The 107387-nt window shown below is 66.1% G+C and carries 116 protein-coding genes, 9 tRNA genes, 2 pseudogenes and 1 riboswitch (2 of these 128 only partly in view); of the genes and pseudogenes, 87 read left to right on the top strand and 40 right to left on the bottom strand.

Translation table 11 applies throughout. The features are described from left to right. The 7 genes from AC5P8J_RS01425 to AC5P8J_RS01395 form a co-directional block, all read right to left on the bottom strand. On the bottom strand, positions 1 to 1036 hold the 5' portion of the coding sequence (locus tag AC5P8J_RS01425) for a lipoprotein N-acyltransferase Lnb domain-containing protein (protein ID WP_021203564.1). The gene continues 215 nt to the left of window position 1, outside the view; only the first 1036 of its 1251 coding nucleotides appear in the window; its start codon is at positions 1034 to 1036; its stop codon lies beyond the left edge, outside the window. Beyond that, positions 1033 to 1914: a CorC family transporter gene (locus AC5P8J_RS01420; RefSeq protein ID WP_180832778.1), complete on the bottom strand. Its 882-nt coding sequence runs from the start codon at positions 1912 to 1914 to the stop codon at positions 1033 to 1035. The genes AC5P8J_RS01425 and AC5P8J_RS01420 overlap by 4 nt, the downstream gene beginning before the upstream one ends. 64 nt (positions 1915 to 1978) lie before the next feature. Then, positions 1979 to 2566, bottom strand: a complete 588-nt coding sequence (locus AC5P8J_RS01415; protein WP_021203565.1) for a hypothetical protein — start codon at positions 2564 to 2566, stop codon at positions 1979 to 1981. Beyond that, a complete protein-coding gene (locus tag AC5P8J_RS01410) occupies positions 2566 to 3174 on the bottom strand; it encodes a hypothetical protein (protein ID WP_134729500.1) in 609 nt (202 codons plus the stop codon). Before AC5P8J_RS01410 ends, AC5P8J_RS01415 begins: the two co-directional genes overlap by 1 nt. 78 nt (positions 3175 to 3252) lie before the next feature. Then, on the bottom strand, positions 3253 to 3858 hold the full coding sequence (locus tag AC5P8J_RS01405) for a hypothetical protein (RefSeq protein WP_019659040.1): 606 nt from the start codon (positions 3856 to 3858) through the stop codon (positions 3253 to 3255). Positions 3859 to 3905: 47 nt separating this feature from the next. After that, on the bottom strand, positions 3906 to 4391 hold the full coding sequence (gene ybeY / locus AC5P8J_RS01400; protein ID WP_019659039.1) for an rRNA maturation RNase YbeY: 486 nt from the start codon (positions 4389 to 4391) through the stop codon (positions 3906 to 3908). Further along, complete coding sequence (locus AC5P8J_RS01395) at positions 4388 to 5374, bottom strand: PhoH family protein (protein ID WP_019659038.1); 987 nt, start codon at positions 5372 to 5374, stop codon at positions 4388 to 4390. The genes ybeY and AC5P8J_RS01395 overlap by 4 nt, the downstream gene beginning before the upstream one ends. 441 nt (positions 5375 to 5815) lie before the next feature. Between AC5P8J_RS01395 and AC5P8J_RS01390 the strand changes: the two genes are divergently transcribed. From AC5P8J_RS01390 to AC5P8J_RS01380, 3 genes are read left to right on the top strand one after another with little or no spacing between them, the layout of a single operon-like run. Continuing rightward, entirely contained in the window at positions 5816 to 6772 is a 957-nt protein-coding gene (locus AC5P8J_RS01390) for an HlyD family secretion protein (RefSeq protein WP_197575784.1), read from the top strand. A 20-nt stretch (positions 6773 to 6792) separates the two neighbouring features. After that, a complete protein-coding gene (locus AC5P8J_RS01385; RefSeq protein ID WP_111097895.1) occupies positions 6793 to 7716 on the top strand; it encodes an ABC transporter ATP-binding protein in 924 nt (307 codons plus the stop codon). After that, entirely contained in the window at positions 7713 to 8825 is a 1113-nt protein-coding gene (locus tag AC5P8J_RS01380) for an ABC transporter permease (protein ID WP_111097896.1), read from the top strand. The genes AC5P8J_RS01385 and AC5P8J_RS01380 overlap by 4 nt, the downstream gene beginning before the upstream one ends. Before the next feature lie 73 nt (positions 8826 to 8898). Here AC5P8J_RS01380 and miaB read toward each other — a convergent pair whose 3' ends face one another. Both miaB and AC5P8J_RS01370 read right to left on the bottom strand, forming a co-directional pair. Further along, a complete protein-coding gene (miaB, locus tag AC5P8J_RS01375) occupies positions 8899 to 10317 on the bottom strand; it encodes a tRNA (N6-isopentenyl adenosine(37)-C2)-methylthiotransferase MiaB (protein ID WP_021203571.1) in 1419 nt (472 codons plus the stop codon). 206 nt (positions 10318 to 10523) lie between these two features. Next, positions 10524 to 11144 carry a glutathione S-transferase family protein gene (locus AC5P8J_RS01370; RefSeq protein WP_111097898.1) on the bottom strand — a complete coding sequence of 207 codons (621 nt, stop codon included), beginning with the start codon at positions 11142 to 11144 and terminating at the stop codon, positions 10524 to 10526. A gap of 80 nt (positions 11145 to 11224) precedes the next feature. Between AC5P8J_RS01370 and AC5P8J_RS01365 the strand changes: the two genes are divergently transcribed. The 7 genes from AC5P8J_RS01365 (at position 11225) to AC5P8J_RS01335 (ending at position 17271) form a co-directional block, all read left to right on the top strand. After that, on the top strand, positions 11225 to 12193 hold the full coding sequence (locus AC5P8J_RS01365) for a helix-turn-helix transcriptional regulator (protein WP_134729507.1): 969 nt from the start codon (positions 11225 to 11227) through the stop codon (positions 12191 to 12193). Positions 12194 to 12238: 45 nt separating this feature from the next. Then, positions 12239 to 13159 (top strand): lytic transglycosylase domain-containing protein, encoded by a 921-nt coding sequence (locus tag AC5P8J_RS01360; protein WP_019659031.1) that lies wholly within the window; start codon positions 12239 to 12241, stop codon positions 13157 to 13159. Positions 13160 to 13343: 184 nt separating this feature from the next. Beyond that, complete coding sequence (gene petA, locus AC5P8J_RS01355) at positions 13344 to 13964, top strand: ubiquinol-cytochrome c reductase iron-sulfur subunit (RefSeq protein WP_004151998.1); 621 nt, start codon at positions 13344 to 13346, stop codon at positions 13962 to 13964. Next, complete coding sequence (locus AC5P8J_RS01350; RefSeq protein ID WP_494540035.1) at positions 13964 to 15223, top strand: cytochrome b; 1260 nt, start codon at positions 13964 to 13966, stop codon at positions 15221 to 15223. Before petA ends, AC5P8J_RS01350 begins: the two co-directional genes overlap by 1 nt. Continuing rightward, positions 15216 to 15965 (top strand): cytochrome c1, encoded by a 750-nt coding sequence (locus tag AC5P8J_RS01345; protein ID WP_058979545.1) that lies wholly within the window; start codon positions 15216 to 15218, stop codon positions 15963 to 15965. Before AC5P8J_RS01350 ends, AC5P8J_RS01345 begins: the two co-directional genes overlap by 8 nt. 134 nt (positions 15966 to 16099) lie before the next feature. Then, entirely contained in the window at positions 16100 to 16735 is a 636-nt protein-coding gene (locus AC5P8J_RS01340; RefSeq protein WP_021203577.1) for a glutathione S-transferase N-terminal domain-containing protein, read from the top strand. 83 nt (positions 16736 to 16818) lie between these two features. Further along, complete coding sequence (locus AC5P8J_RS01335; protein WP_019659028.1) at positions 16819 to 17271, top strand: ClpXP protease specificity-enhancing factor; 453 nt, start codon at positions 16819 to 16821, stop codon at positions 17269 to 17271. Positions 17272 to 17317: 46 nt separating this feature from the next. Here AC5P8J_RS01335 and AC5P8J_RS01330 read toward each other — a convergent pair whose 3' ends face one another. The 4 genes from AC5P8J_RS01330 to AC5P8J_RS01315 form a co-directional block, all read right to left on the bottom strand. Beyond that, positions 17318 to 17668: a DUF3301 domain-containing protein gene (locus AC5P8J_RS01330; protein ID WP_049423257.1), complete on the bottom strand. Its 351-nt coding sequence runs from the start codon at positions 17666 to 17668 to the stop codon at positions 17318 to 17320. A gap of 67 nt (positions 17669 to 17735) precedes the next feature. After that, positions 17736 to 18737, bottom strand: coding sequence for a DUF2272 domain-containing protein (locus AC5P8J_RS01325; RefSeq protein ID WP_021203579.1), 1002 nt, complete (start codon positions 18735 to 18737; stop codon positions 17736 to 17738). A gap of 175 nt (positions 18738 to 18912) precedes the next feature. Then, positions 18913 to 19764, bottom strand: coding sequence for a carboxylating nicotinate-nucleotide diphosphorylase (gene nadC / locus AC5P8J_RS01320; protein ID WP_021203580.1), 852 nt, complete (start codon positions 19762 to 19764; stop codon positions 18913 to 18915). Beyond that, the gene (locus AC5P8J_RS01315; RefSeq protein WP_019659024.1) at positions 19761 to 20030 is read right to left on the bottom strand and encodes a Trm112 family protein; all 270 of its coding nucleotides are present in this window, start codon (positions 20028 to 20030) and stop codon (positions 19761 to 19763) included. Before AC5P8J_RS01315 ends, nadC begins: the two co-directional genes overlap by 4 nt. 58 nt (positions 20031 to 20088) lie before the next feature. Between AC5P8J_RS01315 and purE the strand changes: the two genes are divergently transcribed. The 3 genes from purE to AC5P8J_RS01300 all read left to right on the top strand — a co-directional run bounded on the left by purE (position 20089) and on the right by AC5P8J_RS01300 (position 22204). Beyond that, positions 20089 to 20592: a 5-(carboxyamino)imidazole ribonucleotide mutase gene (gene purE, locus AC5P8J_RS01310; RefSeq protein WP_005412808.1), complete on the top strand. Its 504-nt coding sequence runs from the start codon at positions 20089 to 20091 to the stop codon at positions 20590 to 20592. Beyond that, positions 20589 to 21737 carry a 5-(carboxyamino)imidazole ribonucleotide synthase gene (locus AC5P8J_RS01305; protein ID WP_021203581.1) on the top strand — a complete coding sequence of 383 codons (1149 nt, stop codon included), beginning with the start codon at positions 20589 to 20591 and terminating at the stop codon, positions 21735 to 21737. The genes purE and AC5P8J_RS01305 overlap by 4 nt, the downstream gene beginning before the upstream one ends. Positions 21738 to 21862: 125 nt before the next feature. Beyond that, the gene (locus tag AC5P8J_RS01300) at positions 21863 to 22204 is read left to right on the top strand and encodes a carboxymuconolactone decarboxylase family protein (RefSeq protein ID WP_019659022.1); all 342 of its coding nucleotides are present in this window, start codon (positions 21863 to 21865) and stop codon (positions 22202 to 22204) included. A 74-nt stretch (positions 22205 to 22278) separates the two neighbouring features. On the opposite strand, the gene AC5P8J_RS01295 is transcribed toward AC5P8J_RS01300, so the two are convergent. Beyond that, the gene (locus AC5P8J_RS01295) at positions 22279 to 22857 is read right to left on the bottom strand and encodes a superoxide dismutase (protein WP_026346913.1); all 579 of its coding nucleotides are present in this window, start codon (positions 22855 to 22857) and stop codon (positions 22279 to 22281) included. Between the two features lie 121 nt (positions 22858 to 22978). Between AC5P8J_RS01295 and grxD the strand changes: the two genes are divergently transcribed. The 11 genes from grxD to AC5P8J_RS01240 all read left to right on the top strand — a co-directional run bounded on the left by grxD (position 22979) and on the right by AC5P8J_RS01240 (position 36375). Beyond that, positions 22979 to 23299, top strand: a complete 321-nt coding sequence (gene grxD, locus AC5P8J_RS01290; RefSeq protein ID WP_005408852.1) for a Grx4 family monothiol glutaredoxin — start codon at positions 22979 to 22981, stop codon at positions 23297 to 23299. Then, entirely contained in the window at positions 23296 to 24072 is a 777-nt protein-coding gene (locus AC5P8J_RS01285; RefSeq protein ID WP_111097902.1) for an SDR family NAD(P)-dependent oxidoreductase, read from the top strand. Before grxD ends, AC5P8J_RS01285 begins: the two co-directional genes overlap by 4 nt. 232 nt (positions 24073 to 24304) lie before the next feature. Beyond that, the gene (locus AC5P8J_RS01280; RefSeq protein WP_021203584.1) at positions 24305 to 27526 is read left to right on the top strand and encodes a TonB-dependent receptor; all 3222 of its coding nucleotides are present in this window, start codon (positions 24305 to 24307) and stop codon (positions 27524 to 27526) included. A gap of 252 nt (positions 27527 to 27778) precedes the next feature. Further along, positions 27779 to 29167 (top strand): nucleotide 5'-monophosphate nucleosidase PpnN, encoded by a 1389-nt coding sequence (ppnN, locus tag AC5P8J_RS01275; protein ID WP_019659018.1) that lies wholly within the window; start codon positions 27779 to 27781, stop codon positions 29165 to 29167. Between the two features lie 161 nt (positions 29168 to 29328). Continuing rightward, positions 29329 to 29844, top strand: coding sequence for a GspH/FimT family pseudopilin (locus AC5P8J_RS01270; RefSeq protein WP_021203585.1), 516 nt, complete (start codon positions 29329 to 29331; stop codon positions 29842 to 29844). Then, positions 29841 to 30314, top strand: a complete 474-nt coding sequence (pilV, locus tag AC5P8J_RS01265; protein ID WP_021203586.1) for a type IV pilus modification protein PilV — start codon at positions 29841 to 29843, stop codon at positions 30312 to 30314. The genes AC5P8J_RS01270 and pilV overlap by 4 nt, the downstream gene beginning before the upstream one ends. Before the next feature lie 2 nt (positions 30315 to 30316). Beyond that, entirely contained in the window at positions 30317 to 31477 is a 1161-nt protein-coding gene (locus tag AC5P8J_RS01260) for a PilW family protein (RefSeq protein WP_021203587.1), read from the top strand. A gap of 2 nt (positions 31478 to 31479) precedes the next feature. After that, positions 31480 to 31998: a PilX N-terminal domain-containing pilus assembly protein gene (locus AC5P8J_RS01255; protein ID WP_021203588.1), complete on the top strand. Its 519-nt coding sequence runs from the start codon at positions 31480 to 31482 to the stop codon at positions 31996 to 31998. Between the two features lie 11 nt (positions 31999 to 32009). Next, positions 32010 to 35759 carry a pilus assembly protein gene (locus AC5P8J_RS01250; protein WP_021203589.1) on the top strand — a complete coding sequence of 1250 codons (3750 nt, stop codon included), beginning with the start codon at positions 32010 to 32012 and terminating at the stop codon, positions 35757 to 35759. Positions 35760 to 35797: 38 nt separating this feature from the next. Next, on the top strand, positions 35798 to 36220 hold the full coding sequence (locus tag AC5P8J_RS01245; protein WP_019659012.1) for a type IV pilin protein: 423 nt from the start codon (positions 35798 to 35800) through the stop codon (positions 36218 to 36220). A gap of 78 nt (positions 36221 to 36298) precedes the next feature. Then, positions 36299 to 36375, top strand: a tRNA-Asn gene (locus AC5P8J_RS01240). Positions 36376 to 36423: 48 nt separating this feature from the next. Here AC5P8J_RS01240 and AC5P8J_RS01235 read toward each other — a convergent pair. Further along, positions 36424 to 36960, bottom strand: coding sequence for a GspH/FimT family protein (locus tag AC5P8J_RS01235; protein WP_495216578.1), 537 nt, complete (start codon positions 36958 to 36960; stop codon positions 36424 to 36426). Between the two features lie 129 nt (positions 36961 to 37089). Here AC5P8J_RS01235 and uvrB point away from each other — a divergent pair, with 129 nt between their 5' ends. The 3 genes from uvrB to AC5P8J_RS01220 all read left to right on the top strand — a co-directional run bounded on the left by uvrB (position 37090) and on the right by AC5P8J_RS01220 (position 39469). After that, a complete protein-coding gene (gene uvrB / locus AC5P8J_RS01230) occupies positions 37090 to 39114 on the top strand; it encodes an excinuclease ABC subunit UvrB (protein WP_021203591.1) in 2025 nt (674 codons plus the stop codon). Between the two features lie 107 nt (positions 39115 to 39221). Next, a tRNA-Val gene (locus tag AC5P8J_RS01225) sits at positions 39222 to 39296 on the top strand. 98 nt (positions 39297 to 39394) lie between these two features. After that, a tRNA-Val gene (locus AC5P8J_RS01220) sits at positions 39395 to 39469 on the top strand. Positions 39470 to 39565: 96 nt separating this feature from the next. Here the strand turns inward: AC5P8J_RS01220 and AC5P8J_RS01215 are convergent. The 4 genes from AC5P8J_RS01215 to AC5P8J_RS01200 all read right to left on the bottom strand — a co-directional run bounded on the left by AC5P8J_RS01215 (position 39566) and on the right by AC5P8J_RS01200 (position 41257). Beyond that, positions 39566 to 39898 (bottom strand): hypothetical protein, encoded by a 333-nt coding sequence (locus tag AC5P8J_RS01215; RefSeq protein ID WP_021203592.1) that lies wholly within the window; start codon positions 39896 to 39898, stop codon positions 39566 to 39568. Between the two features lie 232 nt (positions 39899 to 40130). Beyond that, complete coding sequence (locus AC5P8J_RS01210; protein ID WP_019659008.1) at positions 40131 to 40322, bottom strand: hypothetical protein; 192 nt, start codon at positions 40320 to 40322, stop codon at positions 40131 to 40133. Positions 40323 to 40385: 63 nt separating this feature from the next. Beyond that, positions 40386 to 40577, bottom strand: coding sequence for a hypothetical protein (locus AC5P8J_RS01205; protein ID WP_019659007.1), 192 nt, complete (start codon positions 40575 to 40577; stop codon positions 40386 to 40388). 110 nt (positions 40578 to 40687) lie between these two features. Further along, positions 40688 to 41257: a peroxiredoxin family protein gene (locus AC5P8J_RS01200; RefSeq protein ID WP_111097907.1), complete on the bottom strand. Its 570-nt coding sequence runs from the start codon at positions 41255 to 41257 to the stop codon at positions 40688 to 40690. A gap of 121 nt (positions 41258 to 41378) precedes the next feature. On the opposite strand from AC5P8J_RS01200, the gene AC5P8J_RS01195 reads away from it, so the two are divergent. Continuing rightward, positions 41379 to 41519 (top strand): hypothetical protein, encoded by a 141-nt coding sequence (locus AC5P8J_RS01195; RefSeq protein ID WP_167692747.1) that lies wholly within the window; start codon positions 41379 to 41381, stop codon positions 41517 to 41519. Between the two features lie 18 nt (positions 41520 to 41537). Here AC5P8J_RS01195 and AC5P8J_RS01190 read toward each other — a convergent pair whose 3' ends face one another. Then, positions 41538 to 41822, bottom strand: a complete 285-nt coding sequence (locus tag AC5P8J_RS01190) for a hypothetical protein (RefSeq protein ID WP_111097908.1) — start codon at positions 41820 to 41822, stop codon at positions 41538 to 41540. A 32-nt stretch (positions 41823 to 41854) separates the two neighbouring features. Continuing rightward, positions 41855 to 41956: pseudogene (locus AC5P8J_RS01185) on the bottom strand (MipA/OmpV family protein); the annotation flags it as partial. Positions 41957 to 42165: 209 nt separating this feature from the next. On the opposite strand from AC5P8J_RS01185, the gene AC5P8J_RS01180 reads away from it, so the two are divergent. The 13 genes from AC5P8J_RS01180 to AC5P8J_RS01120 all read left to right on the top strand — a co-directional run bounded on the left by AC5P8J_RS01180 (position 42166) and on the right by AC5P8J_RS01120 (position 55915). Further along, a complete protein-coding gene (locus tag AC5P8J_RS01180) occupies positions 42166 to 42837 on the top strand; it encodes a response regulator transcription factor (protein WP_019659002.1) in 672 nt (223 codons plus the stop codon). Position 42838: 1 nt separating this feature from the next. Further along, on the top strand, positions 42839 to 44182 hold the full coding sequence (locus tag AC5P8J_RS01175) for a sensor histidine kinase (RefSeq protein ID WP_134729519.1): 1344 nt from the start codon (positions 42839 to 42841) through the stop codon (positions 44180 to 44182). A 59-nt stretch (positions 44183 to 44241) separates the two neighbouring features. Further along, positions 44242 to 46641, top strand: a complete 2400-nt coding sequence (locus tag AC5P8J_RS01170; RefSeq protein ID WP_134729521.1) for a DNA internalization-related competence protein ComEC/Rec2 — start codon at positions 44242 to 44244, stop codon at positions 46639 to 46641. A gap of 3 nt (positions 46642 to 46644) precedes the next feature. Continuing rightward, positions 46645 to 47307 carry a MotA/TolQ/ExbB proton channel family protein gene (locus AC5P8J_RS01165; protein ID WP_021203596.1) on the top strand — a complete coding sequence of 221 codons (663 nt, stop codon included), beginning with the start codon at positions 46645 to 46647 and terminating at the stop codon, positions 47305 to 47307. Positions 47308 to 47310: 3 nt separating this feature from the next. Beyond that, entirely contained in the window at positions 47311 to 47733 is a 423-nt protein-coding gene (locus AC5P8J_RS01160; protein ID WP_019658998.1) for an ExbD/TolR family protein, read from the top strand. After that, entirely contained in the window at positions 47730 to 49478 is a 1749-nt protein-coding gene (gene msbA, locus AC5P8J_RS01155; protein ID WP_019658997.1) for a lipid A export permease/ATP-binding protein MsbA, read from the top strand. The genes AC5P8J_RS01160 and msbA overlap by 4 nt, the downstream gene beginning before the upstream one ends. After that, positions 49478 to 50497, top strand: a complete 1020-nt coding sequence (gene lpxK, locus AC5P8J_RS01150) for a tetraacyldisaccharide 4'-kinase (RefSeq protein ID WP_021203597.1) — start codon at positions 49478 to 49480, stop codon at positions 50495 to 50497. Before msbA ends, lpxK begins: the two co-directional genes overlap by 1 nt. A gap of 74 nt (positions 50498 to 50571) precedes the next feature. After that, the gene (kdsB, locus tag AC5P8J_RS01145; protein WP_021203598.1) at positions 50572 to 51345 is read left to right on the top strand and encodes a 3-deoxy-manno-octulosonate cytidylyltransferase; all 774 of its coding nucleotides are present in this window, start codon (positions 50572 to 50574) and stop codon (positions 51343 to 51345) included. After that, positions 51342 to 51830, top strand: coding sequence for a low molecular weight protein-tyrosine-phosphatase (locus AC5P8J_RS01140; RefSeq protein WP_021203599.1), 489 nt, complete (start codon positions 51342 to 51344; stop codon positions 51828 to 51830). Before kdsB ends, AC5P8J_RS01140 begins: the two co-directional genes overlap by 4 nt. Next, positions 51827 to 53239, top strand: coding sequence for a hypothetical protein (locus AC5P8J_RS01135; protein ID WP_019658993.1), 1413 nt, complete (start codon positions 51827 to 51829; stop codon positions 53237 to 53239). The genes AC5P8J_RS01140 and AC5P8J_RS01135 overlap by 4 nt, the downstream gene beginning before the upstream one ends. Further along, positions 53236 to 55080: an excinuclease ABC subunit UvrC gene (uvrC, locus tag AC5P8J_RS01130; protein ID WP_021203600.1), complete on the top strand. Its 1845-nt coding sequence runs from the start codon at positions 53236 to 53238 to the stop codon at positions 55078 to 55080. The genes AC5P8J_RS01135 and uvrC overlap by 4 nt, the downstream gene beginning before the upstream one ends. A gap of 18 nt (positions 55081 to 55098) precedes the next feature. Continuing rightward, positions 55099 to 55725 (top strand): CDP-diacylglycerol--glycerol-3-phosphate 3-phosphatidyltransferase, encoded by a 627-nt coding sequence (gene pgsA / locus AC5P8J_RS01125; protein WP_021203601.1) that lies wholly within the window; start codon positions 55099 to 55101, stop codon positions 55723 to 55725. A 114-nt stretch (positions 55726 to 55839) separates the two neighbouring features. Then, a tRNA-Gly gene (locus AC5P8J_RS01120) sits at positions 55840 to 55915 on the top strand. Positions 55916 to 55978: 63 nt separating this feature from the next. On the opposite strand, the gene AC5P8J_RS01115 is transcribed toward AC5P8J_RS01120, so the two are convergent. Next, positions 55979 to 56200, bottom strand: a complete 222-nt coding sequence (locus tag AC5P8J_RS01115) for a helix-turn-helix domain-containing protein (protein ID WP_021203602.1) — start codon at positions 56198 to 56200, stop codon at positions 55979 to 55981. Positions 56201 to 56264: 64 nt separating this feature from the next. Here AC5P8J_RS01115 and AC5P8J_RS01110 point away from each other — a divergent pair, with 64 nt between their 5' ends. From AC5P8J_RS01110 to AC5P8J_RS01100, 3 genes are all read left to right on the top strand, one after another. Beyond that, a complete protein-coding gene (locus AC5P8J_RS01110) occupies positions 56265 to 56396 on the top strand; it encodes a hypothetical protein (protein WP_260808501.1) in 132 nt (43 codons plus the stop codon). A 36-nt stretch (positions 56397 to 56432) separates the two neighbouring features. Next, the gene (locus AC5P8J_RS01105; RefSeq protein WP_207050033.1) at positions 56433 to 56819 is read left to right on the top strand and encodes an NAD(P)/FAD-dependent oxidoreductase; all 387 of its coding nucleotides are present in this window, start codon (positions 56433 to 56435) and stop codon (positions 56817 to 56819) included. A gap of 591 nt (positions 56820 to 57410) precedes the next feature. Continuing rightward, positions 57411 to 57893, top strand: coding sequence for a hypothetical protein (locus tag AC5P8J_RS01100; RefSeq protein ID WP_146205507.1), 483 nt, complete (start codon positions 57411 to 57413; stop codon positions 57891 to 57893). A gap of 104 nt (positions 57894 to 57997) precedes the next feature. On the opposite strand, the gene AC5P8J_RS01095 is transcribed toward AC5P8J_RS01100, so the two are convergent. Further along, positions 57998 to 58675, bottom strand: coding sequence for a hypothetical protein (locus AC5P8J_RS01095; RefSeq protein ID WP_478436325.1), 678 nt, complete (start codon positions 58673 to 58675; stop codon positions 57998 to 58000). A gap of 343 nt (positions 58676 to 59018) precedes the next feature. On the opposite strand from AC5P8J_RS01095, the pseudogene AC5P8J_RS01090 reads away from it, so the two are divergent. The 6 genes and pseudogenes from AC5P8J_RS01090 to AC5P8J_RS01065 all read left to right on the top strand — a co-directional run bounded on the left by AC5P8J_RS01090 (position 59019) and on the right by AC5P8J_RS01065 (position 64940). Next, positions 59019 to 60124: pseudogene (locus AC5P8J_RS01090) on the top strand (NAD(P)/FAD-dependent oxidoreductase). Between the two features lie 117 nt (positions 60125 to 60241). Next, positions 60242 to 60317, top strand: a tRNA-Gly gene (locus AC5P8J_RS01085). A 367-nt stretch (positions 60318 to 60684) separates the two neighbouring features. Then, on the top strand, positions 60685 to 62148 hold the full coding sequence (locus AC5P8J_RS01080; protein ID WP_021202084.1) for an efflux transporter outer membrane subunit: 1464 nt from the start codon (positions 60685 to 60687) through the stop codon (positions 62146 to 62148). Continuing rightward, entirely contained in the window at positions 62145 to 63284 is a 1140-nt protein-coding gene (locus AC5P8J_RS01075) for an ABC transporter permease (RefSeq protein ID WP_180832786.1), read from the top strand. Before AC5P8J_RS01080 ends, AC5P8J_RS01075 begins: the two co-directional genes overlap by 4 nt. Positions 63285 to 63294: 10 nt before the next feature. Next, positions 63295 to 64023, top strand: coding sequence for an ABC transporter ATP-binding protein (locus tag AC5P8J_RS01070; protein ID WP_021202082.1), 729 nt, complete (start codon positions 63295 to 63297; stop codon positions 64021 to 64023). Further along, positions 64020 to 64940: an HlyD family secretion protein gene (locus tag AC5P8J_RS01065; RefSeq protein WP_021202081.1), complete on the top strand. Its 921-nt coding sequence runs from the start codon at positions 64020 to 64022 to the stop codon at positions 64938 to 64940. Before AC5P8J_RS01070 ends, AC5P8J_RS01065 begins: the two co-directional genes overlap by 4 nt. 2 nt (positions 64941 to 64942) lie before the next feature. Here the strand turns inward: AC5P8J_RS01065 and AC5P8J_RS01060 are convergent, their stop codons facing one another. After that, positions 64943 to 65371: a hypothetical protein gene (locus tag AC5P8J_RS01060; protein ID WP_021202080.1), complete on the bottom strand. Its 429-nt coding sequence runs from the start codon at positions 65369 to 65371 to the stop codon at positions 64943 to 64945. 133 nt (positions 65372 to 65504) lie between these two features. On the opposite strand from AC5P8J_RS01060, the gene AC5P8J_RS01055 reads away from it, so the two are divergent. The 5 genes from AC5P8J_RS01055 to AC5P8J_RS01035 all read left to right on the top strand — a co-directional run bounded on the left by AC5P8J_RS01055 (position 65505) and on the right by AC5P8J_RS01035 (position 67463). Beyond that, a tRNA-Gly gene (locus AC5P8J_RS01055) sits at positions 65505 to 65580 on the top strand. Between the two features lie 142 nt (positions 65581 to 65722). Beyond that, positions 65723 to 65798: transfer RNA gene (locus AC5P8J_RS01050), tRNA-Gly, on the top strand. Between the two features lie 66 nt (positions 65799 to 65864). Further along, a tRNA-Cys gene (locus tag AC5P8J_RS01045) sits at positions 65865 to 65938 on the top strand. Positions 65939 to 66060: 122 nt separating this feature from the next. Continuing rightward, complete coding sequence (locus AC5P8J_RS01040) at positions 66061 to 66975, top strand: ADP-ribosylglycohydrolase family protein (protein WP_111097915.1); 915 nt, start codon at positions 66061 to 66063, stop codon at positions 66973 to 66975. A 218-nt stretch (positions 66976 to 67193) separates the two neighbouring features. Further along, positions 67194 to 67463 carry a hypothetical protein gene (locus AC5P8J_RS01035; protein ID WP_020723485.1) on the top strand — a complete coding sequence of 90 codons (270 nt, stop codon included), beginning with the start codon at positions 67194 to 67196 and terminating at the stop codon, positions 67461 to 67463. A 22-nt stretch (positions 67464 to 67485) separates the two neighbouring features. On the opposite strand, the gene AC5P8J_RS01030 is transcribed toward AC5P8J_RS01035, so the two are convergent. Further along, the gene (locus tag AC5P8J_RS01030) at positions 67486 to 68562 is read right to left on the bottom strand and encodes an alpha/beta hydrolase family protein (RefSeq protein ID WP_021204392.1); all 1077 of its coding nucleotides are present in this window, start codon (positions 68560 to 68562) and stop codon (positions 67486 to 67488) included. A 173-nt stretch (positions 68563 to 68735) separates the two neighbouring features. Between AC5P8J_RS01030 and AC5P8J_RS01025 the strand changes: the two genes are divergently transcribed. Continuing rightward, entirely contained in the window at positions 68736 to 69569 is an 834-nt protein-coding gene (locus AC5P8J_RS01025) for an AraC family transcriptional regulator (protein WP_019658975.1), read from the top strand. Between the two features lie 4 nt (positions 69570 to 69573). Here AC5P8J_RS01025 and crcB read toward each other — a convergent pair whose 3' ends face one another. Continuing rightward, positions 69574 to 69966, bottom strand: coding sequence for a fluoride efflux transporter CrcB (crcB, locus tag AC5P8J_RS01020; RefSeq protein WP_021204393.1), 393 nt, complete (start codon positions 69964 to 69966; stop codon positions 69574 to 69576). Positions 69967 to 70048: 82 nt separating this feature from the next. Next, positions 70049 to 70112: riboswitch (Fluoride riboswitch) on the bottom strand. Positions 70113 to 70134: 22 nt separating this feature from the next. Then, a complete protein-coding gene (locus tag AC5P8J_RS01015) occupies positions 70135 to 70536 on the bottom strand; it encodes a transcriptional regulator (protein WP_478436328.1) in 402 nt (133 codons plus the stop codon). A 111-nt stretch (positions 70537 to 70647) separates the two neighbouring features. Here AC5P8J_RS01015 and AC5P8J_RS01010 point away from each other — a divergent pair, with 111 nt between their 5' ends. Continuing rightward, entirely contained in the window at positions 70648 to 70857 is a 210-nt protein-coding gene (locus AC5P8J_RS01010) for a helix-turn-helix domain-containing protein (protein ID WP_019658972.1), read from the top strand. 353 nt (positions 70858 to 71210) lie between these two features. Further along, a complete protein-coding gene (locus tag AC5P8J_RS01005; RefSeq protein ID WP_019658971.1) occupies positions 71211 to 71447 on the top strand; it encodes a hypothetical protein in 237 nt (78 codons plus the stop codon). A 1-nt stretch (position 71448) separates the two neighbouring features. Here the strand turns inward: AC5P8J_RS01005 and AC5P8J_RS01000 are convergent, their stop codons facing one another. Then, positions 71449 to 72498: a 4Fe-4S dicluster domain-containing protein gene (locus tag AC5P8J_RS01000; protein ID WP_021204394.1), complete on the bottom strand. Its 1050-nt coding sequence runs from the start codon at positions 72496 to 72498 to the stop codon at positions 71449 to 71451. Beyond that, on the bottom strand, positions 72495 to 72782 hold the full coding sequence (locus AC5P8J_RS00995) for a hypothetical protein (RefSeq protein ID WP_019658969.1): 288 nt from the start codon (positions 72780 to 72782) through the stop codon (positions 72495 to 72497). The genes AC5P8J_RS01000 and AC5P8J_RS00995 overlap by 4 nt, the downstream gene beginning before the upstream one ends. Positions 72783 to 72961: 179 nt before the next feature. Here AC5P8J_RS00995 and AC5P8J_RS00990 point away from each other — a divergent pair, with 179 nt between their 5' ends. Both AC5P8J_RS00990 and hemN read left to right on the top strand, forming a co-directional pair. Next, positions 72962 to 73402, top strand: a complete 441-nt coding sequence (locus AC5P8J_RS00990) for a group III truncated hemoglobin (protein WP_227852140.1) — start codon at positions 72962 to 72964, stop codon at positions 73400 to 73402. A 44-nt stretch (positions 73403 to 73446) separates the two neighbouring features. Then, entirely contained in the window at positions 73447 to 74856 is a 1410-nt protein-coding gene (gene hemN, locus AC5P8J_RS00985; RefSeq protein WP_058980175.1) for an oxygen-independent coproporphyrinogen III oxidase, read from the top strand. 23 nt (positions 74857 to 74879) lie between these two features. Here the strand turns inward: hemN and AC5P8J_RS00980 are convergent. After that, positions 74880 to 74966 (bottom strand) — tRNA-Leu (locus AC5P8J_RS00980). A gap of 132 nt (positions 74967 to 75098) precedes the next feature. On the opposite strand from AC5P8J_RS00980, the gene AC5P8J_RS00975 reads away from it, so the two are divergent. The 4 genes from AC5P8J_RS00975 to AC5P8J_RS00960 all read left to right on the top strand — a co-directional run bounded on the left by AC5P8J_RS00975 (position 75099) and on the right by AC5P8J_RS00960 (position 79210). Continuing rightward, positions 75099 to 75533, top strand: coding sequence for a BLUF domain-containing protein (locus AC5P8J_RS00975; protein ID WP_019658901.1), 435 nt, complete (start codon positions 75099 to 75101; stop codon positions 75531 to 75533). A gap of 142 nt (positions 75534 to 75675) precedes the next feature. Continuing rightward, positions 75676 to 76962, top strand: a complete 1287-nt coding sequence (locus tag AC5P8J_RS00970; RefSeq protein WP_019658900.1) for a nucleotide sugar dehydrogenase — start codon at positions 75676 to 75678, stop codon at positions 76960 to 76962. 55 nt (positions 76963 to 77017) lie between these two features. Further along, on the top strand, positions 77018 to 78640 hold the full coding sequence (locus AC5P8J_RS00965; RefSeq protein WP_021204397.1) for an FMN-binding glutamate synthase family protein: 1623 nt from the start codon (positions 77018 to 77020) through the stop codon (positions 78638 to 78640). A 108-nt stretch (positions 78641 to 78748) separates the two neighbouring features. Then, positions 78749 to 79210 (top strand): GNAT family N-acetyltransferase, encoded by a 462-nt coding sequence (locus AC5P8J_RS00960; protein WP_021204398.1) that lies wholly within the window; start codon positions 78749 to 78751, stop codon positions 79208 to 79210. Positions 79211 to 79332: 122 nt separating this feature from the next. Here the strand turns inward: AC5P8J_RS00960 and AC5P8J_RS00955 are convergent, their stop codons facing one another. Further along, positions 79333 to 80580, bottom strand: a complete 1248-nt coding sequence (locus AC5P8J_RS00955; RefSeq protein WP_134729550.1) for a TIGR03862 family flavoprotein — start codon at positions 80578 to 80580, stop codon at positions 79333 to 79335. Then, complete coding sequence (locus AC5P8J_RS00950) at positions 80567 to 81001, bottom strand: FKBP-type peptidyl-prolyl cis-trans isomerase (protein WP_134729552.1); 435 nt, start codon at positions 80999 to 81001, stop codon at positions 80567 to 80569. The genes AC5P8J_RS00955 and AC5P8J_RS00950 overlap by 14 nt, the downstream gene beginning before the upstream one ends. Before the next feature lie 70 nt (positions 81002 to 81071). Between AC5P8J_RS00950 and AC5P8J_RS00945 the strand changes: the two genes are divergently transcribed. The 4 genes from AC5P8J_RS00945 (at position 81072) to AC5P8J_RS00930 (ending at position 84256) form a co-directional block, all read left to right on the top strand. Further along, a complete protein-coding gene (locus AC5P8J_RS00945; protein WP_021204401.1) occupies positions 81072 to 81437 on the top strand; it encodes a DUF6164 family protein in 366 nt (121 codons plus the stop codon). A gap of 287 nt (positions 81438 to 81724) precedes the next feature. Beyond that, positions 81725 to 82492 (top strand): sulfurtransferase, encoded by a 768-nt coding sequence (locus AC5P8J_RS00940; protein WP_019658894.1) that lies wholly within the window; start codon positions 81725 to 81727, stop codon positions 82490 to 82492. A 201-nt stretch (positions 82493 to 82693) separates the two neighbouring features. After that, the gene (locus AC5P8J_RS00935; protein WP_134729554.1) at positions 82694 to 83689 is read left to right on the top strand and encodes an LLM class flavin-dependent oxidoreductase; all 996 of its coding nucleotides are present in this window, start codon (positions 82694 to 82696) and stop codon (positions 83687 to 83689) included. A 69-nt stretch (positions 83690 to 83758) separates the two neighbouring features. Next, on the top strand, positions 83759 to 84256 hold the full coding sequence (locus AC5P8J_RS00930) for a pyridoxamine 5'-phosphate oxidase family protein (protein WP_111103060.1): 498 nt from the start codon (positions 83759 to 83761) through the stop codon (positions 84254 to 84256). A 92-nt stretch (positions 84257 to 84348) separates the two neighbouring features. On the opposite strand, the gene AC5P8J_RS00925 is transcribed toward AC5P8J_RS00930, so the two are convergent. Both AC5P8J_RS00925 and AC5P8J_RS00920 read right to left on the bottom strand, forming a co-directional pair. After that, positions 84349 to 85008: an exopolysaccharide biosynthesis protein gene (locus AC5P8J_RS00925; protein WP_021204405.1), complete on the bottom strand. Its 660-nt coding sequence runs from the start codon at positions 85006 to 85008 to the stop codon at positions 84349 to 84351. Continuing rightward, positions 84992 to 86296, bottom strand: coding sequence for a hemolysin family protein (locus AC5P8J_RS00920; protein WP_005416017.1), 1305 nt, complete (start codon positions 86294 to 86296; stop codon positions 84992 to 84994). The genes AC5P8J_RS00925 and AC5P8J_RS00920 overlap by 17 nt, the downstream gene beginning before the upstream one ends. A gap of 292 nt (positions 86297 to 86588) precedes the next feature. Here AC5P8J_RS00920 and AC5P8J_RS00915 point away from each other — a divergent pair, with 292 nt between their 5' ends. Both AC5P8J_RS00915 and AC5P8J_RS00910 read left to right on the top strand, forming a co-directional pair. Beyond that, entirely contained in the window at positions 86589 to 87215 is a 627-nt protein-coding gene (locus AC5P8J_RS00915; protein WP_004152833.1) for a DUF47 domain-containing protein, read from the top strand. Positions 87216 to 87228: 13 nt separating this feature from the next. Continuing rightward, positions 87229 to 88350, top strand: coding sequence for an inorganic phosphate transporter (locus AC5P8J_RS00910; RefSeq protein WP_019658889.1), 1122 nt, complete (start codon positions 87229 to 87231; stop codon positions 88348 to 88350). Between the two features lie 382 nt (positions 88351 to 88732). Here the strand turns inward: AC5P8J_RS00910 and AC5P8J_RS00905 are convergent, their stop codons facing one another. The 3 genes from AC5P8J_RS00905 to parE all read right to left on the bottom strand — a co-directional run bounded on the left by AC5P8J_RS00905 (position 88733) and on the right by parE (position 92961). Beyond that, complete coding sequence (locus tag AC5P8J_RS00905) at positions 88733 to 90229, bottom strand: S10 family peptidase (RefSeq protein WP_134729558.1); 1497 nt, start codon at positions 90227 to 90229, stop codon at positions 88733 to 88735. A gap of 110 nt (positions 90230 to 90339) precedes the next feature. Continuing rightward, entirely contained in the window at positions 90340 to 90918 is a 579-nt protein-coding gene (locus AC5P8J_RS00900) for a GNAT family N-acetyltransferase (protein ID WP_019658887.1), read from the bottom strand. A 153-nt stretch (positions 90919 to 91071) separates the two neighbouring features. Beyond that, positions 91072 to 92961, bottom strand: a complete 1890-nt coding sequence (gene parE / locus AC5P8J_RS00895) for a DNA topoisomerase IV subunit B (RefSeq protein WP_019658886.1) — start codon at positions 92959 to 92961, stop codon at positions 91072 to 91074. A 170-nt stretch (positions 92962 to 93131) separates the two neighbouring features. Here parE and AC5P8J_RS00890 point away from each other — a divergent pair, with 170 nt between their 5' ends. The 10 genes from AC5P8J_RS00890 to truD all read left to right on the top strand — a co-directional run bounded on the left by AC5P8J_RS00890 (position 93132) and on the right by truD (position 101025). Next, on the top strand, positions 93132 to 93365 hold the full coding sequence (locus AC5P8J_RS00890) for a hypothetical protein (protein ID WP_019658885.1): 234 nt from the start codon (positions 93132 to 93134) through the stop codon (positions 93363 to 93365). Positions 93366 to 93765: 400 nt separating this feature from the next. Further along, on the top strand, positions 93766 to 95430 hold the full coding sequence (pyrG, locus tag AC5P8J_RS00885) for a CTP synthase (RefSeq protein ID WP_005416023.1): 1665 nt from the start codon (positions 93766 to 93768) through the stop codon (positions 95428 to 95430). A gap of 89 nt (positions 95431 to 95519) precedes the next feature. After that, a complete protein-coding gene (gene kdsA, locus AC5P8J_RS00880) occupies positions 95520 to 96350 on the top strand; it encodes a 3-deoxy-8-phosphooctulonate synthase (protein ID WP_010485995.1) in 831 nt (276 codons plus the stop codon). Further along, positions 96347 to 96694, top strand: coding sequence for a hypothetical protein (locus AC5P8J_RS00875; RefSeq protein WP_134735897.1), 348 nt, complete (start codon positions 96347 to 96349; stop codon positions 96692 to 96694). The genes kdsA and AC5P8J_RS00875 overlap by 4 nt, the downstream gene beginning before the upstream one ends. Next, positions 96694 to 97023, top strand: coding sequence for a hypothetical protein (locus AC5P8J_RS00870; RefSeq protein WP_019658882.1), 330 nt, complete (start codon positions 96694 to 96696; stop codon positions 97021 to 97023). Before AC5P8J_RS00875 ends, AC5P8J_RS00870 begins: the two co-directional genes overlap by 1 nt. Positions 97024 to 97119: 96 nt before the next feature. Next, positions 97120 to 98412 carry a phosphopyruvate hydratase gene (eno, locus tag AC5P8J_RS00865; RefSeq protein WP_134735898.1) on the top strand — a complete coding sequence of 431 codons (1293 nt, stop codon included), beginning with the start codon at positions 97120 to 97122 and terminating at the stop codon, positions 98410 to 98412. Between the two features lie 4 nt (positions 98413 to 98416). After that, complete coding sequence (ftsB, locus tag AC5P8J_RS00860) at positions 98417 to 98770, top strand: cell division protein FtsB (protein ID WP_134735899.1); 354 nt, start codon at positions 98417 to 98419, stop codon at positions 98768 to 98770. After that, positions 98767 to 99465: a 2-C-methyl-D-erythritol 4-phosphate cytidylyltransferase gene (gene ispD / locus AC5P8J_RS00855; RefSeq protein ID WP_019658880.1), complete on the top strand. Its 699-nt coding sequence runs from the start codon at positions 98767 to 98769 to the stop codon at positions 99463 to 99465. Before ftsB ends, ispD begins: the two co-directional genes overlap by 4 nt. Before the next feature lie 34 nt (positions 99466 to 99499). Beyond that, entirely contained in the window at positions 99500 to 99997 is a 498-nt protein-coding gene (gene ispF / locus AC5P8J_RS00850; RefSeq protein WP_021204089.1) for a 2-C-methyl-D-erythritol 2,4-cyclodiphosphate synthase, read from the top strand. Next, a complete protein-coding gene (gene truD / locus AC5P8J_RS00845; RefSeq protein ID WP_019658879.1) occupies positions 99994 to 101025 on the top strand; it encodes a tRNA pseudouridine(13) synthase TruD in 1032 nt (343 codons plus the stop codon). Before ispF ends, truD begins: the two co-directional genes overlap by 4 nt. A gap of 123 nt (positions 101026 to 101148) precedes the next feature. Here truD and AC5P8J_RS00840 read toward each other — a convergent pair whose 3' ends face one another. Further along, positions 101149 to 101688, bottom strand: coding sequence for a Smr/MutS family protein (locus AC5P8J_RS00840; RefSeq protein WP_019658878.1), 540 nt, complete (start codon positions 101686 to 101688; stop codon positions 101149 to 101151). Between the two features lie 209 nt (positions 101689 to 101897). Between AC5P8J_RS00840 and surE the strand changes: the two genes are divergently transcribed. From surE to AC5P8J_RS00815, 5 genes are all read left to right on the top strand, one after another. Then, positions 101898 to 102677 (top strand): 5'/3'-nucleotidase SurE, encoded by a 780-nt coding sequence (gene surE, locus AC5P8J_RS00835; RefSeq protein WP_019658877.1) that lies wholly within the window; start codon positions 101898 to 101900, stop codon positions 102675 to 102677. Continuing rightward, a complete protein-coding gene (locus AC5P8J_RS00830; RefSeq protein WP_010485977.1) occupies positions 102674 to 103351 on the top strand; it encodes a protein-L-isoaspartate(D-aspartate) O-methyltransferase in 678 nt (225 codons plus the stop codon). Before surE ends, AC5P8J_RS00830 begins: the two co-directional genes overlap by 4 nt. A gap of 18 nt (positions 103352 to 103369) precedes the next feature. Next, positions 103370 to 103984, top strand: coding sequence for a YqaA family protein (locus AC5P8J_RS00825; RefSeq protein WP_019658876.1), 615 nt, complete (start codon positions 103370 to 103372; stop codon positions 103982 to 103984). Then, positions 103981 to 104763 carry a peptidoglycan DD-metalloendopeptidase family protein gene (locus AC5P8J_RS00820; RefSeq protein ID WP_005416034.1) on the top strand — a complete coding sequence of 261 codons (783 nt, stop codon included), beginning with the start codon at positions 103981 to 103983 and terminating at the stop codon, positions 104761 to 104763. The genes AC5P8J_RS00825 and AC5P8J_RS00820 overlap by 4 nt, the downstream gene beginning before the upstream one ends. Before the next feature lie 171 nt (positions 104764 to 104934). Then, positions 104935 to 105423: a hypothetical protein gene (locus tag AC5P8J_RS00815; RefSeq protein WP_134735902.1), complete on the top strand. Its 489-nt coding sequence runs from the start codon at positions 104935 to 104937 to the stop codon at positions 105421 to 105423. Between the two features lie 28 nt (positions 105424 to 105451). Here AC5P8J_RS00815 and AC5P8J_RS00810 read toward each other — a convergent pair whose 3' ends face one another. Together AC5P8J_RS00810 and yhbY are read right to left on the bottom strand one after the other, a co-directional pair. Beyond that, positions 105452 to 105826, bottom strand: a complete 375-nt coding sequence (locus tag AC5P8J_RS00810) for an Mth938-like domain-containing protein (RefSeq protein ID WP_058980129.1) — start codon at positions 105824 to 105826, stop codon at positions 105452 to 105454. A 13-nt stretch (positions 105827 to 105839) separates the two neighbouring features. Beyond that, complete coding sequence (gene yhbY / locus AC5P8J_RS00805; RefSeq protein ID WP_019658872.1) at positions 105840 to 106145, bottom strand: ribosome assembly RNA-binding protein YhbY; 306 nt, start codon at positions 106143 to 106145, stop codon at positions 105840 to 105842. Positions 106146 to 106210: 65 nt separating this feature from the next. Between yhbY and rlmE the strand changes: the two genes are divergently transcribed. Then, a complete protein-coding gene (gene rlmE, locus AC5P8J_RS00800; protein ID WP_005409014.1) occupies positions 106211 to 106843 on the top strand; it encodes a 23S rRNA (uridine(2552)-2'-O)-methyltransferase RlmE in 633 nt (210 codons plus the stop codon). 69 nt (positions 106844 to 106912) lie between these two features. After that, on the top strand, positions 106913 to 107387 hold the 5' end (the start) of the coding sequence (gene ftsH / locus AC5P8J_RS00795; protein ID WP_058980127.1) for an ATP-dependent zinc metalloprotease FtsH. It continues 1460 nt past the right edge of the window; only the first 475 of its 1935 coding nucleotides appear in the window; the start codon lies at positions 106913 to 106915; the stop codon falls past the right edge of the window.

The following is a 107387-nucleotide window of genomic DNA, read 5'->3' as shown; positions in this document are numbered from 1 at the left end:
CGGGCAGCAGCAGCACGGCCAGCGGCGAAAGCAGCAGCAGGTTGCGGTTTGCCCACGCGGCGTAGTGGATGCTGAAGCCCCACAGGAACACCAGCACGCCACCCAACAGAGCGCACAGCAGCCAGAACGGCAGTGCCAGCCCGGCCAGCAGGCGCGGGCGGTTGCGCAGCGCCAGCACGCCAGCGGCGATCACCAGGCCGCACAGCAGCCACGGCCACCAGCGGCGTGCGAACTCCTTCGGCTCCGGATCGATGCGGTGCGGCAAGAGTTCCTGTTCGGACTGCACCAGCGGCCGGCCATCGCTGTTGCGTGCCTGGCGCAGGGCATCGGCCAGGCGCATCGGGACGAACGCTTCCTGCCAGCGCGACAGCGGCTGGTCGGCGAACGGCCCCAGGCCCACATCGAAGCCCAGCCACATCCATGGTGCCGGCGAGGCCAGACGGACCGATTCACTGCGATAGGTGTTGCCACGCGAGCGCCCCGACAGCTGCGACTGCAGGCCACCACCCAACGCCTTGTCGAGGGTGTCGCGCACCATCGTGGCGCAATTGGCGGTGTAATAGTCGTAGTGGTAGCGCGCGTTTTCCGGCTTGGCCCGCTCGGCCAGGTCAGCGGCCAGCGCACGCGCCTGGTCCGGGCGCAGGTCCAGCCATTGCACGCTGGCACCGCGGCCGGTCTCGTCGTAGTACGACAGGTCCTGCTGCAGCGGCAGCGCCACCAGGTAATACATCATGTCGCCACGTGCGAAGCGGCTGATGAAATCGTCCTCGGAGGGGTCGAAGTAGCCGAAGTTGTACGAGGTTGCGTCGCCGCTGAGCGGATCGACCACCACGATGGCGTCATGGCCGAAGCGTTCGAAGAACACCGTGCCCGGCTGCATGGTCACCACGCCGATGCGCGGAGCAGGGGCTTCAGCGCTGGCCGCGGGCACGGCAGGTGTGGCCGGCGCCGGCTGCGCGAAGGCGGCCAGCGGCAGGGCCATGGCCAACACGTAGAGTGTCAGCCACACCATGAGGATCAGGCCGCGGCGCTTCAAGCGTCGTCCTGCACGTCCGGCGGCAGCACGGTCACGTGGAAGGCCTGTACCCGGCGCGCATCGGCGCGGGCCACGCGGAACATGAAGCGGTCCAGTGCCAGCTCATCGCCGACTTCCGGCAGATGGCCCACGGCCTCGGTGACCAGGCCACCGATCGTGTCGTAATCCTCGTCGGAGAACATTGCGCCGAAACGCTCGTTGAAGTCGCCGATCGGGGTCAGCGCGTCGACCACGTACTGTCCGTCGGACTGGATGGCGATCTGCGCCGACGGGTCCTCGGCCTCGTCATGCTCGTCGTCGATCTCGCCGACGATCTGTTCCAGCACGTCCTCGATGGTGACCAGGCCGGCGACACCGCCGTACTCGTCGACCACGATGGCCATGTGGTTGCGCGACAGGCGGAACTCCTTCAGCAGCACGTTGAGCTTCTTCGCCTCCGGAATCAGCACTGCCGGGCGCAGCAGCTCGCGTACGTTGGCCGGGCCGTTGTCGGCGACCACGCCGCGCAGCAGGTCCTTGGCCAGCAGGATGCCAAGGATGTCGTCCTTGTTCTCGCCGTGTACCGGGAAGCGTGAATGGCCGGATTCGACCACCTGCTTCATCAGTTCCAGGAAAGGCGCTTCAACCGGCAGCGAGACCATCTGCGAGCGCGAGATCATCACGTCGCCCACGGTCAGCTCGGCCACCGAAATGGCGCCTTCCATCATCTTCAGGGTATCGGCGGCGATCAGGCCTTCTTCCTGCGCGGTGTGCAGGACAGCGACCAGCTCGTCGCGGGTATGGGGTTCGCCGGAGAAGGCGGAGGTCAGGCGTTCAAGCCAGCCGCGCTTCTTTTCACTGTGCTCCGCAGGGGAGCTACTACTGTCGTCTTCTGACATCTCTGGAAAAAAGGCACCCGGCAGGCCGGGCGTTGACCCAAGTCTAGCAGGATGTGACGGCCTGTCAGTGACTGCCGGTGGCCGGGGCTGGGGCGGCCGCGGCCGGCTCCTCCTCGGGCAGGTCCAGGCTGTAGGTGCAGCCGGCCAGGGTCTTGCCCGGGTGGGAGGCCACGGTGGAGACGCTGAGGATGATCGACTCGATCTGGGCCTCGCCGGTCTTCGGGTCGGTCACGTCGCGGCTGACCAGCTCGCGGCCGGCCATGAACTTGCCGTCCTGGTCGTAGCCGGTCTCCAATTCCAGCCGTTTGGCCAGCGGGCGTGGGTCGGCCTGGTCGAGGACGGCCATGACGCTGGCGCCGGCCACCGCCACCCGATCGGTCTGTTGGCCGAAGACGGTGATCGGGCTGGCCAGCCGGAACTCGCTCATGAACTGGTTGCCCTGCGGCAGCGGCTGCAGGCCCTGGGCCACGGCCTTCAGCGGATCGGCCAGCAGCGGCGCCAGCGCGGCCTGCTCGGCCACGCCCTGGCGGCATTCGATCAGGGCCGGCAGGTCGACGCTGGAAGCGAAGGCGGATGGGACCGCAAGGGCACACAGCAGGGGCAGGCAGCAGCGCAGTGACACGGGCGGTTTCCGCAGGCGAAGGGCACCCATCATAGCTCCGGTGAGCGCCTGAACAGCCCGCTGAGAAGGCGCAGGAAACCGGTCATCGCCCGCCGCACGACCATCAGTGAGAGGGTAAGCACGACCGCGAGCATGGTGATCTGCATCGATTGCCCCGCGATGCGCACCACCGCCGGCCACAGGCCCGGGCTGGTCAGCCAGGGCAACATTTCCGATGCGGCTGTCCTGGCCACTTTCACGTAGATCACGGCCAGCACGAACAGCGCCAGCAACGAGGTGCGGCTGGCATGGAAGAACGGAAGCGCGTTGACCGGCCTGCCAAGCCGCTCCTGCAGCAGCGTTCGCCACAGCACCGGCAGGGTCAAGGCACCGGCCAGTATCAGCACCATCGACGTTTCCCACAGCCCGGGCAGGTGGACGGGTTCTGCTCTACCCGTGAGGTGTGGGCCGATCATGCCGGTCGCCAGCCCGGCCAGCAGGCACAAGGGCGAGAGCAGGGCCAGGCTGCGCAGCAGCCAGTGCCTGCCGCTGGGGTCGCGGGCGCTGATGCGGCGCACGGTGTACGCGCCCAGCACCAGCAGGCCTGCGAACAGGCCCGCACTCATTGCAATCGCCGTGAAGCTGTTTCCCGAGGTCATCCTTGGTTTCCTTGTGCCGCCATGCCAGGCGGCAAACAATTGCGCAGCGCGCGGACCGGCACCTGCAGCCCGGCTGGGTCAGGGCGATCGGCGCTGCGATGCCGCTGGGTACCAGCGCAGCCTGACCGGGTAGCCCAGCAGCGCCTGCAGGTGGTCGCGCACGGTCGCCGCCGTTGCGCGCGCGCCAGCGGTATCCCGGAGTTCCAGCTCCAGTTCACCGGTCATGACGTCCAGGCCATAGCCGGTCAGACCGGGCAGCTGCGGGATGAACCAGCCCTGCTGCGCCTGAAGACGGCGCTGCATCTCCGCTTCGGTCATTGAAGCGCCGATGATATAGCGCACGCGTTGCGGGCCGTCCGCCCCTGGATGGGTCTCATCCGCCTCGGAGGCTGGGCCAGTCAATCGCACGACGACGGTCCAACCCGTCGCATTGTCCACCCACATGCCGGCAAGGCGTGCCGCGTGGCGCGCCCTCAAGCGTTCCATCAATGCGTGCTGCTGCGCCTCGGCGACCGCCTGGCGGGCCGTCTGTTGGCTGACGTCAAAGAAGGCCTGCACCTCGGCGACTTTGGCGGCAATGTCGGCCGCGCTGTCGCTGGCCGGGAACGGCGACGGTCGTTCCCGGTCGGGGTCGATGCCCGGGGCAGTGGTTACCTGCAGAAGAGCGGCGATGAGTGCGGGCAACAGCGCGATGGGGTTGTCCTCCGTGATGAACCCGGTGTGTGTGGTCGTCAGCGCTCGCCGGCGTAGGGATCGGCGATGCCGAGCTCGGCCAGGATGTCGCGCTCCAGCTGTTCCATCGCCTCGGCTTCCTTGTCGTCCTCGTGGTCCCAGCCAAGCAGGTGCAGCACGCCGTGCACGGTCAGGTGCGCGTAATGGGCGTTGAGCGCCTTGCCCTGTTCGTCGGCTTCGCGGGCCACCACCGGTGCGCAGATCACCAGGTCGCCGAGCAGTGGAAACTTGACGCCCTTGGGCAGGCCTTCGGGAACTTCGGCCGGGAAGCTGAGCACGTTGGTGGCGTAGTCCTTGCCACGGTAATGGCGGTTCAGCGACTGGCCTTCCTTGGCATCGACCACGCGGATGGCCAGATCGGCCTCGCGGATGCGGCCCTTCAACGCAGCGGCCACCCACTTGCGAAAGCTCACGGCCGCCGGCAGGCCGGCACGCGGCAGGGCATAACTGACGGCGACGTCCAGTCGCACGGGACCACGGGTCATGGCGTCGCTCCAGGCTGGATCTGATGCAGGTCGCGGCGGTCGTAGGCGCTGACGATGCGCGCGACCAGCGGGTGGCGGACCACGTCGCGGGATTCGAAGAAGGTGAAGCTGACGCCCTCGACTTCACGCAGCACATCGATGGCGTCGCGCAGACCGGATTTCACGTGCTTGGGCAGGTCGGTCTGGGTCAGGTCACCGGTGACCACCGCGGTGGAGCCGTAGCCCAGGCGGGTCAGGAACATCTTCATCTGTTCGATGGTGGTGTTCTGTGCTTCGTCCAGGATCACGAATGCATCGTTGAGCGTGCGGCCGCGCATGTAGGCCAGCGGCGCGATCTCGATGACGTTCTTCTCCAGCAGCTTGACCACCTTCTCCACGCCCATCATCTCGTACAGGGCGTCGTACAACGGTCGCAGGTAGGGATCGACCTTCTGGCTCAGGTCGCCTGGAAGGAAGCCCAGCTTCTCGCCGGCTTCCACCGCCGGGCGCACCAGGATCAGGCGCTGCACCCGCGATTCGTTCAGTGCTTCGACCGCGCTGGCCACGGCCAGGAAGGTCTTGCCGGTACCGGCCGGGCCGATGCCGAAGTTGATGTCGTGGGTGGCGATCTGGTGCAGGTAGCGGGACTGATTGGCGCCACGGCCACGTACCGTACCGCGCTTGACCTTGATCGCGACCTCCTGCGCTTCGTAGGAGCGTTCGGCGATCTGCTCGACATTGGCCTGCGCCAGGCGCAGATGGATGGCGTGGTTGTCAAAGACGGTCTCGCCGGCTTCGGCGTACAGCGCTTCAACCAGCTTCTGCGCCTCCACGATGGCTTCATTGGGCCCGCTGATGCGGAACACGAAGCCACGGTTTGCGATCTCCACGCCGAGCTTCAGCTCGATCTGGCGCAGGTGCCCGTCGAAGGGGCCGCACAGGTTGGCCAATCGCTCGTTGTCTTCCGGCGACAGGGTGAAGTCTCGATGATCGATGCTTTTCATTGCTTGGGGTGGGGCGGGTTCGCCGTCCACCGCGATGGACTTGGGATGACAAGGTTACGCGCGTACCGGGCATGCGGCCAGCAGCGGGCCGATACGCGGTTTTCCACACCCGGTGTGGACGGGGGGCGCGAAAACCTGTGGATAGGCCTTCGCAGTGCTTGTGCCACAAGGCGTATGAGGCGGTGGTGAAAAAACCGTCACAGCCGGCCGGCTCCTGTGACGGCAGCGCATCTTCCGCTGCCAGGCACCCAGTACGGCCGCCCCCGTTCGGTTCTCCACACCAGCTGTGGAATGATGCTGAATCAAGCTGTGGATAGGTGGAGAGGAGCCTTGCAGCAAAAGGCTCGCCCGTACGTGGCGAAAAAACCGTCAGGGCTGATCGGAATCATTGAGGGTGCACGGGGCAGCTGGCACCGTGTCGCCGTCGCAGGAGGGGATGGTATGGGCATCGGCAACGGGATGCGTGGACTCGGGCTGGCGGCCATCGGCCTGCTGGCAGGCTGTGGGCAGTCAACGCCAACGGCGCTGGGCACACTGGAGTGGGACCGGATCACGGTGCCGGCGCCGGCGGCCGAGGTGATCGCCACGTTGGAGGTGCGCGAGGGCCAGCGGGTCAAGGCCGGGGCCGTGCTGATGCAGCTCGACCCCGCCCGCGGCGACGCGCAGTTCGCGGTGGCGCAGGCCGACACGGCGCGCGCGCAGGCCCAGCTGGAAGAGCTGAAGCTCGGCCCGCGGCAGGAACAGATCGCACAGGCCCAGGCACAACTGGCCGCGTTGCGCGCGCAGTCTGCTGAAGCCACTGCCTACTATCGGCGCGTGCAACCATTGGCACGCCAGCGCCTGATCGCCGCCGCCGAGCTGGACCGTGCACGGGCGGCCGCCGGCAATGCCGCGGCCAGCGTGCGTGCCGCCGAGCAGGCCTGGCTGGAACGGGTGCACGGCAGTCGCGCGCAGGACATCGCCCAGGGCCAGGCGGCCGCCGACGCCGCACAGGCGCAGCAGGTGGTGCAGGGCGTCAACCTGCAGAAGCTGCAGCTGCGCGCACCGCGCGATGGCGTGATCGATGCTTTGCCGTACCGGCAGGGTGACCAGGCACCGATCGGGGCGCCACTGGCGGTGCTGCTGGTTGGCGAGCGCCCCTATGCGCGCGTCTACCTGCCGCAGCCGCTGCGCCTGCAGGTCAAGGTCGGTCAGCCGGCGCAGATACAGCTGGAGGGAGGGCGCACCGTACTGAAGGGCCATGTGCGCGCGATCCGCAGCGAGCCTTCATTCACCCCGTACTACGCACTGACCGGCGATGACGTCGAGCGCCTGAGCTACCTCGCCGAGATCGAAGTGGATGACGCCAGCGACATGCAGACGCTTCCGGCCGGGCTGCCGGTGCAGGTGCGCTTCTGAACACCGGTGCGGACATCGCAGTGCATGCGCAGGGCCTGACTCGCCGCTTCGGCGATCTGCTGGCCGTGGACAAGGTCGACCTGACCGTGCCCCGTGGCCAGGTCTATGGTTTCCTGGGCCCGAACGGGTCGGGCAAGTCGACCACCATCCGCATGCTGTGCGGCCTGCTGGAACCCAGTGCGGGGCAGATCGAGGTGCTGGGCCTGGCGGTTCCCGAGCAGGCCGAAGCACTGCGCCGGCGCATCGGCTACATGACCCAGCGCTTCTCGCTGTACGAAGACCTATCGGTACGCGAGAACCTGGAATTCCTCGCCGCCATCCAGGGCCTGCCGCGCAACCAGGCCCGGCAACGGGTCGATGCGCTGCTGCAGCAGTACCGGTTGCAGGACCGGCAGCCGCAGCTGGCCGGTACGCTCAGCGGCGGGCAGAAGCAGCGCCTGGCCCTGGCCGGCGCCGTGGTGCATTCGCCCGAACTGCTGTTCCTGGACGAGCCGACCAGCGCGGTCGACCCGGAGTCACGCCGCGACTTCTGGGAGGCCCTGTTTGAACTTGCCGACGCCGGTACCACCGTGCTGGTCTCGACCCACTACATGGACGAAGCCGAGCGCTGCCACCGGCTGGCTATTCTTGATCGTGGCGCGCTGGTCGCCGATGGCACGCCGGCCGAACTGTGTGCGCAGCTGGACGGCCGCACGCTGCAGGTCACGTCATCGCAGCCACGCCAGGCCAGCCGCGTGCTGGCCGAGCTGCCCGGCGTGCTGAGCGTGGCGCAGATCGGCACCCATCTGCGCGTGCTGTGCAATGAGGGCGTAGCGGATGTCGCAGTGCTGCGGCGCGCGCTGGCCAGCGCCGACCCGCAAGCGCATATCGAAACCGTAGCGCCGAACCTGGAAGACGTGTTCGTCGCCGCCACCCGCGGCCGTGGCCGGGAGCCGGCGGCATGAACCTGCGCCGGCTGTGGGCGATCGTGCTCAAGGAGCTGCGGCAGCTGCGCCGCGACCGCATCACGCTGGCGATGATCGTCGGCATTCCGGTGATGCAGCTGCTGCTGTTCGGGTATGCGATCAACCTCAACCTACGCCACCTCGATGCGGGTATCGCCGACCAGGCCAACAGCGCCGCCTCTCGCGCGCTGGTGCAGGACATGGTCGCTACCGGGGTGATCACGCCGCGCAGCGAGGCCTACACGCCGGACCAGCTGATGCAGGCACTGCGCCGCGGCGAGATCAGCGTCGGCATCGTGGTGCCGGCCGACTTCGAGCGTCGCCGCTTCGATGGACGCGAAGCGGTACAGGTGCTGGTCGATGGCAGCGACACCGTGGTGCAGAGTGCGGCGATCCAGCTGGCGCAGGTGCCACTGGATGCGCGCCCGACCAGCAATACGCGGCCGCTACGCGAAGGCAGCATCGCAGGTGGTCCAATCAGCGTGACCAGCTTCTACAACCCGCAGCGGCGCTCGGCGGTGAACATCGTGCCCGGCCTGATCGGGGTGATCCTGACCATGACCCTGGTGATGTTCACGGCGGTGGCGGTGGTGCGCGAGCGCGAGCGCGGCAACATGGAACTGCTGATCGCCACGCCGGTATCGCGCAGCGAACTGATGGTCGGCAAGGTGCTGCCCTATGCAGCGATCGGCCTGCTGCAGACCACCCTGGTGCTGGCGCTGGGTACCTGGCTGTTCCAAGTGCCGATCCGCGGCAGCCTGCTGGACATCTATCTGGCCGCGGTGCTGCTGGTGCTGGCCAACCTGGCGCTGGGCCTGCTGATCTCCACGCGCGCGCGTTCGCAGTTCCAGGCGATGCAGATGACGCTGTTCCTGTTCCTGCCGTCGATCCTGCTGTCGGGTTTCATGTTCCCGTTCGCCGGCATGCCGCGGCCGGTGCAGTGGCTGGCCGAGGTGCTGCCGCTGACCCACTTCCTGCGCCTGGTGCGCGGCATCATGCTGCGCGGCGCCTCCCTATGGGAGCTGTGGCACGACGCGCTGGCGCTGCTGGCCTTCATCGTGGTGATGATGACGCTGGCGATCCTGCGTTTCCGCAAGCGCCTGGATTGAGGCCCGTCATTCGGTAGTGCCGGCCGCTGGCCGGCATCATTTCCGGTAGGTGCCGACCGTTGGTCGGCACACCTTATTCCGCCACCACGCGCCCACGCAGCGAGTTGGTAAGCGCTTCGGTGATCAGCACATCCACGAACTGGCCGATCAACCGCGCAGGCGCCGGGAAATTCACCGAACGCATGTTCTCGGTCTTGCCGGTCAGTTCGTTCGGATTCTTGCGCGACGGCCCTTCCACCAGCACGGTCTGCACGGTACCGACCATCTTCTCCGAGATGCTGGCGGCGTGCGCATTGATGCGCTCCTGCAGCCGCGACAGGCGAGCGTGCTTCTCGGCATCGCTGATCGTGTCCTCCAGATCGGCCGCTGGCGTGCCCGGGCGGCGCGAATAGATGAAGGAGAAGCTGTGGTCGAAGCCGATGTCCTCGATCAGCTTCATGGTCTTCTCGAAGTCGGCATCGGTCTCGCCGGGGAAGCCGACAATGAAGTCCGAGCTGATCGAGATGTCCGGGCGCACCGCGCGCAGCTTGCGGATCTTCGACTTGAATTCCAGTGCGGTGTAACCACGCTTCATCGCCGACAACACGCGGTCGCTGCCGGCCTGCACCGGCAGGTGCAGGAAGTTGGCCAGCTGCGGCACGTCGCGGAAAGCATCGATCAGCGAATCGCTGAACTCCAGCGGATGCGAGGTGGTGAAGCGGATGCGGCCGACGCCGTCGATCTCGGCGATGGTACGGATCAGCAGGCCAAGGTCGGCGAATTCGCCGTCCCCATAAGGCCCTCGGTAGGCATTGACGTTCTGGCCGAGCAGGTTGATCTCGCGCACGCCCTGTGCGGCCAGCTGCGCCACTTCCACCACCACGTCCTCGAACGGGCGGCTGACTTCGGTGCCGCGGGTGTAGGGCACCACGCAGAACGAGCAGTATTTGGAACAGCCTTCCATGATCGACACGAATGCCGAGGGACCTTCGGCGCGCGGCTCGGGCAGGCGGTCGAACTTCTCGATCTCGGGGAAGCTGATGTCCACCTGCGGGCGCTTCTGCTCGCGGCGTGCGCGGATCAGTTCCGGCAGGCGGTGCAGGGTCTGCGGGCCGAACACCAGGTCAACGAACGGCGCGCGCTTGATGATCGCCTCGCCTTCCTGCGAGGCCACGCAGCCGCCCACGCCGATGATGACCTCACGCCCCTTGTTCTTCAGGCCCTTCCACACGCCCAGCTGGCTGAACACCTTCTCCTGCGCCTTCTCGCGGATGGAGCAGGTGTTGACCAGGATGACGTCGGCGTCGTCCGGGCTGTCGGTCAGTTCCAGGCCATCGCTGGCGGCAAGTACGTCGGCCATCTTGGCCGAGTCGTACTCGTTCATCTGGCAACCGTGGGTCTTGATGTACAGCTTGCCCTTGACCTGGTCAGGCTTGCGCGGACCAGCGGGCAGGGCAACGAGCGGGGTACCGCCCGGCGTGGCGGGCGGAAAGACGTCTGGCGTCCCGGTCATGGCGCTTAATCCATTCGGGTGGCGGGAAAGCGGGCAATTCTACCCGCATCCCGCGCCAGCCGCCGCGCCCTTGTAGAGCCGAGCCCACGCTCGGCTGCTCTTCCCGCTTCCCATGGGGCAGCCTGGCATGGCCTGGCTCTACTGAAGCCAGCCGAGCGTGGGCTCGGCTCTACAAGGAAAGCCGGCCGGCGCTGCTCCGGCGCTGCTTATGCCGCTGCCAGCTCCGCATCGATCTGCCGCGAACGGTCGAAGGCGGTCATCGCGCTCATCCGCGCAATGTAATCAGCCGTGGCCGGCGCAGGCTGCACCAGGCCGAAGGCCGTGGTCCAGGCCAGCGCATTGCCCCACAGCACATCGGCGGCACTCATCGTCCCGCCGAGCAGGTAGGGACCCTGTGCCAGCTGGGCCTCGACCACCTGCAGCACGGTGTCCGCATCGTTGTACGGTGACATCAGGCGCGGCGGTGGCTCGCGGCGCATCGCCTTGTCGATCATCGCTGGCTCGAAGCAGGCGCCGTAGAAGGCCATCCAGCGAAGGTAGGGGCCGCGCAGGGCGTCGCCGATCGGCGGTGCCAGCCCGGCTTCCGGATACAGGTCGGCCAGGTACAGATAAATGGCGACCTGCTCGGTCACCAGTGCGCCGTTGTGGACGATGGCCGGCACCTTGCCCATCGGGTTGATGGCCAGATAGGCCGGAGCCAGGTTGGCGCCGGCTTTCAGGTCCAGCACCTGCATGCGGTAGTCGGCACCCAGCGCTTCGAGCAGAGCCACGGCGCCGCTCGAGCGGGATCGGGCGGCGTGGTACAGGGTGATCTGGCGTGAGGTCATGGCATTGCTCCTTGCGGTGGGTGGTGAACTGGAAGCCATCCTGGGGCACTATTGCGGACGACTTCTGTCCTCGATTCTTCATGCGCCATACCGCCCATCGACTGCTGCGCCTGATCGCCCTGCTGCAGGCCCGCCGCCAGTGGTCCGGGGCTGAGCTGGCCGAGCGCATGGGCGTGGACCGGCGCAGCATCCGCCGCGATATCGAGCGCCTGCGCGAGCTGGGCTACCCGGTCCACGCCTCGTCAGGGGTGGGCGGCGGCTACCAGCTCGGGGCGGGGGCGCCGGTATTGCCGATGCTGCTGGACGAGGAGGAGGCAACCACCCTGGCCATCGCCCTGCGTGCCGCGTCTGCGACCGTCGCCGGCATCGACGACACTGCGCGGGGCCTGTTGTCCAAGCTCGACCCGCTGGTGCCGACCCGCCGCCGCCGGCAGGCCGGGGAGGTGCATGCGGCGACGGCCACCCTGTCCGACCTTCCGTCCACCGACGCACGCCTGCTCGGACGGCTGGCCCAGCACTGTCGGCAGGCGTCGCGGCTGGCCTTCGAATACCGCAGTGCGCAGGACGCGGTCACCCAGCGCGAGGTCGAGGCCCAGCACCTGGTCAATTACGGGCGGCGCTGGTATCTGCTTGCCTGGGACCTGGGGCGGCAGGACTGGCGCACTCTGCGCGTGGACCGCATGGGTGCCGTACGTGAGTGCTCCGAGCCGGGCCTGCACCGGCGCACGCCAGCCCCTCCGGACGTGATGGTGCGGCAGGCGGTCAGCCAGGCGCCGTTCGCACTGCAGGCCATCGTCCGCCTGGCCGGCAGCCGCACCGAGCTGGAAGGTCGCATCCCACCGTGGTGTGGTGTGCTGGAGGCTGATGGTGCCGGCCATTGCCTGTTGCGCATGGGCGCCGAGAGCCGCGGCATGATGCTGGCGCAGATCCTCAGCCTGGACCGGGTGCCGGTGGCGTTGTGGACCACACCGCCGGGCCTGCGCGATGAGCTGGCACAGCGTTTGGCCGGATTGGGCCAGGTGCTGGCTGTGCCGCCGGTCACAGGCTGAGCCACGTCGCTTGGCAAGCCCCGGCGAAGCTGGGACACTCGCGGCATGAAGGGGATACTGGGGACAACGGCGATCATCATCGCTGCGCTGACCGCTGCGCCGGCCAGCGCCGGCACCCTGTACAAGTGCCAGGGCGCCGACGGGGTCACCAGCTACGTGAGCAAGCGAGTGGCCGGCGCGCGCTGCAGCAGCATCAGTTACAGCCGCGATACCCGGCCGGCACCGCGCCCTGTGGTGGTCGCGCCGAAGCCTGCGCCGACCACGGTGGCCAGCATCGAACGCAATCCGGTCGCCGTGGCGGCCAGCGCCGCTGCGCCCACTGCGGTCGCGTCGACGCCTGCTGCCCCCGCGCCTGCTGCGGCACCGACGGCCTCGCGGGCCGGGCGGATGGTCAGCGGCCAGGTCTATTCCTTCATGAAGGATGGGGTGCGCCACTACACCAGTGCGCGGCCAACCCAGGTCGCCAACCTCGGCCCGGTGCGTACCATCCGCTACAGTTTCATGGAGCGCTGTTATGCCTGTGGCGTCAACCCACGCGTGGACTTCGGTTCGGTGCGCTTGAACACCACCGCGTTCCAGACCGAGATCACCTCGGCCGCACGCGAGTTCGGCGTCGAAGAAGCCGTGGTGCGCGCCATCATCCACGCCGAGTCGGCCTACAACCCGACCGCGCTCAGCCGCGCCGGCGCGCAGGGCCTGATGCAGCTGATGCCGCCGACCGCGGCCCGCTTCGGGGTCAGCGATTCCTATGATGCCGGGCAGAACATCCGCGGTGGCGTGCAGTATCTTGCGTGGTTGCTGAAGCGCTTCAATGGCGACCTGACCCTGGCTGCGGCCGGCTACAACGCCGGCGAGGGCGCGGTCGACCGCCACGGTGGCGTGCCGCCCTACAGCGAGACGCAGTACTACGTGCGCCGGGTCGGGCAGCTGGCCGAGCGTTACCGCACCGCCCTGAGTCACCAGTAGGTGCCGACCGTTGGTCGGCACTCCCTTGAACAGGTGGGTGCCGACTGTCAGTCGGCACTCCTTGCAAAGAGCGTTGTGTGGCGCGCGACGGTTCCGCTACACTCGACCGCGATTCAATGCGGCTCTGGCCCCCACCGGATCCGCTGGCAGCCTTAAAGCTACCTAATCAATATCGGAGTGCCGGATGGCCAACGATGGGGTACACGATCCAGTCAACACCGGACGTCGGCGTTTTCTTTCTGCCACCACAGCCGTGGTGGGCGCCGTCGGCGTCGGATTCACCGCCGTTCCTTTCATCAAGTCCTGGAACCCCAGTGCCCGCGCCAAGCTTGCCGGCGCACCGGTGGTGGCCGATATCAGCGCCCTGCAGGAAGGCCAACGCCTGATCGTGGAATGGCGTGGCCAGCCGATCTGGATCGTCAAGCGGTCCAAGGCCATCCTCGATGCGCTGCATGGGCTGGACGGCCGTCTCAAGGACCCCGAGTCCGGCGAGAAGGACCAGCAGCCGGACTACGTGCTGAAGCAGAACCCCGAACTGCGCTCGATCAAGCCGGACATCTCCGTACTGGTCGGCCTGTGCACGCACCTGGGCTGCTCGCCGGAAATGGTCGCCGAAATCCGGCCTGAGCCCTACGACCCGCAGTGGAAGGGCGGCTACTTCTGCCCCTGCCACAAGTCGCGCTTCGACATGTCCGGACGCGTCTTCAAGGACGTGCCGGCGCCGATCAACCTGAAGGTGCCCGCGCACCATTACCAGGACGACAACACCATCATCATCGGTGTCGATCCGCAGGGGGCTGCCTGATGGCCAATATCCTCAGCCGTACCGCCAGCGGCGTGGCCGACTGGGTCAATGCCCGCGCGCCGGGCCTGATGCCGGTCTATCGCAAGCATGTGAGCGAGTACTACGCGCCGAAGAACTTCAACATCTGGTACTACTTCGGTTCGCTGGCGCTGCTGGTGCTGGTCAACCAGATCGTCACCGGCATCTTCCTGACGATGCACTACAAGACCAGCGCCGCCGAGGCGTTCGGCTCCATCGAGTACATCATGCGGGACGTGGAGTGGGGCTGGCTGATCCGCTACATGCACTCCACGGGTGCCTCGCTGTTCTTCATCGTGGTCTACCTGCACATGTTCCGTGGCCTGCTGTACGGCAGTTACCAGAAGCCACGCGAGCTGGTGTGGATCCTCGGCATGCTGATCTACCTGGTGTTGATGGCCGAAGCCTTCATGGGCTACGTGCTGCCGTGGGGCCAGATGTCGTTCTGGGGCGCCAAGGTGATCATCTCGCTGTTCGGTGCCATACCGGTGATCGGCAACGGCCTGACCGAGTGGATCATGGGCGATTACCTGCCCAGTGACGCCACGCTCAACCGCTTCTTCGCGCTGCATGTCATCGCCTTGCCGCTGGTGCTGTTGCTGCTGGTGGTACTGCACCTGGGCGCGCTGCACGAAGTGGGTTCGAACAACCCCGATGGCGTGGAGATCAAGAAGGGGCCGAAGGGCAACCGCTGGTCGCCGAACGCTCCGGCCGACGGTATTCCGTTCCACCCGTACTACACGCTCAAGGATGGTGTAGGCGCCGGCTTCCTGCTGATCATCGCCGCCTTCATCATCTTCTTCGCGCCTGGTTTCGGCGGCCTGTTCCTGGAGCACGACAACTTCACCGAGGCCAACCGCCTGGTCACCCCGGAGCACATCAAGCCGGTCTGGTACTACACGCCGTACTACGCGATGTTGCGCGTGGTGCCGAACAAGCTCGGTGGCGTGCTGGTGATGTTCTCGGCCATCGCGATCCTGTTCCTGGTGCCGTGGCTGGACAAGGCGAAGGTGAAATCGGTGCGCTACCGCGGCTGGATCTCGAGGGTGATGCTGGGCGTGCTGGCGGTGTGCTTCGTGTGGCTGGGCGTGATCGGCTCCGGCCCGGGCACCGACGTGCATGAAACCTACATCGGGCGGGTGCTGACCTTCCTGTACTTCGCCTTCTTCATCACCATGCCGCTATGGACACGGTTGGACAAGACCAAGTCGGTACCGGAGAGGGTGACCACGCATGACTGAGCGCTGGATGGTCCGGCTGGCCCTGGCGGCCACCCTGATGCTGGGCAGTTTCCTGGCCTCCGCCGCCGAGGGCGGCACCAAGCTGCTGCAGGCAGGCAACGATCTGGGTGACCGCGCCTCGCTGCAGCGCGGCGCACAGTTGTACATGAACTACTGCTCCGGCTGCCATGCGCTGAAGTACCTGCGCTATTCGCGGATGGCGCAGGACCTGGGCCTGACCGAAGAAGAGGTGATGAACAACCTCAACTTCACCGGCTCGGCGATCGGCGACCCGATCCCGGTGGCGATGCCCAAGGAGAACGCGGAGAAGTGGTTCGGCAAGATGCCGCCGGATCTCAGCCTGATCGCGCGCGTGCGCGGCAGCGACTGGGTCTACACCTACCTCAAGTCGTTCTACCTGGACAGCAGCCGGCCGCTGGGCTGGAACAACGCGCTGTTCGCCAACGCCTCCATGCCGAACCCGCTGTGGGAGATGCAGGGCTTGCAGCACGCCGTGCATGGCAAGGCCGAAGGCCCCGGCATGGACCCGCCGGTGACCGGCCTGAAGATTGAAACGCCGGGATCGGTCGATGCCGGGCAGTACGACCAGGCGGTGCGCGACATCACCAACTTCCTCGAATACGCCGGCGAGCCGGCCGCGCTCAAGCGCCAGCAGCTGGGCGTGTGGGTGATCCTGTTCCTGGCCCTGCTGACCTTCCTGCTGTACCTGCTGAAGAAGGAATACTGGAAGGACGTCCACTGATTCGGCCGCCGGCCATCGCACGGGCCTATTGGCTTTTGTGATGGTCGGTTGCACACTCGGGGAGGAGTCGACCGTCGGCACGGTGCCGGCGGCGCCGATGCGGCAGGCGGTCTCCTGTCGTGGGAGAGCCTTTGATGGCGGCGAGCGTACGCATGCGCAATACACTGACGCTGTTTTCCTCGAACGACGATGTGCTGTGCCACCGGGTGCGCCTGGTCCTGGCGGCCAAGGGCGTCACCTTCGACTTCGTTCCGGTCGATCCGCAGAACCCGCCCGAAGACCTGATCGATCTCAATCCGTACCACTCGGTGCCGACCCTGGTGGAGCGCGAGCTGGTGCTCTACGCCGCGTCGGTGGTGAGCGAGTACCTGGACGAGCGCTACCCGCATCCGCCGCTGATGCCGGTCGATCCGCTGTCGCGTGCGCGCATCCGCCTGGCGATGCTGCGCATCGAGCACGACTGGGTGCCGCAGGTGCAGGCCATCCAGCTGGGCAACAAGACCCAGGCCGAGGCCGGGCGCAAGCGCCTGAAGGAACTGCTGACCGCCTCGCTGCCGCTGTTCAAGGCCAGCAAGTTCTTCCTCAACCCGGAAATGAGCCTGGCCGACTGCGCCATGGCCCCGATCATCTGGCGGCTGCAATCGCTGGATGTGCCACTTCCGAAGGATGGCAAGGCGATTGAGGACTACGGTAACCGCATCTTCCGCCACCCCGGTTTCGTCCGCAGCCTGACCGAGCAGGAAAAGAAGCTGCGCGACCTGCCGGCCTGATCCGGCCCGCGTTACCCGTCTGCACGCCGACCGGCGTGCAGGCGATCCGCCCCGGCGGGGCGCCGGGCGCGTACACTTCACGCATGACCGAAGACTTCTTCCACATGACCAGCCACCGCCCGTACCTGCTGCGGGCGCTGGTGGAATGGATCAACGACAACCAGCTGACCCCGCACATCCTGGTCGACGCCGGCGTTCCCGGCGTGCAGGTGCCGCCTTCGGCGGTCAAGGATGGCCGGGTCGTGCTCAACATCGCCGAACGTGCCGTCGTACGGCTGATGATCGACAACGAGATGGTGAGCTTCTCGGCGCGCTTCTCCGGTACCAGCTACCCGGTGCAGGTGCCGATCAGCGCCGTGCTGGCGGTCTATGCCCGCGAGACCGGGCAGGGCATGGCGCTGCCGGATGATATCCCGGGCAGCGAAACCGCGCCGACCAGCGACGAACTGCTGCACGAGGAAGGCACGCCGCCGGACGATACGCCGCCAGCCAGCCCGCCGCCGAAGGGGCGGCCGAACCTGCGCGTGGTCAAGTAACCAAGTAACGGTGGGTGCCGACCGTTGGTCGGCACGCCTTCAGCCCTTACACATCCTCGGCATCCTCCGCATCCGGCCGGATCTGGCTGATCCGCGCCGCGCCGGGGCCGGTGAACGAGATCAACTGGTCGCCACGCAGCACCATGCGACCCACGTGGCGATCGATGCCATCGTAGGAATACTCGAACTTGAAGGTGCGCTCGAACCCAAGCCGGCCATCCTCGCCGCGCGACAGGCGCAGGCCGGTGGCGTGCACCGCCTGATCCAGCCATTGCACATCAGCTGCGCGGCAGGCATTGCGGCCCAATTCAACGGCGCGCTCTGCGGCCGAGCGTGCCGCGTTCCAGAAGAAGTAGATGATTCCGCCGGCAATCAGCAACAGCAGCAGTGTAGGCATGGCGTCAGCCGTCAGAGGTCGATCCCGCAAAGATGGCGGCGAACGCGCGCTGGATCAAGCGCTGCACTCACCGCCGCGGCTGCGGTTCGCTGGACACCGGCTGCGCGGGCACGATGATCGGTTGCGGTGCCGGAGTGGGCTGCATCGGCGTCGCAGTGGGCGAGGGCATCACCAGCGGTGAGGTTGCAGTCAGCTTCAGCAGGGCTGCCCAGTCCTGGCGGTTGAAGCTGCATTCGTCCTCGCGCCCTGGCGTGCAGCTCGGGTCGATGCCGGTGCTGTTGCGTTCGCGCGCCGGTGGCAGCTTGATCAGCCCGGTGCGGTCCAGCGGCAGCAGCCGCATCGCTACGGTGTTCATCACGTTGCCACCGACCAGGTACAGGGTCTGGTCGCCCCCCAGGTTGGCTGCCACCACCACTTCGCAATGCGACTTCCAGTGGCCCACCGAGCCGTTGCCCAGCGCCTGCACCAGCCCGCTGTAGCTGAGCGTGGTGCTGCGGTCGCGCAGGAAGCACAGCAGGTCGCCCGGCGCGGGTTTGGCCGTGGCCGGGTCGACCAGCCGGTACGGCACGCCCGAGGGGCCGCCCTGGTATGCGGCACGGATGTAGTCGATGTGGCGAGGCGAGGTATTGAAGCCGGGAACGCCGGACTGCACCATTACCCAGGAGATGAACGCGGCCGACCACGGGTTGTCGATCAGGAACGCGCGGCAGTCACTGTCGGTGTAGCGCGTGCCCAGCGGTGCCAGGCAGCTGCTGGCGCCGGCGATGCTGCCCATCGCGTTGAGCGTGCCGCTGTTTCGCCAGTAGCCAGCCACGCGCTGCCAGGCGATCAGTCCGTTGTCGGCCAGGTGATCGCTTTCGGCCTCGGTGACGCTGAGGCTGGCGGCACGGCCTTCACGATCGATGAAGGGCCGGTACCAGAGCCGGTGCTCATTGCAGGCGGTGTTGCGGATGGCCACCGCCAACGGACTCAGGCCAAAGCGGGGCGGAACATCGCAGGCTTCGGCGGCCGCTGCGGACAACGGTGCCGCGGCCAGCAGCAGGCAGGCAGGCAAGAGCATCCGGCGCATGCACGGCTCCTGTGGGGGATGCCGGCAGCGTCGCAGAGGCGGCCGTAGCCGAGCCGTGAAGGCGTTCCGGTCGTGCAGAGCCGAGCCCACGCTCGGCTCATCGCGCAAAGCGGGTGCAGGGCGCGCCGCAGATCGAGAAGCAGCCGAGCGTAGGCTCGACAACGTCCCGCAGGCCTCAAGCCGGCGGCGGGCCCAGCTTCAGCGACAGATCGATGGCCTGCACATGCTTGGTCAGCCCGCCGATGGAGATGCAGTCCACGCCGTCTTCGGCGATCGAACGCAGGCCGCCCAGGCCGACGCTGCCGGACACTTCCAGTGGAATGCGGCCGGCCGTGATGCGTACGGCTTCGCGACGCAGGTCGGGGCTGAAGTCGTCCAGCAGGATGCGTTCGCACCCGGCTTCCAACGCCTGGCGCAGCTGCGCCAGGTCTTCGACCTCCACCACCAGCGGCAGCGCAGGCCACTGCCGGCGTGCGGCGGCCACCGCTGCGGCCAGCGAACCGGCGGCACGGATATGGTTCTCCTTCAGCATCACCGTGTCGTACAGGCCGAAGCGGTGGTTCTCGCCACCGCCGCAGCGCACCGCGTACTTCTGCGCCAGGCGCAGGCCGGGCAGGGTCTTGCGGGTGTCGAGGATGCGCGTGCCGGTACCGGCCACTGCCGCTACGTAGCGGGCGGTGGTGGTGGCGGTGCCGGACAGCGTCTGCAGGAAATTCAGAGAGGTGCGCTCGGCACTGACCAGACTGCGGCTGCGCCCGTGCAGCAGGGCCAGCACGGTGCCGGCAGTGACCGGGTCACCTTCGGAGACACGCCATTCGATGCGCACCTCCGGGTCGAGTGCGCGGTGGGTGGCGTCGAACCAGGGGCGACCGGCGATCACTCCGTCCTGCTTGCAGAGCAGGTAAGCGCTGTCGGCCTGGTCGGGCAGCAGCGCAGCGGTGACGTCGCCGCTGCCCAGGTCCTCGGCCAGCGCACGCGCGACATCGGCGGCGACAACGGCCGCGTCCGGCGTCGGCAGCGCGCTCATGCGGCCGGGAAGTCGGCGATCTGGGCGGTGGGAATGGCTTCCTCGGCCAGCAGCACCGGAATGCCATCGTCCACGCGGAAGACCTGCTTGCGGTCGCGGGTGACCAGTGCCTCGCGCAGCGGCTGCGCCAGCGGGTTGCCATCGGCCTTGGTCACCGCGCCGGCGGAAATGGCCTTGTTGAGGGCTTCCAGGCCCTTGCCATCCAGCAGGGACAGGGGCTGGCGGGTGTCCGGCGACACCAGCAGGTCGAGCAGCTTGCGATCCATGGTTCTTCGTCTTGCGTGGAAGATGGCTAGAATACGTCTTTAAGGCAGGTGACGGCCAATGACCCCCAACCCGATCGCGCCGCTTGTCGGCATCGTCATGGGTTCCCGTTCCGACTGGGAAACCATGCAGCACGCCGCCCAGAAGCTAGAAGCCCTGGGTGTTCCGTTCGAAGTGAAGGTGGTGTCCGCGCATCGGACGCCGGATGTGTTGTTCAGTTACGCCGAGCAGGCGGGCCCGCGTGGCCTGCGGGCCATCATCGCCGGTGCAGGCGGGGCCGCGCACCTGCCGGGCATGATCGCGGCCAAGACCGCCGTGCCGGTGCTGGGTGTGCCGGTGCAGTCCAAGGCCCTCAACGGCATGGATTCGCTGCTGTCGATCGTGCAGATGCCGGCCGGTATCCCGGTCGCCACCTTTGCCATCGGCAACGCCGGCGCCTCCAACGCCGCGCTGTTCGCCGCTGCGATGCTGGCCAGCGACCAGCCGGCGATCGGCCAGGCGCTCGATGCCTTCCGTGCACGCCAGACCGAAGACGTGATGGCCCACGACGATCCGCGCCAATGAGCCTGACCGTCGGCATCCTGGGCGGCGGCCAGCTCGCCCGCATGATGGTCCTGGCCGGTGCGCCGCTGGGGCTGCGCTTCGAACTGTATGACCCGGCCGCTGATGCCTGCAGCGGCCCGCTGGCGCCGCTCACCGTGGGCGCCTTCGATGACCGCCAGGCCCTGGCGGACTTCGCTGCCAAGGTCGATGTGGTCACCTTCGATTTCGAGAATGTGCCGGCCGACAGTGCGCAGTGGCTGGCCGACCGCGTGCCGGTCTACCCGCCGCCGTCGGCGCTGGCTGTCGCACAGGACCGGCTCAGCGAGAAGACCCTGTTCCAGCAGCTGGGCATTCCGCTGCCGGCCTTCGCCGATATCCGCAGCCGCGACGAACTGGCCGCCAAGGCCGCCGAATTCGGCCTGCCGTGCATCCTCAAGACCCGTCGCCTCGGCTATGACGGCAAGGGCCAGTTCCGCCTGCGCAGCGAGGCCGACATCGATGCCGCGTGGGATGCGCTGGGTGCACAGGTCGAGCGTACCGGCCTGATCCTGGAAGGCTTCGTGGCCTTCCAGCGCGAAGTCAGCGTGGTTGCCGTGCGTGGCCGCGATGGCAGCTTCGAGGCCTGGCCGGTCACCGGCAACTGGCATGTCGACGGCGTGCTGTCGGCCAGCGTGGCCCCGGCCGTGCTGTCCGACACCGAGCAGCAGGCCGCGATCGGCTATGCCCGCCGCGTTGCCGAGCACCTGCAGTACGTCGGCGTGTTCGCGCTGGAGCTGTTCTGCCGCGATGGCGAACTGCTGGCCAACGAGATGGCGCCGCGCGTGCACAACTCCGGCCACTGGACCATCGAAGGCAGCGAAACCTCGCAGTTCGAGAATCACCTGCGCGCCGTGCTGGGCCTGCCGCTGGGCAGCACCCGCATGCTGGGTCACGCCTGCATGCTGAACTGGCTGGGCGTGATGCCCGACCCGGCACCGGTACTGGCCCAGGCCAGCGGCCACTGGCACGACTACGGCAAGGAGCCGCGCGAGGGCCGCAAGGTCGGCCACGCCACGTTGCGCGACGATGATGCCGCTGCATTGGCCGATGCGCTGGATCAGGTTGGCCTGGAACTGGACCGCCAGGCCCAGGTGGCGCCGGCGGTACACGCGCTGCGCAATCGCTGAGCCCGGGCGTGCCGGCCAATGGCCGGCACAACCTTGTATGCCTGCAACGGTGTGGCGCGCCGGTGCAGGCATCGGCGCACCATTGCCGGTGGTAGCGTGGAGCTCCTTTCACAGGAGTCACGACCATGCTCGACTGGAATGCCTACCGCAAGGAACTGAAGGGCCGTATCGGCGAGATCGGCAAGCTCTCGCCGGACACGGTCAAGGGCTACGCGACCCTGGCCAATGCCGGCGCCCAGACCAACCATCTGGATGCCAAGACCCGCGAACTGATCGCGCTGGCAGTAGCGGTGACCACCCGCTGCGATGGCTGCATCACCGTACATGTGGATGCAGCACTGAAGCATGGCGCCAGCCGCGAGGAAATCGCCGAGGCACTGGGCGTGGCGGTGTCGCTCAATGCAGGCGCCGCGCTGGTGTATTCGGCACGGGTGATGGACGCGGTGGCCGCGCACGAGAACGCGTGAAGCGTGATCTGTAGAGCCGAGCCCATGCTCGGCTGGCCGGACAGCAGCCGAGCATGGGCTCGGCTCTACAGGGATCAGCGCAGCTGGCTTTCGGCGAATTCCCAGTTGACCAGCTGCCAGAAGGCGTCCAGGTAACGCGCCCGGTCATTCTGGTACTCGGTGTAGTAGGCGTGCTCCCATACATCGCAGCACAGCAGCGGGGTGCTTTCGCCGGTCAGCGGCGTGCCGGCGTTGCGGGTGGCCTGGATGCCGAGCTGGCCACCGGGGTGCTGCACCAGCCATACCCAGCCCGAGCCGAACAGGCCCAGCGCGGCGCGGTTGAACTCCTCGCGCAGGCGCTGCGCGTCACCGAACTGGCGCTTGACCAGCTCGCCCAATCGGCCCTGCGGCTCGCCGCCGCCGCGCGGCCGCAGGCACTGCCAATAGAAGCCGTGGTTCCAGGCCTGGGCGGCCGCATCGAACAGCCTGCCCTGGGCGTGGCGGACGATCTCATCCAGCGACGCTTCCTCCCACTCGGTGCCGAGGATGCCGGCGTTGACGGCATCCACATAGGCGCGATGGTGGCGGCCGTGGTGCAGTTCCACGGTCTGTGCGGACAGGTGCGGCTGCAGGGAGCCGGGAAGGTAGGGCAGGGCAGGCAATTCAACAGGCATGGACAGGTTCGTGGCCAGAGGGGCGGCGGCAGCCGGTTCCATCCGCTTACAATGGCGGCTACCGTGGGCAGTCTAGCCGACCACCGCGGTCGGTTTGTCCGGCGAAGCAAGGAGTGTGGTTGTGGCGGTAATGCAGCAAATCCAGGCCGAGGTCGATCGTTACCCGCTCGTGCTGTTCATGAAGGGCACCCCGCAATACCCGATGTGCGGCTTCTCCAGCCGCGCGGTACAGGCGTTGATGGCGGCCGGCGCGGTCACCCTGCGCACCGTCAACGTGCTGGAAGAACCCGAGATCCGCGCCAACCTGCCGCGCTTTTCCAACCTGCCGACCTTCCCGCAGCTGTTCATCAACGGTGAGTTGATTGGTGGCTGTGACATTGTCCTGGAGTTGTTCGAAGCCGGCGAGCTCAAGCGCATCGTCGAAGAGGCGACCCAAGGATGAGTGCCTGGCCATCGACGTCACCGGCCGACGGGGCGCTCGATGGCCGCCCGTTGCAGGATCGCGTAGTGCTGGTCGCCGGTGCCGGTGGCGGATTGGGTAGTGCGGCGGCAGTGGCTGCTGCGGCCGCCGGTGCCACCGTGGTCCTGCTGGGCCGCAAGCCGCGCCGCCTGGACCGTGTCTACGCCCAGGTGCAGGCGGTCGGCCCGGAGCCGCTGCTGTATCCACTGGACCTGGAAGGCGCGGGCCCCGACGACTATGCCGAGCTGGCCCAGGCCCTGCAGCGCGAGCTGGGGCGATTGGACGGCCTGCTGGTCTGTGCCGCTCACTTCCCTGGCCTGACCCCGTTTGAACTGGCCGACCCGGCCAGTTTCGCCCGCGCGGTGCACGTCACCCTGACCGCGCCGGCCTGGCTGGCCCAGGCCTGCCTGCCGCTGCTGCGGCAGCGTGAAGATGCGGCGCTGGTGTTTGCGGTCGATGCTCCCGAACGGGTGGGGCAGGCTTACTGGGGCGGTTATGGCGTGGCCCAGCATGGCCTGCGTGGCCTGATCGCCAGCCTGCACGACGAACTCGGCCGCAGCCCGGTACGGGTCAGTGGCCTGTACCCCGGTCCGCTGCGCACAGCCCTGCGGGCCCGGGCCTATTCCGTTGATCAGGACCCGGCCGCCCAAGGCCCGGAAGCCGCAGCGGCAGCGGCGGTGACCCTGTTGTCCGGCGCTGGCGCCGCCTGGCGGGGCAAGATTCTCGATGCCAGCGAGGCGCCCCCTGCGGAGTGAGTGCCGGGGAAAGACGGAGTGAAGAGCCCGTCACGATTGCGTTGCGAACCGGTGCCGTTTGTCGCACAACCGTCACATTGATGGCGTAGCGTGTTAATCTAGTGTTAACCGTTAGGGCTGCCTTCAGCCGAGCGGTAGGGAACCCCAGATAACTCTCCGATCAGCCACCCGCAGGGCTGCTTGGATGCGCTTTTTTTCCGCCATCGCCAACTCGCATCGAGGCTACCGAAAAATGACCCACCCACTCCGGATGTCCAAGCTTACCCTTGGTCTCGTGGCTGCACTTGCTGCCGCTCCCGCCTTCGCCCAGAGCAGCACCTCCGCCGGTGTCGGCGGCCAGGTGATGTCCGCCGCAGGCCAGCCTGTTGCCGGCGCTGAAGTCACCATCACGCACACCGAGTCGGGCACTGTTTCGCGTGCCACCACCGATGCGTCGGGTCGCTACAACGCGCGCGGCCTGCGCGTGGGTGGTCCGTACACCATCACCATCACCAAGCCCGGTGAAGGCACCAAGACCGAAGAAGGTGTCTACCTGAACCTGAACCAGGTCAACACCGTCAATGCCAACCTGGGCGGTGATCTGGCTGCGACCAACCTGGACGCGGTGAACGTTGTCGCCACTGCCGGCGGCCTGGACCTGTTCAGCGCCAACAAGATGGGCACCGGCACCAACGTGACCCGCGAAACGATGGATGCATTGCCGTCGGCCAGCCGCAACATCCAGGACTACGTCCGCCTGGATCCGCGCATCTCGCAGGTCAGCAAGGCTGACGGCGCGATCTCGGCCGGTGGCCAGAACACCCGTTACAACGCCATCCGCATCGACGGCATCAGCGCCTCCGATCCGTTCGGCCTGGGCTCCAACAACCTGCCGACCGAGCGTCAGCCGGTGTCGATGGACGCCATCCAGGAAATCAACATCGACCTGGCCAACTACGACACCACCATCGCCGGTGGTACCGGTGCGGTGATCAACGCCGTGACCAAGTCGGGCACCAATGAATTCCACGGCACCGTGTACGGCTCGTACCGCGACAAGGACATGGTCCGTTCGCGCCTGGAAGGTGACAAGCAGGACTTCAACGGCTTCGAGGACGAGAAGACCTACGGCATGACCTTCGGCGGCCCGATCGTCAAGGACAAGCTGTTCTTCTTCACCAACTATGAAAAGTACGAACGCTCGGCTGCCGGCGTCGCCCTGAGCGACACGCCGATCGGCCGTGGCACCATCACCCAGCAGCAGATCACCGACGTCCAGAACTTCCTGGGCAAGCTGGGCTACGATCCGGGCAGCCTGACGGCGCCGAACAGCAAGACCGAGATCGAGGAGTATGCGGTCAAGCTGGACTGGAACATCAACGAGAACCACCGTGCGGCCCTGCGCTACAACAAGATGGAGCAGAACGTCGTTCGCTTCCCGCAGGTCAGCAGCAGCGCCATCTCGCTGAGCAACTTCTGGTACCAGCAGCCCACCGAGTACGAAACCTGGATGGGCGAACTGTTCAGTGACTGGTCCGAGAACTTCTCGACCGAGTTCAAGGTCTCGCACAAGGATTACTCGGCCAACCGCGTCCCGCTGGTCGACATGCCGCAGATCCGCATCAAGTCGGGCAACGATTCGCTGTACGTCGGTACCGAACAGAACACCCACGTCAACATCGTCGAGTCGAAGGAACTGAGCGCCTTTGGTGCCGGTACCTGGTACATCGGTGACCACACCGTCAAGTTCGGCTTCGATTACTCGAAGAATGACCTGATGAACTTCTACGGCCGCAACCTCAACGGCGTGTACGAATTCAACAGCGTCAACGATTTCCTGGCGGGCAAGGCTTCGCGCTACCAGCTGCGTGCTCCTCGCGCCGATGGCAGCCGCAGCGACATCCCGGCCGACTTCACCCTGAAGAACACCGGCGTGTTCGTGCAGGACACCTGGGCGATCAACTACAACCTGAACCTGATGTTCGGCGTGCGCATCGACATGCCTGACTTCAGCACCCAGCGCCTGTACAACCCGCGCATCGAGCAGCTGTACGGCTTCAACAACACCAAGCTGGTCGACAAGAACCTGGTGCAGCCGCGCGTCGGCTTCAACTACACCTTCGACAGCGATCGCCCGACCCAGCTGCGCGGTGGCGTGGGCCTGTTCGGCGGCGCCGCCCCGAACGTGTGGCTGGCAGGTGCCTACCAGAACACCGGCCTGAACTACATCGAGTACGACGAGCGCAGCATCCCGGCCGGTGCCTTCACTCCGGACGGCAACAACCCGTACATCCCGGCCGGTGGCCCGGCTTCGGCCCGTCAGAACGTCGACATCATCGCGCCGGGCACCCGCCTGCCGTCGGTGTGGAAGGCCAACCTGGCGTTCGACCATGAGCTGCCGTGGTACGGCATCGTCGCGTCGGCCGAAGTGCTGTTCACCAAGGTCAAGGACGGCATCTACTTCGACCGTCTGGACGTGTCGGCGCCGACCGCCTTCGGTCAGGATGGCCGTGCGATCTACTGGAACGATGCTGGACGCAACTCGGCGAACACTCGCATCGATAAGGGTGTCGACTACGGCATCTCCACCGGTACCAAAAATGCAGTTGATCGTTTCAACCGTCCGAAGGACATCGGCGACGTTCTGGTCCTGCGCAATACCGACAAGGGTCGCGGCACCCAGGCCACCTTCTCGCTGGCCAAGCCGCTGACCGAGAACTGGGGCTGGTCGCTGGGTTACACCTACACCAAGTCGACCGAGGTCAGCCCGCTGTCCAGCTCGCAGAACACCTCGAACTGGAACAACACGCTCATCTTCAACGCCAATGAGAACGTGGCCTACAATTCGCGTTACGCGATGAAGGACCGCGTCACCGGCACCCTGGAGTGGAAGCACAACTTCTTCGGTGACAACGCCACCCGCGTGGGCCTGTTCTACGAAGGTCGCTCGGGCCGTCCGTACAGCTACATCTTCTACAACGATGCCAACGGCGACGGTGCCACCACCAACGACCTGTTCTACGTGCCGAAGGGTCCGGGCGACGTGCTGTTCACCGGTGGTGCCGCGATGGAGAAGCAGTTCTTCGATTGGCTGGCGCAGAATCCGGAACTCGATGCCTACCGCGGCAGCGTGGTCCCGGCCAACCGCCACCGCGCCTCGTGGGTCAACAGCTTCGATGTCCGCGTCAGCCAGGAATTCCCGGGCTTCATGAAGGGGCACAAGGGTGAAGTCGCCCTGGACATCATGAATGTCGGCAACCTGCTGAACAAGAAGTGGGGCCTGATCGACGACTACGGCTTCTACTCGACCCGTCGCGTTGCCAACTACGCAGGTATCGATCCGGCCACCGGCAAGTACGTGTACTCCTTCACCGGTTCGACCGACAACCCGTCGGTGCAGGAAAACAACAACGACAAGGGCAACACCGCCGTGTCGCGTTGGTCGATGCAGCTGACCCTGAAGTACAAGTTCTGATCCATCAGCGCTTGAAGTGGTAAGTGGAAACGGCCGGGGAAACCCGGCCGTTTTCCGTTCAGGCGAAAGTCCTTGCAGGGCGTGGGGCAACGGCGTAGCATCCAGAAATGTGCGCGGTGCCAACGCCGCCGATGCGGTCCCGGAATGGCGGACGCGGGCGGCACACATCCAACGGTCGGGCTTCCCGGCCGTTTTGCTTTTTAAGGGGGCGGCAGTACAGTCGGAAACCTTGAAGGAAGCGAAAAATTGGATATGACCACGAACGAAAAATCGGCCCGTGCACTGCCGGTGCAGGATGCCCGGATCTACCCGCGCGGTGGGCTGGATGTGCTGTCGCGGGCCGAGGTGGCACGCCTGCGCGATGCCTCCGCCGGCGGCATGCATGAGCTGCTGCGCCGCTGCGCGCTGGCCGTGCTGACCAGCGGCAGCGCCTCCGACGATCCGCGCGCTGCGCGCGATCTCTACCCTGATTTCGACATCCAGGTAGCGCAGCAGGATCGCGGCGTGCGCATCGATCTGGTCAACGCACCGGCGATGGCCTTCGTCGACGGCGAGATCATCCGCGGTGTCGCCGAACTGCTGTTCGCCGTCGTGCGCGACCTGGCCTACATGGCCATCGAAATGGGCCCGGCCTACGCGGCCGAGCTGGAGTCGTCCGAGGGCATCACCAACGCGGTGTTCGGCCTGCTGCGCAACGCGCGCATCCTCAACCCGGGCGATCCGAACCTGGTGGTGTGCTGGGGCGGCCATTCGATCTCGCGCGACGAATACCTGTACACCAAGCAGGTGGGCTATGAACTGGGCCTGCGCGGCCTGGACATCTGCACCGGCTGTGGCCCGGGTGCGATGAAGGGCCCGATGAAGGGTGCCACCATCGCCCACGCCAAGCAGCGCCGTACCGTGACGCGTTACATCGGCCTGACCGAGCCGGGCATCATCGCCGCCGAGTCGCCGAACCCGATCGTCAACCACCTGGTGATCATGCCGGACATCGAGAAGCGCCTTGAGGCCTTCGTCCGCATCGGCCACGGCATCATCGTGTTCGCCGGTGGCGTCGGTACCGCCGAGGAGATCCTGTACCTGCTCGGCATCCTGCTGCGCGAGGAGAACAAGGACCTGCCGTTCCCGCTGATCCTGACCGGCCCGACGGTAGCGGCACCGTACTTCGAGCAGATTGATCGCTTCATCCGCCTGACCCTGGGCGATGCGGCTGCCGAGCGCTACGAGATCATCATCGGCGACCCGGTGGCGGTTGCGAAGAAGATGGCCACCGGCATCAAGCGCGTGCGCGAGCACCGCCTGGCGCAGAAGGACTCGTTCTTCTTCAACTGGTCGATCGAGATTCCGTGGGAGTACCAGCAGCCGTTCGTACCCACCCACGAAGCGATGGCGGCGCTGGACCTGCACCACGGGCGTGCCCCGCACGCGCTGGCGGCCGACCTGCGCCGCGCGTTCTCGGGCATCGTCGCCGGCAACGTGAAGGAAGACGGCATGCGCCGCATCGAGCAGTTCGGGCCGTTCCAGATCCACGGTGACCCGGACATGATGCAGGCGCTGGATGCGCTGCTGCGCGCTTTCGTCGAACAGCGCCGGATGAAGATCTCCGGCGAGTACCAGCCCTGCTACCAGGTGCTGGCCTGAACCCGCGCCGGCGCGATGGGGATCGCGCCGGCACGGGTAGGGGAGGGCGGGTCGTCAAGGCTTTGACGCCCGTCGCCCCGGATTGACCGTTCATCCTGCCGCCGCTTGCCGGTGACGGGGCGATGGCCCATCGTGGCCACCAACACGCTGGGGAGCGTCCAATGTCTTTGCGCCGGCAAAACGGCTTCACGCTGGTTGAGTTGATGGTCACGGTTGCCGTGCTGGCGATCGTGGCCGCGATCGCCTTTCCGAGCTTCCAGGGCACTCTCCGCTCCAATCGGGTTGCGTCGGCAAACAATGAAGTCCTGGGCCTGCTCAGCCTGGCGCGGAGCGAGGCAATTCGCAGCAACCGCGGCGGTGGCGTGTGTGGCAGCAGCGACGGCGCGAGCTGTGACGGTAACTGGTCTGCCGGCATGCTGGCCTTCACTGACACCGATGGTGATGGCACGATGTCCTCCGAGGAAACCGTACTGCGGTTCGTCAGCGGCAGCCCCAAGCTGCAGCTGAGTGGGCCGTCGGAAGAGATCGCCTTCGATGGGCGGGGGCGCCGCAGGGCCGCCAGCGATCAGTCGATCCAGCTGGAGCCGGATGTGTGCAGCAAGGGCGCACTGGACAAACGCACTCTTACGGTAAATGCCTCTGGGCAGATCCGCAGCAGCAAGGAAACCTGCTCATGAACCCGCGTTCCATCCGCGCACGCCAAGCGGGCGGCTTCACTCTGCTGGAAGTGCTGGTTGCAATTATCGTTCTGGCATTCGGCCTGCTGGGATTCGCCCTGCTGCAGACCATGAACGTCCGCTTCGTACAGAGCGCCAACTATCGTACCCAGGCAACCAATCTCGCCTACGACCTGACCGAGCAGATGCGCAGCAACCGCTATCAAGCGGCATGGTACACCGCCGCGTCGTTTGAGGCAGGCAGCAAAACCGCAGAGAAGGCGTGCACGGCCGACACCGGCGACGTCGCTATTGCTGCAAAAATTGAACGTTGGCAATGCCAGGTTGTGAAGGCGCTGGGTGACGATGCCGGTGCCGAGGTGACCTACAAGGGGGGCGTGGTGAACGTCGCGATCACCTGGGGCGACCAGCGCTGGGATCCGGATGATCCGGACAAGGCCACTACCTTCGCGCTGGCGACGGAACTGTGAGCATGACCATGAAACATCGTACCTCCATGGCTGGTCTATCGCTGGTCGAACTGATGGTTGCGCTGGTGATCAGCTTGGTGTTGATGCTGGGCGTGGTCCAGGTGTTCATTGCCTCACAGACGGCTTCGCGCCTGTCTGAGGGGGCCTCCCGCGTCCAGGAAAATGCACGATTCGCGTTGGACTTCCTGGAGCGGGACATCCGGATGGCCGGGCACATGGGCTGCGTCAACGACCAGGCCCATGTAGTAAAGAACCAGGGAGACCCGGTATCGCATCTCGGTGCGACCTCCGGCGATGGCAGTCCGTTGGATTTCAGTGTTTCCATCCAGGGCTTCGACGCTCCCGACACGGCTCCCGGTGGCAGTCTGGCGCTGGGCGCGGACTGGTCGGCGCCCCAGGGCCTGCCGGCTGCGATCGCCGGATTGAGCCCGGCACCGGCCGGCGGCAGCGATGTGCTGTTGCTCCGGTTCTTCGCCCCCATGGGGGTGCCGGTCACGGCGATCTCTTCCGATGGCGGCGATGCACTCCTGGACGTGGACAGTGACCACGTCGCGCGCCTGACCAGCGATGGCATCAGCACGCCCACTCTGTTCGGCATCGCTGACTGTGGGCATGCCGATGTGTTCGCAGGCACGTTGAGCGCTGCGCGGGTGACTGCGACCTCGCTGGACCTGTCGCGCTACGTGGCCCAGCCAACCGGGCAGACGATGCTCTATCGCGCCGAGTCGATGGTCTATTACGTGGGTATCAATCCGGAGACGAAACAGCCTGGCCTGCGGCGAGCGCGCGCCGACAGCGATGGGGAATACACGATCAATGAAGAGTTGGTGGAAGGCATCGAAAGCCTGCAGCTGATGTACGGCCTGGACAACACTGCCAACATCAGTATCAGCACTCCGCCGGCCGGCAACATCACCCAGCTCGACGCAGCCGGCGGGGTCAGCACGGATGCCAATGCCGAGGGTGCTGCACAGTGGTTGCGCGTGGGGCAGGTGCAGGTTGGATTGCTGGCGCGCAGCCCATCGCCGTCGTCCTCGGCCCAATCGGCCAATGCGCTATCGGTGCTCGGCGTTGAGTTCACCAACAGTGACAAGCCCGACGGTCGCTACCGGTCCAGTTATGAAGTGTCGATTGCCCTGCGCAATCGCTTGTTCGGAAACTGATCATGCCCCATTTCCAGCGTTCATTCAGACCCGTCACCGCCCCCCGCCAGCAACGCGGTGCGGTGTTGTATGTCGCGTTGATCATGCTCATCCTGCTGGCATTGCTGGGTATCGCTGGCATGCAGGTGGCGGGCATGCAGGAGAAGATGGCAGCCAACTACCGAGCCGCCAACCGGGCGTTCCAGAATTCAGAAGGTGTGGTGCGTGCAGCCGAGCGCACGGTGGAACAGATCGCCAATCGCCAGGATGTCGGCGACGAGAGCCTGGTACAGGCCAGCGATGTGTCGCGGGTCTGCGATGACGGATTCGACCCGGCCGATTGGGCCGTGGAGCGCCGCGACGATACTCGCCCTGCCGTCAACGTAAGGCAGATCGACAGTTGCGTCATTGGTGAATCGGCGCTGGAGATGGGGCGGCCACTGGAAGACATCACACCGATCTACCAGATCACCGGATTTGCCACTGACGATGCGGATGCCAGCTCGTCCGCAGTGGTCATCGATACCGTATTCAAACTCTGAGGACGCAGGCCATGGCTTCGCGCAAATTCCGCTTCATGGCCGCAGGTGGCGCCGCACTGGCGCTGGGTGGGGGCTACTTCATCTATACCCTGATGGCGGCCCAGGGCCAGGGTACGCTGGCGCAGGCGCCGCTGAACATCCAGGTGCAGACGGCACCGGCATTCCTGATGGCGCTGGATGATTCCGGCTCGATGCTGTGGGAGGTGCTGAACAATACCCGCGACGGTGTCTATCGCTGGAGCGGGACGAGCTTCTACAGTGGCAATGTGGCGTACGGCTATGTTGATTCCGGGAACATGTATCACTATGTTTTCCCCAGCTACGGCCGAGATTCAAATCTGGCAGTTCCGCCATTGGATGCCTATGGCTTTGTGCGATCTCCGGATGTCAACGGCTCCTACTTTGATCCTCGCGAGACCTATGATTCCTGGAAAACCGGGCTTACGGGTTCGGCTGCCAATTTCCCAAGTGTTCCGATTGATCCGGCCGCAGCGCCCCTGGATCCGCGACCGGGTACGCCAGACGGCAAGAAGACCGGCATCCTTAATCTCGCTGCCAATTCGACAATGACGTCCATTGTTGTGAGCGGAAAAGCCGCAAACTGGCGTTTTCAGTTCTATAGCGGTATGGAACTGCCGAAAGATACGAGGATTGAAAACAATCGATGCAGCGATATTACCAGCCGGAACAGCAGTGTGAAGGACGGCTTCGCTGTGCTGAATCAGAAGGTGACGCTGAGCAGAAGCTGCAGTGCCGCAATGGTGTTCTATCCAGCCACGTTCTACCTGGAAAACCCGGCCTCGTTGCCGGCCGATTACGGCTATACCGCATCCCCGGTGGCGGTGACCAACCCCGTTGGCGGGCGTCCGGGTACGCTCTACAGGTATGAGATCAAGCTGGATAACTTCAACAAGGACCAGGCCAAGTACAACAAGGCGATGCAGAACTTCGCCAACTGGTTCAGCCTGTATCGGACCCGTCGCGAAGCGTTGATCGGTGCGGCCACCAATGCGCTGCATGGCACTACGAACCTGCGCGTGGGCTGGTTCCGAATCAATGATCGTGAGCAGGTCAAGATGCACAACATGACCGACGAGACCGAAAAGTCGAAGTTGCTTTACGACATCATGAGCAGAATGCGAGCCAGTGGTTCCACGCCTAACCGTTCTGCCGCAGACTACCTTGGCCAGCAGTTCCAGCGCACGGATGACGGCGCGCCAGTGCTATTGGCCTGCCAGAAGAATGCGGGCATGCTGTTCACTGATGGGTATATCAATGAAAGCGGCAACAAGACTCTGATGAAGGACCTGGTGGCGCCCTACTACAAGGGCCCACTAGTCGAAGACCTTGATAACGGCTCTGTGCCGGTTCCTGCAGAGTGCAGCAGTTCCAGTCCGGACCCGTCATTGGACTGCAACAAGAAACTGCACATGAACTTCTACGGTGTGACGCTGGGTACTCAGGGCAAAGAGTTCGGCGTCAAGTACCTTCCGGACCCGAAGAGGCCCTGGGTGCTCAGCCCAGATCCGTATGTTGTCAAGCCCAATTTCCCGACCACGACGCAGGATCTCAAGCCGGAAGCGGTCGACGAGCTGTGGAACGCGGTGTATGACACCCGCGGCGAGATGGTCAACGCCACGCGCCCGGGCGAAATCACCGCTGCCATGCGCCGGATCATCAGCAATGTTGCCCAGGGGGCCACGCCGTCCGGCTCGCGTTCGTTGACGGGGGCTCGTATCGGCGTGGGCTCGCTGTCGGTGGAGCCGTTCTACGAGGCGACCAACAACGGCACCGACTGGTACGGCAGGCTGCATGCCTACTCGCTGAAAGTGGACGAATCTACGCGCGGGATTGTCTCGGAGGAGGCATGGGAAGCGTCGGCGAAGATGCCAGCGGCCGCATCGCGCCGCATCCGCTTCTGGCGCAACGGTGAACTGGTTGATTTCACCGGCAGTAATGTCAGCCTGGCCAACCTGTGCGACAAGTCCAGTGTGATGTATCCGGGCATGCTGATCTGCAGTGCCTCGGAACTCGAAGGGCTCGCCACTAATTCGGCTACCGCCGTTGCGTACCTGCGTGGAGACACAACCAACGAAAAGCGCAGCGGCGGCAAGCTGCGCGACCGTACCACAGTGCTTGGGGACATCATCACCTCTACGCCGGCCCTGAGTTCGCCGCTGGATGACTACGGCTTCCGTCGCCTGCCAGGCGCGATGGGCACCAGTTATGCCGACTATATGGTCACCAAGCGCAATGACCGACGCTACATGGTCTACGCGGCTGCCAACGACGGGATGCTGCACGCCTTTGATGGCGGCATGGGCGCGGATGGCGAGATGGACAGCGATGGTGGCAAGGAGCTGTTTGCCTATATCCCATCCACATCGTTGGGTCATATGGGCAATCTGTTGCTGCCCAACGATCCCACCAACCAGAACGTCCAGCGCTTCCAGCATCGCTACTATGTCGATGGCCCGGTGACGATCAGTGATACCTACAGCGGCGGAAGCTGGACGACCTCGCTGGTCGGCACGGCGGGTGCCGGTGGGCGCAGCGTGTTCGCGCTGGATGTGTCCGATCCTGCCGAGTTCGGTGGCACCGGCTCGCTGCTGTGGGAGATCAGTGATCTCAACGCCTCGCTGGATGAGGACGTAAGGAGCAATATCGGCTACGTGCTGGGCAAGCCGGTGATCGTGCCGATGAAGAACTCTGACGGCTCGGTGGGCTTCCGGGCGATCTTTGGCAATGGCTATGAAAGCGAGAGCGGAAAAGCCGTGTTGTTCGTGGTCGACATGGCGGCTGGCAATACGCCGACCATCCGCATGATCGAGGCGGTCGAGTCGGGTACGGATCTGCCTGCCGGCAGCAATGGGCTGGGCAACATTGTGGTGGTGGATCGTTGGGGTGGGGCTGGACAGAACGAACGGGTCCGCGATGGTCTTGCTGATACCGTCTATGGTGCTGACAAGCGCGGAGCGGTCTGGAAGTTCGACCTGCGTGCGGACGCGGCACCGACGGTTCCGCTGTTCACCACCGATACCCATGTCGATCGCAGTGACAAGCGAACCTATCGCCAACCCATCACCGGCGGCTTGACGGTAACCACAGGCCCATCCGGTGGCGTGATGCTGATCTTCGGCACCGGCAGCTTCTCGTACTACGGCGATGAGAACGACGCTGCGGTGCAGGCGCTGTATGGCATCAATGACGTTGAAACCGGGCAGCCCAGTGCTACGCTGACGTCGGCCAATCTGCGCCCGTTCGCGGCGCAATTTGAGAATGGCGTTCGCACCCTGCTTCCGGGCACTGTTCCGGCGCTAAGCCGCGGCTGGACCGTAACGCTGTCCAACAAGGAGCGTGCGGTCGGCAATCCGCGCATCGTTTCCGGAGTGGTGTTCATGCCCACCTATATCCCGTCCGAGGCCAAGGGCTGCTCGGTGGATGGCGCGAACTGGGTGTTTGGCCTGCAGGCCGGCAGTGGCGAAGCGGCAATGTCGCAGGTGCGCTTCGGTGCACCGGACGGCACGTCGCCGGGGGCAGGTACGGCCGGTGTACCCCTGGAAACGGGCGGCAACGCACCGGTCAGGGATGTCACGACCTCTGTTGTCCCTCGCCTTGCGCCGCCGGATCCGGGTGAACCAGGGACTCCTCCACCGACGCCGCCGGGCGAGGCCTGCCTGATGCAGATTTCGGTGGCAGGTGCAAAACCGATGTACTTGCCTTACCCGTGTGGTCGCCAGTCGTGGAGGCAGATCCAGTGAGTAGTGTCCGTGTTTCGTCGATCAATGGAGTTGCTGCAATGCACACGACGTTCGCCCCTGGCCGCCTGGCCCGCGGATTCACTCTCATTGAACTGATGATCGTGGTGGCAGTCGTGGCGATCCTCGCTGCGATCGCGTACCCGAACTACAGTGAGCATGTGCGAAAGTCGCGGCGTGCGCAGGCCAAGGCCGATCTGGTGGAGTATGCGCAGCTGGCCGAGCGCTACCACACCATCAACAACACCTATGTGGGCTTCACCTTCCCGGGCGGAGCTGATTCCATCAACTCACCACGCGAGGGCGGCACTGCGGCCTACACCTTGTCCATGGAAACCGCGCAATCGACGTTTACGTTTACGGCGACGGCTGCCAATGCTCAGGCCGAAGACAAGTGTGGTGACCTGTCCCTCAACCAGGCCAATGTGAAGACATCCAAGGGCACGCTGTCCGAATGCTGGTGATGTGGAAAAGCGCGCCGGCGGGCGTCGTGGGCAGGAGTGTTGCACTCTCTGATCGAGGTGATTACAATGCGCCTCCCCGCCCGAATAGCTCAGCCGGTTAGAGCACTTGACTGTTAATCAGGGGGTCGTTGGTTCGAGTCCAACTTCGGGCGCCAGGTTATACGCATCAAAGGCTTGCGGTCATCCGCAGGCCTTTTTTGTTATCAGCAGGGTCGATCGGTCCTGGTCCGTGTTGATCGGACGCGCCCGCTGTTGCTGGCGATTATCCGGGAGTGCTCACGGCCGTCCGCGCAGATGCGCAGCGTCAGATTGGCTCCAGGGCTGCGGCCATCCGGTTGGAAGTAAAGCTGCGGCCGGCCACTGCTGGTGGTTCCCCGGATCCTGATGTTCGGAAAGCCTGCCTGGTGCATCAGAATAGCGTCGGCAGAAGAGGGGGGGGCGCGCCGGCCGCTTGTCCTGTAGATGACCCACCCCTGGCTCCAGTCGTCGCCGCAGTGGTGGCCATCGGTACTTGCGCAGATGCCGATCAAGTTTCGGCGCATGATCGCCTGGTAGCGCGCAGCAGCGAGTCCGGACTGCAGGTTGATACGGGTGGCGTCCGCACGCTGCCGCAACAGCATCGAATGCAGGGTGGGCCATCCGGCGGCCAGCAGCACGGCCAACACCGCCACCACCGCCATCAGTTCGACCAGGTGCATGCCTCGCGGCGCCGTAGGGTTGGGGATTGGGCAGTGGCGCATGAGTCCAGCCTCCCTCGTCCAGCGTCGCCGGCGCCATCAGGCACTGCCGCGCCCGCCTGCCCGGAAACCCCTCAGCTGGCCGTCACCGCTTGCCCCGTATACTCACCCTTCCCGGGAACTGGCAACACCATGAGCGACCGTTTTGAACTCGTCTCGCCGTATTCGCCGGCAGGCGACCAGCCTGATGCCATCGCAAAGCTGACCAGCAACTTCGAAGCGGGCATCGCCAAGCAGACCCTGCTGGGCGTCACCGGTTCGGGCAAGACCTACACCATCGCCAACGTCATCCAGAACGTGCAGAAGCCGACGCTGATCATGGCGCCGAACAAGACGCTGGCGGCGCAGCTGTACGGTGAGTTCAAGGCATTCTTCCCGCACAACGCGGTGGAGTACTTCGTCAGCTACTACGATTACTACCAGCCGGAAGCCTACGTGCCGTCGTCGGACACCTTCATCGAAAAGGACAGTTCGATCAACGAGCACATCGAGCAGATGCGGCTGGCGGCGACCAAGACCCTGCTGTCGCGCCCGGATGCGATCGTGGTGGCCACGGTGTCGGCGATCTATGGCCTGGGTGCACCCGAGGACTATCTGTCGCTGCGCCTGATCCTGTCCAAGGGCGAGCGCATCGACCAGCGCGACCTGATCAATCACCTCACCCAGCTGCAGTACACGCGCAACGAGTACGAGCTGCAGCGCGGTACGTTCCGCGTGCGTGGCGAAGTGATCGACGTGTTCCCGGCCGAGTCGGACAGCGAAGCACTGCGCCTTGAACTGTTCGATGGCGAGGTCGAGAAGATCACCCTGTTCGACCCGCTGACCGGCGAGACGCTGCGCAACATGCAGCGTTTCACTGTTTATCCGAAGACACACTACGCGACCACGCGCGAGCGCGTGCTGGCAGCGATCGAGACGATCAAGGTGGAGCTGAAGGAGCGGCTGGAGCAGCTGTACGCGCAGAACAAGCTGGTGGAGGCGCAGCGCCTGGCCCAGCGCACCCAGTTTGACCTGGAAATGATGGCCGAGGTTGGCTACTGCAACGGCATCGAGAACTACTCCCGGCATCTGACCGGCAAGAATGCCGGCGAGCCGCCACCGACCCTGTTCGATTACCTGCCGCCGGATGCACTGCTGGTGATCGACGAATCGCACGTGACCATTCCGCAGATCGGCGCCATGTTCAAGGGCGACCGCTCGCGCAAGGAGACCCTGGTCGAATTCGGTTTCCGCCTGCCGTCGGCGCTGGACAACCGCCCGCTGCGCTTCGAGGAGTGGGAGGAGCGCTGCCCGCGCAGCATCTACGTGTCGGCCACGCCCGGGCCCTATGAACTGCGTGAAGCCGGTGACGAGATCACCGAACTGGTGGTGCGCCCGACCGGCCTGATCGACCCGGTGGTGGAGATCCGCCCGGTCGGTACCCAGGTCGACGACCTGATGAGCGAGGCCAACGCGCGCATCAAGGCGGGCGACCGCGTGCTGGTCACCACGCTGACCAAGCGCATGGCCGAGAATCTCACGGAATACCTCACCGAACATGGTATCCGCGTGCGCTACCTGCACTCGGACGTGGACACGGTCGAGCGCGTGGAGATCATCCGCGACCTGCGGCTGGGCAAGTTCGACGTGCTGGTCGGCATCAACCTGCTGCGCGAAGGCCTGGACATGCCCGAGGTATCGCTGGTGGCGATCCTTGATGCCGACAAGGAGGGCTTCCTGCGTTCCACCGGTTCGCTGATCCAGACCATCGGCCGTGCCGCGCGCAACGTGCGTGGCAAGGCGATCCTGTATGCGGACAAGATCACCCGTTCGATGCAGGCCGCGATCGATGAGACCGACCGCCGTCGTGCCAAACAGGTCGAGTACAACGAGGAACATGGCATCGTGCCGCGCTCGGTGGCGCGCCCGATCGTCGACGTGCTGGAAGGCGCGCGTTCGGATGCGGCAGAGAAGGAAGCGAAGAAGGGCAAGGGCAAGGGCAGGCCTGGCGTGGCCGAGGACGGGGGCGACTATCGCTCGCTCAGCCCGGCCCAGCTGGCGTCCCGTCTCAAGGCGCTGGAACAGCAGATGTACCAGCATGCGAAGGACCTCGAATTCGAGGACGCGGCCCGCGTGCGCGACCAGATCAGGCAGCTGAAGGAGGCGAGTCTGGGCTGAACGCGGCAGTGCAGCATCTTCTTCACGAAAGTATTGCACTTCACGGCGGGCATACGTAATATACGCGGCCTGCACCGACGCAATCGCGAACGTTCAGAAGCAAAAACGGGCGGTTAGCTCAGCGGTAGAGCACTACCTTGACATGGTAGGGGTCACAGGTTCGAACCCTGTACCGCCCACCACGAAGTCCTCGGAAGAGGGCTGTCGTGAAATGCAAAGCCCGGCCTTGGCGCCGGGTTTTTACGTAGCAAGGCCAGCTTTCGGGCGGCAAGAACAAGATGGGCGGTTAGCTCAGCGGTAGAGCACTACCTTGACATGGTAGGGGTCACAGGTTCGAACCCTGTACCGCCCACCACCTGGCTCCCGGCACTGCCGGTGCAACGGTGGATCAGAATGAAAGCCGGCCCCGGGCCGGCTTTTTTCGTTTGCGCCAGTGGGCTGCAGCCAGCGGTCAGCGTTGGGCCACCCATTCGTCGATGCTGATCATGCGCTGCAGCCGCCAATGCCCGTCCACGCGTTCCCAGACCTGCGCAACGCGTGCCGAGCCGGTGCGCTGCTGCGGGGTGTCCGCCCGCAGGGGCTGGTTGCCCACGCGCAGCACGCGATCCTGGCGCAGCCGGTAAAGCTGAAGGGTGGCCGGGTCTGCTTTCTCATCCGGCATTGGAGATGCTCCTGCCTGCCCAGCCTCGGCCTGCAGGATCTGGCTGCGCAGGGAAGCATCCCCGGCGTCGGTATCGCGGCCGAACAGGCCAGCGCACAACAGCAGCAGGGCAAGCATCGGCATGGCACGGTGCTCCGGAGAAGGGAGTCCAGCGTGGCACTGCCCCCTGCGGTGTGAAACCGGTATGCGACGAAAGCCGGTAAAGCGCGCGCCAAGGCGTCCGGGGAAGGATGAATCCGGGGCCGGAAGTGCCGGGCCGCCCCAAGAGACGGCCCGGCGCGATGCCCAATGCGGGTGGGCGCCGATCAACACCGCTGCGCTGGGTCAGCGCTGGCGACCCGCAGCTTGGCTTCGATTACAGCGGATCACAGCACAGCACCTGGCCAGGCTTGCCGGAGTTGCCGAACGGGCAGCTCGGATGCGGCTCGCAACCGGGCGCATAGCCGGTCTTGGGCGCAACGGCAAAGGCCTGGCTGGTGCCGAAGGCCATGGCCGCGACAACGACGATACCGGCGACAGACGAGAACAGCTTCTTCTTACCGATCATGCGTGGCTCCTTCAGGTGTGGAAATGCACGGTGTAGGCCGTTTGCGGGACGGCCTTGCACAGGTCAGTTCGGCTGGCAGCAGATGCGGGTACCACCGATTGTCCCGTTGCCGCCGAAAACGCAGCCCGGCGTGTAGGTGCAGCCCGGCGCGAAGCCAGCCTTGGTTGGCTTCGCAAAGGCCTGGGACGCGCCGAACGACAGCGCGGCGACAACGACGATACCGGCGACGGACGAAAGGACCTTCTTTCCGATCATGTGTATCTCCTTGGTTGGCGTTGGTGTTGCAGTTGCCGAAGGCACCGGAGTGCCGGTTGTGGCGCGAATCTGGTGGCGAGGACGGGCGCGCGGATCGGGCGCGTGGCGCCTCAGTGCAATGCAAGGCGAGGCGCCAGCGACTTCATGGCGGCCTGCACGACCTGCTCATCGAGCTGGCCGACGTGTTTGTAGGCCACGCTGCCATCTGCAGCCAGCACCACCAGCATCGGTGTGACCGTGGCGCGGTAGCGTCTGGCGGCATCGCCGTCGCTGTCGATGGCAATCGGGAAGCGCAGATCGTGCTTGCCGGCGTAGTCGGCCAGTTCATCGTAGGGAGGAAGCCCCACGCCGACCAGCTCGCTGGTGCCACGTCCGCCAGCAATCTGCTGCAGCTGCGGCATCGAGGCCAGGCAATAGCGGCAGGCGGTGGAAAAGAAGTACAGGATCTGGGCAGTGCTGCGTTCGCCGCCGATCATCACCCGGGTGCGCTGGGTGGTTTTCAATGCCAACGCATCGGCACGCGTGCCCAGCGCCAGGCCATGCGCCTCATGCTGCATGGCCTGCAGCTGGGCGGCCATCTGCTCGTTGATCTGCCGCAACTGGCGGTTCTGCCATCCCAGCGCGATGATCAACGCCGACAGCAGCAGGGCAGCAACAGGAACCAGGGCGCGCTTGAGCATTGATCATCCTTGAACGCAGCGTTGTCCGGAACATACCCGAACTGCGGCGCGAGTTGTTAAGCAGACGTTCCGCGCGTCGCCGTGGCGTGCGCGTCCCTACCACTCTCAGGATCCGTCTCAGATGAGCGAGCATGTTCCGACTCCCCGGACCAATCCATTCGTCGAGCTGCTGTTCGGCGGCAACATGCTGGAAGGCACCTTCAAGGCCGTGGTCTGGGTAGCTCTGCTGGCTGCGGTGCTGGCCTGGGCCACCTTCCGCTGAGCCATCGCGCCCCTGCGCTCAGGCGTTGAAGACCTGCCGCAGGCTGTGCAGCGTAGCCTGGCGGTGCTCCTTTGCGGTCGCTTCGCTCATCTCAAGTTCCTGCAGGCGCAGCCCGACCAGGGTCATCGACAGCGCGTAGGTGCGTGCCGCATCGGCGACGCGCGAAAGCCCGAGTGCGCGGCGGGCCAGCGCATCCACATGCTCCAGATCGGGCATAAGGCCCAGATACGCACGTTCTGCGCTGTCCAGGTCGGGAGCACACAGGATCGCATGGGCTTCGAGGGGGGTGGAGACGCAGGCCATGAGGGGTGTCCTTGTCTGTAACGGGCGCTCGCTCAGAACGAGCGCATCAGGGAAACGAAGGCCGACGTCTGTGTCCCACGCCGCGCCATCGGGCTGTCCTTTACTGCATCGCCGAACCGCTGGTTGGCGGCCAACGGAAAGCTGATGGCAGCGGAGAACAGCAACAGGCGCAGCAGGGTCGGGGGCAGCAACGGCATCGATCAGCCACTTTGCGGAGGATGGCTGTGCATGGTGCGGGCGCAACATTGTCAGAACATTGCGCGTCGGCAATCGGCACGCGAAGGCGCCCAAACCCGGCGCAAGGCACTATGATCGGCAGCGTTTCCGGTAGCCGAACCCCCTGATGCGCATCCTCCTGGTCGAAGACGATCCCGATCTGTCCCGAGCCCTGCAATCGGGCCTGGAGCGGCAGGGCGTGGTCGCCGACGTGGTCGGAAGCCTGGCCGAAGCTACGATCGCGCTGCGCGAACCGGTACACCAGTTGATGTTGCTCGACCGCCAGCTGCCCGATGGCGATGGCGCGGCGTTCGTCGCCACCGCGCGTGCACTGCGGCCTAACCTGGCGGTGATCATGCTGACCGCCAAGGGCACGTTGTCAGACAAGGTCGAGGGCCTGGATGTGGGGGCCGATGACTACCTGGTGAAGCCAGTGGCGATCGAGGAACTGATGGCGCGGATCCGTGCAGTCTCACGGCGGCCCTCGGCGATGGTGACGCCGCGCCTGCACCTGGGGCGGCTGGAATTCGACTTCGAATCGCTGCAGGCGCAGGTGGGAGGCCAGCCGCTGGCACTGCCCCGGCGCCAGGTGCTGGTGCTGCAGGCGCTGGCGATGCGCCAGGGGCGCACGGTCACACGCAGCGCGCTGGAAGCGGCGGTGTACGGGTTTGATGACGAGATCCAGTCCAATGCACTCGACGCGCACATTTCCAAGCTGCGCAAGGCGCTGCAGCAGGCCGGGGCTGGTGTGGAAATCCATGTGATCCGCGGCGTCGGCTATCTGCTGGCGGAGGCGTGAGATGACCCGACCCATCCGCTCCATCACGCTCGGCCTGGCCTGGCGGTTGTTCCTGGCGCAGGCCTTCACTGTGTTGTTCGCGGTGGTCGCGTTGATCCTGACCTGGGGCGACAAGGACACTTGGGGAATGGACATGTTCACGGCCGAGGCGGTAGCCAAAGCCGTGCACAGCGAAGGCGGCCGGCTGGTACTGGACCAGGCGCGCTGGGACAGGCTCAATGCCGGGGCGGGGGGCAACCTCTGGTTCGCGGCGGTTGATGACAGGGGCACGTGGCTGGAGCGCGGCACGATTCCTGCGGTCCACGCCCCGTTGCTGGCACGCTTGCCGACGGTGGGCGCCAGCGAACTGGGTTCACTGGTGCCGCCCTATCTGGACGTTGCGCGGGTGATGATCCGCAACGAGGATGGGCGGCGCATCACGGTGATGGTGGGCGGGGCGCCGAAGGGCGGGCTGCTGGACGGCGCACTGATGGTGCTGCGCCTGATCGGCCTGTGGTTCTTCCTGCCGCTGATCGTGATCACGCTGCTGGTGATGCCGACCGTGATCCACCGTGCGATGCGCGGCGTGCGTCGGTCCGCACAGCAGGCCAAGGAGCTGGATATCGGCCAGCCGGGTGCGCGGCTGGATGCGCAGCTGGTGTCGACCGAGGTCGCGCCGCTGGTGGAAGCTTTCAACGACGCGATCGACAAGGTGCAGCAGGGCTATGCAGCACGTGACAAGTTCCTCGCCGATGCCGCGCACGAGCTGCGGGTGCCGATTGCAGTGGTACAGGCGCGCTTGTCGCAGCTGCCGCAGGGTGAGCTGAAATCGCAGCTGCTGACCGACGTGGCGCGGCTCGGCAACGTCGCCGAGCACCTGCTTGACCTGCAGCGGCTCGATCGCAATGTCGGCGCACTGCAGCGGCTGGATCTGGCGCTGCTGGTGCGTGAAGCGGCCGCCGATCTGGCGCCACTGGTGGTCGGCGCCGGCTATGGCTTCGAGGTGGATGCGCCGGAGTCGCCCGTGTGGATCCATGGCGACAGCCTGGCGCTGGGGCGGGTGATCGCCAACCTGGTGCACAACGCCATCGTCCACGGCGGCGGGCGCGGCACCATCTGCGTGCGCCTGGATGCACGTGGCCTTCTGGAAGTCAGCGATCAGGGCGCCGGTATTCCGGTGAGTGACCGTGAAGCGATCTTCGAGCCGTTCCATCGCCTGCGCGCGGCGGGCAGCGGCAGTGGCCTCGGCCTGCATCTGGTGAAGGAAATCGTGCAGCATCACGGCGGCTCGGTCAGTGTCGGCGAGGCCACCGGCGGTGGTGCCAGCTTCCGGGTCAACTTCCATCGCGGCACCGTCCGGCGCTGACAGCCGCGCGGGGGAAACCCCGATAGGCAGCCTGTAGCGCCTGGCGGCAGGCTGATGGAATGGCTTCCGAACGTTCCGCGCCGGCCCTGTTCGGCCCCGGCTGCGCTGCCGGCCTGGTGCTGGGCGCGCTGGCCTGCGTGCAGATGCCGGCGCTGCTGCCGCTGTGGCTGAGCGCGCCGATGGCGGTTGCCGGCGGCGCGGGCTGGCTGCTGCGCTGGCGCGGCCGCCCCTGGGCTGCAATCGTGCTCGGCCTGGCATGGGCAACATTGCACGGGCATTGGGCGCTGCACGGCCAGCTGCCACCCGGCGCGCCGCCGCAGGATGTGCGGGTGAGCGGACGAGTCGCCGATCTTCCGCAGCGGGGGCCCGGCTACACCCGTTTCGTGTTGCACGTGGATGAGGCCGATGCGCTGCCAGCGCTGCGCGGCAAGCGCCTGCAGGTCACCTGGAACGATCCGTGGCGCGGGTCGTCAGCGCACGAGGCCGAGGGTGGGCGGCATGCGGTTCGTGCGGGATCGCATTGGCAGTTGCCGCTGCGGGTGCGTGCGCCACGTTCGCGGATCAATCCCGGCGGCTTCGATGGCGAACGCCATGCCTTGCTGCGCGACATCTCCGGCAATGGCACGGTACGCGACCCGGGGGCTGCGCGTGAGCGCGCGCCTGCGCAGGGCCTGCCAGCCTGGCGCGAGCGCAGCAGTGACGCCATCGCTACGCAGGTGGCACATCCTGCCGCGCGGTTCGTGCAGGCCTTGGCGCTGGGCGATACCCGCGGGCTGTCCGATGCCGACTGGGAACACCTGCGCGCGCTGGGCTTGACCCATCTGGTCGCCATTTCCGGTTTTCACGTGGGCGTGGTGGCGGGCTTCGGGGTACTGCTGTGCCGCTTGTCGTGGTGGCTGTGCCCGGTGCTGGGACGTTGCTGGCCACGGCCGCAGGCGGCGGCATGGGGTGCAGCGCTGGCCGCAGCCGCCTATGCCGTGGCCGCCGGCGGCGCGCTGCCAACGGTGCGCGCGGCGCTGATGATCGGGCTGGTGGCACTGGCCCGTGCCGGACGTCGCCCGGTGGGTGCGGGGCAGGGGTTGGCCCTGGCCGCGATGGTGATGCTGCTGCCGGCGCCGCTGTCGGTGTTGTCGGCCGGCTTCTGGCTCAGCTTTGGCGGGGTGCTGTGGCTGCTGTGGTGCCTGCCGCGAACCGGGCCGGAGGGCGCCGGTGGGGGCCTGCGTGGCTTCCTGGCCGCCCAGGGCGTGGCCAGCCTCGGCCTGTTGCCGCTGTGCGTGGCCCTGTTTGGCGGCACCGCGCGGTTGGGGCCGCTGGTCAACCTGCCGATCATTCCGTGGTGGACGTTGCTGGTGGTGCCGTTGTCGTTGCTGGGTACGGGGCTGCATGCGCTGCACGAGGGAGCCGGCCGCTGGTCCTGGCGTGCTGCGGCCTGGCTGTTCGAGCTGAGCTGGCAGGCGCTGCAGCCACTGGCGCTGCACCCGCAGGCCATGTGGTGGTTGGCCGAGGCGCCGCGCTGGGCCGTACCGGCGGCATTGGCGGGGGTGTTCTGGTGGCTGCTGCCACGCGGCGCCGGCGGTGGCCTGGCGGGCCTGCTGCTGTGCCTGCCGCTGTTGTGGCCGGCGCGGCATGCACCGGCCGAGGGGGAACTGGAGCTGCTGGTGCACGATGTGGGGCAGGGCACAGCGGTGCTGGTGCGTACAGCGCGGCACGCACTCTGGTACGACGTAGGGCCTCCGACCGGCGGCGAGGGCAACGAGCGCATTCTGGTCCCGGCCCTGCGCGCGCTCGGCCAGGCGCCGCCCCGGCAGGTGATGCTCAGCCATGACCATCTTGATCACACCGGCAGCCTGTCCAGCCTGCGACGGCAGCTGCCCGGACTGCAGCTGCTGGCGCCACCGGGCAGCACCATCGCCGGCGCGACGCCCTGCCAGCAGGGGCTGCGCTGGCAGTGGGACGGGGTAGATTTCCAGGTCCTGCACCCGGCGCCGGGCAGCCGTGAGGCTGAGAACGAAGACAGCTGCGTGCTGCGCATCGCCAGCCACCACGGCGTGGTCCTGCTGCCGGGTGACATCGGCCGACCGGCCGAGCGGACGCTGCTGCAGTCGTCTCCGGCCGCGCTGAAGGCGGATGTGGTGCTGGTGCCGCATCATGGCAGCGGTGGCAGCTCCAGCGCGCCGTGGGTGGCCGCCGTGGCGCCACGGTTGGCGGTGGTTTCGGCCGGCCACCGCAACCGTTTCGGCCATCCACGCCAGGACGTGGTCCAACGCTGGCAGGCGCAGGGGGCGGAAGTGCTGGCCACGGCCGACTCCGGCGCGATCCGCGTATGGCTTGGTGCACAAGGGCTGCAGCTGCGTGAACAGCGTATCCACGCATCCCGGTGGTGGGATGCCGCTGGGCGGGCGCGGTCGGCTGCTATCCTATCGCCGAACGAACAAGCGGCCGTTGGGCCGGAGGGTTGAAACGTGTGGGAACTGGTCAAGGCCGGTGGCTGGCCAATGGTGCCGCTGCTGCTGTTGGGCGTACTGGCTTTGGCGATCATCCTGGAGCGTTTCTGGTCCCTGCGGCGGACTGAAGTGCTGCCGCCCGGGCTTGGCCAGGAAGTGCGCAACTGGGCCGCACGCGGCAAGCTTGACCCGGCGCACCTGCAGACCCTGCGCGCCAACTCGCCGCTGGGCACGCTGCTGGCCGCTGCGCTGGAAGCGCGCAACCGCCCGCGCGACCAGATCCGTGAGCGGATCGAGGACACCGGGCGCCACCTGGTGCACCGCATGGAGCGCTTCCTCAACGCGCTGGGCACCATCGCCTCGGCCGGCCCGCTGCTGGGCCTGCTGGGCACCGTGATCGGCATGATCCAGATGTTCCTGGGCATCCTCGACCATGGCGTGGGCGACGTGAACCAGCTGGCCGGCGGCATCGGCAAGGCGCTGGTGTGCACCGCCACCGGCATGATCGTGGCCATCCCGGCGCTGATGTTCCATCGCTATTTCAAGGGCCGGATCCACGGCTATGTGGTGGAAATGGAACAGGAAGCCAGTGCCCTGCTGGATACGCTCGACGGCCGCCCCGGGGTGATGAACCCGGCCGCGCCGGCGCGGCCAGCCCACGCTGCCACGGCGAAGGCCTGATCGATGCGTATCGGCAATGACCGATCCCAGGATGAGCCGCATATCGATCTGGTGCCGCTGATCGACGTCATCCTGGTGCTGATCATCTTCTTCGTGGTCACCACCACCTTCGATGCGCGCTCGACGCTGCAGGTGCAGCTGCCGACCGCCAGCCAGCAGCCCAGCAACGAGCCGCCGCGCTCGCTCAGCGTGCTGATCAACGCCGAAGGCCGCTATTTCATCAATGACCAGGAAGTGCTGCGCAGCGATGTCGAGTCGGTCAAGCAGACCATCGCATCGGTCGCCGGCAGCGATCGCAGCCAGCCGGTGCTGCTGCGCGCCGACGCACGCACCCCCTACCAGGCCGTGGTGACTGCGCAGGACGCGCTCGGTCAGCTCGGTTTCCGTCGTATCGCCATTGCAACTGCGCCAGAGGTGCGTCCATGAGTTCCCATCACGCGCCGGTGTGGCCGATCTACAAACGTCTGCTGGGCTACACCCGCACCTACTGGGTGTTCATGGTGGGCGCGGTCATCGCCATGGTGGTCGAAGCCCTGGCCGGCTATCACTTCACCAAGCTGATGGAGCCGCTGGTCAACGAGGGGTTTGTCGATCCGCAGCCGCGCGCGGCCGTGGTCCTGCCGCTGACCATCCTCGGCCTGTTCCTGATGCGCAGCGTGGCCACCTGGGTCAGCGACTATACGCTGGCCAAGACCGGCCGCAGCGTGGTCCGCGACCTGCGTGAGCAGGTGCTGCAGAAGTACCTGCACCTGCCGTCGTCGCACTTCGACACCGAAGCAACGCCGGTGATGGTCAGCCGCCTGAACTTCGATACCGAGCAGGTCACCCAGGCCAGCGCCGACGCGCTGAAGACCGTGGTGGCCGATACCCTCACCATCATCGCGATGCTGGCGGTGATGCTGCAGATGAGCGTCAAGGTAACCCTGGCGATGCTGCTGGTGGTGCCGCTGATCGGTGCCATCGTGTCCTACGTGGGCAAGCGCTATCGTCGCATCAGCCGCGGCATCCAGGACGGCATGGGCACGATGGCGCAGACCGCCGAGCAGTCCTTGGCGGCGCAGCAGGAAGTGAAGGTGCACGGCACCCAGCAGCATGAGATCTCGCGCTACTCACGCCTGGCCAACCGCATGCTGGCGCTGAACATGAAGGTCGAGGTGACCCGCGCAGCGGCGTCCAGCGTGGTGCAGTTCCTGGCCGCACTGGCGCTGGCGGTGATCGTCTGGGTGTCGACCCGCGAAGCCCTGGCCGGCCGGCTCAATGCCGGCCAGTTCATGGGCCTGATGACCTCGATGATGGCGATCATTCCTTCGCTGCGGCGCCTGACCAGCGTGCAGACCTCGATTTCGCGCGGCGTGTCCGCCGCCGAGCGCCTGTTCGGCATCCTCGACATGCCGGTGGAGCGCGACGAAGGCCAGCACCGCGTGCAACGCGTGCGTGGCGAACTGGCGTTCGACCACGTCATGCTGCGCTACCGCGAAGACAGTGGCATCGCCCTGGACGACATCAGTTTCGTTGCCAGGCCGGGTACGGTGACGGCCATTGTCGGCCGTTCCGGCAGCGGCAAGACCAGCCTGATCCGGCTGGTGCCACGCTTCTACGAGCCCAGTGGCGGGGTCATCACCCTCGATGGCGTGGCGCTGGATCACTATCCGCTGGCTGACCTGCGCCGGCAGGTGGCGATCGTCGGGCAGAAGGTGATGCTGTTCGATGACACCATCGCCGCCAACATCGCCTATGGCATGGAAGCGACCGACGAGCAGATCCGCGCGGCGGCCGAAGCCGCCAACGCGTGGGAGTTCATCGCACGCATGCCGCAGCAGCTGCAGACGCCGGTAGGCGAGAACGGCGCGCTGCTGTCCGGTGGCCAGCGCCAGCGCCTGGCGATCGCCCGCGCGATCCTGCGCGACGCCCCGATCCTGATCCTCGACGAAGCCACTGCGGCGCTGGACAACGAATCCGAGCGCCTGGTGCAGGACGCGCTGCAGCGCCTGATGCCCGAACGCACCACGCTGGTCATCGCGCACCGGCTGTCGACCATCGAGCATGCCGACCAGGTGCTGGTGATGGACCATGGCCGCATCGTTGAACGCGGCACCCACAAGGAGCTGCTCGAGCTGGGCGGCCTGTACCAGCATCTGCACAGCATGCAGTTCCGCGAAAGGCAGGACTGATGGCCGGCAAGGGTACCCAGACCCCGGCGTACTGGTACGACGGCAGCCCGGTTCCGTGGGCGATGCGCCTGCTGGCACCGCTGTACGCCGGCGTCACCGCGCTGCGCCGGCGCGCCTATCGGCGTGGCTGGCGCAAGCGTTACACGCTGCCGGTGCCGGTCATCGTGGTTGGCAACATCACCGCCGGTGGCACTGGCAAGACGCCGCTGACCATCGCACTGGTGGAGCGCCTGCGTGCCGCCGGCTGGAAGCCGGGCGTGGCCAGCCGCGGTTACGGGCGCGAGGATGCCGACACGCCGCTGTGGGTAAAGGCCGATACGCCGACCGCCAAGGGCGGTGACGAGCCAGTGCTGATCGCCTGGAAGACCGGCGTGCCGGTACGCGTGGACAGTGATCGTGTTGCTGCCGGCAGGGCGCTGATCGAGGCTGGCTGCGATGTGATCGTCTGCGATGACGGCCTGCAGCATTACCGGCTGGCACGCGACATCGAGATCGAGGTGGTCGATGCGCAGCGTCGCTATGGCAATGGCCGGATGATTCCGGCCGGGCCGCTGCGCGAGCCGGTCAGCCGCGCCAGCGAATGCGATTTCCGCGTGGTCAATCTCGGTCAGGCCGATGAGGAGACTGCGGCACAGGCCTGTGGCTTCGGCCAGTGGCCGATGGCCCTGCACATCGACAGTGCGCAGCCGCTGGCCGGTGGCCGCGCACGCCCGCTGGCGTACTTCAAGGGCCAGCGCGTGCATGCGGTGGCCGGCATCGCCCATCCGCAGCGCTTCTTCGACATGCTGCGCGCGCGTGGCATCGGCGTCGTGCCGCATGCGTTCGCCGACCACCAGGCCTATCAGCCGCAGGACCTGTCCTTCGGCAGCCAGCTGCCGGTACTGATGACCGAAAAGGATGCGGTGAAATGCCGGGCGTTCGGCAACGACTGGCACTACGCGGTTCCGCTGCGCGCCGAGTTGCCCGCCGCGTTCTGGGTGGCGCTGACTGACCGCCTGGACAAGCTGCGACCGAACTGAGCGACGCAGCGGCGCTTGCATTCACGCGCCGCCGGCCGCATTCCCCTTGTAACGAGCCTGCCGAGTACCGCCCCATGACCGAATTCGTCGTCGCCATCCCGGCCCGCTATGCCGCCTCGCGGCTGCCCGGCAAGCCGTTGCGCCTGCTGGGTGGTGAACCGCTGGTACTGCACGTGGCGCGCCGCGCGCTGCAGGCCGGCGCCCGGGAGGTCTGGGTAGCGACCGACGATCAGCGCATTGCCGATGCGCTGTCCGGGCTGGCCGAGGTGAGGGTGGCCATGACCGCCACCTCGCATGCCTCCGGTACCGACCGCCTGGCCGAGTGCGCACGCATCGCCGGCTGGGCCGACGACACGGTGGTGGTCAACCTGCAGGGCGACGAACCGTTCGCACCGGCGACCGGCATCCGCGCCCTGGCCGAGGTACTGGCCAACGGCACTGCACCGATGTCGACCCTGGCCACCGCCGTCGAGGACGCGCCTACGCTGTTCGACCCGAACGTGGTCAAGCTGGTGCGCAACGTGCGCAACGAGGCGATGTACTTCAGCCGCGCGCCGATCGCCTGGCACCGCGATGGCTTTGCACGCAGCCGCGACGCGCTGCCGGCCGGTCACAACTGGCTGCGCCACATCGGCATCTACGGCTACCGCGCCGGTTTCCTGCAGCGGTTCGCGGCAATGCCGCCGGGCCAGCTGGAGCAGGTCGAATCGCTGGAGCAGCTGCGTGTGCTGGAGGCGGGCTACCCGATCAGTGTGGCGATCTCGCCCGAACCATTCCCGCCGGGCATCGACACGCCCGAGGACCTGGAGCGCGCCGAAGCGCTTCTTCAGGCGCTGGCTGCCCGATGAAACTGCTGGTCGTCTGCCTCGGCAACATCTGCCGTTCGCCGATGGCCGAAGGTGCGCTGCGTGCACGCCTGGAGGCCTCGCCGCTGGCCGGGCGGGTGCAGGTGGATTCGGCCGGCACCGGCGACTGGCACGTGGGCGAGCCACCGGACCGGCGTGCGATCGCCTGCGCGGCCGGGCACGGTGTGGACATCGGCGGCCTGCGCGCACGCCAGCTGCAGGCCGCGGATTTCGACCGTTTCGACTGGATCCTGTGTGCCGACGAGGCCAACCTGCGTGACGCCGGTCGCCTGGCGTCGGTGGCGCAGCGCGAACGGCTGGCGCTGTACCTGCCCTGGTCCGGCGCGCAGGGGCGGATCGCGATCCCCGATCCGTACACCGGCGGGAGCGATCATTTCGAACAGGTCTGGTCGCTGGTCGACGATGCTGCAAAACGTGCAGTGGCACGACTGTTGCATGACGCCGACTCCGGCATAATCGGATCATGAACGTCCAGCCCGTCCCGGACCTGCCCGAGTTCGCCACCTGGCTCAACGCCACCCCCTGCACCCTGACCGAACTGCGCGGCCGGCCGGTCGCACTGCTGTTCGTCAATGCGGCCTCCGCCTGGAGCGCGCAACGCCTGGCCGAGTTCGGCCAATGGCTGTCGCGCCATCCGGGCAAGCTGCAGCCGCTGGTGCTGCAGGTGCCGCGCTTCGATTTCGAACGTGACGCCAGCGCTGCACTGAAACTGCTGCGTCGCCAGGGCCTGACCATGCCTGTGCTGCTGGATGCCGACTGGGATGGCTGGCGCCGCTTCGGCGTCAGCGCCTGGCCGACCCTGGTGCTGCTGGACGCACAGGGCAGGGAGCAGCAACGGCTGATCGGGCTGGGGGCCCCCGGTGAACTGGAACGCGCCTTGAACGCGCTGTGCCAGGGAGCCCCTTCGGCGCCGTCGCGCGGGGGCAGCGAACTGCATCCGGAACCGCGCCAGGCCCTGCGCTTCCCGTTGGGGCTGGCAGTCAGCACCGAGCGCCTGTACATCGCCGACAGTGGCCACCACCGCATCCTTGAATGCAGCCACGGTGGCCGCATCCTGCGCCAGTTCGGCCTCGGTACCGCCGATTTCATGGATGGCAACCTTGCCGAAGCGGCATTCCATCGCCCGCAGGCGCTGGTGCTGGAGCGCGATTCGCTGTACGTGGCCGATACCGGCAACCATGCCGTGCGCCGCATCAACCTGTTGACCGGCATCGTCGACACCCTGTGTGGCAACGGGCGCCCCGGTGCGCCGGTGGAAGGTCCGGTTGCGCAGCCGCGGCAGGTCTCGCTGGACCACCCGGTCGGCTTGGCCATTGCCGACAACCAGCTGCACATCGCGATGGCCGGCGACAACCGCATCTGGAGCTACCACCTGGGCCAGCGCAGCCTGCAATGGCGCGCCGGCAGCGGCTCCATTGACGAGCGTGATGGCAGCGGCCATCTGGCGGCCTTCGCCCAGCCCACCGCGCTCGCCGTGGTGCAGCAGGTGCTGTACGTGGCCGATGCGCTGGGTTCCTCGATCCGCGCGCTTCAGCTGCGTGGCGACCTGGTGCAGACCCTGGTCGGGCAGGGGCCCTGGCGCTTCGGCAGTGAAGACGGTCCCCGCGCCCAAGCCAGCCTGCAGTTCCCGCAGGCCATCGCGCTGAGCCCGGATGCGCCGCTGCTGTGGATTGCCGATACCGGCAACGGCCGCCTGCGCACGCTGCGCCTGGGCGGAGGCGAACTGACGACCCAACCGCTGCCGCGTCGCCTGCATGGCCCGGCCGGCCTGGCGGTGGGGGCCGGGGCGGTGTGGATTGCCGAGACCGACGCCCATGCCGTGCTGCGATTCGATCCCGACAGCGGCGTGCTCAGCGAAGTGCCGATCAGCGAATGACCGACGTTCCCGTCCCGGCCTTCGACGGCAAGGCCTTCGCGGCCCAGCTCAGCACCGCGCCCGGCGTGTACCGCATGTACGCCGCCGACGACACCCTGCTGTATGTGGGCAAGGCCCGTGCACTGCGCAATCGCGTTGGCAGCTACTTCAACGGCAGTCCGAAGAACGCGCGGATCATGTCGATGATCTCGCAGATCGCGCGCATGGACGTGACCGTCACGCGCTCGGAAGCCGAGGCGCTGCTGCTGGAAAACCAGCTGATCAAATCCCTATCGCCGCGTTACAACGTTTCGCTGCGCGACGACAAGACCTACCCGCATGTACTGCTGACCCGCGAGGACTGGCCGCGCATCGCGCTGCATCGCGGCCCGCGCGCCATTCCCGGCCGCTATTTCGGGCCGTACCCGGGCGTGACCGCGGTACGCGAAACGCTGAACCTGATGCACAAGCTGTTCAAGCTGCGCAGCTGCGAGGACAGCGTGTTCCGCAACCGTTCGCGGCCGTGCCTGCAGTACCAGATCGGGCGCTGCAGCGCGCCGTGCGTGGAGCTGGTGCCGGCAGCGGAGTACGCCGAGTCGGTGCGCCGCGCCGCCCTGTTCCTTGAAGGCAAGAGCGACGAGCTCACCCGCGAGCTGGGCGAGCAGATGCAGGCCGCCAGCGAGGCGCTGGAGTTCGAGCAGGCCGCGCGCCTGCGCGATCTGATTTCCTCGCTGCGCAGCATGCAGACCCGGCAGTACGTGGACGGTCGCGCCGCGGACCTGGACGTGCTGGCGGTGGCCATGCAGGGGTCGCAGGCCTGCGTGCTGCTGCTGGCGTTCCGCGATGGCCGCAACCTCGGTACCCGCCCGTTCTTCCCCCGCACCAACGGCGAGGAAAGCCCGGAGGAAGTGCTGGCCGCGTTCGTCTCGCAGTACTACATCGAATTCGAGCCGCCGCGCGAGATCCTGCTGGACCGCGAGATTCCCGATGCCGACCTGCTGGTTGCCGCGCTCTCGGCCTCGGCCGAGCGCAAGGTGCAGCTGAAGTGGAACGTGCGCGGCGAGCGCGCCGGCTACGTGGAACTGGCCAGCCGCAACGCGCAGCTGACCCTGGCCACCGAACTCAACAGCCGCAACGCGCAGCACGCGCGCAGCGACGCACTGCGCGAGATGCTGGGCCTGGCCGAGCCGGTCAAGCGGGTCGAATGTTTCGACATCAGCCACACCCTGGGCGAGGCTACCGTGGCCTCGTGCGTGGTGTTCGATGCGGCCGGCCCGGTGCGTGCGCAGTACCGCCGTTTCAACATCAGCGGCATCGAGCCGGGCGACGACTATGCGGCCATGCGCCAGGCCATCGATCGCCGTTTCCGCCGTGCGGTGGAAGAGCAGGGCGTGCTGCCGGACGTCCTGCTGATCGACGGTGGCGCCGGCCAGCTGGCGCAGGCGCAGGCCGCACTGGCCGACCTGGGCGTGGAAGGGGTGCTGCTGGTGGGCGTGGCCAAGGGCGTGGAGCGCCGCGCAGGCCATGAAGCGCTGGTGATGCCGGATGGACGCGAGCTGCGCCCGGGCGCGGCCAACCCGGCGCTGCAGTTCATCCAGCAGGTTCGCGATGAAGCCCACCGCTTCGCCATCACCGGTCATCGCGGCCGCCGCCAGAAGGCGCGGATGACCAGCAAGCTGGAGGATATCCCCGGCATCGGCCCGCGCCGTCGTGCCAGCCTGCTCAAGCATTTCGGCGGCCTGGTCGGCCTGAAAGCGGCTGGCGAAGCCGAAATCGCCAAGGTGGAAGGCATCAATGACGCCCTCGCGGCACGTATCTACGCTAACCTGCACGGGTTGGCCACGCCCGATGCGGCCGAGTAGAGAGAGAAGCACGCAAGCATGAAGTTGACCCTGCCCACCTGGCTGACGTTGTTGCGGATCGTGATGATCCCGGTGCTGGTGCTGGTGTTCTACCTGCCCTACACCTGGACCAACTTCGCTTCGGCGGCGATCTTCGGCCTGGCCGCGATCACCGACTGGCTCGATGGCTGGATCGCCCGCCGTTACCAGCTGGAGTCGGCCTTCGGCGCCTTCCTCGATCCGGTCGCGGACAAGCTGATGGTGGCAGTGGCGCTGTTCCTGATCGTGCAGGGCCATCCGACGCCGTGGATGGCATTCTGGGCGGCGGTCATCGTCGGCCGCGAGATTGCAGTATCGGCGCTGCGCGAGTGGATGGCCGAGCTGGGCCAGCGCGCCAAGGTGCGCGTGGCGATGATCGGCAAGATCAAGACCACCGCGCAGATGGTCGCGCTGCTGTGCCTGCTGTATTCGGTGGCCCCCAACGTGCCGGTGGAAGACATCTGGATGGGCTGGCCGGTGTTCCATATCGGCGACTGGACCCTGGCGATTGCCGCGGTGCTGACCCTGTGGTCGGGCCTGCAGTACCTGCATGCCGCCTGGCCGAGCCTGCGCGAAGACGAGCGCGCCGCACGCGAGCGCTCGCGGCAGAAGAAGCTGGGCAACTGACCCCATCGATGCGCGTATTCACGCATGGCGCGGATACGCGACGCCGGGCACCTCGCAGACCCTGAAAAAAGCGCTTGACGGCATCCTTGGAATAGGTAAAATTTCGCCTCCCAAGCGGGAATAGCTCAGTTGGTAGAGCGCAACCTTGCCAAGGTTGAGGTCGCGAGTTCGAGTCTCGTTTCCCGCTCCAGATTCAAGAAAAACGCTCCCGCAAGGGGGCGTTTTTCGTTATGCGCGGCGGTACCCGCGCAGATCAATCATTGTCCTGCGCCGTCGCGCGCCAACGCATGCCGGTGATGCGCGCTTCCTCGCGTGCCACCTGGCGGTCCGCGAACCACTCCTGCACATCACCGGCGAAACTCGCCGGGCGTCCCTTGCCCTGCACGCCCTCGGCAATCGAGGCCAGGTTGGAACGTGCCAGTTCTTCGCGCATGGCCTTCTGCGCATTGATCATCACCGCGTGGATGCCGCACATACCGCGGTTGGCCCAGCGGGTGGGGCACCATCAAACAGCGCGCAGCGCCCACAGGGAGCTGGGTGTGTCCTGGCGTCTGGGCTCGGGCGTCGCTCGCGGGGATGCGGAGGGCGTGACGTTGGAAAACGGAGAACGCATCGACGCCGCCACCGTTGTCTGGAAGGCCGGTGCACGTGCCAGTGCGTTGACTGCTTAGATTCCTGGCTAGCACGATGCGGTGGGTCGCCTGCATGTGGATCGCACTCTCAAGGCGAAGAGTGTCGACGCGGTGTTCGCCACCGGCGACTGCGCGCATGCCGCCACCGATGACGAGGGCAACGTGGCGATGATGTCCTGCCAGCACGCGATGAACCTGGGGCGCTCCACCGGACACAACGCCGCGGCTGACCTGATCGGGGAAGCGATGATTCCGTATGCGCAGCCCAAGTACGTGACCTGCCTGGACCTGCGGCCGTGGGGTGCTGTCTACACCGAGGGCTGGGATCGCCAGGTAACGCTGTCCGGCGCTGAAGCCAAGGCGCTCAGGACCCGGATCAACACCGAATGGATCTATCCGCCCACGGGTGAGCGTGCGGAGATCCTGGCGTCTGCAGATCCGCTGCGGATTGTGGTGGCCTGACGGCGCAAAGCAGTCCTGCAAGCAACGTTCTCGAACGGGGGCGTTGCTTCTGCCCGATAGTGGACGCTGCGATCTCTCTCCACCTGGGATCTCGACATGGTCATCGTTGGTGTCAGCTTTGCGGACGGCACCTACCTGTTGGTCGTCGCACGAAACGGTTGTGGCTGGATGCAAGGCGGACGTCGGTGGCGAGTGAACAACGCAGGCAACTTTGAATGAATTGATCGTAGTGCTCGACAGCTGCGCAGAATGTCGCAAATGGTCAGCTGACATGACAGAGACCTCGGCGTTGTGCGATATCCAGAGCATCGGTAGCGCTTTCGCAAGCGACCTCTCTCTCACAGTGAGTTCAGCCGGGCTTGCCCCTTGGTACAGTTGCCATTGCTGACGTGATGGGCCAGGAAGAACCAAGAAAGTACGAGTTGATGGAGAAGCTGTGTTGGTGGGCCCCTTGCGCTCAGCTGCTTTTCCATCTGCATATTGACTGCACGGCGCAATGCTCATCGCTCAATGGACGGGCGTTGGAATGCCAGCTTCATTGATATGAATGGACGCCGAAACCTTCTATTCATCTACATCCGGAGTTTCATGATGATTCGACCGCTGGTTGCCGTCGGGATGCTCGTTTTTTCCGTCAATGCGCATGCGACTCCTCTGGGGTATGACAAGCAAGCCGAAGTTTCCCTTATTGATGGGCGGCCTGCGATCTGCCTTCCGAAAAAGGCCCGATCACCTTTCCCCATAGGCTGGGCAACGTTGTCTGAAGCCAGTGATCAGAACGATGGGGTCTGGAGCATTGAACTGAAGGATGGTGCTGCACCATTGATGCTGAAACCCGGTGACTGCTTCTCATATGGGCGTGTGCCCAGCTCATACGCTGTCGAACCCTTGAGAGGAAAGGAGAGAGTGTTGGAGCTGCGGCCAGGCTTGGCGTACGTGTTCAGGCTGAATTCTTCTGTGCACTCAGCAGAGGCCTATTCGGTGTTGTTCTGCACTGGCCGGAAGCAGACGGAAGGTCGCGAAATTGAATCCATCAAGAAGGTAGACGACAGGACGAGGCAGTCCTCATGCTGATTCATAAGGTCGGAGTCTGATGCGGCGGTCCTTTCGTAGCGCGCGGTGCTTCGTTGGCTGCGATGCATGGTGCGTGGATCAGTAGCGCTCCCTGACAATCCTTGTCATTTCTGATAGAGAGGAGCTTCCATCGGGTCCAGCGTAACGTGTAGGCGAACGCTCACTTCTTTAAGATTCTTACGATCGAGATTGACCTCTTTTCTCCCGTCGCAGATCAGTAACTTCCTCAACTCTTCCTTGGAAGAGCTGCTTCGATGAACGAGTTGCTTGCAGTGCTGGGTGAGTCGAAGCTCCTTGATCCCCGCATTCAGAGAAGTAGCGTCTTCGGTTGCATCTCGGACATGTAGATGGAAGCGGTACTCCCCTGAATTGATTGCGCTCTTTCTAGGTTCGTTCTGGAGTGTTAGTCCGACCGTTTCCAGTGGCAGTTTGCAAGCTCCGATGGAGTAATGCACGGGGATGTCTACACGTGATGGCTTGGATTCATCCGGGCTGGATAGATGAAATGCCTTTGTGACAGATCTCGGGCCGGGGATGTTGCTCACAAAGGAGGTTACTCCGCTGCAGTTCAGATCTTTCGCATCTCGTGGTGCATAGTGTGCGACAAGAGTCATGTGCAGCTGTGCCGGCAGTAGGGCTGTCAAGTTGAATGTTCTCGAAGATGCGCGCGTGGTCGTGGAAAGTGCAATTTCCTTGCTGATGACAGCCGCCGTCCGGCATCCCGATGTGATTAATGCCATCGAAACCAATAGCAGTGAAAGGGTGGTGCGGCCGGTTGCCAAGATGAGAGGTCCTGTCGAGGCCCAATGGGTTGTGCGAAGTGACATTCGATAGTGCTGCCAGAGCGATGGAATCGCGACATTTCGTTATAGATGCTCGAAGTAGGATCAAACATGCAACTAGTTGCAGAATATGCTGAATAGGTAAGAATGAATGCATCAGGAGAGTAAGTTGCGTTTCCTGATGAGGTGATGCGCAAAGAGTCGAAGCAGAAAAGCGATCCCGAAACTGAAGACGTTTTCCCGTTGGCAAATTGCATGCTTCATCCCCACTTCACCCACACTCCATCGCCCCTCCAACCGCGCTAGCGAAGCTGCATTTCCGACTCTCCACGGCGATGCCGCAATGCCTCACACTCCCTCCGCCTACGATCACGATGTGGTCATCGTCGGCGCCAGTTTCGCCGGTGCCGCCTGCGCACTGGCTGCCGCCCAGTACGGTCTGCGCGTCTGCGTGCTGGAACGCAAGGCCGACCCCGGCGAGCGCCTGCACACCACCGGCATCGTGGTGAAAGAGGCGATGGAGCAGACCTGGCTGGGGCGCATGCCCGAGCACCTCGTGCAACGCGTCGCAAACGTGCGCCTGTATGCGCCGAACCTGCGCAGCGTGTTGCTGGCCGCGCCGGGCTATTACTTCCTCACCACCGATACGCCGAACGTGATGCGTTGGCTGGCCAGCGAACTGCGCGCGAACGGTGTCGACCTGCGCCTGCAGCAGTCCTTCACCGACGCTCGTCGCTGTGGTGACGGCTGGCAGGTGGAAGGGGCAGGGCGCTGCGCCTATCTGGTCGGTGCTGATGGCGCACGCTCACGCGTGGCCCAGCGCACCGGCCTTGGCCAGGTGCGCGACACCCTCTACGGCGTCGAGCGCGAGTTCGCCGGCCTGCAGGTGGCGCAGGGCAATGCGCTGCATTGCTTTGTCAGCAAGCGCTACGCGCCGGGTTATATCGGCTGGGTCGCGCAGAATCCGACCGGCCTGCAGGTCGGATTGGCGCTGCGTCATGACCCGCAACAGGTACGGCCGCCGGATATCGACGGCTTCCTCGACCACGTGCGCGATGGGGTCGGCATTCCGCCTTCGGCGCGTCCCTCGGGCACCCGCGCAGGGCTGGTGCCCTGCGGCCGGCCGGATGGGCCGATCACCGGCCAGCGCGTGATCCTGACCGGCGACGCGGCGGGCATCGTCTCGCCGCTGTCCGCCGGGGGCATCCACTCTTCGTGGCGGCACGGCTGGGCGGTCGGTGAGGCGATTGCCCGCCATCTGCGTGGCAAGGGCCAGAAGCGGAACGGGTGGCGCGTCAGGTCGCCCCGGCGTTCCATGGCAAGCGCGTGCTGCGCTGAGCGATGGATCATCTGCAGGCCGATTGGCCGCTCGATGTACTGCTGCATACAGCGGTCATGCGCCGCATTGCCGAACAGGTCTACTTCCATCGCCGCGGGCTGCGCACGTGAAGGGAGCAGGCAGGGGCGCCTGAACGCCACCCCCTCACTTCTCGTGAAAATTCCTGTTGACGCCGTGCAGCAATCCCGACACAATAGCGCTCCTTCGACGCAGGTCGAACGAAATCTGCGGGAATAGCTCAGTTGGTAGAGCGCAACCTTGCCAAGGTTGAGGTCGCGAGTTCGAGTCTCGTTTCCCGCTCCAGATTCAAGAAGAACGCTCCCGGAAGGGGGCGTTTTTCGTTTGTCGTTTGTCGGGCCGGATGCGCCCATGGGTCGCCAGCAAGCGTTCGAGGCCGGTGGAGCGGTCAGCGCGACCACGATGCACCGACAGCCACCGCCGTGATCGAAGCGATTGGCTGCCAGCGGCGAGGATGTTCACGCGTGCGGCACGTCGAGCCGGGGAGACGTCGCAATGTGCAATGCGCCGTGAAAAGCATCCAGTGTTCTGTACCGGGAACGCGTTGAAAGCGCAGTGAAAGACTGGGGCAGCGCTGCCTGAACCGCACGCGTGTGGTGACCGTTTTCGGACCAATTCTCCATGTTCGCTCCACAATCGCACGGTAGCCTTCATGCTCCTTCTACACGTTGGCGGGCTGGTGGTCAGGCGTATCACTTCAGTGGCAGTGCCCAGGACCGGGCGCGGACTCTCCCTGCAGGCAGTGCTGCGCCCGGGCGCGCTGCTGACCAGCCTGGCGCTTGCAGGTTGCATGTCGGTGCCGGCTCCGGACCTGCCTGATCGCACACCCAGCACCTGGACCCAGGTGCCGCAGGGCCAGGGCGTAGCGGTGGATGCCAGGCAGTGGTGGAAGGTGCTGGCCGACCCGGCGCTGGACGGCCTGGTCGACCAGGCCATCGCCGGCAACCTTGATCTGCAGCAGGCCACGTTGCGCCTGCAGGCGGTGCGCATCGTCGCCGGCGCCTCCAACGCGCGCTTCCTGCCGGAAATCACCGCCAGCGCCAAGCAGGTACAGGACGCTGCCGCTGTCGACACCTACTTCCATGCCGGCATCGAAGCGATCTGGGACCTGGGCCTGTTCGGTGCCGCCGAGAGCGCGCAGTTGAGCGCTCAGGCCTCGGCCGGCAACGCCATGGCCCTGCGCAATGCAGCGCAGGTGGCGGTGATCGCCGATGTGGTACGCAGCTATCTCGACCTGACCGTGGCGCAGGCCCAGCAGGATCTGCTGGTCCGACAGCAGGCCGTGGACGACCGCGGCGAACAGCTGGCGCTGGTCCGTCAGAGGCTGGGTCTGGATGAGCCGGGCGAGCTGGAACGGCTGCGCGCGCGCCAGGCGGCCACCCGTGCGGCCATCGCGCAGGCGCGGGAAAACGCCGACAACGCCGCCCGTGCGCTGGCATTGCTGCTGGGCCGCGAGCGTCCGGATCCGGCCTGGCACGCCTACCGCACCCCGCCGACGCTGGGTGCGTTCACGCTGCAGCAGGTCCCGGCTGACCTGCTGCGACATCGACCGCAGATCCTGCTGGCCGAATCGGAAGTGATGCAGGCCGCCGCCAGCAAGGGCGCGGCGCGCGCTGCGATGTATCCGCGGATCAGCCTGGGTGGCTCGATCCTGTACGCCTACAACCTCACCCAGAACGCCCGTTCCAATTCCGACTCCAGTCCGTCGATCGGCCCGTACATCGATATTCCGCTGTGGGACTGGGGCCAGCGTCGCGCGCGCTTCCATGCCGATGAGAAGCAACTGGACGCCGCATTACTCGGCTACCGCAAGGCCGTGCTGGAAGGCGTGAGCGAAGTGGAAGCTGCACTGGGCAGCCTGGCGCGGCAGGACAGCAGCATCCAGTCGCTGCGCGCGGCCAACGATGCCGCCGGGCAGCAGGTCAAGCGCCAGGCGCGGCAGGTGCAGCTGGGCCTGTCCAGCGAGTTCGATGGGCTGGATACGCAGCGTGCCGCATTGGCCTCGCAGGCCGACCTGATCGGTGCTCAGGGGGCGCGCGTGCTGGCCTTTGCGTCGCTGTACCGCGCCCTCGGCGGTGCCCCGCTACCTGCCGAGGGTGAGGGCGAACCACAATGATCGCACTCGCCCGCAAGACCCTGGCCTATGAGTGGCGCCGGTTCCTGCCGGTGGTGCTGGCGATGTGTTTCGCCGGCGTGCTGCTGATCGTGCAGGCGGCACTGGTGCTGGGCATCTTCGGTACCGCTGCGATCTACGTGAAAGCGTCCTCGGCTGATATCTGGGCCGGTTTCCCCGGCACCCAGAGTGTCAATTACGGCCATGCGATCAGCGCGGATGTGGAAAGCCATCTGCGCATGGACCCGGACGTCACCCGCGTCGAGCCCTACGAGTGGGTCGATGGCGAATGGCGGTCCGGCGCCCAGGGCACCGGCAATGTGTCGGTGTACCTGTCCGGCATCTCCACCCGGGACGACGCGATGATGTTCGCGCGCATCCTCCCTGCCGACCTGCGCGCACAGCTGCGCGAGCCGGGTGCGGTGATCGTCGACAGCGCCGATCTGGATACGCTGGGCGTGGACCTGCAGAACAACCGTGCCTGGATCAACGGCAAGGCGGTGCGCGTGGTCGCTGCACAACCCGGCCTGCGTGGCCTCGGTGGCGTCAACGTGCTGGCCTCGCTGGATACCGCGCGCGCCATCGCCGGTACCGATCCGCATGAGGGCAGCACCTATTTCGTGGCGGGCCTGCGCTCGCCGGACCTGGCCGACCGCGTGCGTGATCGCCTGGCCGCGTCGATGGGCCAGGCCACACCGGTCGAGTTCTGGACCGCGCCGGCGTTCGCCAGCCGTTCGCAGCAGTATTGGCTGTTCGATACCGGCGCAGGTATCGCCGTGTTGTTCATGGCCGTCATCGTCTGCTTCGTCGGTGCGGTGATTACCAACCAGTCGTTCGCCTCGGTGGTGGCCGGCTCGGTACGCGAGTACGCCACGCTCAATGCACTCGGTGCAGGCCGCTATGCGCTGGCGCGGGTGGTGTTCGAGCAGGCGTTGCTGATCGGCGGGGTGGGCATGTTGCTGGCGGCGGCCTTCAGCACCGTGGTGCTGTTGATCGCGCAGACCCAGCGCGTACCGATGCAGCTGACGCCGATGGTGATCCTGGGCTGCGTGGCGCTGGTCGCGGTGATGGCCATGCTGTCGAGCATCATGGCGGTGCGCAGTGTCCTCCGCTCCGATCCATCGTTGCTGCTGCGTTGAGGACCGGCCGATGACTTCCGCACGCGCCGTCGCCCCGACCCTGCAAGCCGACGCATTGGAAAAAGGCTTCATGTCCGGTGATGTGCAGGTGCCGGTGCTGCGTGGCCTGTCGCTGGACATCTATCCCGGCGAGCTGACCCTGGTATCCGGCCCGTCCGGCTGCGGCAAGAGCACGCTGCTGTCGCTGCTGTCCGGCCTGTCCGCACCCGATGGCGGTCGCGTGCACGCGCTGGGCCAGGACGTGGGCCACATGACCCGCAGTGAAGTGGAGCGTTTCCGCCTGCACCATGTCGGCTTCGTGTTCCAGGGCTTCAACCTGTTCCCGGCACTGACTGCGTTGGAGCAGGTACAGCTGCCACTGGGCTACCGCGGCATGCGCAATCGCGAAAGCGAGCCGCTGGCCCGCCAGGCGCTGGAAGAAGTCGGCCTCAGCCACCGCAGCCACATGCGCCCGGCGCAGCTGTCCGGTGGCGAGAAACAGCGCGTGGCGGTTGCCCGCGCGTTTGCCAAGTCGCCAACCTTGATCTTCGCAGACGAACCCACCAGCGCGCTGGACGCCGAGAACGGTCAGCGCGTGATCGACATCCTGCATCGCTACGCACGTGCGCATGGTGCCACCGTGCTGTGCGTGAGCCACGATCCGCGCCTGATCCGGCATGCCGATCGGGTGATCGCCATGGAAGACGGCATGGTCCGTGATGACCGCCGCCAGAACGAAACCGTAGAGTCCGCCCCATGACCAAGACGTCGCATCTGCTTCCCCTCAGCCTGGCCCTGTCCGCGGCACTGCTGCTCGGCGCCTGTTCCAGGGAAGCGCCCACCGCTGCATCGGCCCCCTCAGGCAAGGAGGGTACTGCCGCCGCCGGCAAGGTCGCCGTGGCGCGGGGCATCATTGACGTCGAAGGTGGCCTGATCGCACTGGCACCGCCGGTGGATGGCTCGATCACTGCAGCGCCGGTGAAGGAAGGCGCCACGGTGAAGAAGGGGCAGCTGCTGCTGTCGCTGGATGGTGCCCTGCTGCAGCAGGAGGTGGCGATGGCCAGCGCCGATCTGGCCTTGGCCAATGACCGCCTGAAGGGCAGCCAGGCGCAGCTGCGCGAACTGGAGCGCAACGCCACTCGCCTGTCCACGGGCGCCAGCGAAGGCGTGTCCTCGAACCAGCAGGCCGATGCAGCCAAACAGCAGCTGGCCGGCGTGCGCGCCGATGTCGACGTGGCCGGTGCGCAGGTCGACATGGCGCAGCACAAGCTGGAGCACGCGAAGCTGAAACTGCAGCAGATGTCGTTGAGCGCGCCGGAAGCCGGCACCGTGGTCGGCCAGGTGCCGGGCGTCGGTGCCTTCGTGCAGGCGGGCAAGCCGGCGATCTCGTTGCTGCCGGCGCGCCCGCTGCAGGTGCGCGCCGAACTGAGCGCCGCCTACGCCGATGCGGTGCAGGTAGGCATGAAAGCGGCGGTGGTACCGGACAGTGATGGTGCCGAGAACACCGGCACGCTGCCGACCGCACGCGTGGTACGCATCAGCCCGGTGTTCGCGCAGGCACGCCTGCCTGAAGATGCAGGGCGTGGCGTGGCCAAGGTGGTGGAGTGTGTGCTGGAGTTCGATGGCGAGGCCAAGGCGCGCTTCGGCCAGCACGTGCGGGTGGAGTTCCGGAAATAGGCCTAGCGTGGTGGCGGACGCCTGAACGCCCGCCACGCGCTCACCGCCGACACCCCGCACAGCGCCAGCAGCAATCCCACGTCCAGCAGCAGCAACCACAGCAGGTGCATGCCTTGTACCGGCGGCTGGTGCATCGCCGACAGCATCCACGGTACCGACCACACCAGCAGCAGGGCAAAGGCGATCAGCAGACGCAGCCACAGGCGTTTCAGTTTCCAAGGCCGCACGATCAACGCGGCCACCACCAGCTCAACCGTTCCCAGCAGCGCGAACAGGATGACGGTGCTGGTCGGGTAGGGCAGCTCAGCGCCTTCCAGTCGGTGTAGCAGCCAGTAGTCCGGGGTGAAACCGGCATTGACCAGCGCGGCGATCAGCGCCAGCCAGGTCAGCGCGACCAGCAACCAGAACAGGCGGACGTAGCGTCTCGGCATCGGCGGTGTCCGTGCTTGGGCGGGGCAGCGTACCCCAGCGCGGACGCCCGTGACCGCATGATGTGAAGACTGTTGACGGCGTGAAGGAATTTGGACACAATGGCGCTCCTTCGACGCAGGTCGAACGGAATCTGCGGGAATAGCTCAGTTGGTAGAGCGCAACCTTGCCAAGGTTGAGGTCGCGAGTTCGAGTCTCGTTTCCCGCTCCAGATTCTACAGGGCCCCGGTAGGGGCCTTGTTTTTCTCCCGCCACGGCAAGGCGGGGCACGTTGGGCCACAAGGCTTTACGCGCAGTCAGAAAGGTGAAATCGCTGGTGTGTTTTCCGGATTTCCGGTAGCATGTCGGCTTACGCGGGAATAGCTCAGTTGGTAGAGCGCAACCTTGCCAAGGTTGAGGTCGCGAGTTCGAGTCTCGTTTCCCGCTCCATGTTCCGACAGGCCCCATCTTGGGGTTTTGTCTTGTCAGGGCTGCGTTCCTGGCGTGAAGTACGTTGGCCTCATGGCAGAGTGGCTATGCACCGGATTGCAAATCCGTTTACAGCGGTTCGATTCCGCTTGAGGCCTCCAATTGAAAAGCCCTGACTCCGGTCAGGGCTTTTTTGTTTGGCTGCAATCGATTCCCCGCTCGCGCGATCGCCACCCGACCTGGCGGTCAGTCATGGCGGATGCGGTGGCGCTACACTCGCGTGATGAACCAGATTGATCACTTCCGCGGGGCTTTGCTCGGCCTCGCGTGCGGCGATGCCGTCGGTACCACGCTGGAATTCAAGCCCCGTGGCAGCTTCACCCCGATTACCGATATGGTGGGTGGTGGGCCGTTCCACCTGCAGCCGGGGCAATGGACTGACGATACCTCCATGGCGATGTGCCTGGCCGAGAGCCTGGCGCGCTGCGACACCTTCGACCCGCGCGATCAGATGAACCGCTACGCCAACTGGTACCGGCACGGTTACTGGAGTGCGACCGGCGAGTGCTTCGATATCGGTATGGCAACGCGAGCTGCGGTCGACCGGTTCCTGCAGGACGGCCATCCGCTGGCGGGGAGTAACGACCCACGCAGCGCTGGCAATGGCTCGATCATGCGTTTGGCGCCGGTAGCATTGCGCTACGCCGGGACTCCCGATCTGCAGGCCATGGCCGAGCTGAGTTCGCGGACGACGCACGCTGCGCAGGAGTGCCTGGAGGCGTGCCGCTTGCTGGCGGTCGCGCTGGAGCGGGCGTTGGCAGGTGGCACCCGTGACGGGGTGCTGGATCTCAGCAATGTCCCCGTCGAGAGCGCGCGGCTGCAGCAGATCGCGGCGGGCGGCTACCGCGGTGCCGCGCGTGAGCAGATCCGTGGCAATGGTTATGTTGTTGACAGTCTGGAAGCAGCACTCTGGTGCTTTGATCGCCACGACACCTTTGAAGCCGTCGTACTCGAGGCGGCCAACCTTGGTGAGGATGCCGACACCACGGCCGCCATCGCCGGGCAGCTGGCGGGCGCATTCCATGGCGCGCGCGGAATCCCCGGGCGGTGGTTGCAGCGGCTGGCCCTGCGTGCCGAAATCCAGGCGCTGGCCGATGCGCTGCACGCCTTGAACCAGGGCAGCGACCGCGCTGCGTGAGTCGGGTTCCCTGCCTGTGAACTGCGCCGGCAGGATGCTCCCTGCTGCCGCCATTTCCGACGCCGCGCTGCTTCACCTGCAGCAGTCCGCCACGTCCCGATCGCCAGTCTCAGCCGGCCACGACATGGAAAGGCGCTATGGTCGAGTTCCACGTCTCAGGGAGCCGCAATGGCGAGCACAGACATCACGCGTCGTTCCAGCCACGGAGCGAAACGGAAATGAGCAAAGTCACGGCAGATGTGCGCTGGTTGACCTTTCGCTTGAAAAACGGGCAATCCATCGGGCCGGACCGGTTGAAGGATGGCTGGATCATCGCTTCGGAAACCGCCCGCTGCGGGGTGCGCCGTGAGCATATCGAGGGGTCGGGCCTGGTCTACGCCCTCTATGCGCCGGCCAATCTGGCTTCGCCGCGTCGCGCGGAAATGCGCATGCGCGAATTCCTGATGAGCTCGGGCTACACCTTCACGATGGGCACGCTGGGCGGCTGAGCTGCGCGCGGGCCGCGATTGCTCAACGCTGCGCGGCCTTCAACGCCTCGATGATCTGCGCGCCGGAGAAGCCACAATGGCCTTCGCCAACGGGCGGCAGCACCTGTGGCAGCGGACGGGCGCCGGCCCGTGCGGCCGTCTGCGGATACACCGTCTGCATGCGCGGCACGATCGTCGGGTCGTTGTTGTTGAACTGGATCACCAGCGGTCGCCTCAACGCACCGCTCAATGCCAGCTCCCTGCGGACAGCGGCCTGCGCGGCAGGCACGGCATCGACACGTTGCACGCCGGCATTGAACGCCATGTCGTCACCGAAGCCGCTGTAAGCCACGCCTCTGTTGCCCACCGGCATGCCGCCACTGCGCGTGGCCAGTTCGTGCAGGACCAGTGCATGCAGGCTGATCGTGCCGGCCAGTGCATCAGCGGACACCTGCAGCCGCTGTGCCAGCAACGCGGCATGCGAGGGGCTGCGTTGCAGCGCATTGGAGATGCCTTGGTACAGTTCGCCCTGTGGCAGCGCAGCCGCTTCGGGTGAGAGCAGTCCCGCACCCGGCAGGCCTTCGGCCTTGGCAAAGAAGTAATCGAAAGCGACCAGCGTGGTCAGCAGATCACTCGCGATCTGTTCGCCACTGAGATTGGCGCCGCATAGCGACACACCACCGGCGTAGTGTTGCGGGAACCGCTCGAGGCTGGCGAGGGTCACGGCGCCGCCCATCGAAAATCCCAGCATCCAGATATGGCGCACATGCTTGAGTTCAGCCACTGCATGCCGGCGCAGGCGTTCCATGTCGGTGATCGCATCGGCCACCGCCCAGCCCTGGCTGGCATAGGCGCTCTGCGCGACGGCGTAGCCTGCAGCCAGCAGTGGCGCGGTGCCGTCATTGGCAGGCATTGGCGTAGCACGTGGCATGCCTACCGGCTCGTAGCCGTGCGCCAGCATCACCAGGTCACCGTTCCAGTCAGCCGGCACGTCCAGGCGCCACGGGGCCCTCTGCAACTGGCCACTGAACGTGCGCGGTGATGCAGCGGGTGCGGCCATCACCTGTGTCGCGGGGAATAGCAGGGCGAGGGTGAGGGCACATCGTAGCAAGTGACACATCACGGGCATTCCATCCGGGAATGGCGTCAGCTTAGACCCCGCCAGCAGCCTGCGCGCGCTGCACTGCCGCAGGAAGGGCGGGGGGCGCTCCCCGAGTCGATCACGTCCGCTACGGGAGGATTCCGATACGATGTGTCGCCTTGATCTCTTTCTACTTTACCCAGGGTCCCGTCATGGTCGACCGTCTCGCCATTCTGCTTGAACGCTTTGCGGTCACTGCCTCGGTGTTCCATGCCGGTGCGCTGTGCGGTATCAACATGCTGGAGGGGGAGAATGAGGCCGGGCAGCTGCACCTGGTGCGGCGCGGCCCGTTGCAGGTCAGCCACGGCCGGCAGACCGTGCAGGTCGAGGTCCCCAGCCTGCTGCTGTACCCGCGACCGATGCCGCATCGCTTCAGCACTGATCCGCAGCACGGCGCCGACATGGCCTGCGCCAACCTGCATTTCGAGGGCGGTCGGCTCAACCCGATCAGCGCCGCGTTGCCCGATTTCATCTGCATGCCGCTGGCGGATCTCCATGGCGGCAACGCAGCGCTGGAACTGCTGTTCGAGGAGGCCTTCGAGCAGCGCTGCGGACGTGCGGTGATGGTCAACCGGTTGTTCGAGGTAGTGATGATCCAGGTGCTGCGTCAACTGATGGAAGGGGGCGGGATGCGTGGTGGCCTGTTTGCCGGGCTGGGTCATCCACGGCTGCGGCTGGCACTGGTAGCAATGCATGAGGCGCCCGCACAGTCCTGGACCCTGGAAGACCTGGCCGAGGTTGCCGGCATGTCACGCAGCGTGTTTGCTGCCAGTTTCCGCGAGGCGATGGGTACCACGCCCGGGCAGTACCTGCAGGGTTGGCGGGTGGGCCTGGCGCAGCAGGCACTGCGTCAGGGGCGCCCGCTGAAACGGATTGCCGACGACGTGGGTTATGGCAGCGAAGCCGCGCTGTCGCGCGCGTTCAAGGCGCATACCGGGCTGTCGCCGCGGGAATGGCGCGGGCAGACCCGGGCCAGCGCGGCCTGAGCGCTCAGCCCAGCAGCAGCCGGGCCAGCTTCATGCCGCCGAACAGGCCGGCCAGGCCCAGTGCCACCGAGCCGCCGGCATACAGGGCCGCCAGCCCATGTTGGCCGCGCTGCAGCAGCAGGCCGATCTCCAGTGCATAGGTGGAAAACGTGGTGTAGCCGCCGAGGATGCCGGTGGCCAGCAACAATCGCAGCTGTGGCGAGGCGCCATTGCGCATCGCGAAGACCTCGACCACGACGCCCATCAGGAGCGCGCCGCTGATGTTGATCAGGAAGGTCGACCAGGGCCAGGGACTGCCGGCCACTACCCGCGCGCCGAGCAGATTGCAGGCGTGGCGCAGGCAGGCACCGATGCCGCCTCCGATGAAGACCAGGAAATAGCCGTTCAGTGCGTGCATGGGGTGCCTCGAATACGGGTTCGCAGGGTCAATGGCGAACGCCGAGGGCAGGCACGACCCGCCGTCGACGAACACCGGGTTCGTCATGGCAGGAGCCATCAGCCTTCTCAGGCGGTTATCGGGGGAGCCCCATCCCCATCGAGGCCCATGCTACCAGCGGCGGTGCATTTACGTCATCGAGGTCGTCAGAACCCGGGCAACCTTGCTGCGGCTGAAGCCGTCCATCAGTAGTTCAAACGCGAGCAGATCCAAGGCCGCGTGGCGCCGGTGGTCGATCTCCAGACCGTTCTCGGCCACCAGATGGCTGACCAGTTCGTAGGCGTCCTGCCAGACATCCAGGTGGGCCTGGCTGGGGATGTAGGCATTGCCAGGCTCTCCGACGCCACGCCCGCTGACCCCGTACAGCAGTTCGCGTGCGTCCAGCTTGGCCGCATCGGCGATGCGGAACAGCTGTTCGGCCTTTACGTGCGAGGCGCTCACGTGGTCGTTGAGCCAGTTGCTGATGGTTGCTGTCGTTGATTTGGCGGCGCGTGCCAGATCGGCCGGGCGTGGGTGCCCGGCTTTCTTCATGGCTGCCGCGAGTCGTTGGCCAAGAGTATTCATCTATGCAAGCCAGCTTAACGCGTGGATTGCGAAGAAGCCTTGCCGCAAGAATCAGTCTGGTTAACAGAAGGACCGACCGTGACCGAATTCTGGAGCAAGCGGCAGGTACGAACCCGGCTGGGATTCCGCACCGACGCGGAACTGGCGCGCTTCTTTGGCATCAGCCGTTCCGCAGTGTCGCAATGGCCGAGGGACTTTCCCATTCCTCCATTGCGGCAGTACATCCTCCATCAGCGCTACCCGAACCTTTTTCCGACAACTGAAGCGCGGGCAGACGAATCCATCTGATTTGCGCCGCCTTTTGTCGCATCCAGCCTGCTTAGCCCGATGCGCTAAGTGCACTTAGCAAAATAGGCAAGTTCAATCGATCCCAAGCTGATAATCAGTGCCGCCTACTGCGGACGTCGTGCTGTGCTTCCTGACGCCTGTCGGCTTCGCCCCATCCGGCACCCCCAGGGCCCCGTATGTAGTTTCGTGAACGATTAATAATTTCAATCACGAAAGTCGCTGCATGTAATTGACCTGTCGTGAAATCTGTGACTAATTGGAGTCAACCAGTCGTGAAGCCTGGGAGTCTTTCAGTAGCACGCAAGTGAGTCGGTAGACCGTCAACGATGCAGAACAAGTCCAACGGAGGTCGTATGGAATACGGCATGAATGGCTTGGCTGAACGGGTACGCCGCGAACTGGAAGCCAGTTATCACAAACACGGATGCGGTCCGGCGTTCTGGGATACCTACCAGCAGGTGCTGGATCGCCTGGTCCCACAGGGGACCGAGCGTACCGAAGTCACCAACGAGATGGCGCTGATCATCGAACAGTTGGGCATCGTCCGGCGCGCCCAGCTTGTGCCGCCGCACGCCAACGCGTCGCGTTGATTCACAGCAGGCGCCAGGCGCCGCAGGCAAGCAGCGCGAGCAACAAGGACAGCAGGGCCAACGTCCGGGGTCGCCACAGGCGCTTCGGTTGTCCGGCCATCGCCTGCGGACTGCAGTAGCGCACCAGCCCAGGACCGAAACCGGCCCGGAGCTGTTGTTGTGCGCAGGCCTCCAGGCAGGCGCCACAGGCCAGGCAATCGGCCTGCGGTCCCTGGCGGATGTCCAGTTGCATCGGGCAGGCACGGACGCAGGCTGCGCAATCGGTGCAGTCACCCAGGCGGTCGGCGCTGAAGGTCGGCATCGGTCCTGCCAGCAGCGGATGCGCAGCGCGGAATACGTAGTCCTGCGCAGTGGTCGGGTCGAGCAGGCCGCGGCCACGGCCCAGCACCCCGCCGAGACCGGACGGGCGTGGCCCGCGCGGCTCACCGCGGCGGGCGTCGTACAGCATGCGCGGCGTATGCGGATCGGTCAGCAGCGGCTGCATGCGTGCGAACGGGCACAGCGAACGGCACACCTGCTCACGCAGGAAACCGGCGTTTCCCCAGGTGGCGGCGGCGTAGAACAGCACCCAGAACGTTTCCCAGCCGCTCCAGCCAGCGTTTGGCGCGGCGGCCAGCAATCCGCTGATCGGGCTGAACAGGCCGACGAAGGTGATGCCGGTCCACACTGACAGCAGGCCCCAGGCCAGCTGGGTGGCTGGGCCCGCCGCAGGTGCGGGCAGTACCCGCGCCGCGCTGCGGGCGATCCAGTCGAAGGCACGGCGCCACAGCGTCTGCGGGCAGGCGTGGCCGCACCAGATGCGCCCGGCGAGGTGGGTCAGCAGCGCGAGGCTTACTACCAGTACCGCCAGCAGGCCGATCAGCGCGCCGACGTCGCCGGGCCACAAGGTCCAGCCAAACAGGTCGAATCGCCGCGCGCTGATGTCCAGCAGCAGCGCCTGGCGTCCTTCCCAGCGCAGCCACGGCAGTGCGTAGAACACCACCAGCAGGGCAGCGCTGAGCGTGCCGCGCCAATGCCAGGGACGGGGTACCCGGGTGCAGGACGTGCTCATCCCAGCGGCAGCTCCTCGTCGTCATCGCCCGGCAGGGGCCGCTGCAGGTACCAGGTGACCGCGCTGGACAGTGCAGTGACCGACCAGAACATGAAGAATCCTGCCGTATAGCCCAGTTCGCGGCTGATGGCCGTGCCCGGGAAACTGATGGCCTGCAGGCGCAATGGATCGACGAAGGCGAAGAACACCACGCTGGCAACGCCGGCGGCGATGAAGCTGGGCCAGAGGATCGCGCCCCAGTGCTGGATCAGCCGCTGGCGGCGGTTGGGAAAAGGTCTGTTCATGCTGTCCCCGATCGAAAAGTGGGCGGCGCGTATACTTCGCCAGGATCGGCGCCGTATCCGCAGGGCATGCTTCCTGCAAGCGTGCCAGCCTAGGCGCAGCGGATTGCGCCGACATTGATCTGGATCAACGGCGCTGCCGCCTGGGTGCGGCAGCCTGCCTGCAAGCTTTGGATGCCCCGATGAACGCAACACAGCCGCCTGTCCTCCCCGTCGCCTCGCCCGGGTTGTGCACCGAGCAGGAAGTGACCCGCCTGGTCCACGATTTCTATGCCCGCGTGCGTGAGGAAGAACGGCTGGGACCGGTGTTCGAGGCGCACGTCCACGACTGGCCCGGGCACCTGGCGCAGCTGGTCGACTTCTGGTCGGCGATGCTGCGCGGCACCCGCCGCTTCAAGGGCTCGCCGATGTCCAAGCACATGGCCATCGAGCTGGACAAGGACCTGTTCGACCGCTGGCTGGTGCTGTTCCGGGCCACCACTGCCGAGTGCGGTAACCCGCCGATGCAGGAACTGGCCAACGACGTGGCAGCGCGGATCGGTGACACCTTCTGGAAGCGCTACCAGATGCTGCGCTGGCCGCAGGTCGGCCTGCCGGTACTGGGGATCGCCGGCAAGCATTGATCTGGGTCAAGGCGGCATAGGCCGCCTGGCGCGATGCTGGCGGCATGGACACGTTCTCTCCCGCCGCCGGTGGCCTGGCCTGGACCTTCGACCCCGACCTTCTGCGCCGGCACGACCGGCCGGGCCCGCGCTACACCTCGTATCCGACCGCGCCGCATTTCCATGATGGCTTCGACGCGCCGGCGCTGCGCCAGGCGATCGCCGACAGCAACCAACTGGCCCGCGCGCTGTCGCTGTACGTGCATGTGCCGTTCTGTTCCAGCCCCTGCTTCTACTGTGGCTGCAACCGGGTGATCACCCGCGACCGCGGACGTGGCCACAGCTATGTGTCGCGCGTGCTGGCCGAGGCCGACCTGCTGGCGCCGCAGTTCGAGGACGGCCGTGAGGTCATCCAGCTGCATCTGGGCGGTGGCACGCCGAATTTCCTCGAGGCCGAGGCGATGACCACGCTGGTGGAAGGGCTGCGCCGGCGCTTCGATTTCAGCGATTCACCGCAGCGCGATTTCTCGATCGAACTCGATCCACGCTTCATCGACACCCGCGACGTCGCCATGCTGGCGCGCCTGGGATTCAACCGGGCCAGCCTGGGCGTGCAGGATTTCGACCCGCAGGTGCAGGAATCGATCAACCGCATCCAGGGCGTGCAGCAGACACTGGACATCCTGAGCGCCTGCCGCGACAGCGGCATGCGTTCGGTCAACGTCGACCTGATCTACGGCTTGCCGGGGCAGAGCCTGGAGGGGTTCGGCCGCACCCTCGATAGGGTGCTGGCGCTGCGTCCGGACCGCCTGGCGGTGTACGGATACGCGCATCTGCCGCATCTGTTCCGTGCGCAGAAGCAGATCGACGAAAGCCGCTTGCCTTCGCCGGAGGACAAACTGGCGCTGCTGGGTCTGGCGGTGGAGACGCTCTCTGCGGCCGGCTACCAGTACATCGGCATGGATCACTTCGCATTGCCGGAAGAAGATCTGTCGCGCGCACAACGCGCCGGGCAGCTGCATCGCAATTTCATGGGCTATACCACCCACGCCGATACCGATCTGCTCGGCCTGGGCGTGAGTGCGATCAGCCACATCGGTGCCACCTACAGCCAGAATCCGCGCGACCTGCCGTCATGGGAGGATGCCGTGGACCAGGGGCAGCTGCCGGTGTGGCGCGGCGTGGCGCTGAGCGCTGACGACCAGCTGCGTGCGGAACTGATCCAGCAGTTGATGTGCCAGGGCGAGGTCGATGGCGTGCAGCTGGGTCAGCGCCACGGCGTGGATTTCGAACAGTACTTTGCCGAGGACCTGCATTCGGTACAGCGGCTGCAGGAAGACGGCCTGGCCGAATACCGCGATGGCGTAGTGCGTTCCAGCGAACCGGGGCGACCCTTGCTGCGGTTGCTGGCGATGTGCTTCGATCCGTACCTGCGTGCCACTCACGAGCAACCGCGTTACTCGCGGGCGATCTGAGTGTGGGTTGCGCGGCGTGCGTATGGTGCCCGGAGCCGGAATCGAACCGGCATGGGGTTGCCCCCGGCGGATTTTAAGTCCGATGCGTCTACCAGTTTCGCCATCCGGGCCAGCAGCGCGGCGCCGATTGTAGCCCACCTGCGGTGCCTCGGCCTGTTTGCATCACGGCGGTCGCGTGCTTAACTGCCGATCGTATTCATGTCATAGTCCCTGCCATCGTTCCCAGGGGGGGGAGCCATCTGATGTCGCTGCACGCGATTGCCTATGCCAGCGAGGCCCGCGCCGATCTGCAGACAACCGATCTTGACCGCCTGCTGGCCGATGCCACGGCATTCAATCGTGTAGCTGGAGTCACCGGCGTCCTGATGTTCGATGGCAGCCGTTTCCTGCAGTATCTCGAAGGCCCGCAGGACGGCATCGATTCGGTGTTCCAGCGCATCCTCAACGCGCGCAGCCATGGGCAGCTGCACGTACTGTGCCGCGCTCCGGTGGTGCAGCGGGCATTTCCGCGCTGGTCGATGGGTACGCGGCGCATCGAGCCAGAACCACTGGCGCAGATCGTCGACGCCGCTTGGCCCGGCTTCCTGCTTGGCAGCGGTGGATTTGAACGCCTGCTGCAGGCCTGGACCGGTGCCGACGGTGAGCTGGAACCGGCGGCGGTGGCGTTGGGGTCCTGAGCCCGCCTTGGCGGCAGGGCGCCGGGGCCGGTAGGCTGTAGCCTTTCTGGCGCAGGTTTTCCGGAGTGGTGCAGCAGATGAGTGTGTTGGCCGAAGCCATGGCAGCGTATGTGCGATTGCATCGATTGCATGGGATGTGCCGATGAGTGTGCCGGTTGCGGCGGCCAGTGACCCTCGGTTTGCGGTGGTCGGCCTGGGCTATGTCGGCCTGCCGTTGGCGGTGGCGTTTGGCCGGCAGTGGCCGACGTTGGGCTTCGATATTGACGCCGGTCGCATCGCCGAGCTGCGCAGCGGCCAGGACCACACACTGGAAATGGAAGCCGACGAGCTGGCCAGTGCGCACCTGTTGCAGTACGGCAGCGATCCGGCACTGCTTGATGCCTGCAATGTCTACATCGTCACCGTGCCGACCCCGATCGATGCCTACGAACAGCCCGATCTGGAGCCGCTGCGTTCGGCCACGCGCCTGATTGCCAGCCATCTCCGCGCCGGAGATCTGGTGATCTACGAGTCCACGGTCTACCCCGGAACCACCGAGGAAGTGTGCGTGCCGCTGCTGGAACAAGGGTCCGGCCTGCGCTTCAACGAAGACTTCTACTGCGGCTACAGCCCCGAACGGGTCAGCCCCGGTGACCGCCAGCGGCGCCTTGCCGACATCCGCAAGATCACCTCCGGATCGACCCCGGAGGTCGCTGCGGTGATTGATGGTCTGTACCAGCGCATCATTGCCGCCGGTACGTTCCCGGCCCCTTCGATGCGCGTGGCTGAAGCGGCCAAGGTGGTCGAGAACATCCAGCGTGACGTCAACATCGCGCTGGTCAACGAGCTGGCCCTGATCTTCGACCGGCTCGGCATCGACACCCAGGACGTGCTGGATGCCGCCGGCAGCAAGTGGAACTTCCTGCCGTTCCGCCCGGGCCTGGTCGGTGGTCACTGCATCGGCGTCGATCCGTACTACCTGCTGCACAAGTCCGAGAGCGTGGGTTACCACCCGGACCTGATCCACACCGCGCGACAGGTCAATAACCGCGTCGGCGAGCACGTAGCGGCTCGGGTGCTGGCGATGCTGGCCGAGCGTGGCCGTGCGCCGGCGGATGCACGCATCCTGGTCCTGGGCGTGACCTTCAAGGAGGATTGCCCGGACCTGCGCAACAGTCGCGCGTTGGAACTGGCACAGCGCTTGCGCGATGCCGGTGCGAGGGTCGAGGTAAGCGACCCGTGGGTCGGCCCGGCGGCATTGACCGGCGAGGGCCTGGACTGGCTGGCCGAGCCCGGGGCAGGGCGCTATGACGCGGTGGTGCTGGCGGTGGCCCACGCCCGTTTCAAGGCGATGGATGAATCCGCAATCCGGGCGCTGCTGGCGCCCGGTGGCCTGGTCTACGACGTGAAATCGGCCTGGCCGCGCAACGTGGTTGACGATCGTTTGTAAGCCCCGGCTGCGAACGGCGCGGTAGACTCGGGGGCAGTTGCAACCGAGGAACGCCATGCATCGGTATATCGTCTACCTGCTCGCCATCCTGATGTTCCCGATATGCCTGTGGCTGGCCACGATCTGGCCAGCCTGGTACTGGGGCGTCGGCCTGACTGCCGCGATGGTGGCGCTGGGGACCTGGGACCTGCTGCAGAAACGCAGCACGTTGCGCCGCAATTATCCGGTGATGGCGCACTTCCGCTACGGGCTGGAGTCGATCGGTCCGGAGATCCGCCAGTACTTCGTGCAGAGCGACCTGGAAGACGTGCCGTTCTCGCGCCAGCAGCGCGCGCTGATCTACCAGCGCGCAAAGAACGAGATGGACACGGTGCCGTTCGGCACCCTGCGCAGCACTTATGCGGTGGACTACGAGTGGATCAACCATTCGCTGGCACCGACGACGATTGCCAAGCATGACTTCCGCGTCCTGATCGGCCCGAACTGCGCCAAGCCTTATTCGGCCAGCGTGTTCAACATCTCGGCGATGAGCTTTGGCTCGCTGTCAGCCAATGCGATCCGCGCACTGAACGAAGGCGCGCGCCGCGGTGGCTTCTACCACGACACCGGCGAAGGATCGATTTCGCCCTACCACCGCGAAATGGGCGGCGACCTGGTGTGGGAGATCGGCTCGGGGTACTTCGGTTGCCGTGACGAGAAAGGTGGTTTCAGCGAGGAGCGCTTCGTTGCCAACGCTACCCACGATCAGGTCAAGATGATCGAGATCAAGCTGTCGCAGGGGGCCAAGCCGGGCCACGGCGGTGTGCTGCCGGCACCGAAAGTGACCGCCGAGATCTCGGTGACCCGTGGCGTGCCGATGGGCGTTGACTGCGTGTCGCCGTCGCGCCATTCGGCGTTCTCCACGCCGGTTGAACTGTTGCAGTTCGTGGCCCGCCTGCGCGAACTGTCCGGTGGCAAGCCGGTCGGTTTCAAGTTGGCCATCGGCCACCCGTGGGAATGGTTCGGCATCGCAAAGGCGATGCAGGAAACCGGCCTGTTGCCGGACTTCATCGTGGTGGATGGCGCCGAAGGCGGCACCGGCGCGGCACCGGCCGAGTTCGTCGATCATGTCGGCGTGCCGATGCATGAGGCACTGCTGCTGGTGCACAACACCCTGGTCGGCCTCGACCTGCGTGAGCGCATCCGCATCGGCGCGGCCGGCAAGATCACCAGTGCGTTCGACATCGCACGGACCATCGCGTTGGGGGCCGACTGGTGCAATGCCGGCCGAGGCTTCATGTTCGCGCTGGGCTGCATCCAGTCGCTGAGCTGCCATACCGACAAGTGTCCGACCGGGATCGCTACCCAGGATCCCGCGCGCTGGAAGCATCTGGATGCACCGGACAAGGCTGCTCGTGTCTACAGCTACCACGAGCACACGCTGCATGCCTTGAAGGAACTGCTGTGTGCCGCTGGCCTGAACGACCCGGCTGAACTTGGGCCGGAGCACATCCTGCGTCGTGTTTCGCCGGTGGAGATCCGTTCGCTGGCCTCGCTGTACCGTTACCTGGAACCGGGCGAGCTGCTGCACAAGGTGCCCGACCATGCGGTGTTCCATGCGTTCTGGGCCGATGCACGCAGCGATTCCTTCCAGCCGCCGCCGAAGATCCAGGCACTGCGCGCCAGCAAGTCGCGATAACGTGTTGTGTTGTAGAGCCGAGCCCATGCTCGGCTGATCTTCGTTCCAACATCGCGATGCGTGATCGAGAAGCAGCCGAGCATAGGCTCGGCTCTACAAGGAGATGTCATGCGGTTCAGGACCGGCACCATCGACGATGTCGCCATGCTGTGGGCGCTGCGCACGCGTTGCGTGCGCGAGACCTGCAGCAGCCATTACCCGCCCGAAGTCATTGCGCCCTGGTCTGCCTCGCCGCCACCGTCGCAGTATGCGCGGCTGTTGTCGCAGGGCGGATGCGTAGTGGCCGAGGACGGGCAGGGTGGCCTGCTCGGCTTCGGCGTCTTTGATGCCGATGCCAATGAAGTCGATGCGTTGTTCGTCAATCCGGATCATGGCGGCCAGGGCATTGGCCAGGCGTTGATGCAGCGCCTGCTGGCGATGGCCGATCGTGAACGTGAGGTGGTGCTGTCGGCCTCGCTCAACGCCGTGCCGTTCTATCAACGCCAGGGGTTCGTCAGCGTGCGCGAAGAGGCCTACCCGCATCCCAGCGGCGTGGCGCTGGCTTCAGTGAGCATGCGCCGGCCGTGGTGAGTGCTCGTTTTCTGCGTTCTGTAGAGCCGAGCCCACGCTCGGCTGCTTTTGACTCAAGCCGAGCATGGGCTCGGCTCTACAGGTAACGCCGTCGAGCATGGCTCGACGCTACAAGGCAGGCGTCACCGCCCGGCCAGCCACCCGATTACGCCTTCCGCAGCACGCAGGCCACTGGCGTAGCACGCGGTCAACAGGTAGCCACCTGTCGGCGCTTCCCAGTCCAGCATCTCGCCGGCGCAGAACACGCCGGGCACTGCCCGCAGCATCAGGCCATCATCCAGCGCATCCAGGCGCACGCCGCCGGCGGTGCTGATCACCTCGGCCATCGGCCGGGGACGCAGCAGGCGCAGCGGCAGGCGCTTGAGCGTAGCCGCCACGGCAGGCAGGTCGCTGCCCGCTTCTTTACCCAGAATCTCGAACACCAATGCGGCTTTCACTGCATCCAGGCCGGCTTGGCGGCGCAGGTGCTCGCCGAAGCTGCGGCCCTTGCGTGGGCGTGACAGATCGGCAAGCAGGCGCGCCTCGTCGCGGCCCGGTACCAGATCCAGCCACAGCATCGCGTGGCCCTCGCGGTTGATGGTCTCGCGCAGGTCCGCCGCCATCGCATAGATCAGGCTGCCTTCGATGCCGTACTCGCTGGCCACGCATTCGCCCTGCAGCGACCGTGGCTGTCCGGCCAGGTCGATCCAGTGCGCGACCACCGGCTTCAACGGCGCGCCGGCATTGCGTTGGGCGAAGAATGGGGTCCAACCCACGTCGAAACCGCAGTTGGCCGACTGCAGTGGTGCGATGTCCACGCCACGGGCCTGCAGTGGCGCGACCCAGGCGCCGTCACTGCCCAGCTGCGGCCAGCTGCCGCCGCCCATGGCCAGCAGGGTGGCATCGGCATGTACTTCAACGGCGCCATCTTCGGTTTCAAATCGCAGCGCGCCATCCTCACCCCAGCCGATCCAGCGGTGGTTGGCATGCAGGCGCACACCCTGTTCCTTCAGCCGGCGCACCCAGCCACGCAGCAGCGGCGCAGCCTTCCGGTCGACCGGGAACACGCGGCCGGAGCTGCCCACATAGGTCTCCACGCCCAGGCCGGCGGCCCAGTCGCGCAGCGCCTGCGCATCGAAGTCGTCCAGCCAGCGGCCCACGGCCGTGGACTGCTCGCGGTAGCGGCTGTCGAACAGCGGACGCGGATCGGAATGGGTGAGGTTGAGCCCGCCCTTGCCGGCGATCAGGAATTTGCGGCCGGGCGACCCCTTGGCCTCGTACAGGTCGACGTCCAGCCCGGCGGCGCGCAGGCGCTCGGCGGCGAACAGGCCGGCCGGGCCACCGCCGATGACGGCGACGCGGTGGGGCATGGCGGCATCACGGTTTGACATCGAGCAGCTCGACGTCGAACACCAGCGACGATCCGGCCGGAATCGGGCCGACCTTGCGGTCGCCGTAACCGTAGTCCGGCGGGATCATCAGCGTGCGCTTGCCGCCAACTTTCATGCCGGCCACGCCCTCATCCCAGCCGCGGATGACCTGGCCGGCGCCAAGCGCGAAGGTGAACGGTTGGCCGTGCTTGAAGGAGCTGTCGAAGGTCTTGCCGTGCTTGGTCTCGGTACGGTTGTCGTAGATCCAACCGGTGTAGTGCACGGTGACCTTGCTGCCGGGAACGGCTTCAGCACCGGTACCTGGCACGGTATCGATCCGCTCGAAGGCGGTCAGGGTGCCGCCGGGCGGCGGGCCGGACGGTTCGGTCGAGCAGCCAGCGGCGGCGAGGGACAGCAGCAGGGGAAGCAGCAGGCGGCGCATCGGGCGTCTCCGGTAGGGCGCAGGTCGAGGGCGGCAAGGGTAGCGCATCGGCGCCGGGTATCATGGGGACATGGCAAAACTCCTGCTCAATCTGCGCAATGTCGGTGACGACGAATACGCCGATGTCTGCACGCTGCTCGACCAGCACGGCATCGCCTGGTACCGCACCGAACCCAGCCCCTGGGGCATTTCCAACGGAGGCCTGTGGCTGCGCGAGGACGCCGATCATCCACGTGCGAAGGCGCTGATGGCGGAGTACCAGGCCGAACGCGGGCCGCGCATCCGTGCCGAGCGTGAGCAGGCATTGCGTGATGGCACGGCGGAGACCTTCGGCAGCCTGTTCCGGCGGCGGCCGCTGTTCGTAATGCTGGTGCTGCTGGGGATGGCCGCTGCCGCTGCGCTGGTGCTGCTGCCGTTCGTGCTGTTGCGGGGGTAAGGGGTTTCGGCCGGGTTGCACCCGGCACCCGCAGACGCAACGGCGACGTCAAAAGCCGGGCTTCAGTGGGAGGGTGGGGCGGTGTGGGCAGGCGGGGGACGGCAAACGCTGCTCCTGCGTGCCTCGTAGAGCGCCATCCATGGCGCTCTGCGCCCCCGCCTGCCCACACCGCCCCACCCCTGACAGATTCCGGGTGTCTGCCGGGCTTGGGGTCGGATCCCTCTGCTGCGCAGAGGGCACCGACCCCTGAATCTGTCTGTGCGGGCGGGAGGCGCTAAAATGGCGGGATGATCGCCAATACCGCTGCCTACCATTTCGCCGTCATCGACGCCCCTCAGGCCCTGTGTGACCAGCTGCTGGCGCGTGCCGAGGCGGCACAGCTGCGCGGCACGATCCTGGTGGCGGGCGAGGGGCTGAACCTGTTCCTGGCGGGTGCGCCAGAGGCGGTCGAGGGTTTCTACGCAGCGCTGCGCTCTGACGCGCGCTTTGCCGATATGCGGGTCAAGACCAGCTTCAGCGAGCACCAGCCGTTCGCCCGGCTGAAGGCCAAGGTGAAGGACGAGATCATCAGCTTCCGCCGTGATGACGGCCAGCCGCTGGACTACCCGCGTGCGCCGGCGGTGGATCCGGCCACCGTGCAGCGCTGGCTGCGGCAGGGGCATGACGATGCCGGCAAGCCGGTGGTGATGCTCGATACGCGCAATCTGCAGGAAGTGGAGTACGGCACCTTCAAGGATGCGCTGGTGTTGCCCATCCACAAGTTCACCGACCTGCCGGAGGCGCTGGCGCCGCACCGCGAAGCACTGAAGGACAGCACCGTGGTCAGTTTCTGCACCGGCGGCATCCGCTGCGAGAAGGCGGCGCTGTGGATGGTCAACGACGGCATGGACAACGTGCTGCAGCTGGACGGTGGCATCCTCGGCTACTTCGAGGAAGTGGGCGGCGAAGGCTACGAAGGCCGCTGCTTCGTGTTCGATGAGCGCATTGCGCTGGATGCGGAACTGAAGCCGATGGTCGACCAGCCGTTGCCTGATCCGCGCCCCAGCGCGTTCTAAGCCGGGATGTCGATTCCCCGGTAGAGCCGGCCGCTGGCCGGCTGCCAGGGCACGTTGCCTGCCGGCCAGCGGCCGGCTCTACCGGATCAAGTGCAGCCAGTCGTGGACCCGCGCTGCGGGAATCAGCATCCTGCCACCGGCACTGGCCGCTGCGTCGGGTCGTCCCCATGCATGGGGGATCCTGTGACGGAAAAACGCCTGATGATCCCGTTGTCGATCCTTGACCTGGCCCCGGTCTGCGAGGGCAGTGACACCACCACCGCCTTTGCCAACATGCTGGAACTGGCCCAGCACGCCGATGCGCTGGGCTACCGCCGCTACTGGCTGGCCGAACACCACAACATGCCCGGCATCGCCAGTGCGGCCACCGCCGTGCTGATCGGCCATGTCGCCGGCGGCACCCGGCGCATCCGGGTCGGTGCCGGCGGCATCATGCTGCCCAACCATGCCCCGCTGCAGGTGGCCGAGCAGTTCGGCACGCTGGCCTCGCTGTATCCGGACCGGATCGACCTGGGCCTGGGCCGCGCACCGGGTACTGACCAGCCGACCGCGCGTGCATTGCGCCGCTACTTCGACAGCGCGGACCAGTTCCCACAGGACGTGCGCGAGCTGCTGCACTACTTCGAGCCGGTTCAGCCGGGGCAGGCGGTGCAGGCCGTTCCAGGTGGCGGCCTGCGGGTACCGACCTGGATCCTCGGTTCCAGCCTGTTCGGCGCGCGCATGGCCGCGTCGATGGGCCTGCCGTATGCGTTCGCCTCGCACTTCGCACCCGACGCGATGGACGAAGCCCTTGCTGTCTACCGCCGCGAGTTCCGCCCCTCGGCGGCGCTGAAGCAGCCGCACGCGATGCTGGCCCTGAACGTCGTTGCCAGCGACAGCGAGGCGGAGTCGCGCCGCCTTTTCACCAGCCAGCAGCAGAGTTTCGTCAACCTGCGTCGTGGCCGGCCGGGCAAGATTCCGGCACCGATCGACGACATCGAGTCCTTCTGGGAGCCGCACGAAAAACTGGGGGTGGAGCGGGCGCTGGCCTGCACCGTGCTGGGCGATCCGCAGCAGGTGGGGGAGGGCATCGCCGCGTTTGTCGAACGGCACAGGCCCGACGAGCTGATGCTCACCGCCAACCTGTACGACCACCGCGCGCGCTTGCGCTCGTTCGAACTGACCATGCAGGCCTGGCACGCCCGCCACGCGGGCTGAACAATTGCGTCACGGGCTGTTGCGGCCGTGCCCGGTCTGATGGGGGCTCATTCCGATGGAGTCCCCCACATGGCCGACACCCGTGCCGAACACGTCAACCAGCTGGCCGAACTGATCAAGGATGTGGAGGTGGCCATGTTCACCACCACCGGCGTCGACGGACGGCTCTACAGTCGGCCGCTGGCCACCCAGCAGGTCGCCTTTGACGGCGACCTGTGGTTCGTCATCACCGCCGACAGCCCGAAGGTGGCCGAGATCGCGCTCGACCCGCGGGTCAACGTGGCGTATGCCTCGCCCTCGAACAACACCTATGTCTCGGTGGCCGGGCGTGCCCGCGTCGTCGATGACCGCGCGAAGATCGAGGAGCTGTGGTCGCCGGCGATGAAACTGTTCTTCCCGGGTGGCAAGGACGATCCGAACCTGCGCCTGATCCACGTGCGCGCCGAGAGCGCCGAATACTGGGATGGCCCGGGCACGCTGCTGGGCAAGGCATTGAGCTTCGTGCTGTCGGCGGTGCAGGACGAACCGGCGGCGCTGGCCGACAACGGCTTCATCGATCTTCGGTGATGACCGATGTCCGGTATTGGTAGTGCCGGCCGCTGGCCGGCAACCCTGGAAACGTGGCAGCCGGCCAGCGGCCGGCTCTACCGGAGGCCGCTTCAGAACCAGCGCTGGAACAGCTCCACTGTATAGCCCACCAGCTGCCCCGAACTGAAGCCGAAGAACGCGATCGCCACCAGTGCGGCGATCCAGTTGAACAGCATCAGCGCACCATCGCGTTCCAGCAGCGCCAGCGAGAACAGCAGCAGCTGGAAGCCGAACAGAAAGTTGGTGAACGGAATCGGCAAAGACAGCAGCAGGCCCAGCAACACCAGCAGCAGGCCAGTGAACGCGTGTGCGGGCAGCGGTGTCAGCAGCTGCGGCAGGCGTGGCTTCAGCATCCTGTCCAGCCGCCGCAACGGGCGATCGATACGGTCCAGGAAGCGGTGCATGGTGCCGCGCTTCGGCCCGCGTCGGGCAATGAAACCGGGCAGCCAGGGGCGGCGCAGGCAACACAGCATCTGCAGGCCGATCAGGACCACCAGTGGGCCGCTGACCGCACCCCCCATGCCCGGGATCGGGATGAACGAGGGCAGGATCGCCACGAACAGGAACACGCCGAACGCGCTCTGCTGCAGGTTGCTGAGGATCTGGCCGAGCGGCATGTGCTCGGCGGGATCGCCGGAGGCGAACATCTCCAGCAGGGTGCGGATGCCCTCGTTGCGGTAGGCCGCGCGCTGAGCGCCCTGGCCCTGGCCGGTCTCAGGCGGTGAGCTCATCGGCCTGCTCGTCGGACAACGTGCGCAGCAGCAGCTTGTCCACCCGCGCACCGTCCAGGTCGACCACCTCGAAGCGCCAGCCGGCCCAGTCGAAGTACTCGCCTGCGTGCGGGATGCGGCCGAAGTAGTGGATGCACATGCCGGCCAGCGTGTAGTAATCGCCGTCCTCGGCATCGGGCAGGTCGTTGCTTCCGATCAGCTCACGCAGGTCTTCGATCGGCAGCGAGCCGTCCACCAGCAGCGAGCCGTCCTCGCGGGTCACCACCAGGGCATCCTCGTCGGCATTCTCGACCGCCTGCAGGCGGCCGACCACCGCGCCCATCAGGTCGCTGATGGTCACCAGGCCCTGGATCTCGCCGTACTCGTCCACCACCAGCGCCATCGACTGCTGTTCCTCGCGGAAGATCTCCAGCAGCTTCATCGCGTGGGTCGATTCGGAGACGTACAGCGGTTCGCGCAGGGTCTGGAACAGCGCGTTGTCGCCGCGCGCCATGCGCGTGGCCAGCGATTTCAGCTCCAGCACGCCGACCACGTCCATGTCGTTGTCGCGGTACACCGGGTAACGGGAGAACTCGTGCTCGGCCATGATGTCCAGATTGCGCTCCAGGCCGGCCTGGGTGTCGAGCCAGGCGATGCGGTTGCGCGGCGTCATCAGGCTGTCGGCGGTGCGGTCGCCCAGGCGCATGACGCGGTTCATCATGTCGCGCTCGTGGGCGTCGATCACGCCGGCCTCGTGGCTCTCGGCCACCAGCATCCGGATCTCTTCTTCAGTCACCTGCGCGGCCTCGTCCTTGCCCAGGCCCAGCACCTTCAGCACCAGCTGGGTAGTCTTGGACAGGAGCCAGACGAAGGGCAGGGCGAGCCTGGCCAGCCAGCTCATCGGCATCGCGACCAGGCCGGCAATGGCCTCGGAACGTGTCAGGGCCAGGCGCTTGGGCACCAGTTCGCCGAAGATCAGCGTGATGAAGGTGATCAGCGAGACCGCCAGGGCGGTGCCTACTTCGCGCGCGTACGCAAAGCCGGGCATCAGGCCCTGCAGCCAGCCGGCGATCGCGTCGCCGATCGCATCACCACCGAGGTAGCCGGTGAGTACGCCGATCACGGTGATGCCGATCTGCACGGTGGACAGGAAGCTCTCCGGCTTCTCCGACAGCTCCAGCGCCTTGGCGGCGCGCTTGGAGGTGGCGGCCATCTGCTTCAGGCGGCTCTTGCGCGAGGTCATGACCGACATCTCGGACATGGCGAAGAAGCCGTTCAGCAGAACCAGCGCGAAGACAATCAGGATCATTTCAAACACGGGCGTCGTCCCCGGTTGGTGGCAGGGAGGGCGGGTGCTTGCGATGGCGGCAGGCGCTCAGGAACGGGGTCCGGCGCGGCGCAGGGGGATAAGGGTCGTCGTCCATAAGGTGCGCCTGAAGGCGCGCTGGCATCTTAGCAAAGGGGCGTGGCAGGGTGGCAACCGCCTGTTCAGGTTGGAGCTCCCAGAGCCCGGAAAGGGCGCGGGGATACCCGTGATGGTCATCTAGCCGTCATAATTCGCTCTGGTGCCGTCCTTCCCGCGACGGCTGACAGGTTTCTCAATGTTCTCTCTGCAGACCATTTTCGGTTCCGGCAAACAGTTCTACACCCTGCTCGATGAGGCTGCTGTCGCGGCTTCCGATGCCGCCAAGGCGCTGCATTCCATGCTGCGCGAGGCCGACCGCCAGCCCGCGCTGGACGCCTTCAAGCTGGCCCGCCTGCGCGAACGCGCGGCCTCGGACAAGATCAGCCAGGCGCTGGTGGACAGCTTCATGACCCCCATCGAGCGCGAAGACATCGAAGCGCTGGGTTCGGCCCTGTACAAGATTCCAAAGCAGATCGAGAAGTTCGCCGATCGCTATTCGCTGGCCACGACCCACCTGGAGCACATCGACTTCGCGCCGCGCGCGGCGATGCTGGAGCAGGCCGCCGGCGTGGTGGTGGAGATGGTGGCCGACCTGCGCCACATGAACCTGGACCGGATGACCGCGCTGAACGAGAAGCTGCGCTCGCTGGAGAACGAGGCCGACCGCCTGATGCTCGAGCTGTACCGCGACATCTACTCCGGTCGCCTGGACAACCTGCAGATGTTCCTGCTGAAGGAATTCTTCGAGATCCTGGAAAAGGCCATCGACCGTTGCCGCGAGGCTGGCGTGGTGGCGTACCAGATCGTGTTGAAGAACAGCTGACGGACGCCGCCGCATGTTGACCCTTGTCCTGGTAGTGATCCTGGCCGCGCTCGTCTTCGAGTTCATCAACGGCTTCCACGACACTGCCAATTCCATTGCCACCGTAGTGGCGACCAAGGTGCTCTCGCCCGGCTGGGCGGTGATGCTGGCCGCCTTCATGAACCTCATCGGTGCGCTGACCGGTACGGCGGTGGCGCTGACCATCGCCTCGGGCCTGCTCAACACCAACGTGGTGGAAGTCACCCCGCAGGTGATCCTGTGCGCGCTGCTGGGCGGCATCATCTGGAACCTGATCACCTGGTGGAAGGGACTGCCGTCCTCGTCCTCGCACGCGCTGATCGGCGGCCTCTGCGGCGCCGGCCTGGCTGCGGCCCACAACAACTGGGATGCCCTGATCTGGTCCGAGCGCCTGGGCAGCTGGGCGCAGAACAAGGGCCTGCTGTGGAAGGTGTTCGTGCCGATGATCACCTCGCCGATCGCCGGCTTCCTGCTCGGCATTGTGGTGATGGTGCTGCTGTGGGCGCTGATCGCCGGCCTGGCCAAGGTCGGTGGCGCCATCGGCCGCCTGGCCCGCCCGCGCATCGTCAATGCCTTCTTCGGCAAGGCGCAGATCGCCTCGGCGGCCTACATGGGCTTCGCCCACGGCCACAACGACGCGCAGAAGACCATGGGCATCATCGCGATGACCCTGATTGGTGCCGAAGCCACCGGCGCACTGAACGATCTGCCGTCCTGGCTGGCCTTCATGCACCCGGACGCGCACGCCGGTGACGGCATCGCCATGTGGATCGTGCTGACCTGCGCGGTGGTGATGGCGGCCGGTACCGCTTCGGGTGGCTGGAAAATCATCAAGACCCTGGGCCACAAGATGGTCAAGTTGCACCCGATCCACGGCTTCGCCGCGGAGACCAGCTCGGCCACCATCCTGACCCTGGCGGCCCACTTCGGCATGCCGGTCTCGACCACGCACAGCATCTCCACCGCGATCATGGGTGTCGGCTTCGCCAAGAACCCGCGTTCGCTGAAGTTCGGCGTGATCGAGCGCATCGTCTGGGCCTGGATCCTGACCATCCCGGCGGCCGGCGGCTGTGCGTACCTGATCCTGAAGCTGTTCGAACTGTTCGGCTGGACCTGATCGCCACGCCAGGGTGCACACGAAAAAGCCCGCCGACCACCGGCGGGCTTTTTCATGGGCAAAGAATTTTTCCGCACACAACGTGTCGACCAAGGTCGACACCTACCAGAGCAGAAACAGGGATCCGATCCCGTGCCGACCAACGGTCGGCACCCACCAACAGCAGCAGGAACCTGTCAGCGGCGGCGTGGGGTGGGTATGCAGGACCGTTGGCGCCATGGATGGCGCCATCGAGCCCCCATGGACGGGTTTACGGCGTGTCCTGCATATCCACCCCACCTCGCCAGCCCTCAGGAAGCCCGCTTTTGCAGTTGATCTTGCCGTGGACCTTGCCGTTGCCGTTGATCCGGCGGGTGCCGGGCCGCAGGCCCGGCCGAACCCCTCAATTACGCTGGAACAGCGCCTGCACATCCCTGCGGAACGCCGCCTGGCTGTCGGCCCGGCTGTAGAACATGTGCCCGCCCGGATAACTGCGCACCTGCACCCGGTCCGGATTGCTGCCCATCGTCGGCATCTGGTCCACGGTCAGGATCGAACCCATGAACGGGCACGACAGGTCGTTCCAGCCATGCACGATCAGCACCTGCAGGTGCGGGTCGATCGCCACGGCCTGGCGCAGCTGGGTCACCGCGCCATCGCGCAGCTCGCCATTGCGGTCCCACAGCCGGTTCACGTCGTAGTTCAGCGCCTGGTACCGCGCGTCCACCTTCCAGCCGACCACGCGCGTCACGAAGTCGACCATCGCCGTGGTGGTCGGCGCGATGATGCTGTCCAGCAGCGGATCGTTGGCGCGCTGCTCCGGATCGTTCGGGAATGGATCGAACGCGGTCACGTTGGAGTCGTAACGGCTGCCCAGCGTGCCCTTGTCGCGGAATACTTCGCGCAGGTAGGCCTGCGTTTCCAGGCGGCCACCGGCACGGCGCACGAACTGCGGCTCCAGGCCGGTCAGTTCGGTCACCCGGCGCAGCATCGCCTCGGTTGCCTGCGGATCGCTACGGCCTTTCATCAGGGCGGTGGCGTAGTCGCCACGGGTGTATTCCACTACTTCGCGCATCGCTGCATCGGTCAGTTTGCCCTGGCGCTCCAGGTGCGCGGCAGCGATCGACGGCAGGGTCTGCATCCACGCCATCGGCGAGACATCGGCGTTGTCTTCCAGGGTCGGGCTCAGGTACGGCGAGACCAGTACCAGGCCGTTCATCGCCACGCCCAGCCGGGTCTGCAGGTAGTGGGTGATGCGCGGGCCGCGATAGCCGCCGTAGCTCTCGCCAGTCAGGTACTTGCGCGACGCCATGCGCTGGTTGCGCAGCAGCCAGTCGTAGATCGAGCGTGACAGGTATTCGATGTCGGCGCTGGGGTTGTACAGTGCCTTCTTCGCTTCATCGTCGCCGATCCGCGCGCGGCTGAAGCCGGTGCCGACCGGATCGATGAACACCAGGTCGGTGAAGTCCAGCCAGGTGCCGGGGTTGTCGTGCAGGGTCGCCGGCGCCGACGCGCTGTCACCCTCGGAGCCGAAGGTCACCACCTTGGGTCCGATCGCGCCCATGTTGAGGTACACCGACGACGCGCCGGGACCGCCATTGAGCGCGAAGGTCACCGGCCGGTCCTTGCCCGGCATCGTATAGGCGGTGAACACCACATCGGCGATCACCTTGCCCTTGGCATCGCGTACCGGCAGGGTGCCGACGGTGGCGGTGTAGTCCAGGGTGCGGCCGGCCAGGCGCATGCTCTGGCGGGCTGAGGCGTCTGCGGGCAACGCAGGTGCCTCGGTCTTGTCGTCTTTCGGATCGGGCTTGGCGTCGGCATCAGGCGCGGCCAGCACGCTGGCTGGGGCGATGAGCAGGCCGACGCAGAGCGCGGCAGTGTGCAGCAGGGACTTCATGGCACCGGCTGGGCAGCGGAAGGGGATTCCGATGCTAGGCCGGTGGCGGCCCATGTCGTATGTGTCCAAAGGCATGGCCGTGCGTTGAGCCCGCTACTGGCCAGATTGGGTCAAGCGGGCAGGGTGGCGGCCGCTTCGTCATCGGCCAGCAGGCCATAGACGGCCGAGTCGGCCAGTTCCCCCTGGATCCGCCAGCGCTGGCGCAGCACTCCCTCGCGGCGGAAGCCCAGGCGTTCGAGCACGTGCGCGGAGGGTGCGTTGCGCGGGTCGATCTCGGCTTCCACGCGATGCAGGTGGAGGGTGCCGAACAGGTAGGCCAGTACCTGCTGCAGGGCCTCGTGCATGTAGCCCTGGCCCTGGCGATCCGGTGCCAGCAGGTAGCCGATCTCGGCGCGTGCCGCATCGCGGTCCAACGCAAACACCACGCAGATGCCCAGCAACGGGCCGTCCAGCGTTTCGCGCACGGCCAGCTTGAGCTGGGTGCCGGTGGCCTGTGCCGCCAGGTCATCGTCGATCTGCGCGCGTGCCTCGGACGGTCGTGTCCATGCAGGATGGTTCCAGAACCGCATCACGTCCGGATCGGACTGGATTGCGAACAGGGCGGCCGCATCGTCGCGGCGGATCGGGCTCAGGACGAGGCGCGCGCTGTGCAGCGGCAGGCCGGGAAACAGCAGGGAGTGGCTGGCCAATACGTTGGTCCACACGGATGGACGCGCATTATGGCGCCGCCGGGTTTGCCGATGGGGGTGGGATCTCTGTAGAGCCGAGCCGATGCTCGGCTGCCCGGCACGGCGCGGAATGCAGCCGAGCGTGGGCTCGGCTCTACAGGAGGGCTGCGGGAGTCAGACTTCCAGCGAAGCCAGGTCGCCCTTCGACTCCAGCCAGCCCTTGCGGTCGGAGGCGCGCTTCTTGGCCAGCAGCATGTCCATCAGCGAACTTGTCTGCTCGCGATCGTCCACGGTCAGCTGCACCAGCCGGCGCGTATCGGGGTGGATGGTCGATTCACGCAGCTGAGGCGGGTTCATCTCGCCCAGGCCCTTGAAGCGGGTCACGTTGATGGCGCCCTTGATCTTCTCGCGTTCGATCTTGTCCAGCATCGAGCGCTTTTCTTCCTCGTCCAGGGCATAGAACACCTGCTTGCCCACGTCGATGCGGAACAGTGGCGGCATGGCCACGAACACGTGGCCGGCATCGACCAGCGCAGGGAAGTGCCTGAGGAACAGCGCGGTCAGCAGTGTTGCGATGTGCAGGCCGTCGGAGTCCGCGTCGGCCAGGATGATGACCTTGCCGTAGCGCAGGCCGCTGATGTCGTCCTTGCCCGGGTCGCAGCCGATCGCGATCGCCAGGTTGTGCACTTCTTCCGAGGCCAGCACGCTGTTGGAGGAAACCTCCCAGGTGTTCAGGATCTTGCCGCGCAACGGCATGATGGCCTGGAAATCCTTGTCGCGGGCCTGCTTGGCGCTGCCGCCTGCCGAATCACCTTCCACCAGGAACAGCTCGGTGCGCGACAGGTCCTGGCTGATGCAGTCGGCCAGCTTGCCGGGCAGGGCCGGGCCCTGGGTGACCTTCTTGCGGACGACCAGCTTTTCGGTCTTCAGGCGGGCGCTGGCGCGCTCGATGGCGATCTGCGCGATCTTCTCGCCCAGCTCCACGTTCTGGTTGAGCAGCAGGCTGAAGGCATCATGGGCGGCACCTTCGATGAAGCCGGCCGCCTGGCGTGAGGACAGGCGTTCCTTGGTCTGGCCGCTGAACTGCGGGTCGGTCATCTTCAGCGACAGCACGAACGACACGCGGTCCCACACGTCTTCCGGGGCCAGCTTGACGCCACGCGGCAGCAGGTTGCGGAAGTCGCAGAACTCGCGCAGCGCCTCGGTCAGGCCGGTACGCAGGCCGTTGACATGGGTGCCGTGCTGGGCGGTGGGGATCAGGTTGACGTAGCTTTCCTGCACCAGCTCGCCTTCCGGCAGCCAGGCCACTGCCCAGTCCACGACCTCGGTGTCCTTCTTCAGGCTGCCGACGAACAGCTCGGCCGGCAGCATCTCGCGATCACCCAGCTCCAGCTTCAGGTAATCGCGCAGGCCGTCTTCGTAGTACCAGGTATCGACTTCACCGGTGGCTTCATCGGTCAGCTTCACGGTCAGACCCGGGCACAGCACGGCCTTGGCGCGCAGCAGGTGCTTGAGCGCGCGCACCGCGAACTTCGGCGTATCGAAGTACTTCGGGTCCGGCCAGAAGCGCACGCGGGTACCGGTGTTCTTCTTGCCGACGCTGCCAACTACTTCCAGCGGTGTGGCGCGGTCGCCATTGCGGAAGGTGATGCGGTGTTCGGCACCGTCGCGCTTGATGTGCACTTCCACCAGGGTCGACAGCGCGTTGACCACGCTGACGCCGACGCCGTGCAGACCACCGGAGAAGGTGTAGTTGTTGTTGCTGAACTTGCCGCCGGCATGCAGGCGGGTGAGGATCAGCTCGACGCCCGGGATCTTCTCTTCGGGATGGATGTCCACCGGCATGCCGCGGCCGTCATCGCTGACCTCCACGCTGCCGTCCTTGTACAGGGTGATCTCGATCGAGCGGGCGTGGCCGGCGAGGGCCTCGTCCACCGAGTTGTCGATCACTTCCTGCGCCAGGTGGTTCGGGCGCGCGGTGTCGGTATACATGCCGGGACGGCGCTTGACCGGGTCAAGGCCGGACAGGACTTCAATATCGGCGGCGTTATAACGGGCGTTCATCTGTCTTCGAAAGCTTGGAGCGACGGGCAAGTGTGGGGTCTGGCACGGGATTTTGCACGCCTGCGGTTCAGTCTCGGCGACGCAGAGGGGGTAAAATGGCAGCCGCTGGAATCTGAACGCCGGCGCTCCGTTGGATCAGAACGTCCAAGCCATACCGCGAGGAGGACTCCATGAAGAAGTTGCTGACCATTGCGATCCTGGCCGCTGCCGCCGTTGCAGTGCCGCTGGTGGTGGCGCAGAACGCCGGCCAGTCGGCCCCGCAACAGGGTGATCAGGCCGACAAGGCCCAGGCCGAGGCCGATGCAAAGGCCAAGCGCCGGGCCCAGGCCAATGCCCAGATGAAGGCGCAGGGCCAGCCGGCCCCGCAGCAGGAAGAGGAAGAGGAAGCGCGCAAGAAGCGCTGATCCCGCAGCCTGCCAGGCGCCCTTGCGACAAGGGTTGCGCTCCGGAACGCCCCGCTCAGCGGGGCGTTTCTTTTTGGGAACGTGGCGTCTGCCCCTTGGGTTGGCGGCCATCAATCTGTAAACTATGGCTTTCCGGGAGTAAGTGCGTGTCCACCATTTGCGAATGGGCTGGAGCGGCCAAGCGTGGCTTCCAGCATGGCGGGTCGCAGGTGACGGTCGATTTGGCCGGCACGGCCGCCCCGACCTCGCACGATGGTTCCGGTCCGGCGCCTGCCGCCGCACGGATCCGCACCTCCCTCGCTGCCTCAGCGAACCGGAAAACCCCCTCTGAGCACCATGCCCGCCCACCGGGTGCGCGTGGTGCTGCCGTTTTCCATTTCCAGACAGGATGCTTGCAGCCATGACTCCCTTGATTTTCGTAACCGGCGGCGTGGTGTCCTCGCTCGGCAAAGGCATTGCCGCCGCGTCGCTGGCCGCCATTCTTGAAGCCCGTGGCCTGAAGGTCACGATGATGAAGCTCGACCCGTACATCAACGTCGACCCGGGCACCATGAGCCCGTTCCAGCACGGTGAGGTCTACGTCACCGACGACGGCGCGGAGACCGACCTCGACCTGGGCCACTACGAGCGCTTCGTGCGCACCCGCCTGAGCCGCAAGAACTCGGTCACCACCGGGCGCATCTACGAGAACGTGATCCGCAAGGAGCGCCGCGGCGACTACCTGGGCGCGACCGTGCAGGTCATTCCGCACATCACCGACGAGATCCGTCGCTGCATCGACGAAGCCACCGAAGGCTACGACGTGGCACTGGTCGAGATCGGCGGCACCGTGGGCGACATCGAGTCGCTGCCGTTCCTGGAGGCGATCCGCCAGGTGCGCACCGAACGTGGCCCGGAGAAGGCGCTGTTCATGCACCTCACCCTGGTGCCGTACATCGGTGCCGCCGGTGAGCTGAAGACCAAGCCGACCCAGCACTCGGTGAAGGAACTGCGCTCGATCGGCATCCAGCCGGACGTGCTGTTGTGCCGTTCAGAACAGGCGGTGCCGGATTCGGAGCGTCGCAAGATCGCCCAGTTCACCAACGTCTCCGAGCGTGCAGTGATCAGCGTGCCGGACGTGGACGTGCTGTACCGCATCCCGTCCGGCCTGCATGCACAGGGCCTGGACGAAATCGTGGTGAACCAGCTGAAGCTGGCCGACAAGGCCGGTCCGGTCGACCTGTCGATGTGGGAAGACGCGGTCGATGCGACCCTGCACCCGCTGGACGAAGTGACCATCGCCGTGGTCGGCAAGTACGTCGATCACCAGGATGCCTACAAGTCGGTCGGCGAGGCACTGAAGCACGGTGGCCTGCGCCAGCGCACCAAGGTCAACCTGAAGTGGCTGGAAGCACAGGACCTGGAAGGCACCGACATGGCTGCACTGGCCGATGTCGACGGCATCCTGGTACCGGGTGGCTTCGGTGACCGCGGCTTTGAAGGCAAGGTGCTGACCTCGAAGTTCGCCCGCGAGCAGCAGGTGCCGTACTTCGGCATCTGCTACGGCATGCAGGCGGCGGTGGTCGATTACGCGCGCAACGTGGTGGGCCTGGAAGGTGCCAACAGCACCGAGAACGACCGCCAGTCGCCGAACCCGGTGATCGGCCTGATCACCGAATGGCGCACCGCCAGCGGCGATGTCGAGAAGCGTGACGACAAGAGCGACCTCGGCGGCACCATGCGCCTGGGCCTGCAGGAACAACGCCTGAAGCCGGGCACGCTGGCCCGCGAGCTGTACGGCAAGGACGTGGTCGCCGAGCGCCACCGCCACCGCTACGAGTTCAACAACCGTTACCGCACCCAGCTGGAAGATGCGGGCTTGGTGATCGCGGGCAAGTCGATGGACGACACCCTGGTGGAAGTGGTCGAGCTGCCGCGCGATGCCCACCCGTGGTTCCTGGCCTGCCAGGCGCACCCGGAATTCCTGTCCACGCCGCGTGACGGCCACCCGCTGTTCATCGGTTTCATCCGTGCCGCGCGCGAGCGCAAGGCCGGCGGCAAGCTGCTTTCCGAAGCGCGCGCCTGACTTGTGAATGGGGGCTTCGGCCCCCATCCTGCATGCTTCAACCCCCAGCGCACCGGCCCGTCCGGTGCTGCGGACAACAAGGAAACGCCATGAAACTGTGTGGATTCGAGGTCGGGCTGGACCAGCCCCTGTTCCTGATCGCCGGCCCCTGCGTGATCGAGTCGATGCAGCTGCAGCTCGATACCGCCGGCAAGCTGAAGGAGATCACCGACAAGCTCGGCGTCAACTTCATCTTCAAGTCCAGCTTCGACAAGGCCAACCGCACTTCGGGTACCGCCTTCCGCGGCCCGGGCATGGAAGAGGGCCTGAAGGTGCTGGCCGAAGTGAAGAAGCAGATCGGCGTGCCGGTGCTGACCGACGTCCACGAGTACACCCCGATGGATGAGGTGGCCTCGGTGGTGGATGTGCTGCAGACCCCGGCGTTCCTGGTCCGCCAGACCGACTTCATCCGCAAGGTGTGCTCGGCCGGCAAGCCGGTCAACATCAAGAAGGGCCAGTTCCTGGCGCCTTGGGACATGAAGCCGGTCGTGGAGAAGGCCAAGGCCACCGGCAACGAGCAGATCATGGTCTGCGAGCGTGGTGCCAGCTTCGGCTACAACAATCTGGTCAGCGACATGCGTTCGCTGGCGGTGATGCGCGAGACCGGTTGCCCGGTGGTGTTCGACGCTACCCATTCGGTGCAGCTGCCGGGCGGGCAGGGCACCAGTTCCGGTGGCCAGCGTGAGCACGTGCCGGTGCTGGCCCGTGCCGCCGTGGCGGTAGGCATCTCCGGCCTGTTCGCCGAGACCCATCCGGACCCGTCCAAGGCGCTGTCCGATGGCCCCAATGCATGGCCGCTGGACCAGATGGAAGCCCTGCTCGAGACCCTGATGGAACTGGACGCGGTGACCAAGAAGCACGGCTTCTCGCGCTTCGCGTGAGTCGTGACCCGTGGCTGGCGCTGGAAAACCAGCGCCGCCGCCGGCACTGGAAACAGTGGCCCTGGGGCCTGATCGCACTGGGCCTGGCCGTGCTGTTCACCGTGGGCATGTTCGGTCTGGTGCTGATCGGCGCCGCGTCAGTGCGCCCACCAGGTGATGGCGGCAGCGCGCTCAATCTGCGCGTGTACTTCATTGCGCTGCAGGTTGCAGAGCTGGTCGGCGCCGTGGGATGCGTCGCTGCCGCCGTACTGGCCTGGCGCCTGAACCGTGGCAAGGTGGCCGCCGGGTTGGCGATCATCCTGCTGTCGCTGTGGCTTGGCGCCCTGTTCTACGGGCTGTTTTGATGAATGCGACCCTGGCAACCCGTGATCGGCCCTGGGGCCTGATCGCGCTGGCGCTGGCTGTTCTTGCCTGGGCCGGCCTGGTGGCAGCTGTATTCGCCTTCGCCGCCAGTTTCGGTTCGCCCGGGGATGGCAGCCATGGCATGCAGGCCATGCAGTACTGGATCTGGGCTGCACTGGCCATGCTCGTGCTGTCCTTCGTTGGCAGCCTGGTGGCGATGGTGATGGCCTGGCGTTGCCGCCGCGGCGGCGTAGTGGCGGCCATTGCTGGTGGCCTGCTGGTGGTGATGGTGTCGTTGATCCTGATGGTGATCGGGGCCACTCTGGCCTGACGGCGCCCACGCCATTTGGCAAGTGGCGGGCAGCCGGGGATAATCACGCGGCATTCGTTTTGTCGCCCCCTCTCCATACAGGTAACCGGCCCGACCATGAGTACGATCCGCAGCATCCACGCCCGTGAAATCCTCGACAGCCGTGGCAACCCCACGCTGGAAGCCGAAGTCATCCTGGAGGACGGTTCGTTCGGTCGTGCCGCGGTTCCCTCCGGCGCCTCGACCGGCACCAAGGAAGCGGTCGAGCTGCGTGACGGCGACAAGACCCGTTACCTGGGCAAGGGCGTGCGCAAGGCCGTCGACAACGTCAACACCACCATCGCCAACGCGCTGAAGGGTTTTGAAGCCGCCGACCAGGCCGGCCTCGACCGTCGCCTGATCGATCTTGATGGCACCGAGAACAAGGGCCGCCTGGGCGCCAACGCGCTGCTGGGTGTTTCGATGGCCGCCGCGCACGCCGCCGCTGCATCGAACAAGCAGGCGCTGTGGCAGTACCTGGCCGCCAAGACCGGCGTTACCCCGTCGCTGCCGGTGCCGATGATGAACATCATCAACGGCGGTGCGCATGCCGACAACAACGTGGACTTCCAGGAGTTCATGGTGCTGCCGGTCGGCTTCACCTCGTTCTCCGAAGCGCTGCGCGCCGGCACCGAAATCTTCCATTCGCTGAAGTCGGTGCTGAAGGGCCACGGCCTGAGCACGGCGGTGGGCGACGAAGGCGGTTTCGCGCCGGACTTCCGCAGCAACGTCGAAGCGCTGGACACCATCCTCGAAGCGATCGGCAAGGCCGGCTACACCGCCGGTGAAGACGTGCTGCTGGGCCTGGACGTGGCGTCAAGCGAATTCTTCGAGAACGGCAAGTACAACCTGGTCGGCGAGAACAAGCGCCTGACTTCCGAGCAGTTCGTCGACTTCCTCGCTGACTGGGCCGCGCAGTACCCGATCATCACGATTGAAGATGGCCTGGCCGAGAACGATTGGGCTGGCTGGAAGCTCCTGACCGACCGCATCGGCAAGAAGGTGCAGCTGGTCGGCGACGACCTGTTCGTGACCAACCCGAAGATCTTCCAGGAAGGCATCGACTCGGGCACCGCCAACGCGATCCTGATCAAGGTCAACCAGATCGGCACGCTCAGCGAAACCCTGGAAGCGATCGCCATGGCTGATCGCGCCGGCTACGCCGCCGTGGTTTCGCACCGCTCGGGTGAAACCGAAGACACCACCATCGCTGACATCGCCGTGGCTACCACCGCCACCCAGATCAAGACCGGCTCGCTGTGCCGCAGCGATCGCGTGGCCAAGTACAACCAGCTGCTGCGCATCGAGGAAGCCCTCGGCGCCGGCGCGCGTTACGCCGGTCGTGACGCGTTCGTTTCGCTGAAGCGCTGAGCCGATGCGCGACTGGCGCTGGATGCTGCTGGTGCTGGCCCTGTTGCTGTGCTGGCTGCAGTACCGCTTCTGGTTCGGTCCGGGCAATTCGGGTGAAGTGATGATGCTCGAAGCCCAGGTCGCCAACCAGGAGCGGGACAACGAGGGCCTGCAGCAGCGCAACGACGCGCTGGCCGCCGAAGTGAAGGACCTCAAGGAAGGCCAGTCCGCCATCGAGGAGCGCGCGCGCAGCGAGCTGGGCATGATCAAGCCTGGCGAGAAGTTCTACCGTGTGGTCGAGGATGCGCCGGTCCAACCGGCGCAACCTGCGCCAGGTGTCAGCGCCCAGGTCGGCGATCATCCGGCGGACGTGCCATGAGTGGGGCGATCTGGGTGGTGGTTCCGGCCGCCGGCCGTGGCGCCCGCTTCGGCGCACCGCTGCCCAAACAGTACCTGCAGGCCGGCGGGCAGATCCTGCTCGCCCATACCCTGGACGCGCTGCTGGCGCACCCGGCCGTGGCCGGCGCAATGGTGGTGATCGGACAGGACGACGGTGACTGGCCTGGCTGGAGTGAATGGGCCGGCAAGCCGGTGCTGACCTGCATCGGCGGCGCGACCCGTGCCGCCTCGGTGCTGGCCGGGCTGCAGGCCCTGCCGGACTCGGTGCGTGCCGATGAGTTCGTGCTGGTCCATGATGCGGCCCGGCCCAACCTGTCGCTGGCCGACCTTGGCCGCCTGCTTGAAGTCGGTCGTGCCGACCCGGTCGGGGCGATCCTGGCCGCACCGGTGCGCGACACCCTCAAGCGCGCGGGCGATGACGGTGGCATCGATGGCACCGAGCCGCGCGAGCGCCTGTGGCGTGCATTGACGCCGCAGCTGTTCCGCCGCCACCAGCTCAGCCGCGCGCTGTCCGAAGCCGCTGCCGCCGGTGTCGAAGTCACCGACGAGGCCATGGCCATGGAGCGCCAGGGCCAGCGCCCGCTGCTGGTGGAAGGCAGCGAGGACAACTTCAAGGTAACCACTCCGGCCGATCTCGACCGGTTCGAATTCGTACTTTCCCGCCGCGCCGGCTGATTGCCCGCGCGGCCCTGCTGCAAGGGTTGCATCCATGAGCACCGCACCGTTCCCGCCCGTCCGCATCGGCCAGGGCTACGACGTCCATGCCTTCGGTGAGGGCGATCACATCATGCTCGGTGGGGTGAACGTGCCGCACAGCTGTGGCGTGCTCGCGCACAGCGACGGCGACGTGATCCTGCATGCCCTGTGCGACGCGATGCTCGGTGCGCTGGCGCTGGGTGACATCGGCCAGCACTTCCCGCCGAGTGATGACCGCTGGAAGGGCGCTGACAGCAGCGATTTCGTCCGCCATTGCGACAGCCTGCTGCGCGAGCGTGGCTGGCGCGTCGGCAACACCGACATCACCGTGATCTGCGAGCGTCCGAAGGTCGGTCCGCATGCGCTGGCCATGCGTGAGCGCATCGGTGCGCTGCTGCAGCTGCCGCTGGATGCGGTCAGCGTCAAGGCCACCACCTCGGAGAAGCTGGGCTTTACCGGCCGTGGAGAAGGCATCGCCGCACAGGCGGTGGTGCTGCTGGTGGCGGCATGATCCCGCTGCCGCTTGCGTTTGGTGCGCCGTTGCTGTCGGCGCGCATCCGCACCACGCCGGAAGATTTCCAGGTCGACGAGTTGCCGGCGTTCGAGGCCACTGGCGAGGGCGAGCACCTGCTGCTGCACATCCGCAAGCGCGGTGCCAACACCGTGCATGTGGCCAAGCTGCTGGCCAAGTGGGCCGGCCTGCCGGAAATGGCGGTGAGCTACGCCGGCATGAAGGACCGCCATGCGGTCACCACCCAGCGCTTCAGCGTGCACCTGCCCAAGCGCATTGCACCGGATCTGGCCGAGCTGGCCAGTGATGAGATCGAAGTGCTCGAAGCCACCTGGCACAACCGCAAGCTGCAGCGCGGCGCCTTGGCCGGCAACCGCTTCAAGCTGGTGCTGCGCCAGGTGCGGGGCGATGCTGCAGCGATCAGTGAGCGTTTGCAGCAGATTGCCAGCCGGGGCCTGCCGAACTGGTTCGGTGAGCAGCGCTTCGGCCGCGACGGCGGCAACGTGCCGGCCGCATTGGCGATGTTCGGGGGCCGCCGCATGCGCAAGGACCAGCGTTCGCTGCTGTTGTCTGCCGCCCGTTCGGCGCTGTTCAACCGCGTGCTGGCCGCGCGCGTGGAGCAGGGCAGCTGGGATCAGCCACTGGAGGGCGAAGTGTGGATGCTGGACGGCAGTCGCAGCGTGTTCGGCCCCGAGCCGTACACCGACGTGCTGGCCGAGCGCCTCGCGCGGTTCGACATCCATCCCAGCGCACCGTTGTGGGGCGAAGGCGAGCTGCGCAGCGCCGACGCTGCACGTGAGCTGGAGCTGGCCGCGCTGGACGACGAGGAATCGAAGGCGCTGCGCGCTGGCCTCGAAGACGCACGGTTGAAACAGGAGCGCCGCGCGTTGCGCCTGCGCCCGGCGCTGCTGCAGCATCAGTGGCTGGCCGATGACGTGCTGGAACTCTCGTTCGCGCTGCCGCCGGGCTGCTACGCCACCGCTGTACTGCACGAGCTGGGCCCGGTCGAAGACGCCTCGCAGGCCTGAGCAGGGCGCGCGGTAGAGTCCACTGTCAGTCGACTTGCGCGCGCAGCGCGGGGTATTCGCTTGCCGCTGGAAGAGCAGTCGACTGACAGTCGACTCTACCTGGACTCATGGCGTCCCCTTTTTTCAGCGCCGCGCCAGCAGCACCAGTACCGCGCCGGTCCCGCCTTGCCCGGCCGGCGCTGAATGGAACGCCAGCACGTCGTTGCGCAGCCGCAGCAGGCGGTCAACCAGGTTCTTCAGCACCGGCGCACCGCCATCGGCTTGCAGGCCCTTGCCGTGGATGATGCGCACGCAGCCATACTCGTGTGCATGCGCTTCCAGCAGGAACTGGCGCAGCAGCGTCTCCGCCTGCGCGGCGGTGGCGCCGTGCAGGTCCAGCTCGTCCTGCACCGAGTACTGGCCACGCTTGAGGCGCTGGAACAGGCGTGGTGGCAGGTTGTCGCGTCGATAGCTGGCCACATCGCCGGCTTCCAGCGGGGTGCTGTCGCGCAGCAGCCGGGCGAACTCGCCGGCTGCGTCGGCCTCGTCACGTTCGGCCATCCGCGCACGCGGCTTCGGTCGCGGCGCGGCAGGTGCCGGCTCGGCATCCTTGCGCAGCGGCGTCACTTCGCCGATGGCCGCACGGAACAGCGCGGCGGGATCTTCGTCTTCAGGGTGCGACATGCGCACAGGGTAAACCGCCGGCGCAGGTCTGCCTATGACGGTTCGATGTCGGCCGTGACCGCCGGCAGGGTAGGACCGGCGGCTCGCATGCGGCACAATAGACGATGCGCTTGCAGGGTCGACGGCTTCCGCAGGGGAGCGCGGCGGTCCCGCTTACACTGCACGGTGACGGAATCGAATTCTTGGAAAATCAAGCGGTTAAATCGAAGATGCGAATCCTGGTCAGCAATGACGATGGTGTCGACGCTGCAGGCATCCGGATGCTTGCCTCGGTCCTGCGCGAGGCTGGGCACGAGGTTACGGTGGTCGCACCCGACCGCGATCGCTCCGGCGCCAGCAACTCGCTGACGCTGGATCTGCCGATACGGCTCAAGCGCATCGACCATTACACCGTCTCGGTGGCCGGCACCCCGACCGACTGCGTGCACCTGGCGCTGACCGGCCTGCTTGAATTCGAGCCCGACATTGTCGTGTCCGGCATCAACAACGTCGCCAACCTCGGTGATGACGTGATCTATTCCGGCACTGTTTCGGCGGCGATGGAAGGTCGCTTCCTGGGCCTGCCCGCCGTGGCGGTGTCGCTGGTCAGCCGCAACCACGATCCGAAGCACTACGAAACCGCTGCGCGCGCCGCGGTCGAGATCGTTGCACGGCTCAAGGCCGACCCGCTGCCGGCCGACACCATCCTCAACGTCAACGTGCCGGACCTGCCGTGGAGCGAGGTCAAGGGCTTCGAGGTCACGCGCCTCGGCAACCGCCATCGTGCCGAAGGCTGCATCGCGCAGAAGGATCCACGCGGCAACGAGGTGTACTGGATCGGCCCGGCCGGCCGCGAGCAGGACTCCGGCCCGGGTACCGATTTCCACGCCGTGCGCACCGGCCACATCTCGATCACGCCGATCCAGGTCGACCTCACCCGCTACCAGGCGCTGGAGAAGGTGGCCAGCTGGGTCGGCGGCCTCAGCGCAGCCCTGGACCAGCCGGCATGAGCCCACGCCTGCGCCTGCAACCGGAAGCTGTGGGTATCGGCATGACCTCGCAGCGCGTGCGTGACCGTCTGGTCGACCGCCTGCGCGAAGCCGGCATCGTCGACGAGCCGACCTTGAACGCGATCCGGGTGGTGCCGCGCCATCTGTTCATCGACGAAGCGCTGGCCTCGCGTGCCTACGAGGATACCGCGCTGCCCATCGGCCACGGCCAGACCATCTCTCAACCCTGGGTGGTAGCGCGGATGACCGAAGCGGTCCTCCAGGTCGCTCCCAAGCGCGTGCTGGAAGTGGGCACCGGTTCCGGGTACCAGGCCGCCATCCTCGGTGCGCTGGGCCTGGAGGTCTACACCGTGGAGCGCATCGGCGACCTGCTGCGCCAGGCGCGCAAGCGCTTCCGTGCGCTGGGCATGAACATCCGCACCAAGCATGACGACGGTCGCGTCGGCTGGGCCGAGCACGGTCCCTTCGATGCCATCGTGGTCACTGCGGCGGCGCCGGCACTGGTCGACGCGCTGATCGAGCAGCTGGCCGAGGGCGGCCGGCTGGTGGCGCCGGTCGGTGGTCCCGGGGCGCAGTCGCTGGTGCAGCTGGACCGCAAGGCCGACGGCAGCATCGAACAACACGTGCTGGCGCCGGTCACCTTCGTGCCGCTGCTGTCTGGCATGCTCGACTAATCCACGGAGCAGGGTTGCATGAAGATTTTCGGGCCGCTGTACGAGCGGGCGATGAAGTGGGCGGCGCACGAACGCGCGCCGACCTACCTGACGGTGTTGAGTTTCTTCGAAGCGATCATTTTCCCGGTGATGCCGGAGGTGATGCTGGCGCCGATGTGCGTGGCCCAGCCCAAGCGCGGCTGGTGGTTCGCCACCCTCAGCCTGGCCGGCTCGATGCTCGGCGCGCTGGTTGGCTATGCACTGGGTCACTACGCCTTCGAGGCAATCAAGCCGCTGTTCGAAGCGCTGGGCATGCTGCCGGCGATCGAGCAGGGCATCACCACCGTGCAGGCGAAGATGGCCGAGTCGCCCTGGGCGGTGTTCACCTTCCTGGTGCTGGGCGGATTCATGCCCATCCCGATGAAGGTCTTCACGTGGGCATCGGGTATCGTCGGCGTACCCATGCCGCAGTACCTGCTGAGCATGCTGATCGGTCGCGGCAAGCGCGTGTTCGTGCTGGCCGCGGTCATCCGTATCGGTGGTGCGCGTGCCGAAGCCGCACTGCGTCGCTGGATTGAACCGCTGGGCTGGATCGCCACCGTGCTGGTGGTGGTGCTGATCGCCTGGCTTGTATGGAGGTCGAAGTTCGCATGAATCCTGATCGTCTGAGCAAGGGAGTGCGCATCGGCGCGCTGGCGTTGCTGGTTTCCACACTGGCCGCCTGCGGTACCGCCACCGTGGTCCGCCCGGGCGGCGGCAACGCTGGCGGCGTGACCACGCCGAAGACCTCGGTACCCAAGCCCGGGCAGACCGTGGTGGTGCGCAAGGGCGACACCATCTATGCGCTGGCCCGCATCCATGACATCACCCCGGCCGACCTGATTGCCTGGAATCGTCTGGACAACCCGTCGACCATCTACCCCGGCCAGGTGATCCGCCTGTATCCGCAGGGGGCCACCAGCGGCCGTGCGCCGACCACGGTGGTCACCCCGCCGCGTTCGGCTGGCAGCAGTGGCGGCAGCACCGCGCCGGCCCCGGCGCCGGTCGGGCCGGTGAAGAGCAACATCGCCTGGCGCTGGCCAGCCGATGGCGCGATCGTCGGCCGCTACGTGGCCGGTGACGCGACCAAGCAGGGCGTCGACATCGCCGGTACCAGCGGCCAGCCGGTCAAGGCAACCGCCAACGGTGTGGTGGTGTACTCCGGTGCCGGCCTGGTCGGCTACGGCGAACTGATCATCATCAAGCACAGCGACCAGTGGCTGTCCGCCTATGGTCACAACCGCAAGCGCCTGGTCAATGAAGGGCAGAGCGTGAAGGCTGGCGAGCAGATCGCCGAAATGGGCCGCACCGGTGCGAACCGCGACATGGTCCACTTCGAGATTCGCTACAACGGCAAGCCGGTCGATCCGCAGCAGTACCTGCCGGCACGTTGACGCGGTTGGAACAGGGAGTGCCGGGCCATGCCTGGCGTTCCTGACCTGTAGAGCCGTGCTCGACTCAGCGACTGCGGAGCGGTCGTTTGCGATCCTGTGTGCCGCAGGCTCACCTTCACGGCGGACCGGATACCCGGCATTCTTGAGCGGTCCCAGTCGACCCGGTACCCCATGCTGCGTCCTGCTTCCGTTCTCGCCTTGCTGATCGTCGCGCCGCTGGTCACCGCGGCCAGCGATCCGCGCGACGTGGTCACCCGTCTTTACGCCGTAGTCCAGGCGCCGGCTTCAGATGAAGTGGCCATCGCGCCGTTGCTGGGCGATGCCCTGCGCTCGGCGGTCGATGCGCAGCATGCTTACGAGCGGGCCTGTACCGCGCTGGCCGCGCACGACGAGAAGCCGCACATGCTCGACCAGAGCCTTTATCTGCTGGCGCCGGACCGACCGGACACGGTCGCGGTGGGAATGGCCGAATCGAGGGGTGACGCGACCTGGATCCGCGTCGACATGGCAGTGGGCGACTATCGATGGACCGACCGGGTCCTGCTGCAGCGGCAGGACCGGGACTGGAAGGTCATGGATATCCGCTGGGGGCAGGGCGGCCACCTGATCGGCCGGCTCCAGGAGTTCTCGGCATTCCGCTGCGCGCCTTCAGGCCGCTAGGGGCCGGAGGCACCGGTGACTCGAGAACTCAGCCTTCCAGAATGAAAGCAGCCGCGACCTTGCGGCCTTCGCCGGCCAGGATGTTGAACGTACGCGCGGCGGCTGGATTGTTCATCACTTCCAGGCCGATGCCGCGTGACAGGCAGGCGGCCATCACCGCCGCCGGCGGGAACACCTGACGGTCACCCGTGCCGAGCACGATCAGCGCCGGGTTCAGCGCCAGGATCGGCTCCAGGTCAGCCAGCTGCAGCGCAGTGGCGCTCACCGCCGGCCATTGCGTGACCAGCTGGTCCGGGGTCAGGAAGAAACTGCTGCCCAGCACCTGGTCATTGACCTTGGCCGAGCGGCCATCGGCGGCGCGCAGGCTGTAGGCGTAGTCCGGCGGTTCGTGGTTCAGCTGCATGGCAGTAGGCCGATCAGCCGCGCGGCAGCACGATCTGGCGCTGTTCCCTGCTCGGGCGGTACAGCACGGCGACGTGGCCGATGCGCTGCACCAGCGCGCTTTCGGTGGCTTCGACGATCTCGCCGATCATCACGTCACGGGCCTCGCGGTCTTCGGCAGCGACCTTCACCTTGACCAGCTCGTGGCGCTCCAGCACTTCGTTCAGCTCCGCAATGAAGGCCGGGGTCACACCCTTGCCGCCGGTCTGCAGCAGGGCCTTCAGGTCGTGGGCTTGGCCGCGCAGGAAACGGGTCTGGGAGGCGGTCAGGGCGATGGACATGCAGGAAAAGACGGTTGAATGGGGCGATCAGGGTATCATGAGGACCCCATCAGCCCCTATTTTCAATGGCTACCCGCAGCAAAAGCAGCCAGCGCTGGCTCAAGGAACACTTCTCCGACCCCTTCGTGAAGAAGGCCCAGGCCGAAGGCATGCGCTCGCGTGCCGCCTACAAGCTCGAAGAGCTGCTGGAACGTGACCGGTTGCTGAAGCCGCACATGGTGGTGGTCGACCTCGGCGCGGCCCCGGGCGGCTGGTCTCAACAGGTGCGGAGACAGATCGGCGATACCGGCCGGGTGCTGGCCCTGGATATCCTGGACATGCCGCCGCTGGCCGGCGTGGAGTTCCTTCATGGTGACTTCAGGGAAGAAGCCGTCCTATCGCAGTTTGAAGCCATGCTCGGGGATCAGCCGGTAGACCTTGTGCTGTCGGACATGGCCCCCAATAAGAGTGGTGTGGGTGCGGTCGACCAGCCGCGGATGATGCACCTGGCGGAGCTGGCCCTGGATTTTGCCGACAACCACCTCAAGACCGGTGGGGCGTTCCTGATCAAGCTGTTCCAGGGTGAAGGCTTTGACGACTACGTGCGCGACATGCGCCGCCGGTACGACAAGGTCTCCATCCGCAAGCCGGAAGCCTCGCGCAAGCGCTCTCCCGAGGTGTATGCCTTGGGTCAGGGAAAACGCGCCCACATGAAGTAAGCTCGCAATGTACGCAAGTTCGACCCCCACGCAACGCCAGCACTGAGAGGAACACCGGAGCCAATGAGGATGAACGACTTGACCAAGAACCTCCTGCTATGGGTGGTCGTCGCCGTCGTGCTGATGGTGGTCTTCCAGAGCTTCTCGCCGAAGTCCTCCGGAGCCGGCGCGCAGGGCGCGTCGTACTCGCAGTTCCTGGACCAGGTGGACAGCGGCAACGTGCAGAAGGTCGCCTTCGGCGGCGACATGCGCGGCGGCACCAGCCAGCTGACCTACACCACCCGCGGCGGGCAGACATCCACCATCACCGCACCGTTCGATCGCGACCTGATCAACGTGCTGCGCACCAAGAACGTGGAGATCGTGCAGGAGGAGCCGTCCAGCGGCATTTCCCTCGGCGCGATCCTGATGAATTTCCTGCCGGTCATCCTGATCATCGGCTTCTGGTTGTTCATCATGCGCCAGATGCAGGGCGGCGGTGGCGGTGCCAAGGGCGCGATGTCCTTCGGCAAGTCGCGCGCCAAGCTGCAGGGCGAGGACCAGA

The sequence above is a fragment of the Stenotrophomonas sp. YJH_SMC_37 genome (genome assembly GCF_059370035.1).
Note: the sequence above shows the minus strand (reverse complement) of the source record. Positions and strands in the feature narration are given on the sequence as shown.

What these genes read in the sequence shown, in the direction of transcription:
- AC5P8J_RS00945 (WP_021204401.1), top strand. Translation starts at nt 81,072, where the DNA reads ATGGCAAAACTCCTGCTCAATCTGCGCAATGTCGGTGACGACGAATAC.
- AC5P8J_RS01315 (WP_019659024.1), bottom strand. Translation starts at nt 20,030, where the DNA reads ATGGATCGCAAGCTGCTCGACCTGCTGGTGTCGCCGGACACCCGCCAG.
- kdsB (WP_021203598.1), top strand. Translation starts at nt 50,572, where the DNA reads ATGACCGAATTCGTCGTCGCCATCCCGGCCCGCTATGCCGCCTCGCGG.
- AC5P8J_RS01075 (WP_180832786.1), top strand. Translation starts at nt 62,145, where the DNA reads ATGATCGCACTCGCCCGCAAGACCCTGGCCTATGAGTGGCGCCGGTTC.
- nadC (WP_021203580.1), bottom strand. Translation starts at nt 19,764, where the DNA reads ATGAGCGCGCTGCCGACGCCGGACGCGGCCGTTGTCGCCGCCGATGTC.
- AC5P8J_RS01330 (WP_049423257.1), bottom strand. Translation starts at nt 17,668, where the DNA reads ATGCCTACACTGCTGCTGTTGCTGATTGCCGGCGGAATCATCTACTTC.
- AC5P8J_RS01420 (WP_180832778.1), bottom strand. Translation starts at nt 1,914, where the DNA reads ATGTCAGAAGACGACAGTAGTAGCTCCCCTGCGGAGCACAGTGAAAAG.
- AC5P8J_RS01295 (WP_026346913.1), bottom strand. Translation starts at nt 22,857, where the DNA reads ATGCCTGTTGAATTGCCTGCCCTGCCCTACCTTCCCGGCTCCCTGCAG.
- AC5P8J_RS00935 (WP_134729554.1), top strand. Translation starts at nt 82,694, where the DNA reads ATGATCCCGTTGTCGATCCTTGACCTGGCCCCGGTCTGCGAGGGCAGT.
- ispF (WP_021204089.1), top strand. Translation starts at nt 99,500, where the DNA reads ATGAGCACCGCACCGTTCCCGCCCGTCCGCATCGGCCAGGGCTACGAC.
- AC5P8J_RS01360 (WP_019659031.1), top strand. Translation starts at nt 12,239, where the DNA reads ATGAAGGGGATACTGGGGACAACGGCGATCATCATCGCTGCGCTGACC.
- AC5P8J_RS00965 (WP_021204397.1), top strand. Translation starts at nt 77,018, where the DNA reads ATGCATCGGTATATCGTCTACCTGCTCGCCATCCTGATGTTCCCGATA.
- AC5P8J_RS01410 (WP_134729500.1), bottom strand. Translation starts at nt 3,174, where the DNA reads ATGACCTCGGGAAACAGCTTCACGGCGATTGCAATGAGTGCGGGCCTG.
- AC5P8J_RS01030 (WP_021204392.1), bottom strand. Translation starts at nt 68,562, where the DNA reads ATGTGTCACTTGCTACGATGTGCCCTCACCCTCGCCCTGCTATTCCCC.
- AC5P8J_RS01100 (WP_146205507.1), top strand. Translation starts at nt 57,411, where the DNA reads ATGATTCGACCGCTGGTTGCCGTCGGGATGCTCGTTTTTTCCGTCAAT.
- AC5P8J_RS00915 (WP_004152833.1), top strand. Translation starts at nt 86,589, where the DNA reads ATGTTCTCTCTGCAGACCATTTTCGGTTCCGGCAAACAGTTCTACACC.
- ybeY (WP_019659039.1), bottom strand. Translation starts at nt 4,391, where the DNA reads ATGACCCGTGGTCCCGTGCGACTGGACGTCGCCGTCAGTTATGCCCTG.
- AC5P8J_RS00890 (WP_019658885.1), top strand. Translation starts at nt 93,132, where the DNA reads ATGAAGAAGTTGCTGACCATTGCGATCCTGGCCGCTGCCGCCGTTGCA.
- miaB (WP_021203571.1), bottom strand. Translation starts at nt 10,317, where the DNA reads ATGACCGGGACGCCAGACGTCTTTCCGCCCGCCACGCCGGGCGGTACC.
- AC5P8J_RS01280 (WP_021203584.1), top strand. Translation starts at nt 24,305, where the DNA reads ATGACCCACCCACTCCGGATGTCCAAGCTTACCCTTGGTCTCGTGGCT.
- pgsA (WP_021203601.1), top strand. Translation starts at nt 55,099, where the DNA reads ATGAAGTTGACCCTGCCCACCTGGCTGACGTTGTTGCGGATCGTGATG.
- AC5P8J_RS01180 (WP_019659002.1), top strand. Translation starts at nt 42,166, where the DNA reads ATGCGCATCCTCCTGGTCGAAGACGATCCCGATCTGTCCCGAGCCCTG.
- AC5P8J_RS00960 (WP_021204398.1), top strand. Translation starts at nt 78,749, where the DNA reads ATGCGGTTCAGGACCGGCACCATCGACGATGTCGCCATGCTGTGGGCG.
- AC5P8J_RS01350 (WP_494540035.1), top strand. Translation starts at nt 13,964, where the DNA reads ATGGCCAATATCCTCAGCCGTACCGCCAGCGGCGTGGCCGACTGGGTC.
- AC5P8J_RS01140 (WP_021203599.1), top strand. Translation starts at nt 51,342, where the DNA reads ATGAAACTGCTGGTCGTCTGCCTCGGCAACATCTGCCGTTCGCCGATG.
- AC5P8J_RS01190 (WP_111097908.1), bottom strand. Translation starts at nt 41,822, where the DNA reads ATGGCCTGCGTCTCCACCCCCCTCGAAGCCCATGCGATCCTGTGTGCT.
- AC5P8J_RS00970 (WP_019658900.1), top strand. Translation starts at nt 75,676, where the DNA reads ATGAGTGTGCCGGTTGCGGCGGCCAGTGACCCTCGGTTTGCGGTGGTC.
- yhbY (WP_019658872.1), bottom strand. Translation starts at nt 106,145, where the DNA reads ATGTCCATCGCCCTGACCGCCTCCCAGACCCGTTTCCTGCGCGGCCAA.
- AC5P8J_RS01415 (WP_021203565.1), bottom strand. Translation starts at nt 2,566, where the DNA reads ATGGGTGCCCTTCGCCTGCGGAAACCGCCCGTGTCACTGCGCTGCTGC.
- AC5P8J_RS00995 (WP_019658969.1), bottom strand. Translation starts at nt 72,782, where the DNA reads ATGAACAGACCTTTTCCCAACCGCCGCCAGCGGCTGATCCAGCACTGG.
- AC5P8J_RS01170 (WP_134729521.1), top strand. Translation starts at nt 44,242, where the DNA reads ATGGCTTCCGAACGTTCCGCGCCGGCCCTGTTCGGCCCCGGCTGCGCT.
- lpxK (WP_021203597.1), top strand. Translation starts at nt 49,478, where the DNA reads ATGGCCGGCAAGGGTACCCAGACCCCGGCGTACTGGTACGACGGCAGC.
- AC5P8J_RS00950 (WP_134729552.1), bottom strand. Translation starts at nt 81,001, where the DNA reads ATGCGCCGCCTGCTGCTTCCCCTGCTGCTGTCCCTCGCCGCCGCTGGC.
- AC5P8J_RS01065 (WP_021202081.1), top strand. Translation starts at nt 64,020, where the DNA reads ATGACCAAGACGTCGCATCTGCTTCCCCTCAGCCTGGCCCTGTCCGCG.
- AC5P8J_RS01390 (WP_197575784.1), top strand. Translation starts at nt 5,816, where the DNA reads ATGGGCATCGGCAACGGGATGCGTGGACTCGGGCTGGCGGCCATCGGC.
- pilV (WP_021203586.1), top strand. Translation starts at nt 29,841, where the DNA reads ATGAACCCGCGTTCCATCCGCGCACGCCAAGCGGGCGGCTTCACTCTG.
- AC5P8J_RS01345 (WP_058979545.1), top strand. Translation starts at nt 15,216, where the DNA reads ATGACTGAGCGCTGGATGGTCCGGCTGGCCCTGGCGGCCACCCTGATG.
- AC5P8J_RS00870 (WP_019658882.1), top strand. Translation starts at nt 96,694, where the DNA reads ATGAATGCGACCCTGGCAACCCGTGATCGGCCCTGGGGCCTGATCGCG.
- AC5P8J_RS01000 (WP_021204394.1), bottom strand. Translation starts at nt 72,498, where the DNA reads ATGAGCACGTCCTGCACCCGGGTACCCCGTCCCTGGCATTGGCGCGGC.
- truD (WP_019658879.1), top strand. Translation starts at nt 99,994, where the DNA reads ATGATCCCGCTGCCGCTTGCGTTTGGTGCGCCGTTGCTGTCGGCGCGC.
- AC5P8J_RS01335 (WP_019659028.1), top strand. Translation starts at nt 16,819, where the DNA reads ATGACCGAAGACTTCTTCCACATGACCAGCCACCGCCCGTACCTGCTG.
- AC5P8J_RS00925 (WP_021204405.1), bottom strand. Translation starts at nt 85,008, where the DNA reads ATGAGCTCACCGCCTGAGACCGGCCAGGGCCAGGGCGCTCAGCGCGCG.
- AC5P8J_RS01205 (WP_019659007.1), bottom strand. Translation starts at nt 40,577, where the DNA reads ATGATCGGAAAGAAGGTCCTTTCGTCCGTCGCCGGTATCGTCGTTGTC.
- AC5P8J_RS00940 (WP_019658894.1), top strand. Translation starts at nt 81,725, where the DNA reads ATGATCGCCAATACCGCTGCCTACCATTTCGCCGTCATCGACGCCCCT.
- uvrB (WP_021203591.1), top strand. Translation starts at nt 37,090, where the DNA reads ATGAGCGACCGTTTTGAACTCGTCTCGCCGTATTCGCCGGCAGGCGAC.
- AC5P8J_RS00840 (WP_019658878.1), bottom strand. Translation starts at nt 101,688, where the DNA reads ATGTCGCACCCTGAAGACGAAGATCCCGCCGCGCTGTTCCGTGCGGCC.
- AC5P8J_RS01365 (WP_134729507.1), top strand. Translation starts at nt 11,225, where the DNA reads ATGCGCCATACCGCCCATCGACTGCTGCGCCTGATCGCCCTGCTGCAG.
- AC5P8J_RS01245 (WP_019659012.1), top strand. Translation starts at nt 35,798, where the DNA reads ATGCACACGACGTTCGCCCCTGGCCGCCTGGCCCGCGGATTCACTCTC.
- petA (WP_004151998.1), top strand. Translation starts at nt 13,344, where the DNA reads ATGGCCAACGATGGGGTACACGATCCAGTCAACACCGGACGTCGGCGT.
- AC5P8J_RS01135 (WP_019658993.1), top strand. Translation starts at nt 51,827, where the DNA reads ATGAACGTCCAGCCCGTCCCGGACCTGCCCGAGTTCGCCACCTGGCTC.
- AC5P8J_RS01025 (WP_019658975.1), top strand. Translation starts at nt 68,736, where the DNA reads ATGGTCGACCGTCTCGCCATTCTGCTTGAACGCTTTGCGGTCACTGCC.
- purE (WP_005412808.1), top strand. Translation starts at nt 20,089, where the DNA reads ATGACCCCCAACCCGATCGCGCCGCTTGTCGGCATCGTCATGGGTTCC.
- uvrC (WP_021203600.1), top strand. Translation starts at nt 53,236, where the DNA reads ATGACCGACGTTCCCGTCCCGGCCTTCGACGGCAAGGCCTTCGCGGCC.
- AC5P8J_RS00820 (WP_005416034.1), top strand. Translation starts at nt 103,981, where the DNA reads ATGAATCCTGATCGTCTGAGCAAGGGAGTGCGCATCGGCGCGCTGGCG.
- AC5P8J_RS01300 (WP_019659022.1), top strand. Translation starts at nt 21,863, where the DNA reads ATGCTCGACTGGAATGCCTACCGCAAGGAACTGAAGGGCCGTATCGGC.
- AC5P8J_RS00905 (WP_134729558.1), bottom strand. Translation starts at nt 90,229, where the DNA reads ATGAAGTCCCTGCTGCACACTGCCGCGCTCTGCGTCGGCCTGCTCATC.
- AC5P8J_RS01285 (WP_111097902.1), top strand. Translation starts at nt 23,296, where the DNA reads ATGAGTGCCTGGCCATCGACGTCACCGGCCGACGGGGCGCTCGATGGC.
- AC5P8J_RS01200 (WP_111097907.1), bottom strand. Translation starts at nt 41,257, where the DNA reads ATGCTCAAGCGCGCCCTGGTTCCTGTTGCTGCCCTGCTGCTGTCGGCG.
- AC5P8J_RS00825 (WP_019658876.1), top strand. Translation starts at nt 103,370, where the DNA reads ATGAAGATTTTCGGGCCGCTGTACGAGCGGGCGATGAAGTGGGCGGCG.
- AC5P8J_RS00955 (WP_134729550.1), bottom strand. Translation starts at nt 80,580, where the DNA reads ATGTCAAACCGTGATGCCGCCATGCCCCACCGCGTCGCCGTCATCGGC.
- AC5P8J_RS01210 (WP_019659008.1), bottom strand. Translation starts at nt 40,322, where the DNA reads ATGATCGGTAAGAAGAAGCTGTTCTCGTCTGTCGCCGGTATCGTCGTT.
- AC5P8J_RS01115 (WP_021203602.1), bottom strand. Translation starts at nt 56,200, where the DNA reads ATGTGCGGCATCCACGCGGTGATGATCAATGCGCAGAAGGCCATGCGC.
- AC5P8J_RS01015 (WP_478436328.1), bottom strand. Translation starts at nt 70,536, where the DNA reads ATGAAGAAAGCCGGGCACCCACGCCCGGCCGATCTGGCACGCGCCGCC.
- AC5P8J_RS01395 (WP_019659038.1), bottom strand. Translation starts at nt 5,374, where the DNA reads ATGAAAAGCATCGATCATCGAGACTTCACCCTGTCGCCGGAAGACAAC.
- AC5P8J_RS01215 (WP_021203592.1), bottom strand. Translation starts at nt 39,898, where the DNA reads ATGCCGATGCTTGCCCTGCTGCTGTTGTGCGCTGGCCTGTTCGGCCGC.
- AC5P8J_RS01160 (WP_019658998.1), top strand. Translation starts at nt 47,311, where the DNA reads ATGCGTATCGGCAATGACCGATCCCAGGATGAGCCGCATATCGATCTG.
- pyrG (WP_005416023.1), top strand. Translation starts at nt 93,766, where the DNA reads ATGACTCCCTTGATTTTCGTAACCGGCGGCGTGGTGTCCTCGCTCGGC.
- kdsA (WP_010485995.1), top strand. Translation starts at nt 95,520, where the DNA reads ATGAAACTGTGTGGATTCGAGGTCGGGCTGGACCAGCCCCTGTTCCTG.
- AC5P8J_RS01260 (WP_021203587.1), top strand. Translation starts at nt 30,317, where the DNA reads ATGACCATGAAACATCGTACCTCCATGGCTGGTCTATCGCTGGTCGAA.
- AC5P8J_RS01325 (WP_021203579.1), bottom strand. Translation starts at nt 18,737, where the DNA reads ATGCGCCGGATGCTCTTGCCTGCCTGCCTGCTGCTGGCCGCGGCACCG.
- AC5P8J_RS01070 (WP_021202082.1), top strand. Translation starts at nt 63,295, where the DNA reads ATGACTTCCGCACGCGCCGTCGCCCCGACCCTGCAAGCCGACGCATTG.
- AC5P8J_RS01035 (WP_020723485.1), top strand. Translation starts at nt 67,194, where the DNA reads ATGAGCAAAGTCACGGCAGATGTGCGCTGGTTGACCTTTCGCTTGAAA.
- AC5P8J_RS01305 (WP_021203581.1), top strand. Translation starts at nt 20,589, where the DNA reads ATGAGCCTGACCGTCGGCATCCTGGGCGGCGGCCAGCTCGCCCGCATG.
- hemN (WP_058980175.1), top strand. Translation starts at nt 73,447, where the DNA reads ATGGACACGTTCTCTCCCGCCGCCGGTGGCCTGGCCTGGACCTTCGAC.
- AC5P8J_RS01040 (WP_111097915.1), top strand. Translation starts at nt 66,061, where the DNA reads ATGAACCAGATTGATCACTTCCGCGGGGCTTTGCTCGGCCTCGCGTGC.
- eno (WP_134735898.1), top strand. Translation starts at nt 97,120, where the DNA reads ATGAGTACGATCCGCAGCATCCACGCCCGTGAAATCCTCGACAGCCGT.
- AC5P8J_RS01080 (WP_021202084.1), top strand. Translation starts at nt 60,685, where the DNA reads ATGCTCCTTCTACACGTTGGCGGGCTGGTGGTCAGGCGTATCACTTCA.
- AC5P8J_RS00920 (WP_005416017.1), bottom strand. Translation starts at nt 86,296, where the DNA reads ATGATCCTGATTGTCTTCGCGCTGGTTCTGCTGAACGGCTTCTTCGCC.
- AC5P8J_RS01235 (WP_495216578.1), bottom strand. Translation starts at nt 36,960, where the DNA reads ATGCGCCACTGCCCAATCCCCAACCCTACGGCGCCGCGAGGCATGCAC.
- AC5P8J_RS00990 (WP_227852140.1), top strand. Translation starts at nt 72,962, where the DNA reads ATGAACGCAACACAGCCGCCTGTCCTCCCCGTCGCCTCGCCCGGGTTG.
- parE (WP_019658886.1), bottom strand. Translation starts at nt 92,961, where the DNA reads ATGAACGCCCGTTATAACGCCGCCGATATTGAAGTCCTGTCCGGCCTT.
- crcB (WP_021204393.1), bottom strand. Translation starts at nt 69,966, where the DNA reads ATGCACGCACTGAACGGCTATTTCCTGGTCTTCATCGGAGGCGGCATC.
- AC5P8J_RS00910 (WP_019658889.1), top strand. Translation starts at nt 87,229, where the DNA reads ATGTTGACCCTTGTCCTGGTAGTGATCCTGGCCGCGCTCGTCTTCGAG.
- AC5P8J_RS01060 (WP_021202080.1), bottom strand. Translation starts at nt 65,371, where the DNA reads ATGCCGAGACGCTACGTCCGCCTGTTCTGGTTGCTGGTCGCGCTGACC.
- surE (WP_019658877.1), top strand. Translation starts at nt 101,898, where the DNA reads ATGCGAATCCTGGTCAGCAATGACGATGGTGTCGACGCTGCAGGCATC.
- AC5P8J_RS01195 (WP_167692747.1), top strand. Translation starts at nt 41,379, where the DNA reads ATGAGCGAGCATGTTCCGACTCCCCGGACCAATCCATTCGTCGAGCTG.
- ispD (WP_019658880.1), top strand. Translation starts at nt 98,767, where the DNA reads ATGAGTGGGGCGATCTGGGTGGTGGTTCCGGCCGCCGGCCGTGGCGCC.
- AC5P8J_RS00815 (WP_134735902.1), top strand. Translation starts at nt 104,935, where the DNA reads ATGCTGCGTCCTGCTTCCGTTCTCGCCTTGCTGATCGTCGCGCCGCTG.
- AC5P8J_RS01370 (WP_111097898.1), bottom strand. Translation starts at nt 11,144, where the DNA reads ATGACCTCACGCCAGATCACCCTGTACCACGCCGCCCGATCCCGCTCG.
- AC5P8J_RS00975 (WP_019658901.1), top strand. Translation starts at nt 75,099, where the DNA reads ATGTCGCTGCACGCGATTGCCTATGCCAGCGAGGCCCGCGCCGATCTG.
- AC5P8J_RS01270 (WP_021203585.1), top strand. Translation starts at nt 29,329, where the DNA reads ATGTCTTTGCGCCGGCAAAACGGCTTCACGCTGGTTGAGTTGATGGTC.
- AC5P8J_RS01005 (WP_019658971.1), top strand. Translation starts at nt 71,211, where the DNA reads ATGGAATACGGCATGAATGGCTTGGCTGAACGGGTACGCCGCGAACTG.
- AC5P8J_RS00810 (WP_058980129.1), bottom strand. Translation starts at nt 105,826, where the DNA reads ATGCAGCTGAACCACGAACCGCCGGACTACGCCTACAGCCTGCGCGCC.
- msbA (WP_019658997.1), top strand. Translation starts at nt 47,730, where the DNA reads ATGAGTTCCCATCACGCGCCGGTGTGGCCGATCTACAAACGTCTGCTG.
- AC5P8J_RS01250 (WP_021203589.1), top strand. Translation starts at nt 32,010, where the DNA reads ATGGCTTCGCGCAAATTCCGCTTCATGGCCGCAGGTGGCGCCGCACTG.
- AC5P8J_RS00830 (WP_010485977.1), top strand. Translation starts at nt 102,674, where the DNA reads ATGAGCCCACGCCTGCGCCTGCAACCGGAAGCTGTGGGTATCGGCATG.
- AC5P8J_RS01255 (WP_021203588.1), top strand. Translation starts at nt 31,480, where the DNA reads ATGCCCCATTTCCAGCGTTCATTCAGACCCGTCACCGCCCCCCGCCAG.
- ftsB (WP_134735899.1), top strand. Translation starts at nt 98,417, where the DNA reads ATGCGCGACTGGCGCTGGATGCTGCTGGTGCTGGCCCTGTTGCTGTGC.
- rlmE (WP_005409014.1), top strand. Translation starts at nt 106,211, where the DNA reads ATGGCTACCCGCAGCAAAAGCAGCCAGCGCTGGCTCAAGGAACACTTC.
- AC5P8J_RS01340 (WP_021203577.1), top strand. Translation starts at nt 16,100, where the DNA reads ATGGCGGCGAGCGTACGCATGCGCAATACACTGACGCTGTTTTCCTCG.
- ppnN (WP_019659018.1), top strand. Translation starts at nt 27,779, where the DNA reads ATGACCACGAACGAAAAATCGGCCCGTGCACTGCCGGTGCAGGATGCC.
- AC5P8J_RS01175 (WP_134729519.1), top strand. Translation starts at nt 42,839, where the DNA reads ATGACCCGACCCATCCGCTCCATCACGCTCGGCCTGGCCTGGCGGTTG.
- AC5P8J_RS00930 (WP_111103060.1), top strand. Translation starts at nt 83,759, where the DNA reads ATGGCCGACACCCGTGCCGAACACGTCAACCAGCTGGCCGAACTGATC.
- AC5P8J_RS01380 (WP_111097896.1), top strand. Translation starts at nt 7,713, where the DNA reads ATGAACCTGCGCCGGCTGTGGGCGATCGTGCTCAAGGAGCTGCGGCAG.